The organism is Jejuia spongiicola, from assembly GCF_023502325.1.
Lineage (GTDB): Bacteria > Bacteroidota > Bacteroidia > Flavobacteriales > Flavobacteriaceae > Wocania_A > Wocania_A spongiicola.
The window spans coordinates 1-115,343 of the sequence record NZ_JAMFLZ010000006.1; the positions used below are offsets into that span (position 1 = coordinate 1).

Consider the following 115,343-nt stretch of genomic DNA (forward strand, 5'->3'; position numbering starts at 1 on the left):
ACTTCCATTTAGTTTTTTAAAAACTACCATTAACACACATTTTTGTCTAAATTTGGCAAAACTTGATTTTTTAAATGCAGTCGTCTTTAGAAGAATACATGCTACCGTGCTTAAACAAAAAGCTTTTTGGAGTAGAATGCATGGGTTGTGGCTTGCAGCGATCAATTTCTTTAATATGCAACGGAAATTTTGTTGACGCCTTTTATATGTATCCTGCCATATATACTTTAATACTCCTTTTTTTAGTAGTAGCAGTAAATACATTTAAGAATTTTAAGTACGCTAATAAAATTATTATTATTTTGGCTATTCTTAATGTTTCAATAATCATTGGGAATTTTATAATTAAAACTTTTATAATCAAATAAAACAAAAACATGGAACAACAAAAACTACCTAATGCTACTATTGCACTAATTCTTGGAATTATTTCTTTTATCGCCTGCTGTTGTAGTGCAGGAATTGGCGGTTTGCTTTTTTCTGGAATAGCGTTATTTTTAGTAAAAAAAGACACAAAACTATATGCAGAAAATCCAGAAGCTTATAGCAATTTCAGCCAACTAAAGACCGCCAAAATAATAGCCATTATTGGTTTAGCTTTAGCAGTTGTTGCCTTTTTATGGTCAGCTTATTCAATCTATTCTGTTGGTGGATGGGATGCTTATATGGAACAACAAAAAGAAATTATGGAGCAAATGGGCTTAGGTAATTAAATTACTTCCCGCATAATAAAAAAAGCGACCAAATTGGTCGCTTTTTTTATTTTATAGTATATTGATTTTTAAAATGAAGCTGCAGCAAACATTCCAACAATAAAAGCTAGAACATAAATACTAATAATTACAATTGTAAAAACACCCATAAACTTGTAATGGGATTTTAAATTTGTAAAAGCTGACTTAAAATCGGCTTTATTAGTATTACTCAAAGCACTTTTCATTTTTCTTGAAAAATTAAATAAATAAAGTACAGGAAAAAAATAAATTAATGCCATAACCACATAAATAAGTCCAAAATAACCCATTGAAAACCCCATGGCTTCATACGGGTTATTATTTCTTAATGCGCCAGCACTCATTATTGCTCCAAAAAATATTCCAAAAATCACCAAAAAACCTATTCCAATAAAGCCAAGTATAGATAAAAAATAAGTCCATGAGGTCGTTTCTTTTAATAATACTTTAATTTCATCACTTACTTCTAATTCAAAGCTATCGAAAGCTGATTTTTGTTCCATAAATTCTATTTCTCAAATTGTTTTAAAGTCTTAATAATAATATCAACACAATCCAACAACTGTTCTTTTGTCATTACTAAAGGCGGAGCAAAACGAATAATATTTCCATGAGTTGGTTTAGCTAATAAGCCATTATCACGCAAAGCCAAACAAATATTCCAAGCTGTATCACTATCTTCATCATCGTTAATTAGAATAGCATTAAGTAAACCTTTCCCTCTAACTAGCGAAGCTATGTTACTTGTTTCAATAAACTTATTTAATTCACTTCTAAATAATTGCCCTAATGCTTCAGCATTATTTGATAATTCTTCTTCTTTTACAACAGTTAAAGCTGCTATAGCTACAGCTGCAGCTACAGGGTTTCCACCAAAAGTGCTACCATGGTTACCTGGCTTAATAACATTCATAACGCTATCATTTGCCAAAACTGCACTTACTGGATATGCTCCACCACTTAAAGCTTTCCCTAATATTAAAATATCTGGGGTTACATTTTCATGATTTACTGCTAATAATTTCCCTGTTCGGGCTATCCCAGTTTGCACCTCATCGGCAATGAATAAAACATTATATTTTTCACATAATGCTTTAGCTTTTGCTAAATAACCTTCGCTCGGAACATAAACACCAGCTTCACCTTGAATGGGCTCAACTAAAAACCCACCAACATTCGGGTTGTTTTTTAAAGCTTCTTCTAAAGCTTCTAAATTATCATACTCAATTTTTATAAAGCCATTTGTGAAAGGTCCGAAATTTTTACGGGCTACAGGATCATTAGAAAATGAAATGATAGTAGTAGTTCGTCCATGAAAATTGTTTTCGCAAACAATAATTTCGGCTTCATTTTCATCAATTCCTTTTACTTCATAGGCCCATTTTCTACAAAGCTTTAAAGCCGTTTCTACAGCTTCAGCTCCAGTATTCATTGGTAGTAACTTATCAAATCCAAAAAATTCGCAAGCAAACTTTTCATATTTACCAAGTACATCATTATAAAAAGCTCTTGATGTTAAGGTTAAATTTTGTGCCTGATTAGTCATCGCACCCACAATTTTAGGGTGGCAATGCCCTTGGTTTACAGCAGAATATGCAGATAGAAAATCGTAATATTGTTTTCCTTCTACATCCCAAACATACACACCTTCTCCCCTGCTTAATACTACAGGTAACGGATGGTAATTGTGTGCACCATACTTGTTTTCTAAATCGATCGCTTGTTGCGAAGTTAATTGGTCTAAAACAGCCATTTTAATTTGTTTTAAATTAATAAAATAACCATTCCTTCTGTACCTTTATTTTTCCGAAGAATTCGAAAAAGCAGCGTGGGAGAGAAATCATCCCTAGGAATTGCAATATTAATAAATATTTATGGCGTTTTAAAATTCTATTTGATTTTATGATGTAATGAAGATATTTGTAACTCTAAACGTTTCAACTCACGCATAATCGCATTTTTGTCCATTTGCATCCAAGAAAAAAGCTTTAACATTCCTATTACCATCATGCTAAAAAAGCCTATTGCTGCCCATTTTATTAATTCACTTGTGGTCTCAACCTTAAAAAATTGAATGGTACAGTACACAAACAATGCAAACCAAGCTATCATTACAATGTTTACTAAAATCATAAACCATTTTAATTTCCCTTGAAACAATCCTCCAACCATTTGTAGCGGGTTTTGTTCATCTAAATCATCGTAAAACTTAGTTTCTTCTTGGGTTAATGTTTCTTTAATTAATTTATCGATGTCTTCTATATTATTTTTCATAATAAATTTATTTTTTGTTTCTGCATGTCGGTTACACTCTAATGTAAACTCCAACAAAAAACTTATTAATAATTATTTCGTTTATTTTTTAATACTTCCTTCAATTTTTCTCTAGCATGGAATAATCTTGATTTCGCTGTTCCCACTGATATATTTAATATTTCACTAATTTCTTTTAACGAATATTCTTCAACATAAAACAACTTAATTACTACTTGCTGGTGTTCAACTAAATTTTTAATGGCTTTTGAAAGTGCTTTTTTTAATGATTCATCAACCTCAATTTCATCAGCTACTGAATCTTGTTCGTATTTATAATGCTCTAAATTATTATGTATCCTTTTATTTGAATTAATATTATTTAAAGCCTTAGTATAAACAATACGTAGTGCCCACGCTCCAAAACTTTTTGGGTCTTGTAATTTATCAATCTTAACAATAATTGTTTTCCAACTATCTTGAGCAATATCTTTAGCAACATCGGGATCTTGAACTAACCAATAAGCCTTTTCGCAAAACAATTTGTGCCATCTTTTAACCAACTCTGTAAATGCATTTGCATTTCCAGAAAGGTATTGTGTAACTAACATTGCATCTATAGCTTTATCTCTTTTCAATTAGATAGGTTTTATATAGTGCCGCTTTCTTTTTTTGTTTTTAAGCATTCTTAAAAATTTCACCCAGAAGTTATATTCAGTTTCTTTTTTTTCTAATAAAAAATGATTTTCTAATTTATCAAAAGCATCTTCAATTAAAGCATCGTGAAACCATTTAACCAAAAATAACCAATAAAGAACAGCAAATCCAGAAGTTTTCATTTTGATAGTATGAGATATCTCTACTTCAGAATCACTTAACTCTTCAACTTTAAGTACATGGGTACCATTAAACCCTGTATTAGTAAAACTAAATACGATGCCTTCATTATAATCAATACTATCAACCCTGTACTTTATTGGGCCATGACCACCAGCAGATCCAACTTTTAATCCATTTTTAAAACGAATAGCTGGCCATTTTTCATAAGGCCAAACTTTATCATCTTTGGTTGTTAATGTGTCTAACAATTTATATACACTTTCTTTAGGTTGATTAATTCTTCGCTTATGTATGTTTATAACATTCATCTGTTCATCGTTTACTATTATTTTTAGTCAAAAATAATTTGGTTTTAAGATTCCTTGGTTTATAAATTTAAGGTTCATTTCATACTATAAAGACAGCAATCTTTACAAAAGGTTCATTTTATTTTCAAATAATTTAAAAATCTATTAAAGTTAATAGAAATAAAGCCATTTTTATTTGATGCTATTATTATTTTTGCAGCATGTCAAGAAGAAAATCAAGAAAACAAATTTTTGAAAACGTAGAAGTTATCGATGCCGGAGCAAAAGGAAAAACTATTGCTAAAGCTCCTGATGGTAAGGTTATTTTTTTACCTAATGCTGTTCCTGGTGATGTAGTAGATGTGCAAACCTTTAAAAAGCGAAAAGCATATTACGAAGGAAAAGCAACTGCGTTTCATAAACTATCAGATAAAAGAACTGAGCCTGCTTGCGAGCATTTTGGAACCTGTGGCGGTTGCAAATGGCAAAATATGAGTTACGAGCATCAATTATTTTATAAACAAAAAGAAGTTACTAATAATTTAATCCGTTTGGGACATATTGAACTCCCAGAAGTATCTCCTATTCTAGGTTCTGCCAACCAATATTTTTATAGAAATAAAATGGAATTTTCTTTTAGCGATTCGCGTTGGTTAACTATTGAAGAGGTACAATCGGATGCAGACTTGGGAGATAGAAATGCATTAGGCTTTCATATTCCAGGAATGTGGGATAAAATTTTAGATATAAGAAAGTGTCATTTACAAGCGGATCCATCAAATACCATAAGAAATGCTGTAAAACAATTTGCCATTGAAAATAATTTAGAATTTTTCAATACAAGAAATCAAACAGGATTGTTACGCACTATGATGATTCGTACTTCAAGTACAGGAGATATTATGGTTATGATTCAGTTTTTTAAAGAAGATAAAGCAAAACGCGAATTATTGTTGGACTTTCTTCATAAAACATTTCCACAAATAACCTCTTTACAATATGTTATAAATGGAAAAGCAAACGATACCATTTACGATCAAGAAGTTATTTGTTATAAAGGCAATGATTATATTTTTGAAGAAATGGAAGGTTTGAAATTTAAAATAAATGCAAAATCTTTTTATCAAACCAACTCTGATCAGGCTTTTGAACTATATAAAATAACACGAGATTTTGCTGATTTAACAGGAAATGAAGTCGTTTACGATTTATATACAGGCACAGGAACTATTGCTCAATTTGTTGCAAAAAAAGCAAATAAAGTTGTTGGAGTTGAAGCTGTACCTGATGCTATTACAGCAGCCAAAGAAAACGCACAATTAAATAGTATTAATAACGTTGAATTCTTTGTTGGAGATATGAAGCACGTTTTTAATGCCGAGTTTATTAGCGCACATGGGCAGCCCGATATTATTATCACAGATCCGCCTCGTGATGGTATGCATAAAGACGTTGTACAACAAATTTTAAATATAGCGCCTAAAAAGGTGGTTTATGTAAGCTGTAATAGTGCTACCCAAGCTAGGGATTTGGCATTAATGGATAGCATGTATAAAGTCACAAAAACACAAGCAGTAGATATGTTTCCACAAACATTTCATGTCGAAAATGTTGTATTGCTTGAAAAACGATAAAGTGTATATTCGTTTAGTTGTTAATTCGTTTATTTGTATAAAATGAAAATGAAATCTTTTAAATTCTTTTTTTTACCAATTATTTTATTGATAATTGGAGTTACTGCGAGTTGCGAACGTGACGATTTATGTCCCGAAAGCACACCAACTACACCTAGCTTAATTATAAGAACATCGGACGTATCAAACCAAGACAGTAAAAAAAACGTGTTTGGTTTAAGAGTACAAGGTGTTGGAATCGATGATGCTTTAACAGGTTTTAATATAGTATCTACTGATTCTATCGTATTACCTTTAAAAACAAACAGTGATTCTTCACAGTATAAACTACATAGTGATTATTCTTATGATGATAATGGTACTCCAGATGATATAACTGATGATGTTATTGGAGGTAATGAAGATATTATCACTATAAATTACACCAGAGAAGAAGTTTACGTATCCCGTGCTTGTGGCTATAAAACCATTTTTAAAGATGTTACAATATCTGTTGAAGATGATGGTGATAACTGGATACAATTAACACAACCTTTTAATAACCCTCAATCTGTAGAAGATGAAACAGCAGCGCATTTTAACTTATTTCATTAGTAGTGCTCTTTTACTACTTTTTTGTGTATCTGCAAATGCGCAAAACGATAGTATTGCTAGTCCTGTAAACGACTCTTTAAAAATTAAACAAAAGTACGGACTTCGTGTTGGTGCTGATATTGGTAAACTTATTCGAACCGCTATTGACGATGAATATTCTGGTTTTGAGATTTCTGCCGATTATCGGCTTAAGAAAAAGCTATACATAGCTGGTGAAATTGGTACAGAAGAAAAAACCGATGTGAACAATTATTTAAATATCACAACAAAAGGAAGTTACTTAAAAGGAGGTATTGATTATAATTCATATCAAAATTGGCTAGATATGGATAATATGATTTACTTTGGGTTTCGTGTAGGAGCAAGTACATTTAGTCATACTCTAAATAGCTTTAATGTATACAATACCAATCAGTATTGGGGTGAACAATTCTCTTCTACAACGCCACAAAAATTTGATGGTTTAACAGCAATTTGGGCAGAAATTATTTTAGGTATTAAAGCTGAACTTTTTAACAACCTATACATGGGTTTAAACGTGCAACTTAAAGGCTTAGTAAACGAAACAGAACCCGAAAACTTTCAAAACATATACATTCCTGGGTTTAATAAAACTTATGATAGCAGCCGTATTGGTGTAGGTTACAGTTACACCATTTCTTATCGTATTCCGCTTTATAAAAGGGATAACTAAACTTTTTTTTAATTTACTAACTATTTTGAAATGCTATAAATTAGTTGATTAAGTAAAATTTCTTACTTAATCATATTTCTTTTTCTCACTATTTAGATTACTTTAGTTATATCAATCACCAAAAATCTAAATTAGAACAATAAAAAAGAAAAAAATGAAACCATTATTATTTCTTTTAGTATTATTTATAAATACTTCATACTTAAACGCCCAATCTACTATTGAGGAGCTAGTAAAAAAAGGGATTGAATACCACGACGATGGAAATTTTGACTTAGCCATCAAAACCTATGCTGAGGCATTAAAATTAGATCCAAAATCTACGTTGGTAAACTACGAAATATCTTTAAGTTATTTTCATAACAAAAACTATAAAAAAGCCATTGAACACTCAGACAATATTTTGAAACAAAGGGCTAGTCACATGCTTCAAGCTTACCTTACTAAAGGTTCTTCACTAGATTTATTAGGAAAAACAAAAGAATCAATAAAGCTATTCGAAAAAGCCATTAAAAAAGAAAAAAGTCATTACTTACTTTATTATAATTTAGCATTAAACTATTATAATATAGGTGATTTAGAAAAAGCTGAAAACAATGTTGTTAAGGCTATAGAAAATAATTCAAATCACTCTAGTAGTCACTTAATGTTAGCAAATATTCATAACTATAAAGGCAATACAGTGCAAACTTTACTGGCTGTTCATTATTACCTCTTTTTAGAACCTGACTCAGTGAGGTCGATTGAAGCATATATGATGCTTCATGATAGGTTTGGTGGTAACGTATCTAAAGAAAAAGACAAGCCTAATAGTATTAATATAAGTCTTTCTTCTTTGGGTGGTGATTCTAAGTTTGGTGCTGCCGAGTTAATGGTTGGCATGTTAGAAGCATCAAAAAGCTTAGAAGAAAACGAAGGTAAAACTGATGACGAAATGTTTATTACAAACACCGGCTCTTTTTTTACAGTATTAGGAGAACTTAAAAAGAAAAAAGACAAAGAGATTTGGTGGACTTTTTATACCACATTTTTTTATGAATTAGCAAAGAGTGAGCATTTAGAAACTTATTGCCACTATATAAACCAATCTGGTAATAAAAATTCAAGAAAATGGGTGCAAGAAAATAATGAGAAATTAAACGCTTTTGGGGATTGGCTCAAAACAAATAACCTATAATAAATGAAGATTAATTATATATCACTTTTTCTTTTAGCACTACTTACATGTGCTTCATACTCTCAAAACAAAATTCCAAAAGGAAATATTGCAGATGACAAAGTTTTATTTGAATACGCTATCTACTTTTTAGATAATGATATTGTTAAAGTAGAAGATGCTATAAAAACTATTAAAAAACTCCATCCCTCAATTAAATTACTAGACTCAGTTTCTAACCCCGAATCAATAAAAGAAAGTAGTGTTGTAATTACACCTATAACAAATGTAAAAGAACAATTCCCTCCTGCCGATTTGGAATATTTACAATATACAAATCAAGGACTAAGTGAAAGCGAAAAAATAGAGTTACAGAAGTCTAAATATGTGTTATTATTGGATTTTATGTGTAAACAAGATGAATTAATTACCACCTTAAAAACAGCAAATAATTTTGTTAAAGATTTAGTTAAAAATAAGAAAGCTGTTATTTTCGATTCTGATACGCGAGAAACTTATAGTAAAGATTATTGGAATGCTAAACGCTTAATAAATGATAACACTGTAAATATATCTAACCATATTACCATTCATTTTTATCAAAAAGAAGAGTACTGTAGAGCTATAACCCTGGGAATGTTAAAATTTGGACTACCTGATTTATGCATTGAAAACTTATCATGTAACAGTAGTTTAGGGTTAACAAGCTTTATTAACTTAATTGCTCAAACACTCTTAGAAAAACAGAAAATTGAAAAAACTGGACGCATTAAATTGAATATTGATGCTATCAAAAATGAAGAGTTAAAAGCTGTTCTTTTAAGCTCACTATATGAAAATGCAGAAAAGAAAGCGGAAATAAATTTAATTAAAGGAACTTGGGAAGAAGGCGACCCTCAAAACAGATTGATTGAAATAGGGTTCTCAGAAGCAAATCCTCAGGTTGAACATAATGAAGTTATTACAAAGCTATTTGGGTCTCTAGACAAAGTTTCCTATCTTAATCATAACGAAGAACTTCTTGCAGCTAGCAAAAGAGCAAAAGAAAAAATACCAGAACTCCGTAAATTATTTTTGGCAGGTTTACCAATAAACAGCTCTTTACTTATAAAATTCCCATTTGAAAATTCTGAAGGGGAAAGAGAATGGATGTGGGTAGAAATAACCAAATGGAAAGGAGAAACTATTAATGGTCTTTTACAAAACGAACCAAGAGTAGTTGAAAATTTAAAAGCCGGCTCAAAAGTTTCAAAAAATATAAATGATATGTTTGATTACATATTATACAAAGCAGATGGCACACAAGAAGGCAATGAAACTAGTGAAATAATTATGAAAATGCAGAATTAAAAACACGAATTGCTTTAACATAAAACTGTAACTTTACTCCAAAACTCAAACCATGTCAACCATCTTTGCAGCCATAGACTTCGAGACCGCTAAAGGACACCATATTTGCTCTGTTGGGATTGTGACGTTTAAAAATGGGGTTATTATTGACGAGTTTCATGCGTTAATACAACCACCAAACAACGATTATAATTGGCATAATATACAAGTTCATGGTATTACTGAAGACGATACTAGATTTGCACCAAATTTTAGAGCTGTGTATCCAGAGATAAAAAAACGTATTTCTGGAATAGTTACCGTTGCACACAATGAATCTTTTGACAGAACCGTTTTACAAAAAACGATGAAAGATTATAACATTCCGCAATCAGATTTAATCATGCAAGAGCGTTGGGAATGCACGCTTAAGATTTACCGCAATAAAGGTTATAAACCAGCAAAACTAGATGCTTGCTGTAAAGCACATAATATTGCTTTAAAACATCACGATGCATTGTCTGATGCTCGCGCCTGTGGTAAGCTGTTTTTAATTGCTCAATATGAGCGTTTACCTTTATTTTAGAAATACAAAGGGTGTACTTTCGTCATTTTTAAGACAAAAGACTAGAATTTGTTACTTCATATATTTTCCCTTCTTACTTCCTTCATACATTACATATTTAACTAAACGTGCTTCAAGTTTTGCATTAAATAAATGTATTTTTCGTGATGGTCGCAAACCTACATGTTTAAGAGCATCAAGGTTTGAGGTAATAAACCAAGCATCAGTACCTGGATAATTTTGCTTTAAGGTATCTCCAATGCTTGCATAAAACTCTTGCATATCAATATTTAAACGCTCGCCATAAGGTGGGTTAAATACCATATGTAATTTTTCATCACCTCCTTTTTGGGTTTTGAAAAAATCTTCATGCTTTACTTCAATAAAGTCTTCTAATTGGGCATTCTTAACATTATCTTTAGCTTTACTAACTGCACTTGGCGCTTTATCATAACCAATTATTTTATGATGAAAATCGCGAGTTTTGCCAAGTAAGGATTCTTCAATTTTTTCAAACAATTCTACATCCCAATCTTGCCAACGTTCAAACGCAAATTCTTTACGCATCAAATTTGGTGGAATATTACAAGCTATCATTGCAGCCTCTATAAGCATGGTACCAGAACCACACATGGGGTCCATAAAATCGGTTTGTCCATCCCAGCCAGACAACATAATCAACCCTGCTGCTAAAACCTCGTTTATAGGTGCTATATTAGTGGCCATTTTATAACCACGCTTATGCAATGAATCGCCAGAAGAATCTAATGAAATAGTACATTGCCGTCTATCAATATGCACATTTATCTTTAAGTCTGGAAATTTTAAATCGACATTTGGACGTTTGCCAGTAGTATCTCTAAATTTATCAACTATAGCATCTTTAGTTTTTTGTGCAATGTAAAGCGAATGTGTAAACAAATCAGAATGTATTGTAGCATCAACTGCTAAGGTGCCTGTTGGTTTTAAATATTGAGACCAATCCATTGCATAGATTTTATCATATAAATCTTGCTCGCTACTAACAGTAAATGTATGGATGGGTTTTAAAATTTTAACAGCTGTTCGCAAGCCTAAATTGGCTTTATACATAAACCCTTTATCTCCCGAAAAAGCTACATTACGAACCCCTGCTTTTATATCTTGAGCACCAAGTTGAGTAAGCTCTTTTGATAGTAACTCTTCAAAGCCAAATAAGGTTTTGGCAACCATCTTGAAATTTTCTTCCATTTTTTACGTCGAATAGATTGCAAAAATAACGTAATTTTGCGTTAATTAACTTAGCAATTGCAGATAATGGGTTAAGGATTGATGCGGCATCCTTTTTTGATAAAAAAGATATAGCGGAAAGCCTGACCACGTTTACATTGAGCGTAGCCGAAATGCAAGCGTGGTAACCTCAAAAAAAATATGACGAATAATACGACTACAAAATGGTTTTCCTCTTGGTTTGATACACCATTTTACCATACTTTATATAAAGACAGGGATGATACCGAGGCTCATGCGTTTATGGATACACTTACCAATTATTTAAATGTTCCGGAACGCGGTATTATTTTAGATTTGGCTTGTGGCAAAGGAAGACATGCAAGGTATTTAAATAAAATTGGCTATGATGTTACTGGTGTTGATTTAAGTGAAAATAGTATTAATTTTGCTAAACAGTTTGAAAATAACAGCTTGCATTTTGAAGTACATAACATGTGTAAACCTTACAATAAGCAATTTGATGCAGTTTTTAATTTGTTTACTAGTTTTGGATATTTTGACAAAGATGAAGATAACCTGAATACTATTAAAGCCATCAAGGAAAATTTAAATCCTTTTGGTTTTGGGGTTATTGATTTTATGAATAGTGAGTTTGTTATTGATAATTTAGTGCCCGAAGAAATTAAAACAGTTGATGATATTACCTTTAATTTAAAACGTTATGTTGAAGCTGGTTATATTGTAAAAGACATTTCGTTTACAGCAGAAGGCAACGATTATAATTTTCAAGAGCGTGTAAGAGCGTTTACTTTGAAAGATTTTGAAACTATGTTTGAAGCAGCCAATGTACATTTACTAGATGTTTTTGGCGACTATAAATTGCATAAATTTAATGCGAAAACATCTGAACGCTTAGTAATGATTTTTAAATAACTAATAATTGGCTTTTAATCATTATCACTCTGTGGATATTTTTTAATAAAGTATAAATTTGAGTTTATCGACTTACAATCGAGACTTATAAATAATTAATTACACTCACTGTTGTGGGTTATTATTTTTTTGAATGAATAAATTTTTATTTCCTGTATACGCCGTTATTTTAGGTGTTATTATTGCTATTGCAACTAAAAATAAAAAAACTTGGAACACTAAACTCCTACTCTCTTTTAGCGGGGCTTTTTTACTAGCTTTAACGCTTTTTGAGTTATTACCAGAAGTTTATAATCATTTAGATGCAAAACTTACAGGCTTGTACATTATGTGTGGTATTGTGTTACAAATTATTTTAGAGTTATTCTCTAAAGGGGCAGAACATGGGCATGTACACATACATAAGAACGAAACTAATTTCCCGTGGTTACTATTTATTAGTTTATGCATCCATAGTTTTTTAGAAGGTTTCCCTATACATCAGCATAATGACATGGTTTATGGTGTTTTGGTACATAAAATACCTATCGCGGCTTTAGTAAGCATGTTTTTATTTCAGTCTAATTATAGTAAACTACAAATTATAGCATTTTTATTAGTATTTGCAGTTATGACTCCTTTAGGAACTCTTATTTCCAACACATGGGAACCAATCGCTGACTATGCACACATAATTAATGCTATTGTTATTGGAATATTTTTTCATATTTCTACCACTATTTTATTTGAAAGTGGTGAAGGACACAAGTTTAATCTATCAAAATTTATTGCCATTATTTTAGGCGTTGGTATTGCTTTTATGATTTAGTATTGGCTATTGGAAAATATTAACTAAAGATTTAAGTCTATTGTTTTTAACTTTTAACTGAAAATAGTGTTTAGCAAAGAAGAGTCTCGATTATTAAGACAAGAATTCTGGATTAGTTTTGGAAAATCGTTTCCACGGAAATGGATATTGTATAATACTAAAATAAAAGGTTTATCATTTAAATTTCATTTTGATACCAAAACTGCTTTAGTTGCTTTAGATATTGAAGATGATTTAGAAAACCGTATTAAATATTGGGAGAAACTAGAAGCTTTAAAATCGATTTTATTAGATGATTTTCTCCCCGATGCCATTTTTAATGAAGAATATTTATTAGAAAACTATAAAGAAATTTCAAGAGTTTACGTGCCTTTAGAGCAAAAAGTATCTATTCATAATAAAAACACTTGGCGTGATGTGATGGAGTTTTTCAATGAAAAAATGAATTTGTTTGAAGCATTTTTTGAGGACTATAAGGATGTCATTGAAGGCTAAAGTCATTAGATTTTTTTCTCCATTTGGTAGTCATCCATAACATAACCATTCCCTATATCTTTTACCAAAGCGCATACATTAATAAAACCTAACTTCTCGTAAGCCTTAATTGAATTTGTGTTATTTTTGTTTACCGTAAGCATAATTGTTTTTAAACCGTATGCTTTTGCCTTTTCCTCAATAAATTGCATCGCGGTTTTGCCTATCTTTTTTCCTCTATACTCGCTTAGCACATATATTTTGCTTAAAAACAACTTATCTTCTTCTTTTCTAATAGAAATATAACCTACTGGGGTTTTATCATATCTTAAAATAAAATACTCAAAACCTTCATCTTCGACTTGTTTAGAAATTGCTTCGGCTGATTGATACTTTTTAAGCATATGCTCTACTTGACCAATACCCGTAATAGGAATATAATGTTTGCGCCAAATAACATCGGCTAATTCTTCAATTAATATATAATCTGGCTGTGTTTGAGCTAAAGTAATTTCTATCATAGAAAATTAAAGTTTTAGATATTCAAAATAAAGAAAAATTAAGTTTAAATCACATAAAAGAAAATCATAAAAAAGTGAAATATTGCTCCAGCTAAAACAAATAAATGCCAAATAACATGATTGTACGGTATCTTTTCTACAGCATAAAAAATAATACCAACGGTATAAGCTAACCCTCCAGCGAAAAGAAATAAAATGCCATCACTACCAATAGTTTCAGATAAGCTTGTAAAATCAAACACAATAAGCCAACCCATTATTAAATAAAGAAGTGTTGAGAAAACTTCAAAACGTCCTGTAAAAAACAATTTTAAAATAACACCAAAAGCGGCAATACCCCAAACCGCAAAAAATAAAGTCCGACCTAAACTCTGCTCAATTGAAATTAAACAAACCGGAGTATAGGTTCCTGCAATTAAAAGATAAATGCTAATATGATCTACAATTCTAAAATAATGCTTTCTCTTTTCACTTTTTACCGCATGGTAAAATGTTGATGCAGCAAATAACACAATAATAGAAATACCATAAATAATAACACTAAATAAACTCCAAGGCGTTTTTTGATTATCAAAAGCAATTAGTAAAACCAAAGCTACTATACCAAACAAAACACCAAGCGCATGAGTAGTAGCATTCAACTTTTCCTCAAACGGAGTTTGTATACGCATAAACTATTGCTTGTTTTGTATAGGTTTAAACCATTTGTCAGTTAAATCATAAAAATCGAATTCAATCTTAGATTTTTGTCTTTCTAAGCGTCCGCTTTGAAAGTTACGTTGCAGAATATCTTCAATTAAATAGTCTTCTTTTTCATTAAGAGGGTCAAATTCGCGCTTTAAAGAAATATCAAACATACTGGCTGTAGTATTATACCAAAATGCGCGCCAGCCGTTACGTAATTCTTTTACCAAATTAAAAGCTGTTTTACCAGTTTGCCTATGTATTAATTTAACTAGTATTTGTCCTTCTGTTCGGGTTAATTTTTTTAATTCATCAGAGAACTCTCCTTCTATATATTTTTGTACACGCTTAGCATACTTTTTTTTATGACGTTTTTTCTTAATACCGGCTAAGCGTTTATTCATTGAATCTAAACGTTCAGCAGCCATTTTTGCATAAGGATATACTTTTATTGTTTTTCTGCGTAAAATTAAATATCGAACTCGGTCCTTTTTACTATCAAATTGAAGCTTATGCAATAACATAACTTCATCCAAATCAATAGATGTTCGTGGTATAGAATCGCCTTCAACAATAATATACTCAACCGCAGTAGAATCTTGCTCTACATCACTAATTTGGGCTAGTGCAAAAAACGGAAAAAGAATAAATATGTATTTGAAATAATTCATTTGTAAAAAAAGGGGCGTTTATTACGCCAAAAATACTGAATTTCTTAAAACTAGATATCTTAGGTCTGAAATTATTAAAACACTTGACTTTGTCAGAAAAATTGTCGAAATTCGTTTAACGTAGTATATAAACCATTAAAACGGATTCATATACTTGAAAAACATTGTGTGTCATTAAGAACCCATTATGTAAAAAAAATTATCTTTCAGTAACTCAAGTTTTCTAATATCTAATAGAGAAGTTAAAATGACTAATTCTTACACAACAAAATAATATATGACCGACTTCATTAAATCTATAAGAAACACCAATAATATATTAATAGTGGTTTCTGTTATTTTGTTGTTTTTTTCGATTCGCTCAGATGATAGATTCAGATATATAGAAGCTAGACAAGAAATAGACTCATTAAAAAATTTAAATTATAACTCTTATTTTAGTTATGTTGATAAAGATATTTCTAAAAGATTCAACAAATATTCTGATAATCTCAGAGACAGCTTAATTAAATATGAGGTGAATTTTAAGGTTGCTAATGATTTTAAATATAAAAGTTCACTCACATTAAATTGGCCAAAAAAAGAAAGTAAAATTTCTGAAATTATAGATTTTTTTAATCAAAAAAATAATGTTGGATACATACAAGAAAATGAAGACTTTACGATAATTAAAAAACTAATATCAAGTTTTGAATTTGATATAACTCAATCTCAACGTGATTACCAACTTGGAATGTCTTCAATAAAATATCCAGAAAAAATTATTCTCAAAAACATAAAAATCGTTCTTGATTCAAGTATTGAAAGCACATATAAGGACTCTAAATTTGATATTCGTAGGACTGATATAGGGAAAGTAGAATCAATGAATAACGATAACCATCGATATTGGTTTGTTATTGAAGATAGTGATTCCGATATGTCCAAGAGTTTCAAGTCAGAAGATATAAATATTCTTAGTACAATTCGTTCAACATATTATGCAAAAGGATGGTTATTTGAAAACTATCCTCATCTATGTTCTAAAGATAGTGACACAATTATTTCTACAATATTTCCAAAAGTCCATAGAGTTTTGGGTGAAATTGAAAATAAGTCTTTATCTGATGCATCTAAATATTTAATTGACAAAATTATTAAATCGGAAAAGAGCGTAAAAATATTTGGTATAACTGTTCGCGAACAAACTTTACTCTTAATTGGTCCAGGAATAATATTTTTCTTAATGTTTTATATACTTGTTCAAGTTAAAAACATTAATATCTTATTGACTAAAACTACACATATAGAAATTTCATATCCGTGGTTTGGAGTAATGTCAAATAGTTTGTCAAGAATTGTTCTTTTTCTATCAGTAATAGCACTTCCATCTACAACGGCAATATATATTTTAATTAATTACAGAGTCGATTTTAGTCTCAAAACGATAGTAGCTAGTTTTTTTGTGATAGGAATAATTATTATTGGAATTTTAATAAATTATAACCTTTATTTTACCCAAAAAAAGATTATTTTAAAGTAAAAGAACATTAGAAATAATTATTTTTAAATACATAATTAGTAAAAAAAATCAGTTAAACGAACACACAACAATGGCTATAATTCATTGTGGTTTTGTGCCACACCAAAATAAAAGTATAAATCAAACGGCTGGATTTCGGCGGAATAATCCTGCGGATGATTCCACAACGAAATCATAGCCTAGACCGTTAAACGAACTTCTCCAAAATAAAGCACCTTTCTGTTTAATTATATAAGCTAGCAGATACCTGCGTTAGGGATTGCAGTAGAAAGCCCACAGTGCCTTTTTGGCGCGAGGACTTGTAACGGAAAGCCCGACCCTTGGGTAACGCCAAAAAAAAATAATTAAGAGATCCTTTAAATCATTTTTTTACATTTTATATTATTATTTTAGTGCAAAACTTTTATAAATGGCAAAAAAGAGCATTCTTAATAAAAAATCGATAGACTTTTTAGAAAAATATTTAAATAATGCAGCTCCTACAGGGTACGAATGGACTGGGCAAAAACTTTGGATGGATTATCTAAAGCCTTATGTTGATGAGTTTATTACAGATACTTACGGAACAGCTGTTGGGGTAATAAACCCAAAAGCTAAATACAAGGTGGTTATTGAAGGGCACGCCGATGAAATTTCGTGGTATGTAAATTACATTTCGGATAACGGATTAATTTATGTGATTAGAAATGGCGGAAGCGATCACCAAATAGCACCAAGTAAAATTGTTAATATACATACTAAAAAAGGCATTGTAAAAGGTGTTTTTGGCTGGCCGGCAATTCATACTCGAAATAGAGCTAAAGAAGAAGCGCCAAAGCCAGATAATATTTTTATTGATTGTGGGTGCAAAACAAAAGAAGAAGTTGAGAAATTAGGTGTACATGTAGGATGTGTTATTACCTATCCGGATGAATTTCATATTTTAAATAAAGAGAATTTTGTTTGTCGTGCTTTAGACAATAGAATGGGTGGTTTCATGATTGCTGAAGTAGCCCGATTACTTAAAGAAAATAAAAAAGAATTACCTTTTGGGCTTTATATTACTAATTCTGTTCAAGAAGAAATTGGATTGCGTGGTGCAGAAATGATTACTCATACCATTAAACCAAACGTAGCCATTGTAACGGATGTTACGCATGATACGACAACACCAATGATTGAAAAGAAAAAGGAAGGTCATCTAGAGCTTGGTAAAGGACCTGTTGTTGCTTATGCCCCTGCTGTGCAACAAAAACTACGTGATTTAATTACTGAAACTGCTGAAGAAAAGAAGATACCTTTCCAGCGTTCAGCATTGTCTAGAGCTACTGGAACCGATACTGATGCTTTTGCTTACAGTAATGGCGGTGTTGCTTCTGCTTTAATTTCTTTACCGCTTCGTTACATGCACACTACTGTAGAAATGGTACATAGAGATGATGTGGAAAATGTAATTAAATTAATTTACGAAACGCTACTTAATATAAAAGATGGAGAATCTTTTAGCTATTTTGAATAATTTGTCCTTTTGAGCACAGCTGTGAACTACAAAACAATTTGGGCTGTGCTCAAAGTGATACAATTTTTTTCCATGCAAAATCAAAAACATTTATTCGATATTCCTGAAGACATAACCTATTTAAACATAGCTAGTCAATCGCCATCTTTTAAAGCGATGTATGACGCTGGTATAGAAGGGCTAAAACAGAAAAGTCGCCCCTACAAAATCAGGGTTTCAGATTATTTTGAACCTGTTATAGAACTTAAAAAGCTATTCGCTCAACTTATTGATGCAGATGATTTTAATCGTATTGCAACAATTCCATCGGCTTCTTATGGCATAGCAACTGTTGCTAATAATATTGTTTTAAAAGAGCATGATGAAATTCTAATTATAGATGAGCAATTTCCTAGTAATGTTTATACATGGCAAAAATTAGCTGAAAAATATAACGCTACAATAAAAACTATCAGTCCTCCAAAATCTGATACTAATCGTGTTAAGCTTTGGAACGAAGCCATTTTAAATGCTATAAATAGTAATACTGCTGTGATTGCCATGGGCAATATTCATTGGTCAAATGGGAGTTTATTCGATTTAAAAGCAGTTAGTAAGAAAGCGAAACAATACAATGCTCTTTTAATTGTTGATGGATCGCAATCTATAGGTGCACTACCCTTCTCTATTAAAGAAATTCAACCTGATGCCTTAATTTGTGCTGGTTATAAATGGTTATTTGGTCCTTATGGATGCGCTTATGCTTATTATGGAACTTACTTTGATAATGGTAATCCCATTGAAGAAAATTGGTCTAACCGATTGAATAGTGAAAACTTTGCAAGATTAACAAATTATGAGTCTAGGTATAAACCTTTAGCTAACCGTTATTCTGTTGGTGAAAGTGGAAATTTTATTTATGTTAGGATACAAATTGAAGCTTTAAAACAAGTTATAGAATGGACGCCAAAAGCCATACAAGGTTATTGTGAAAACATTTCTAATGAAGCTGTTAAAGAACTTAAAATTTTAGGTTGCTATATTGAAGATTCAGAATATAGAACACACCATCTATTCGGAATTAGATTACCTGACAAACTAAATGTTGAAGCCTTAAAAAAAGACTTATCCAACAAAAATATTTTTGTTTCATTTAGAGGTAATTACATTAGAATTTCTTGTCATTTATTCAACACATCTGAAGATTTTAAGCCTCTAATCTCATGTATAGCTTCGCATTTATAAAAGTATAATATGGACGAGTTTATTGATATAGTAACAAAGCAAGGTGAACCAACTGGTAAATCTGTACCTAAATCAATCATCCATAAAGAAGGACATTACCATAACACAGCTCATGTTTGGTTTTACACCAACAAAGGAGATATTTTATTATCACAACGCTCTTCAAAGAAAGTAATTTGTCCGCTCCTTTGGGATGTTTCGGTAGCTGGACATGTTGATGCTGGTGAAACCATTATTCATGCTGCCATAAGAGAAACTAAAGAAGAGATTGGGTTGTCCATTTTTAAAAATGGTTTGAATAAAATAGGCATTTTTGAATGTTTTCAAACCTATGAAAATGGTATTATTGACAATGAGTTTCATCATACTTTCATTTCAGAATTAAAAATTACTCTTTCAGATTTAACGCCTCAAATTGAAGAGGTAGAAGCTTTAAAACTAGTTTCTACAGATAATTTTAAACAGTTAATTGATAATATCAACAATAACGGAAATCATTTTGTTGCATCGAATAAATCGTATTACGAAACTGTTTTGCAAAACATTATAGGAAGAATTAGATAACTATATTTTTTTAACTACTTTTAATCTGAATATGTTAACCGCTTTTATATAGCTCATTTTGTAAATGAATTTACTGCTTACTGCAATTGCTCCAGTTTTTATTATAATACTTTATATTTATTTTAAAGATAAATACGAAAAAGAGCCTAAACGTTTACTTTTTTACAACTTTTTATTAGGCGCCATTGTAAGTATTGTAATTACTACTATTCTTTATTATGCCTTTGATGTGATTTTACCATTAACAAACCATACTAGTATTTTTCAGCAGTTTATAAAAGCTTTTTTTGTAGTTGCATTAACTGAGGAGTTTAGCAAATATGTAATTGTTAGATACTTTTCGCAAAAACACAAAGCTTTTAACGAACCGTTTGACGGTATTGTTTACGCCGTTATGGTATCAATGGGTTTTGCTGCAACCGAAAATATTTTTTACGTACTAGAAGGCGGTTATCAAACAGCATTACTTAGAGCATTTACTGCAGTTCCAGCACATGCAACTTTTGGTATTTTAATGGGCTACTATATGGGGAAAGCTAAATTCTCTAATAATAGAATAACACTAAACTTAACCGGATTATTACTGGCAGTTTTTTTTCATGGCGCTTACGACTTTTTCTTATTTATAGATTTTGTTCCTGGAATTTGGATTGGTGCTTTTGTATCGCTTTTTATAGGTTTGTTACTGTCTCGAAAAGCAATAAAACGTCATCAAGATAATTCTCATTTTAAAGCCTAAATACATGATAAAATTCATGTTTTCTTGCTCAATAATTAAATAATTTTACCAAACAAAACAGAATTGATTCATAAAAATAAGAATCAATTCACGTACATTATAATTATATTTACTACGAACTAAATTACAACGCTTATGAGTAATATTTTTAAAGCCAACGTAAATAATACTTTCGATTTTGAAATTAAAGACGAAGATCTATCTACTCTAGATGCTTTGCAAGTTTCAGAAACTGAATATCATGTTCTTCAGCAAAACAAATCTTATAAATCTGAAATGGTTAATGCAGATTTAAATACAAAATCGTACAAAGTAAAAGTTAATAACAATACTTATAACGTTAGCATTTTCAACAACTTAGACCTTTTAATTAAAGATATGGGGTTTGAAATTGGTTCAACTAAACATGTCGATTCTATAAAGGCCCCTATGCCTGGCTTAATTTTAGATATTGCAATTAAAGTTAATCAAGAAGTTAAAGAAAATGATACATTATTAATTCTTGAAGCCATGAAAATGGAAAATATTATTACATCTCCGAGAGATGGTGTTATTAAATCTATTTCAGTAAACAAAGGTGATGCTGTAGAAAAAAATCAGTTGTTAATTGAATTTCAATAGACTATGAAAAAAATATTAATTGCAAACAGAGGTGAAATAGCTATTAGAGTTATGAAAACGGCTCAAAAAATGGGTATAAAAACGGTAGCAGTATTTTCTACTGCAGATAGAAATGCGCCGCATGTAAAATTTGCAGATGAAGCCGTTTGTATTGGCGAACCTCCTTCAAGCCAATCCTATTTAAGAGGCGATAAAATTATTAAAGTTGCTAAGCAATTGCAGGTAGATGCCATTCATCCAGGTTATGGTTTTTTAAGTGAAAATGCAGATTTTGCTGAACTTGCCGAAAAAAATAACATCCTTTTTATTGGTCCACGTTCAAAAGCCATAAAGATGATGGGCGACAAACTTGCCGCTAAAGACGCTGTAAAAGATTACGATATCCCTATGGTTCCTGGTGTTGACAGAGCTGTTACAAACCCAATTGAAGCGGTTGAAATTGCAAAACAGATAGGGTTCCCAATTCTTATTAAAGCAGCAGCTGGTGGCGGCGGTAAAGGCATGCGTGTTGTAGAACAAGAAAAAGATGTTGAAGAACAAATGAAACGCGCAATAAGTGAAGCTACTTCTGCTTTTGGCGATGGTTCTGTTTTTGTCGAAAAATATGTTACTTCTCCTCGACATATAGAAATTCAAGTCATGGCAGATAGTCATGGTAATGTATTGCATTTCTTTGAGCGAGAATGCAGTATTCAACGGCGTCATCAAAAAGTGGTTGAAGAAGCTCCTTCTTGTGTTTTAACTCCCGAGTTACGTGAAAAAATGGGTCAAGCGGCTATTAATGTTGCAAAATCTTGCGATTATTTAGGCGCTGGAACTGTCGAGTTTTTATTAGATGCTGAACATAATTTCTACTTTTTAGAAATGAATACAAGACTACAAGTAGAACATCCTGTTACCGAATTAATTTCTGGTGTAGATTTAGTTGAACTTCAAATTCGAGTAGCTCGTGGTGAAGCACTTCAAGTAAAACAAGAAGATTTAAAAATTAACGGACATGCTTTAGAATTACGTGTTTACGCTGAAGACCCGTTAAACAGTTTCTTACCAAGTGTTGGGCACTTAGATGTATATAAACTCCCGGTTGGAAAAAACATTCGTGTAGATAATGGTTTTGAAGAAGGTATGGATATTCCAATTTATTACGACCCGATGCTTTCAAAATTAATTACCTATGGAAACACTAGAGATGAAGCCATTCAGCTTATGATAAAAGCCATTGAAAACTATCATGTTGAAGGGGTTCAAACCACACTCCCATTTGGGAAATACGTTTGTAATCATGATGCTTTCCGTTCTGGAAATTTTGACACACATTTTGTAAAGGATTATTATTCACCAGAAGCTTTACAAAAAGAAACGGAAAACGAAGCGAAAATTGCAGCTCTTATTGCTGTAAAACAATATATAAAAGATCAAAGCTTATTACGATTACCTAAATAAGTTAATAAAATTAAACCATTAAACTTCGCAACTTTGCGACTTAGCAAAAAAAGATATGAGCTCAAAAGAAAATAAACTAAACAAACTCAATGAACGTATTGCTTTAGCACATTTAGGAGGTGGACAAAAACGCATTGACAAACAACATGCAAAGAAAAAATTAACAGCCAGAGAGCGAGTTAATTATTTAATGGATGATGGTTCTTTTGAAGAAATTGGTATGCTGGTAACTCATAGAACAACCGATTTTGGGATGGAAAAAGAAATCTATTTTGGTGATGGGGTAATTACTGGTTATGGTACTGTAAATGGTAGATTAGTATATGTATACGCTCAAGATTTTACGGTTTTTGGTGGAGCATTATCCGAAACACACGCAGAAAAAATTTGTAAGATTATGGATTTAGCAGTAAAAGTTGGAGCTCCAATTATTGGTTTAAACGATTCTGGTGGCGCACGTATTCAAGAAGGTGTGAGGTCTTTAGGCGGTTATGCCGATATTTTTTATAGAAATGTTCAAGCATCTGGAGTCATTCCACAAATCTCAGCTATTATGGGGCCTTGTGCAGGCGGTGCTGTATATTCTCCTGCCATGACAGATTTTACAATGATGGTAGAAAATACTAGTTACATGTTTGTAACAGGCCCCAATGTAGTAAAAACAGTTACCAACGAAGAAGTTACAAGCGAAGAATTAGGAGGAGCATTCACCCATGCATCAAAATCTGGTGTTGCGCACAAAACTTCAGCAAATGATATTGAATGTCTTGAAGATTTAAAAAAGCTTTTAAGCTACTTACCACAAAATAATACAGAGACTACTGAAAAATTAGACTTTAAACTCAAAGATGAAATAAGAGATGTTTTATCTGATATAGTTCCTGATAATCCAAATAAACCTTATGACATGCATGAGGTTATCTCTGGCATTATAGATGAAGATTCTTTCTATGAAATTCATAAAGACTATGCAGAAAATATTATTGTTGGATTTGCTCGCTTAGGAGGGCGAAGTGTTGGAATAATTGCTAATCAGCCTCAATTTTTAGCTGGTGTATTAGGAGTAAAAAGCTCTACTAAAGCGGCTCGGTTTACACGTTTTTGCGACTGTTTTAATATTCCATTACTAGTTTTAGTAGATGTACCAGGGTTTTTACCTGGAACCGATCAAGAATGGAATGGTATTATAGTTCATGGTGCTAAACTATTGTATGCACTAAGCGAAGCCACCGTGCCAAGAGTTACGGTAATTACCAGAAAAGCTTATGGCGGTGCTTACGATGTTATGAATTCTAAACATATTGGTGCCGACTTAAACTTTGCATGGCCAGGAGCAGAAATAGCCGTTATGGGAGCTAAAGGAGCTAGTGAGATTATATTTAGAAGAGAGATTGCAGCCGCAGATGATCCTGCTGAAAAATTAGCTGAAAAAGAAACTGAATACGCCGAAAAATTCGCAAACCCGTATCGTGCAGCACAGCGAGGGTTTATAGATGAAGTTATTTTACCTAAAAATACACGACGTAAACTTATAAAAGCGTTTTCTATGCTTGAAGACAAAGTAGTAGATACTCCAAAACGGAAACATGGAAATATTCCTTTGTAAAATTAAAAATCTAAACAGATTCTATAAGATTCTAATATATAATGTATTGCAATAATAATTAGCGCAATAGTTTCTGCCCAAAATAAGGAAATAAAGCTTCCATTAGTAAAAAATGATATTGCTAAACATGCAACAGATACTATTGCTAAAATTCTACTTTTCCATTTATCCTCGGGATCATGAATAAAAAAGATAACTATCGCACTTCCAACAAAAAATATTAAAGCAAAAGCTATATGAATGTATTCAGATATATTTCTATTATAGTGAAAAACAGCTATTCCAATAAGTGAAATGCCAAAAACCACATTATACCATTTCCCAATTCGTTTCTTATCATAAATAGATTGATTCAAAACAGATATTGATTTAAGTTGGGGCTTTCTCTTTTCATCATTCTCAACTTTAAAATATAAAGCACCATTAAGCAAAAACGTCATTCCTGCAATACCAAATAATAATCCAAAAATATAGCTATCCTTCATATCTACGTAGGCACTTATACTTGGTCTTACTTGTTTATCTATTAAAAATAAGATAAGCGGAATAAACATGCATATAAAAGTGATGATAATTTCTACAATCAAAAATATTCTATCATCTGCTGTATATCGTTCTTGAATTCTAAAGCGCATGGTATTGAAACTTAAATTATTAATCTTCTTAAAATTAAGCAATTAAATCTCAATAATAAATAACCCATACTAAGTATTTAATAAGTTCTAATTTGGAAATAAACTTTTATCTAAACCCGGAACAATGCGTAATGCATTTTTATAATATACTTTTTTAAGAACTTCATCTGGTAAATCTAAACCATACATTGCCCAATATGCGTGATATTTTTTGTGATATGGAAAATACTCATCGTTACTTTCTAAAACTCTAAAATAAGTAGGAAATTCTTCTGGCTTCCAACTATCTTTTCCAAAAAGAATTCTATCTTGATATTTTATAAAAAAAGCTTTTGCAAATCGAGGTTGTCTACCCAATTCGGCAATAATAGCTCCAATACCAACATTCATATTTGGGATCTCATCAAGTAACTTTCCTAGTTTTCCTAAGTTATTTGCATACCAACCCATATGCGCATTTATAAATATAGTTTTCGGGTGATTTTTAAACATATGGTGTTGTTCAGCAATAATTTGTTCCCAAGGCGCCGGATCTGTTACACTACGTTTTCTTCGCGGGTGTGTTTTAAGTTCTAACCAACGTTCGTTATCTATATCAAATTCATCCCAAAAAGATTTAGGGTCCGCTGAGTGAATTAATACTGGAATTCCTAAATCTCCACAAGCCTCCCAAATAGGATTTAATCGTTCATCATCAATAGCCAATCTATTTCCATTAACATCTTTATTATACATACCCAGGCTTTTATATACTTTTAGTCCTCGTGCACCATTTTTCACATCTTCTTTTAACTGATTAACTTTTTCTTCAATCCAACCATCTGCCCCTGCTCCATTAAAATTAATATTAGCAAAAACAACAAACCGATTTGGGTAATGATCTGCAATATTCTTTACAGATTTCTGTAAATCTTCACCAGAACGACCACTTAAATTCACCATAATTCCCATATTCAAGGTGTCCATTGCTGCAATAACTGGAGTTAAATTTTGTGTTGGCATTCTGTATTGATGCCCATGTATATCAATGAATGGGAATTTTGCTTTTTTAATAACTTTCCCCGGTACTACAAGTGTTGATGTTGGATTATAATCTTCAAAAGAAACATCTTGTGCATTACTATTGTAAATTAAAGACAATGTTAAGCACAGAATACTAATTTTTTTAAAATTCATTTTTGGAATGATTTAGTTGAATGATAAAAGTAGGCATCAAATTAAGAATGCCCTAAAACTTTAAGATGGGTTTAACGAAAATGCTTAAAGTTTAACAACTTGAGCGTTATACATAAAGGAGTCTTGCCAACGCTCAAAACGTGCATCAAACTTAGAAGCAAAAATAAGGTATTGGCATTTACCAATACTTTCTGGTGTTCTGGTAACTTCTGACAGATTATTATTTCTAAATAAAAAATCGGCATCTTCAACAATAAACATTTGCAGTTTATTCAAATTAATCCCATTCATGTAAAATAACTTATTCAACCGCTTTGGTGTTGCAATTACAATATCTGTTCCTACATAAATTTCATCCCGTTGTGAATCAATATCATACTCATCATATGCACAATACACTCGTAAATCTGTTCCTCTTTTAAAATCGTTAAACACCCTTTCTAAATCTTGTGCAGCCTGTTTGTCTTTTACAAAAATTAACGCTCGTGGGGCATCTTCAAAAGCCGTTTTTAGTTTCTGTATAACACTAATTACAATACTTGTAGTTTTACCTTTTCCATCTGGTGCTATTGCAAATAAACTTGCGCCTCCTTTTATTTTAGATAAGATTTGTTTTTGAAGCGGTAAAGGTTCTTCAAACCCTTTATTACTAATAGTATCTGCTAATGGTTCAATTAATTTTTTAAAAGACATAAAAGGTTTTGTTTAAACAACAAAGTTAAGTTTTTAAATATCAAAAGTTGAGTTGAAAAAAACAAAAATATTTAAGAATCTAATAAGCGTCTATGGTAATTTATTTGTCCCAGATGGTACGCTAAATGCGTTGTTAAATGTGTTAAAAAAAATTCTGTGGTCATTTTGTCTTCAAAAACGCGACGTGAGTATTCTTTTTGTAAGTCATCATGTGTTAGAGTTTTTAAAGTATTCTCAACAATAAGCTTTACATCGTTTACTTGCTTTATTAGCTCTGTTCTTGGTACATCTTTTAGTGAAAACTCTAAGTCTCTTTGTCTTACATAACCTGATTTCCCAAATTCAGCTCCAATAAAATGGTTAAGGTTTCCAACTAAATGCAAACATAAATTACCAGCACAATTGCTAATACCATCTTTTAAAACCCAAAGATTTTTTTCATCATTATAAGATTCAATTTCACCTTTTAACCTATCTAAATCCCTTTTAAATATTTTTATTAATGTTTCTGTACCCATACCTTTTAAATTGATAAACAAATTTAAGAATATTAATATTTCAAATTAATATAAAATAACCTTTTACGACGTTAAATTAACTTATTTTTGCCCAATGCAAAATAACAACACTTTCAAATTTGAATTTGTAGCTTTAATGGCGTCATTAATGTCTATTGTTGCTTTATCTATAGACGCCTTATTACCTGCCTTACCAGAAATAGGAAGTGCTTTGGGGGTTACAAACCCTGCCAATAATCAACTTTTAATTACGATGATTTTTTTAGGCTTAGGGTTTGGACAACTTCTTTTCGGGCCATTATCTGACAGCTTTGGAAGAAAACCTATTGTATATATTGGGTTTATAGTTTTTATAATAGCTAGCATTATTTGCGTTACTACTAAAAATTTTGAAATGATGATTCTAGGTAGAGTATTGCAAGGAGTTGGATTATCGTCTCCCAGAAGTTTGAGTATATCTATGATAAGAGATTCTTATAGTGGCAATTACATGGCTAAAATACTATCAATAGTTGTGATGTTTTTTATTTTAGTTCCTGTAGTAGCTCCTGCTTTAGGTCAGTTTTTAATTAACCTTTACAATTGGGAGTCAGTATTTTATTTTAATTTGGTTTTTGGTATTTTAATAATGATTTGGTTTTGGCTACGACAGCCAGAAACATTAGGAAAAGATAAACGTATTAAATTTACAAGCCATCTTTTTATTGATGGTACAAAAGAATTTTTTAAACATAAAGATGCTGTAGCATTTACATTAATTTCTGGCTTTATTACAGGGTCGTTTATGGTGTATTTAAGTACGTCGCAACAAATATTTCAAGAACAATATAATTTGGCAGATATGTTTCCTTATATATTTGCAAGTTTAGCTATTTCTGTTGGATTAGCTACCTTTTTAAATAGCAGATTTGTAGTTAAATATGGCATGATGAAAATTGCTTATGTTTCCTGTATAGCCTACGCTATTATATCAATTTTATATGTAGTTATATTCTCTTCTGGAGAAAATCCGAGTATAGCTATATTATTAACCTTTTTTGCTTTACAATTTTTTGCAGTAGGTTTTTTATTTGGAAACTTACGAGCTTTAGCTATGCAACCTCTTGGGCATATAGCTGGTATAGGAGCGGCAATAAACGGATTTGTTTCAACCGTAATGGCAGTACCTATTGCAAACTATATTGGTGGTTTTGTTTCCACATCGGTACTACCATTATTTATTGGGTTTTCAATTTTTGGTATTTTGTCATTTATAGTGTTTATTATAGTAAAAAGAAAAGTTACTATTATAAACGCCTAAATTGATTTTTACAAATAGAGCTCTTTTATAACACCCATATGCCAAATATCGTGACCAATAACCGTAAATGCAGCAGCTCTAGCTGACATAGCATCATTATTAGCATTACCTATAAATTCTAAATCATCCTGTTTTAAACTTTGCAATAATAATATAGAATTTTGCCTAACAATTTTAAATTCTTCAATAAGAGATTCAATACTTTTATTATCTGCATTCGAAGGCTCAATGTATATATTTTGGTTATAACCAGCTAGTGCTGTTTCGTCATGGCGTGCTATTCTAAAACAACGATGCATAAATATACGCTCAGTATCTATTAAGTGCTGAAAAACCTCTTTAACGTTCCATTTACCTTCCGCATATTTATAGTTTAATTTATCTGATGGAATGGATTGAAAAAACTGTAATACGTTATTTGCTCCAACTTTAAAGCCATCAACCAATGTTATATTATTTGATAATTTGTCAATATATCTACCATAATATTCATTGAACTCACTTTGTTTTAAATCTTTTATTGTCATAGTTTTTTTTATTTAAATAGTTACTAAATTATGTTCTTTTTTATAAATAGCTCGTTTTTTATTAAGCAAGTTTATTAATTTATCTAGGTGAGCTTCAGTAGTGTTATAATTAGTAATACAAGCTCGTAATGTAAATTTATTTCCAACTGGGTAATTTATTAACCATGCTTCTCCAGTTTCTAAAAAAGATTCATAGATATACGTAGAAAACTCTGGCTCATTCCCAAATTCAACATCAGTAAAACAAGCTATCGGTAGTTCTGTATTATTATAAAGCTTCCAATTATTAGCTTCTAGTTTTCGTTTTAAAAGTTGTCCCATTTTCATTTGATGAGAAATAGTTTCATCAAAACCTTTCCATCCAAAAACCAAAAGAGGCATGTACAATTTGAGTCCTATAAAACGACGAGACCATTGTATAGAATGTGTATATGATCCTAGTTTACTTATATCATCTTCTTCCTGAGGCATAAAGTTTGCCGTAATACTAAAGGTTTTGCTTAAAATATTTCGATGTTTCGTTATAAACATACTTGTAGCCATAGGAACTGACAACCATTTATGAGCGTCAAAAGTTATAGAATCTGCTTTTTCAATACCTTTTTGAAGATATTTATACTTTTGTGTTAATACCACTGCTCCGCCATAAGCTGCATCAGCATGTAACCATATACTATATTTTTTTGCGATAACCGATATTTCATTGATAGGATCTATAGCTCCTGCTCCAGTTGTACCCATAGTTGACACAATCATTAAAGGAATTTTGCCTTTGCTTAAATCATTTAAAATTTCGTTTTCTAGTTTAAACGGAATCATTTTTTGGTTATCATCTACTTCAATATATTTTACCGAGTTTATACCCAATCCACAAATTTTCGCAGCTTTAATCGTTGCATGATGGCTAGCCTTAGAGCAGTAAATAATTGGTGTACCCGATACTGCATGCAATCCTTCTTCAGCATAGTCAGAGAATTTATTATTTAAAGCCGTTAATAAAGCAGTTAAATTTGCTTCTTGACCGCCTGTGGTAAAAACACCGTCAATATTTGGTTGTTCATATCCAAATTTCTTTCCAATTTCTTGAATAAGCATATGTTCTATTTCTACAGCATAAGGTGCATGTCCCCATGCTGCTAGTTGGGGGTTAAATGTAGCTGTAATAGCATCAGCAACAATAGATGGAAAACTAGAACGTGGATTAAACATACCATAATATAATGGGTGAGGTGTGTGCACAGCATGTTGCTTAAGTCCTTTTACTACTTTATCTATAGCTTCTTCTGTCGACCTAGCTGTGTTAAAATCAGCATCAATAGTTTTTAGAACTTCAGCTCTATTTTCATTATTAACAACATCAATAATTTCAGTATTAGCATAGTAAGATTCTAGTTTTTCAGATAGATAATTCCAGATTTCTTTACGTTGTTTAGTTTCTAAATCGAATATCATAATACAAGGTTTTAAATTGAACATTTTTTCTATTCCAAAATTAGATAACAAAAACATTATAAAAAATTAATATATTTTGAATAATCAAATTAATGCCTTATTTTTGAATGTATTTTATTTAAATAACCTTAATTATGAATATTGATAAAACAAATTGGCTAATATTAGAACAATTACAACTAAATGCAAGAATGCCTTTAACTGAACTATCGAAAAAAGTAGGACTCTCTTCTCCTTCGGTAGCTGAACGAATTCAAAAAATGGAAGATGCTGGCATTATTAATCGCTATGAAGTAAAATTAGGAATGGAAGCTATTGGTTATCCAATGGGTGTATTCATATCTGCAAAAATCCGTTTCGGACAAGTTGAAAAATTTCACGAATTCATAAAAACAAAACCAGAAATAACCGAATGCTACAAATTAACTGGTAATGATTGTTTAATGATGAAAGCTAATGTTAGAAATACAAAACATTTAGAAGAACTGAATAGTACACTATCTCATTTTGGGGAATTAACAACCTCTTTAATTCTTTCTGCTGTAGTTGACAGGCGCGTTTATAACTCGGATTTTTAACAAAAAACATATAATATGCTTACCGCAAAAGTAAAAGAATGTATTGAAAAAAGTGTTTTATGCTGGTTAGCAACAGCTTCAAATGAAGATATTCCTAATGTCTCTCCAAAAGAGATTTTTAATTATTATGGTGAAAATTATATCATAGTTGCAAATATTGCATCTCCTCAAACCTTAAAAAACATTAAACAAAACCCTAATGTATGCCTAAGCTTTATTGATATTTTTGTTCAAAAAGGTTATCAAATAAAAGGAAAAGGGTTTATTATTGATAAAAAAGATGAGACATTTTCTATAATGGAAGCTGTTTTATTAAAGATGACTGAAGGAAAGTTTCCTTTTTCAACCATAACAAAAATAAAAGTAGAAAGTATTAAACCCATACTTGCTCCAAAATATATTTTATATCCTAACACAACAGAAGAGCAACAAATTGAAAGTGCTAAAAAAACCTATGGTATTTAGTGATTTACCGCCTCTCCTGCTCCACTAGGTATTCTAATCTTTTCAACAATGTCTTGAACCTCTTTTGGAGGTGCCTTGGTAAACTTCATAATTGTAATAGACACTATAAAATTAAGTAGCATTGCTACTGTACCAAAACCTTCTGGAGAAATACCAAACCACCATTCACTTTTATTTGGTACAACTTCATCAAACCATCCTAGTTTATACTTAATCATATACAACAACATCGCAGTTATACCTACTACCATACCTGCAATGGCTCCTTCCTTATTCATTCGTTTATAAAATATTCCTAAAATAATAGCTGGAAAAAATGAAGCTGCTGCTAATCCAAATGCTAATGCTACTGTTGCTGCAACGAACCCTGGCGGGTTTATACCAAAATATCCAGCAACACAAACAGCAACAACTGCTGATAAACGTGCAGCCACCAATTCGCCTTTTTCTGAAATTTTTGGGTTTATCATTTTCTTAATTAAATCATGAGAAACTGATGCAGAAATAACTAATAATAATCCTGCCGCTGTAGATAATGCTGCTGCTAAAGCTCCAGCTGCTACTAAAGCTATAACCCAATTTGGCAATTGAGCAATTTCTGGGTTAGCTAAAACCATAATATCTCTATCTACCACTAATTCATTTTTAGATTTGTCTGCTACATATTGAATTAATCCATCATTATTTTTATCAGTAAACGTTATTAATTTTGTAGTCTCCCACTTCTTAAACCATTCTGGCACGTTAGCATAAGGTTGATTTGAAACCGTTTCAATCATATTTGTTCTTGCAAAAACAGAAACTGCTGGTGCTGTTGTATATAAAATTACAATAAGCAATAACGCAATACCTGCAGATTTACGAGCATCTTTAACACGTTTTACTGTGAAAAACCGAACAATTACATGTGGTAATCCAGCTGTACCAACCATTAAAGCTAATGTAATTGCAAAAACATCTATTAATGGTTTTGAGCCTTCAGTATATTCAGAAAAACCAAGATCAGTGCTTAAACCATCTAATTTATCTAATAAATAAGTTCCAGAACCATCGGCTAATTCACCACCAAACCCTAATTGTGGAATTGGGTTTCCTGTCATTTGTATAGAAATAAAAATGGCTGGTACCATAAAGGCAAAAATCAACACACAGTATTGTGCAACTTGCGTATAAGTAATGCCTTTCATACCGCCTAAAACTGCATAAAATAACACGATTAGCATACCTATGATAACCCCTGTATTAATATCAACTTCTAAGAAGCGGGAAAACACTAATCCAACGCCTCGCATTTGTCCTGCTACATAGGTAAACGATACTAGAAGTGCACAAAATACGCCAACTGTACGTGCTGTATTGGAATAATATCTATCACCAATAAAATCGGGCACTGTAAATTTCCCAAACTTCCTTAAATAAGGCGCTAACAATAATGCTAATAACACATAACCTCCAGTCCAACCCATTAAATATACGGCTCCATCATATCCAGCAAAAGAAATAATTCCTGCCATAGATATAAACGACGCAGCACTCATCCAATCGGCAGCAGTAGCCATACCATTAGCTAACGGCGAAACACCTCCGCCTGCAACATAAAACTCTTTTGTTGATCCTGCTCTGGACCAAATGGCAATACCTATGTATAAAGTAAATGTTAAACCAACTAAAATATATGTCCAATTTTGAACGCTTACTTGTTCTGCTATCAATAAACTATTCATCATAACCATACTTTTTATCTAATTTATTCATTAAGCGAACATATACAAAAATGAGAATTACAAACACATACATAGAACCTTGTTGTGCAAACCAAAACCCTAGTTTAAATCCTCCAATCTTAATTTCATTTAAAGCATCTTTAAAAATGATTCCAGCACCAAATGACACCAAAAACCATATAAATAGCAATATGAGAACATACCTAATGTTTTCTTTCCAATAGGCTTTAGAATTACTTTTGTTGGTCATAATTTATTTTCTTTTAAACGTTTTTTATAAGCAGATAACTCTTTTACAACTTTTGGTGCAAGTATTATAGTTGACAGCATAGTAGGTATAGCCATTAAAGCAAATACGCCATCAATAAGGTTTATCATCATATCCAAAGTAGTTGTCGCTCCCAAAATAATACTCGCTATATAAAAGTAATTGTAATAATGTTTTTTATCTGCTCCAATTAAAAACGACATACATTTTGATCCATAATATGAATATGAAAACAGTGAAGATACACTAAAAACTGCAATACATATCAACAACAAATATTTTCCAAATCCAGGCATTGCTTCACTAAATGCAGACGCAGTTAAGCTCACACCATTATCTGAAGTTGTTTCCCAAACACCTGTTACTAAAATAGCCAACGCTGTAAGTGTACAAACAATTAATGTATCAATCGCTGGCCCTAGCATAGCCACTAAACCTTCTCGAACTGGCTCATCTGTTTTAGCTGCACCATGTGCTAACGGAGCTGTTCCAATACCTGCTTCGTTTGAGAAAGCACCTCGTTTAATTCCTAGTAAAATCAACCCTCCAACAAGGCCTCCAAAAAAAGCATCGCCTTTAAAATTATTAGCTGCAAAAGCATCAGTAAAAATCATTGCAAAATATTTAGGAACTGTTTCAATATTAACAGCTAAAATAATCAGTACAGAAACAAAATAAAGCAATACCATTGAAGGTACCATTTTAGATGCTGTTTTACTTATACGTCCTAAACCACCAAGAATAACAACACCAGTAATACTAACTAAAACCAATCCAACAATTAAATTTGATGTAAATCCAATCTCAAATCCATTAGGTTTAAGCAAAATATCATTAACAGCTTGAGTGAGTTGATTGACATTAAAAACTGGTAATGCGCCTATTAAACCGCAAACACTAAACATAATTGCTAATGGTTTCCATGATTTACCTAAGCCTTCCATAATAAAATACATGGGGCCGCCTTGTAACTCGCCTGCACTGTCTTTTCCTCTAAACATAATGGCTAATGTTGAAGTAAAAAACTTGGTAGACATCCCAACTACTGCGCTTACCCACATCCAAAATACTGCTCCTGGACCGCCAATGGAAATTGCCACCGCAACTCCAGCAATATTGCCCATACCAATGGTAGATGACAAAGCTGTTGTTAATGCTTGAAAGTGACTAATCTGCCCAGGATCGTTTGGGTCATCATATTTACCACGAAGTACTTGAATAGCATGACCAAGCAAACGAAATGTTGCAAATCTTGAACGAATAAGTAAATACAAACCGCCTCCAATAAGTAATATAAGTAACGGCAAACCCCAAACTGCACTAGAAAAATCTGCAGTAAGTTGTTTAAGTTGTTCCATAAAGTGTTGTTAGTTTAAGCTATAAATGTATTAAATTTACTAGTAATATTTTTTTTAATTATAGTTTATGGCTTACGATGAATTTTTAGCAGATAGAATTAGGCAGCATTTAAAAGACAAACACACACATTTTGATGAGTTAAAAATGATGGGCGGTTTGTGCTTTAAAGTAGATAATAAAATGCTTTGTGGTATCCATATTGACAAGAAATATGGAGATAGTTTATTAATGGCTCGCATAGGTGAAGACGTTTATTTAAATGAATTAGAAAAACCTGAATGTTTACCCATGGATTTTACTGGTCGCCCGATGCGTGGTTATATTTTTGTAACACCAGATGGTTTTGATACTGACGATGATTTAAGTTATTGGGTTGATTTGTGTTTAGCTTTTAACCCATTGGCTAAGGCTAGTAAGTCTAAACGAAAATTAAAAAAATAAAACCTGTATTGATTTTTTAATAAGAAGATTCTAATTTCGCTTACCTTCTGATATATATCATTAAAACGACGCATATCATTAAAGGTTAGCTACAATTTAAAAAACAACATGAAGTGGATTTTAATCGTACTTATTTTTAGCACTAATTTGACAAGTTCTTTTGCTTCAAATTCCTTTGCATCAAGTCCACAAATTCCCGACTATCTTATTTATAAAAACGATACTATTCCAACATATAATTTACTAGTTGAACAGTATCTTCAAAAAATAAAAGACGATAAAGGCAAGTTGTTTAATTTGAGTTTCAGAAACTCAATTGATGGATTTGAAGGAACGTCATTAAATTGTTGGAGAGGTTACCAAGCTATTTATAAAATAGAAAATGATAGTTTATTTGTAAGTGCCATCATCAATTGTCATTCTTTACGAAACAAAAAACAAATTCCAGAAAATTATATCAAAAAATTATTCGGAGAAAAAGTCAAAAACAACAAAGTTTATATTGATTGGTATAGTGGAAACATTAGCTTTCCTTTAAAATCAAATAACAATAAATTATTACGTTGGGATGGAGTATTTGAAAGAGTATTCTTAGATGAAACAGTTGTAAGAATAAAAAAAGGAAAAATACTCAAAATTAGCTACCAACAGAATTACGAAGATTTAAAAAATGGAATAGATAGACTGAAAAGAGATTCAATAAGTAGCATCTTATTTAATCAAATTAAAAGTTACAAATGGACTAAACTAGACAAATTTGACTGTTCAGAATTATATACAATCGTTATCGGAAAAAATGGTAAAATAGCTGATGTGATAATGACCGAATATCAAACTAAAGAATTAGTCAAAGAGTTTTGGGACACAAAGAGAGAATATAGTCATTGTATCAAATCAATCAAAAAAGCTCTCTTGAAATTACAATTTGATATCTTGAAACGGAAAGGAAAACCGACAGAAGAAAAAGTACGTGTCGAAATTTGGTTCAATGAAGACGGTTCTATTGAAAATTGGACCGATTAAAAAACTGTAACTAATAACATATTTAGTCCATTGCTAGTTATAGCTTACTTACTAAAATCTTCGCAGATTTTCTATTCGGTTTATATTTGCTAAATTAGTTGTAGAAATACACAACCAAACCACACACCTTTAGCTACATTTAAAGAATGACTAAAATTGAATTTCTATTTTAAATACCTCAAAACATTAGCCTCTATACGTTCTTGAATATTTGAAACATCTGCTTTTACAAAAGTTTCGCCTGTAATATTTTCGTAAAGTTCAATATAACGTTCGCTAACAGATTCTATATAATCATCACTCATAAAAGGTACCGTTTGCCCTTCTAAGCCTTGAAAGTTATTTGCTATTAACCATTGGCGTACAAACTCTTTACTTAATTGTTTTTGGGCTTCTCCTCTATCTTGACGCTCTTGGTAACCATCAGCATAAAAATAACGTGAAGAATCTGGTGTATGTATTTCATCAATCAATACAATTTTACCCTCTTTGGTTTTTCCAAACTCATATTTGGTGTCAACTAAAATTAAGCCTCTAGAGGCTGCTATTTCTGAACCTCTTTGAAATAATTTGCGTGTATAATCTTCTAAAACCACATAATCTGCTTCAGACACAATACCACGTTTTAAAATATCTTCACGAGAAATATCTTCGTCATGGTCTCCCATTTCTGCTTTAGTAGCTGGCGTAATAATAGGCTCAGGAAAAGCATCATTTTCTTTCACCCCTTCTGGCATTGGCACACCACAAAGGATACGTTTGCCTAATTTGTATTCGCGTGCAGCATGACCAGACATATAACCACGAATAACCATTTCTACTTTAAAAGGGTCGCATAAATGGCCAACTGCAACATTTGGATCTGGTGTTGCGGTTAACCAGTTTGGTACTAAATCTTCTGTAGCTGCCATCATTTTAGTGGCTATTTGGTTTAGTATTTGCCCTTTATACGGTATTCCTTTTGGCATCACCACATCAAATGCTGATAATCTATCGGTAGCAATCATTACTAATTGCTCATTATTTATATTATATACTTCTCTTACTTTTCCTTTGTAAACACTTTCTTGCCCTGGAAAATCAAAGTTGGTGTCAATTATAGTATTACTCATTAGTCTCTATTCTCAATACTTTTATATGCTTCAATTACTTTTTTAACTAGTTTATGACGAATGACATCTTTATCATCTAAAAATATCATCCCAACACCATCTACATTTTTTAAAATTAATAAGGCTTCTTTTAAACCCGAAATGGTACGTCGTGGTAAATCTATTTGCCCAGGATCGCCTGTTAATAAAAACTTAGCATGTTTACCCATACGCGTCAAAAACATTTTCATTTGAGCGTGTGTGGTATTTTGTCCTTCATCTAAAATAACAAAGGCATTATCTAACGTACGACCACGCATAAATGCCAATGGTGCAATTTGAATGGTTCCGTTTTCAATATAGTGTGCCAATTTTTCTGGCGCAATCATATCACGCAACGCATCGTATAACGGTTGCATGTATGGGTCTAATTTTTCTTTTAAATCGCCAGGTAAAAAACCTAAATTTTCTCCAGCCTCAACTGCTGGTCTCGTTAAAATAATGCGCTTAACTTCTTTATTTTTTAAAGCTTGAACTGCTAGCGCAACACCTGTATACGTTTTACCAGTTCCTGCAGGACCAATAGCAAAAACCATATCGTTTTTTCGCATACTCTCTACCAATTTACGCTGGTTTGCAGTTTGCGCCTTTATAAGTTTTCCGCCAACACCATGTACAATAACTTCTCCACTCTGTTTAGAAGTTGTATAGTCATCACTACTTTGGCTTGTTAAAACACGTTCAATAACATTTTCATCTAGTTTATTATACTTTGCGAAATGTTTTAAAAGCATAGTAATCCTTCTATCAAATTCCTCTAGTAATTCTTCATCACCAAAAGCTTTAATTTTATTACCCCGTGCTACAATTTTAAGTTTTGGAAAGTACTTTTTTAAAAGTTCAATATTTGCGTTTTGCGCTCCAAAAAATTCTTTTGGAGTAATTTCTTCAAGTTCAATTACAATTTCGTTCAAAAGCGTATGTTTAATGTTATAATTTTCATTTAAAATATAAAAACGAAAACGAAAATTTATGTAGGTTTGTAAAACACATTCATAAAGCTCAAAAATACATAAATTTGAGTGACCTAACATTAAAAACATATCAACAATTTTGCCAATGGCGATAATAACTTTAACAACAGATTTTGGTGAAAAAGATCACTTTGCTGGCGCTACAAAAGGTGCGATTTACAGTGAGCTACCAGATGTTAAAATTGTTGATATCTCTCATTCTGTATCGCCTTTTAGTATTCCAGAAGCGGCTTATATAATTCAAAATGCTTACAATAGCTTCCCAAAAGGCACCATACATATTATTGGAATAGATTCTGAAATAAATCCTGAAAACAAGCATATTGCAATAAAATTAGATGATCACTTTTTTATTTGTGCCAACAATGGGATTATGAGTATGATTTGTTCTGAAATTGCTCCTGAAAAAATTGTTGAAATTAATATACATGATAAAATACAAACCAGTTTTCCTGTTTTAGATGTATTTGTAAAAGTAGCTTGTCATATAGCGCGTGGTGGTACTCTTGATATTATTGGTAAAGCTATTACCAATATAAAGCCTATTAAAAATATTGTACCCTATGTTAACGAGGACAAAAGTCAAATTATTGGTAGCGTAATATACATAGACAATTATGGGAATGTAGTTACTAATATAAAACGTGGTTTTTTTGAAACTATTCAGAAAGGAAGACCTTTTGAGGTATCGGCAAGAAATTATAAATTTAAAACCATTTTTTCTAAGTACAGCGATATAGTGAATTTTGAAATTCCTGAGGAAAAAAGACATGACGAAGGTAGAGGTTTGGTGGTTTTTAATTCTGGTGACTTTTTAGAAATAGCCCTTTACAAAAGTAACACGACTACTGTTGGTAGCGCATCGTCCTTAATGGGATTAGGTATTATGGATGCTGTAAGTATTAATTTTATTAAAGAATGATTTAATGTTTGTAAGAATTGTAAAGATGAGTTTTAATGAAACAGCTATTGAAGAATTTCTTAAAAACTTTGATGCCAATAAAAATAAAATTAGAGCATTTAAAGGCTGTAATTTTTTAGAATTGTATAGAGATAAAAATAACACAAATATTTTTTTCACTTACAGTTATTGGAATTCTGAAGATGATTTAGAAGCTTACAGACAATCTGATTTATTTAAAAACGTTTGGAGTAAAACCAAACCACTTTTTAATGCAAGCCCAGAAGCTTGGAGTGTTGACAAGCTAGAAAGTTTGAAATAAACAACAAATTAATCGTCATTGTAAGACAAATTAATAAATTTAAAGTCTGTACTGAGCGCAGTCGAAGTATAGCAATCTGTTAAAATAAAAGATTACCACGTCAATATGTTCCTCGTAATGACGTACAAAATGAAACAAATGTTAGCAATTTTAAAAAAAGAAATAAACTCATTTTTTGCATCACCAATAGGCTATTTAGTAATTGCAATATTCCTTTTATTAAACGGCTTGTTTTTATGGTTATTTAAAGGCGAATTTAATATTCTAGATTATGGGTTTGCCGATTTATCATCTTTCTTTTTATTAGCACCTTGGATATTAATTTTTTTGATTCCTGCTGTAACCATGCGCAGTTTTTCGGATGAAAAAAAACAAGGTACTTTAGAGTTGCTACTTACAAAACCAATCTCTCATACAAACATAGTTTTAGGTAAATATTTTGGCGCTTTTGTTTTAATTTTAATCGCGCTTTTGCCTACTTTACTTTATGTATACACTGTTTATCAATTAGGGAACCCAGTTGGAAATTTAGACATTGGCAGCACGCTTGGGTCTTACTTTGGGTTGCTCTTTTTAATGGCATCTTATACCGCAATTGGCATATTTTGTTCTACTATTACTGATAATCAAATTGTGGCATTTATTAGTGCCGTTTTTCTTTGTTTTATTTTTTACATTGGTTTTGAAGGCATTTCAGATATTACGTCTAGCGCTTTTTTTGAGCAATTAGGCATGAGTTATCATTTTAAAAGCATGAGTCGTGGAGTGCTTGACACAAGCAATATTCTATACTTTTTTAGCGTAACATTATTCTTTATAATGCTAACGGTTACAGCTATTAAAACACAAAAAAATAATAAAAAAGAGTGGCAACGTATTTCAATTATATTGTTAAGTTTAATAGGCTTAAATGTTTTCTCTTCATCAATCCATAAACGTTTTGATTTAACTGAAGATAATCGTTACACTTTAAGTGAAGCTTCAAAACAAATTATTAGTACCATTAATTCTCCTATTATTGTTGATGTATTTTTAAAAGGTGACGATTTTCCATCTGAATTTAAACGCCTTCAGAGGGAAACCAAACAACTGCTTGAAGAATTTTCAGAAGAGAACAGTAACATTAATTTTAATTTTATAAACCCTTTAGAAGACGAAGCGACTCGTGAGCGTAACATCCAGCAACTCACACAACGTGGACTTACACCTATGCAATTAAGTGTACAAGAAAGCGGAAAATCATCTCAAGCTATTATTTTTCCTTGGGCTTTGGCAAGTTATAACGATGTTACCATTACTATTCCTTTGGTTAAAAATAAAATTGGCGCCTCGCAGCAAGAATTAGTGACTAACTCGGTACAGCATTTAGAATATGCTTTTACTGATGGTTTTAGTAAATTAACAACACCTAAGCAGAAAAAAATTGCCGTTTTAAAAGGTAATAATCAATTGGAAGATAAATACATTGCAGACTTTATAAAAAAAATTAATGAATATTATTTTATTGCGCCTTTTACCTTAGATAGTGTTGCAAATAATCCACAAAAAACACTTAGCGATTTAAATAAATTTGATTTAATTATTTCTGCAAAACCTACCGAAGCTTTTTCTGAAAAAGAAAAGTTAGTTTTAGATCAGTTTACTATGAGTGGCGGAAAAAGCCTTTGGCTTATTGATAATGTTGCTATGGAGAAAGATAGCTTGTATAATGCTTCAGGAGCTAATTTGGCAGTTCCAAGAAACTTGAATTTAAACGATTTCTTTTTTAAATATGGTATTCGTATTAATCCTGTTATGATAAGTACACTCTACTCCGCCCCTATTACTTTGGCTATTGGAGAAGGTAGCGACTCCCAGTTTCAAAATTTAAGATGGCCATATTCGCCTCTAGCTTCTTCAAATAGTAATCACCCTATTGTTAATAATTTAAACTTAGTAAAATTCGATTTCGCAAATCAAATTGACACATTAAAAAGCAGCATCAATAAAACTATTCTTTTAGAGAGTGCTCCACTTACAAAATTAGAAGGCACACCTAAAGAAATAAGTTTAGAAGTTGTAACTCAAGAACAAAATCCAGCATCATTTAATAAGGCAAATCAAGCTTTAGCTGTTTTATTAGAGGGCGAATTTACAAGTGTTTACAATAACCGTATTAAACCTTTTAATCTTTCAGAAGAAAAAAACAAAAGTGTTTTAACCAAAATGATTGTTATAGCTGATGGTGATGTGATTAAAAACGACGTAGCAAAAAACGTTCCTCAAGAATTAGGGTTTGATAGATGGACTGGACAAACTTATGGCAACAAAGAATTTTTACTGAATGCTGTTAATTATTTGCTAGACGATAATGGACTTATAAACATTCGATCAAAAGAAATTGCTGTGGCATTTTTAGATCAGCAAAAAATAGCGGCTCAAAAAACAAAATGGCAACTCATAAATATAGCATTACCATTAGTATTATTAGCTTTATTTGGTTTTACTTTTAATTACTATAGAAAGAAAAAATACACGACTTAAATGTTAATAAGTTTGTTTCCTATATTAATTAGTATGGAATATATTTGTAAGTAGCATTTATTCAAAATTCAAACTCATTTATAATGATTTTTGTATTAGTTGAAATTATAATATAAATGCAACATATGACCTTTAAAAAAAATATAGATTAACACATGAAATTTATAGTATCAAGTACCTATTTGTTAAAACAATTACAAGTTTTAGGAGGGGTTATTAATAGCTCGAATACCTTACCAATTTTAGATAATTTTTTATTTGAATTAGACCACTCTAAATTAACTGTTTCTGCAAGTGATTTAGAAACTACAATGGCTTCTTCTTTAGATGTAGAAAGCGATAGTAAAGGTAGTGTTGCAATTCCTGCTCGTTTATTACTAGATACTTTAAAAACGTTTCCTGAGCAACCTTTAACTTTTGTAGTTGAAGATAACAATACTGTTGAAATTAGCTCTAACCATGGTAAATATGCTTTAGCTTATGCAGATGGGAACGAATTTCCAAAAGCAGTAGCTTTAGAAGACCCAAGCAAAACAGTTATAACTGGTGATGTACTTGCTACAGCAATAAGCAAAACTATTTTTGCTGCTGGAAATGATGATTTACGCCCTGTAATGAGCGGTGTATTTTTTCAATTTTCTACTCAAGGCTTAACGTTTGTTGCTACCGATGCTCATAAACTAGTAAAATATACTCGAGAAGACATAAAAGCAAATCAAGTAGCAGAGTTTATTATGCCTAAAAAACCTTTAAATCTTTTAAAAGGAATTTTAGCAGCTAGTGAAGATGATGTCACTATAGAATATAACGAAAGTAATGCTAAATTTACTTTTGAAAACTCTGAGCTTATTTGCCGTTTAATTGATGGAAAGTATCCAAACTACGAAGCTGTAATCCCAAAAGAAAATCCTAATAAACTTTCAATTGATAGAACACAGTTTTTAAATTCTGTGCGACGTGTTAGTATTTTTTCTAATAAAACCACGCATCAAATACGTTTAAAAATTGCTGGTGCAGAACTTAATATTTCAGCTGAAGATATAGATTACAGTAATAAGGCAGAAGAGCGTTTAACATGTGATTACCAGGGTGATGACATGCAAATAGGCTTTAACTCACGTTTTTTAACAGAAATGTTGAATAACCTTAACTCTGATGAAGTACAACTAGAAATGAGTATGCCAAATAGAGCTGGTATTTTAACTCCAGTTGATGGCTTAGATGAAGGTGAACAAATTACAATGTTAGTGATGCCTGTGATGTTGAATTCTTAGATTCTACACTCGAGATAAACTACAGTAAGAATCTTATAATATAAAAGCAATAATCTTTAATTAGGTTGTTGCTTTTTTACGTAAATAGCAAACGCTTGATTTTGTCAGAAAAATTAGCTAACTTCGTTTAACGTCGGATATAAGTCATTAAAACGACGCATATCCGTTAGAAACATTGTGAGTAATTATAAAATCAAAGCATAAATTCAACAACTAATTGTAAACAAAAAATATTAATAGAACATTATGGATTTTTCAAAAATTGCCGAATATTTATCTCACCCTTTAGTTTTAATAGGTTTTGCCCTTTTTATATTATACTCTTTATTTAAAAACTTTATAGTTGATAGAATAAAAATACTAACACACAAGTCAGGGGATAAATTTATGTTTCGTCTATTAAATTCTATTGTACTAATAATAGTTTTGTTAATTATTTTAGGATTTGGATTAAAGTATCATGAACTCAATAATAAGGACTCAAGTTATGACCTAAGCAAGAACGTGATTTATAAGAAAATAGTTGATATTGAGCAAAAGAAAGAATCATTTGTTTTTAATGTCTCTGATAAAGATTCAGTCAAATTAATATTTCAATCTAATAAATGGGATTTTGAATCCAAGTTTATCATTGACAATCAATATAAAGTAGCCGACCTAAAGAATGCAATTGTTAGGCACTTTGAATTAGAAAAACATATTAGAACTAAAAATGATGAAAGTTTACTTTTAACTTGGCTTTTGAGTTCTAATAACGTAGAAATTTTGGATGAAAATCGGACTTTAAAAAATGCTGGAATTAATAATAATGATATAATAACTCTATCCGTGACTAGTAAACACATAAGCGTCGAAAAGGGATTAGATGAAAAAATCAACGGTGTGTACTAACTACTCACAATAACGTGTATAATTAATTGCTAGTTCACTGCCGACTTACGAACATTCCTGCGGAATATTCTATCTGTGATTTATTTGCTAAATTAGGTGCTTAACCACGTAACTAACCATACACAAGACCGTTAAACGAACCTCTACAAAAACAAACAGTGTTTTCAGTATTAAAAATCAGAAACAAACAAACTAGCTCCATTAAGTATTACAATAGTTACAAAAGTTTTGTACCTACTGGACTTCTATCCCTTAAGACAATGCCTTGGTTTTTTTATTTCGTTTTTACTAAATAATAGTATCTTAGATTTACAATTAATCTTCTATGTCAAAAAGCAATAAACCAACATCTTGGATTCAAGTTTTAAAAGAACTTGTTGAGGCTTATTTTAAAAGTGCAAACAAGAAAACTAGAACTTGGCATCAGCATGTTGTACCTTACGAAGAGGGTTGGGCTGTGCGACGAGAAGGTAATAAGCGTATTACTTCTAAACACAGGAAGCAAAGTACTGCTATAAAAAAAGCTAAAACCATTGCTAAGCGCCGTAATGCCGACGTAATTATCCACCGTGCTAGTGGTGGTATACGCGAGCGTATTAATTATGACTAAATCTTTAAATAAAAAACGCCCACTAAAAAGTGAGCGCTTTACTTATCTCGTACTAACTAAACTAACTAATAAAATTAAGAGATAAAGGATATTTTGGTGTTTCTCCATTGCTTGCCTTTATAGCATTAATTATTGGAAAAACTATAGATATAATTCCTAAAATTATAAAGCCTAATAACCCTAAGCCAAATAATAGAATTAAGGGTATACATATGATTGCATATACGATTAAACTTAACTGAAAGTTTATAATATTTTTACCATGTGCATCCATTTGATACACTTTTTCTTTTTGTGTAAGCCAAAAAACTAATGGTAATATTAAACTACCAAAACCTGTAATAAGAGTAATTAATTGGCTTAAGTGGGTAATAACTAAAAGTTGATTGTCTTGACGCATGATAATTATTTTTTTGATTGATACTTATTTGACGCTCAAATAAAAAAAATGTTACAAATATTTAAATTTTAATTATTTAGATTCTATACCATGAGATTTAAGCACCTCTTTAAATCTAGAATCATCTTTTAAATAATCAAAAAAGTCCATACGCTCTCTCCTTATCGTTCTTGTTTGCTTATTTCGTGTAGTATCTAAGTGGTGTAATACACTATCGGTAATTTTTAATCCAGCGTAAACCACAGCTAACTGATGACTTTTTTCTTTAGGATGGGCTCTCAATCTAATAGTGTCAATAATATTATAAGCATTAATAGTATCGCCTGTTTTGGCATAACAATACCCCAAAAAACGATTAAACACATTTTGCTTTTTTACCATTTTCTTTAAAGGCGGAATGGCTTGAGTATATTTTTTTTGGTCTGTATATAACCTAAAATAAGATCTGTTAATTACAAACTCGTTATTACCATCATTCTTACTATCAACCTTCTTTAATAACTTTTCGGCTTCAACATACTTATAATTTGCAGTAAGCGCATTAAAATAGCTAATTGCAGTAGGAAAAGATAAAGGGTCTAGCCTATATGCAATGGCTGCTTGTTCTAATTGTTTTTCGTATTGTTTTGTGTAATAAAAAAAAGTAGAATATTGATGTCTAGCTGTTAAATCGTTAGGCGACAATTTAATTGCTTTCTTAAATGCTATATCTGCCGCTTCGTGTTTTCCTTCAATATTGTTTATAAGACCTTTAACTGAATAAATTCGAGATACTTTATTATTTATTTTTTCAGCTTTATCTATATATTCATTTGCTAATTTTGATGCTTCTTCTGGGTTTCTACCAGAATAATACGTTTCTAAATAAATAGAGTTTGCTATTTCAGCATAAGCTTCAGCATAATTTGGATCTAATGCAATGGCTTCTTTATATAAAAGGATACTTTGCGCTATACTTTTTGCATTACGTTTATCTGCTTCATTTCTTCCTTCTAAAAAAAGTTTATATGCCTCAATGCTTTGTGTTGGAATAATTGCTAATTGTTGCTGCTCTTCAAACGATAAATTGATATGTAAAGCATCTACAATTTCTTCAGAGACTTCGGTTTGAAGGCTAAAAATATTAGTTAATGTTTTATCATAATTCTCAGCCCAAACATGCTCATCTGAGGAAGCATCAATTAACTGAGCTGTAATTCTAATATCATTATCATATTTTCTAATACTTCCTTCTAAAATATAAGACACCCCCAATTCTTTGGCTATTTCCGGTATCGTTTTTTGCGTTCCTTTATACTGCATAACAGAAGTTCTGGATATAACACGTAAATCTTTTAATTTAGATAGTTGTGTCAAAATATCTTCGGTAATACCATCTCTAAAAAATTCGGCATCTTTGTCTGTGCTTAAATTATCAAACGGCAAAACAGCAATTGATAAATCTTTTGGAGCATCGTTAGTAGTAATTTTAAAAGATTTAATATTAGAGATAAAAACGACTAATGCAATGGCTAAAATTAACCAAAATAGGTTTCTCTTCTTTTTATAAAATGGTTTTGAAGGAGTTGGTTTTTTTACTTTTAATTTCCCTTTTACGTCTTCAGGTTTTGGCACTATCAATCCATCATTAGCAATAGCAAATAAAGGCATTGCTTCGTCAACATTTTTAAACTCGTAAGCATCTAAAAATTGTGCTTTAATATGCTTATGACTCCTAATTTGATCATGTACTTTATCAGAAATTAATATACTTCCAGATACGGCACAAGATTCAATTCTTGAAGCTACATTTACGGCATCGCCAATAATATCGTCCTTAGATTGAATAATATCTCCAACGTGAATGCCAATACGAACTGGAATTTTGGGAGCTTCTAAAAAAGCTTTTTGTAATTCAATAGCACAATCAACCGCTTCTACAGTACTTTTAAAAATACTTAATGTACCATCGCCAAAATATTGAATAATTTCACCGTTAAATGCCTCGGTAGTCATTTCGAAAGCACTTCTGTGTCGCTCTCTTATAAGCACCGCTTTTTTTTCATCATGTTGCATTATTGAGGTATAGCCTTCAATATCAGTAAACATGATGGCAGCAAGTAACCTTTTCTTTGACATTTGGTTGTTTAGTGTTAGGAGTCTCTAATTTAGTTAATTATCTTTAAAACAGAAATTTATAAAAGCTTGAAGTTATAAAACTGTAGCAAATAATTAATATATTTAGCTAATACTATTTAACCTTATACAAAAAAAGTGTCTGAAAATCTTGTTGAATTTTTATCTGGGATTCCTTTCTTTTCTGAAGTTTCAAAAAAATCTCTTAAACATTTAATTGAAAATGTAAAAGAAGAAGAATATATAAAGAATGAAAATATTTTTGAAAAAGATACTGTTGGAAACTCCATGTATGCTATAATTAATGGCTCAGTTAAAGTGTATGAAAAAAATCATATTTATAGCACTTTATCAAAAGGTGAATGTTTTGGAGAATATGCTTTAATTGATAACGAAGCACGCTCTGCATCTATTAGTGCTTTAGAAAAAACCAAGGTTTTAAAAATAGAACGTCAGCATTTTTTAGATGTAATGAAATCTGATAGTGGTTTTGCTCAAGGTATTTTAGCAGTTATGATTAAGCGCCATAGAGAACTAGATAGCATCCAAGAGCGTTTAGCATCTTCTAAAATTGAAATTGAAACTACAAATAGTAAAATGAGCGGCTTAATTAATGGTGCCATGGATGCCATAATTATGTTTAATAATGATTTTAGGGTTATACTAACAAACCCATCAGCTAATAAATTACTAGAAAACGATGATGTTTTACAACGCAATGTTCTGTTTTTCTTTGACGATCAAAGTGCTGAGTTAATTGAAAGTATTGTAAAAGATGAAGACAATAAAAAATCAATTAATAAATATTTACCAAATATTGTAAAAGTTGTAGGCTCAAATGATAATGAAATTTTAAATGAAGGCACTATTAGTAAATATGGAAGTGGAAAAGACACATTTTACACACTTATTTTAAGAAACATTGAAGAACGACTTATTGCAGAGGATAAAATTAATTTACTCACAAAACAAACTCAATATTTAGAAGAAGAAATTCAAGAACTCACCAGCAGTTATGGCATTATGGCTGAAGATGAGAATATGAAAAAAGTTTTGAATCTTATAAAGCAAGTAGCTCGTACCGATGCTACAGTGCTTATAAATGGTGAAACTGGAACGGGAAAAGAATTAGTAGCAAGAGCAATTCATAAAGAAAGTAACCGTAATGATAAACCATTAATAAGAATTAACTGCGGAGCTATTCCTGCTAACCTCATTGAAAGCGAATTATTTGGACATAAAAAGGGTGCATTTACAGGGGCCACTGTAGATAGAAAAGGCCGTTTTTTACTAGCAGATAAAGGCACTATTTTTTTAGATGAAATAGGCGAAATGCCACTAGAGTTACAGCCAAAACTACTACGTATCATTCAAGAAGGAGAATTTGATCCCGTTGGGAGTTCTGAAACCATTAAGGTAGATGTTAGAATAATAGCGGCAACTCACAGAAATCTTTTTGACTTTTCAAAAGCAGGGAAGTTTAGAGAAGATTTATATTACCGACTAAATGTTTTTCCTATCGAGGTTCCTTCTCTTAAAAAAAGAGGAAATGATATTTGCTTAATTGCTCAGGAAATGATTAGCCAATTCTCAAAAAAGCTTAATAAACCTATAGTAAATTTAACCGATAATGATAAAGCATTGTTATTAGCATATGATTGGCCTGGGAATGTTAGAGAGCTTCAAAATTTAGTAGAGCGGGCAGTAATAGTTTCGCAAAAAGGAACCATTAATTGGAGCGCTATTATTCCTAATAATTCTGATTCTATTGAAATTCAAAAAGATGCTCATCAAGAAAAAATATTAACTTCATATGAACTTATTGTTCTAGAAAAAGAAAATATACTAAAAGCACTAAAACAGACACGCTGGAAGATTTCAGGAGAAAATGGAGCCGCAAAGCTATTACAACTCCCTCCTACTACATTAGCCTCTAAAATTAAAGCTTTGGGTATTGAACGTCCTATTTAATATTAAACAATGGCGATAGATATTTATAAACATTTTCTTAAACACCCTCGCTATAACAAACTTATTGGCAATAATTTTTTGTTAGTAGAATATAAATGTCCGCTTGAAGTTGAAAACTTTAAATTATGGACAGACACTCCTTTTATAACTTATGTAATTAGCGGGCAAAAGGATTGGACCTCTTTAAATAAAACATACACCATTAAAAAAGGAGAAGCATTATTTATAAATAAAGGTGTTTATAATACAAAGCAGTATTTTGAAGTAGATTATTGTGTTATGCTATTTTTTATTACAGATGATTTTATAAGTCGCTTTGTAAAAAAACACAAAGAGCTTTTACACTCAAAAAATTCAGAAACTACTTGTAATCAAATTTTTGAAATACATGTTGGAGAATCTTTAAATTCATTGTTTCTATCTGTTTTTAATTATTTAAATCAAGGTAATAATATTCCCAAAGATTTAGTTGAAATAAAATTTAACGAACTCCTGTTCAATATTACTTTAAACCCAGAAAATAATGAGTTAGTAAGTTTCTTCAAGTCACTTATTCACAAACAAAAAACGTCGCTAAATGATGTCATGATGAAAAATTTTCATTGCGACTTAAGCTTAGAAGAATACGCACGAATATATGGTAAGAGCCTCTCAACTTTTAAACGAGACTTTCAAAGTTATTTTAAAGAAACTCCTAGAAGGTGGTTAAACAAAAAGCGATTAGAATACGCAAAAACTTTGCTAGAAAACCCAGAATTAAACATCAATGACATCTGTTTTGAAAGTGGTTTTAAAAACACATCGCATTTTAATCGTAGTTTTAAAGAAATGTACAAATACCCACCTAGTCAATATCGTAAACTATACTTAAACACATAAATTTTAGTATTTCTCTCTCTTTTTACCTCTTTGAACTTTTTAGCAATAAAGTTGAACCTTAGAGGTAACTTTATATTTTCAATGCGCAATACTTTTGACTCATAATAATAAAACACAATATATTATGAGAACTTTAATTTTATCAATAGTATGCTTACTTACTTTAAATAAGTTAGTTGCACAGCAAAGTAATCTTGCCTTTTTAGACACAAATACAATTGAAACTGAAAACTTAGTATCAAACAATTACACACCTGCTCTAACTAGACCAAACTCTATTTATTTAAAAGAACATTACGAAACCTCGTTTTCTCGTATTGTTAAACAATGGAGAAAAAGGATAGTTAATTATATTTTAAAAGATGTTTCTGTTTTTGATAACTCAGAAAAAGCAACTTATCGCATCATATTTAAAAACAAGCAGGTGAATATAATAGCGAATTATGACAACAATGGTAAAATCTTATCAACGAATGAAGCTTATAAAAACATAAAAATTCCATTTGAATTAAGAAGGAAAATATCTAAAGCTCATCCTAACTACGCTTATCTTAAAAACTCTTACCATGTAACATATAGTAATGAAAATGGAATTGAAAAAGAGTATTACAAGATCCAAATTGGAAAAGGAAACAAGGAAGTAACATTAAAATATAATGAAAACTTCAAATCTATATAAAAGCTTGAAAAGAATATCTGTATCAAATCTAACTTACGATATTTCGCAACTACTTTAACGATATTTCGTTATTTAACGAATTATCATGATAACTTAAAATAACAAAAAACAAATTAAATAATTGATTATCAATAAGTTAATGTGTTTGGCATGCCAAATGCATCATACCAATCAAACAATAATGTTTAACAATTTAAAAATTAGAAAAAATGATTACAACAGCAAATGTAAAAAACGGAGTAAACGTAGACCAATTAGTAGAAACTATTGGGGCAGTTCAACAAAACCCTGAATTAGCAAAATTCAAATTCAGATCTAAAAACAATTGGATTAATGGTGGACATTGTGTGTCTAGTATTAAAAGTTTTTATGGTGTTGGAGCAGAAGACACATCTCGTGAAGAAACATTCACAATGGAATGTGACCATCCAAATGTATTATTAGGAAACGATTTAGCTCCAACACCTCCAGAAGTTGTGTTACACGCTTTAGGTTCTTGTTTAACTGCAGCAATGACTTACCATGCAGCGGCTAATGGGATTGACATTGAAAGCGCTTCTTCGTCTTTAGAAGGCGGATGTGATTTACACGGATTTTTAGGATTAGACCCTGAAGTTCGTATGGGATTTGATGGTATCAAATTCAAATTAAATGTAAAGTCAGATGCTTCAGCAGAACAACTTGAAAATTTAGCTAAGTTTTCTCCAGTATTCGACATGATTACAAACCCTACTCCTGTTTCTATAGAGATTGTAAAAGAGTAGTAAACATTAAAAAAATGGCTACTCAAAATATTGTAGAAGTAGCCATTTTTTTATCTCTTCAAAACAAATTTTCAACACCAACAAATGAAAACTTCAAAATATCACATAGTAAATGCTAACCAAGCAGTGGCTCACATAGCATACAAAACTAACGAGGTATTTCCTATTTATCCCATTACTCCAGCATCAGAAATGAGCGAACTAGTTGAACAATGGAGTGCACAAAGCAAAGAAAACATTTTTAAAAATACACCTACAATTTTTCAAATGCAAAGTGAGGCCGGAGTTGCAGGAGCTATGCATGGCGCCATACAAACAGGAGCCTTATCATCAACTTTTACAGCATCACAAGGCTTATTATTAATGCTTCCAAATATGTATAAAATGGCTGGCGAATTAACTCCAAATGTTATTCATGTAGCCACTAGAAGTATTGCTACTCATGCTCTTTCTGTTTTTGGAGACCATAGCGATATCATGGCTGTAAGGCAATCTGGATATGCCCTATTGGGTAGTGCATCAGTACAAGAGGCTCAAGATTTCGCTCTAATTGCCCAAGCTGCATCTTTACACTCAAAAATTCCTTTTGTACATTTCTTTGATGGTTTTAGAACATCTCACGAAATCAATAAAATTGAATCTCTGTCTGATGATACTATAAAAGAAATGATAGATTATAATCATATTAAAAATCATATTAATAATGCACTAAATCCAAATAGCCCTGTTATAAGAGGAACATCGCAAGGTGCTGATGTATTCTTTCAAAGCCGTGAAGCTATTAATCCATTTTATAATGCTTGTCCAGAGATTGTTCAAAAAAAAATGAATCATTTTGCTAAATTGACAGGAAGACAGTACAAATTGTTTGATTATGTCGGGCATAATGAAGCTGAACATATAATTATTTCAATGGCATCTTCAACAGAAACTATTGAAAAAACCATCATTCATTTAAACAATAATGGAGAAAAGTATGGCTTAATAAAGGTTAGATTGTTTAGACCCTTTAGTACAAAACATCTTATTTCTGCATTACCAAGGTCAGTAAAGTCTATAGCTGTTTTAGATAAAACTAAAGAACCTGGAGCTTCAGGAGAACCTTTATACTTAGATGTATTACAATCAATTACAGAAGCTTTTCAAAATAGCAAAATTAAATCATTTCCAAGAATAATTGGAGGACGTTATGGTTTAGCTTCAAAAGAATTTACACCAAATATGGTTTATGCCATCTTTAAAAATTTAAAAGAAAGCCAACCTAAAAACAATTTTTCAATTGGTATAAATGACGAGGTAACTCATTTAAGTTTAGACTATTCAGAAAACATTTTAATCAAAGAAAACACATCTCAAGAAGTTATTTTCTATCAAGATAAAAACACAAAAACAAACAATAGTTTTACTAATACTTTAAAACACATTGGAAATAACAACAACTTTGTTCAAGGGTATATACAATGTGATTATAAAAAATCCAATGCATTAAACACTGCACATTTACGCATAAGTAATATTCCAATAAAAGCTCCATATTTAATTGATAAAGCAGATTTTATTGGTTGCCAAAATACTCGCTTTACTTTAAACGACAATACACTAAACATCTTAAAACCTGAAGGTACGCTTTTGGTAAATACTTCATTAACATCTAAAGCATTTTGGAAATCATTATCGGCTAACAATCAACATCAAATTATAGAAAAAAACATTAATTTATTAATAGTGAATATTAATGAATTAGTTGAAAATAATATACTAAGACAAAAATCAATTTCTGAATTACACGCTTGTTTTTTAGCTTTAAACGAAGGCAAAAAATTCAACGAGTTAAATGAATATATTTATAAAGTTGCCCCTCTTGTTAAATACAATGAAGAAACTATTGAAATACATGAAGATACCGAATTTTCAAAAACGCTATTAGGACGTTTATTAAATAATAAAGGAAATGATATTCCAGTGAGTTTATTACCTGCTGATGGAACTTATCAGACAGGAACTTCAAAATATAATACTATTCAACTCGGGAATGAATTACCAGAATGGGACACAGAGTCTTGCACTCAATGTGGTGCCTGTAGCACAGCTTGCCCACAAGCAGCACTGCGAATTAAAGTTTTTAACGATAGTTATTTAAATGATGCTTCATTAGAATTTAAAACAGTTAAATCTATAGAAAGTGATTGGGAAGTGGACTTGCTTAATTATACCATTCAAATAAACCCAGAACAATGTAATAGTTGTAATAATTGTATTGATGCTTGTTCTGTAAAGGCATTAACAATGGTTAATAAAGAAGAAATAATAAAAACTGAAAAACATAATTGGAATTATTTTAAAAATATTCCAGAATTAAATAGAAATAAAATTGACTCGTCAAAATTGAGTCAACAGCAATTACAAGAGCCTTTATTTAAATATTCAAGTGGTGTTGAAGGTTGTGGTGAGGCTCCTTATTTAAAACTGATGTCACAATTGTTTGGGGATAGACTTTTAGTTGCAAATGCAACGGGCGCCAGTTCAATATTTGGAGGAGCTTTGCCAACAACGCCTTGGAGCAAAAATGATAAAGGACATGGTCCAGCATGGTCTAATTCTTTATTTGAAGACAATGCCGAATTTGGTCTAGGATACCGCCTATCAATTGATAATAAAGAGCAGCAAGCTAAAACTTTAATTAAAAGTTTAATGCCTCAATTAGATTTCGATTTAGTTATAGATATACTAAATTCAAATCAAAACACTGAAATTGAAATTAATTACCAACGGAAAAGGGTTGAAAGATTAAAAACCGCTCTAAAAAATATTAATACTCCAGATGCCAAATCACTTATTGATATAAGTGATAATCTAATCAAAAAAAGTGTTTGGATAGTAGGTGGTGATGGTTGGGCTTACGACATTGGTTTTGGTGGGCTAGATCATGTTCTAGCATCCGGAAAAAATGTAAATATTTTAGTATTAGATAACGAAGTTTATGACAATACTGGAGGGCAAGCATCAAAAGCTACACCTTTTGGAGCCCAAGCAAAGTTTGCTTTTAATGGAAAACAAAAGCAGAAAAAGGATTTAGGCTTTTTAGCTATAAACTACGATAATGTTTATGTAGCATCTGTAGCTATAGGGGCCAATCAAGAGCAAACATTAAAAGCATTTAATGAAGCTGAAAGCTTTGATGGTCCATCAATAATATTGGCATATTCGCATAGTGATTCGCATGGTATAGACATGAAGCATCCTAGTAAATACCATAAGGCTGCAATTAATTCTGGACAATGGTTGTTGTACAGAAATGATCCAAGACTAATAGAAAAAGATCTTAATAGTTTTCAGCTAGATTCTGAAATTCCTTCAATAAAAATTGAGGATTATTTAAAAATGGAAAAACGCTTCTCTAAACTATTTAAAAAAAATAAAGAAGAGTTTAAACACTTAGTACTTCAAATTCAAAGACAAATTGATAATCGTTTTAATAAGTATTTGCTTCTTACATCAACAAAAGATTCAAAAAAATCTGAATTAAATAAAAACATTTTATGAGTGTTGCATAACTAAAAAAGGAATATCAATATTAAATGCAAATGTTTCTACGTTGTGTCTTATAAATAAACGCTCTAAAAACGAGTGCTTTTTATTCATCATGGCAAGTATTTTAATCTCGTTGTGCTCAATATATTTATACACAGCATTAAACATATCATTACTTATCGTATCAATAAACTCATGCTTTGCATCGTTATAATAGGTGTTAAAAAAGTCCATATTATCATAAGCATTATAAGCTAGATGATGTTGATCTGCAAGATGTAAGATATCAAGTTTTGAGTTTCCTAAAGCCATTATTTCTTTCAATGGTTTAAATTCATTTTTATTAAATTGTTTAGAATTTGAAGTTGCAAAAACAATTTTACTAATACTATCAAACTTACAACCATCAGGTATTGCAAGCACAGGCATATTACAGCGTTGTATGACACGAACCGTATTACTCCCAAAAATTACTTTACTCAAACCAGAAGCTCCCCTTGTGCCCATAACTATTAAATCTACACTATGCTTTTTTGAAACTTGATTTATAGAATCAATAAAATTATCGTAATCTACAACTGATGTAAAATGATGCTTTTTATTTTTATGTTTTTTTTCTATCGTAGAAATAATATTTGAAATTGATTTTTTAGCAGCATCTATTATGGTATTATAAATGGTGGCCGAGGAAGATACTACCATCATATCGTCTGATATAAAAGCCGATGCTTTTTGTACATTAAGTATATAAAAATGGCATTCAACATCCTTAAATAATTCTATAGCATAATTAATAGCGTTTATGGAATTTATAGAAAAATCTGTAGGAAGTAGTATAGTTTTCATGACATTATAAAATAATTTACAACGTAAATATATTATGAGCATTAAAAAAAAACTATGACAAATATCAGTTGTAATATATATTAAGCCTTAAACAAATAAAAAAATTAGCATAATATTATAAAGCATTGTATTTTTCGGCATAATAAATGTTTGATAAATTGTTATAAACATAAAAAAATCGCAATATGATTTACAAGTTTTTTGTTGCTCTTTTTCTAATATCATCAAGTATTAATTCTCAAAACAATGCTATAGCCGCAGGTGAAAAACTTACTTATACCGCTGCTTATAATATGTCGGGTATTTTAACCGATTTAGCAGAAGTTACTATGGAAACCAGTAATGTTAAAACTTCTAAGGCTACCTTATTAAGATTAAAATGCAAAGCAGTTACATATAGTAAGTGGGATAATTTTTTTAAAATTAGAGACTTATACGAAAGCTATGTAAATCCAAAAACATTAACACCATATTTATACAAACGCGATATAAATGAAGGAAGTTATTATAAATACATGAAATATACATTTAGCCATAAAACTAAAACGGTTAAATCTCAATTAAAAAAGAAAAACAATTATGAAGAAAACAAAAGTATTACAATAAACCCTGGAACAAAAGATATTGTTTCTACGCTATATAAAGTAAGATTATTTGATTACAAAAACATGTCGGTTGGTACAAGTAAATCGTTTACTATTATTTTTGATAGAAAAGAATTTAAAGGGCAAATAAAATACTTAGGAAAAGAAACAATAAATACGGCCATTGGAAAAAAAACATGTTATAAACTAGCAATTGGATCAAGTCAAACAAATGTTTTAAAAGGAAAAAACAGTAATTTTTTATGGTTAACTGCCGATGAAAATAAAATTCCAGTATATGGTAAATTTAAAATACCAGTGGGTAATGGCGAATTAAAAATAAAATCTGCAACAGGGTTAAAACATTAAAACACGCATTAAAGATGAAAAAAATATTTACAATTTTAGCAATAATAGCTTCAATTTTAGCAATTATATTATCTGTTTTACCAGCTTCAAATCTTGCTATAATACCTGCCATTTTAGCGCTTATTTGTGGATTAATCGCTTTTTATCTTTCAAAAAAGAGTGGTGAGATCAAAAAAATTATTCAATTCACTTTCTTTTTAACTATTATAGCTTTGGCAATTACCACATATAAATCAATATTTAATACTGTAGAAGTAGCAAATACAGAAGACTTAGAGAAAAAAGAAGCTAAATCTGAAGAAGAAGCTATTGAAGAGCTGAACGAGTTAGATATGGATGAAATTGAGATTGAAGATATTAGCATAGAATAGTAAGCTTTTTCTTCATTTATTATATATTTGCAGCTAATTTAAAAATGAAACGAACATACTAAAGTTTTCTCGCCTCAAGAGAATGATTAATTGTAAGTTACATGTGACTCTCAAAAAACAGCTATTAACACATGAAAACTTTTTATATTTTATTTGCGTTTACACTTGTTGGTACTTGCGCAACAACTAAATATACTACAAAAATTAAAAACCTTAAAGCTAGCATTAAGCTAGTAGACAGCACCCTTATTTTAAATTATGCTAATAACATATCTGCAAAAGAATTAAGCACACATTTATATAAATTTTCGTCAGATGAATTTTTGGGCAGAAAAGTTGGTGAAGCTGGTCAAAAAAAAGCTGCTGATTTTTTAAAAAACTATTATCAAAACCAACAAATAGAATCGCCATATGGTGGTTCAAACTATTACCAAACCATTCCAGAAAGCTTTTTTTCAAAAGGTATTAAATCTTCAGAAAATGTTTTAGCATATATCAAAGGTTCTGAAAAGCCAGAAGAAGTTATTATTATTTCTGCTCACCTTGATCATCTTGGAGTTTCAGAAAATGGTGAAATAAATAATGGTGCAGATGATGATGGGTCTGGAACAGTAGCAATTATGGAAATTGCTCAAGCATTTAATTTGGCAAAAAAAGATGGTTATACACCAAAAAGAAGTTTATTATTCCTTCATTTAACTGCTGAAGAAATTGGCAAACAAGGGTCAGAGTATTATACAAAATATCCTGTTTTTCCTTTAGAAAATACCGTGACCGATCTTAACATTGATATGATTGGTAGAGTCGATGATGCCCATATAAATAACAAAAATTATATTTATTTAATAGGTTCAGACAGAATTAGTAAAGAATTGCACTACACCTCAGAAAAAATTAATAATTCATACTTTAATATCAATATAGATTATAGATATAATGTAGAAGGTGAAAAAAATCATTATTATACAAGATCTGATCATTATAACTTCGCAAAGCATAACATTCCAGTTATTTTTTACTTTAATGGTGAGCATGATGACTACCATCAAGTTAGTGACACGCCTGATAAAATAGATTACCAATTATTAGAAAAACGTGCTAAACTCATTTTTGCAACAGCTTGGCAATTAGCCAACCAAGAACATCGTATTACCAAAGATGATGAAAATGAGTTCTTAAAATAAGCATAAATCTCAATTATATTTATCAGCTTTTTTGTAATATAGTCACATAAAACAAACACGCTAATACAATGAAAAAATTAAGCTTTCTTTTTTGTGCAATTATTTTGATAACGTCTTGCCGTTCTTCTCAGAATAAAAATGCAAAAAAAGATGTTACTGACTACGCAAAAACAATTACTGAGAGTGAATTAAAAGAAATGCTTTACACCTATGCTTCAGATGAATTTGAAGGTAGAAGGACAGGCGAACCAGGACAAAAAAAAGCTATCGAGTTTATTAAAAAACATTATGTAGATAATAAAATACCTTCTCCAATTACTGAAGGAGATTATTTTCAAGAAGTTCCAGAATCGTTTTTTAATGGACAAGCCAAGGCTTCAGAAAATGTTGTAGCATTTATAAAAGGCTCAGAAAAGCCAAATGAGATTATTGTAGTATCTGCACATTTAGATCATATAGGGGTTTCATCAAATGGAGGAATAAACAATGGAGCAGATGATGATGGTTCTGGTACAATAGCCATTTTAGAAATTGCAGAAGCTTTTAAAATGGCAGAAGAAGATGGTAACGGGCCAAAGCGCTCAATTCTTTTTCTGCATGTAACAGGTGAGGAAATTGGTTTATTTGGTTCGCGCTATTATACAGATGTTGATCCTATTTTTCCGTTAGAAAATACAGTAGCGAATTTAAATATTGATATGATTGGTCGTGTTGACCCTAAACATGAAGGTGATGAAAATTATTTGTACTTAATAGGTTCAGATAAATTGAGTAAAGAGCTACACAATATATCTGAAGAAATTAATAAAAAATATACAAATTTAGAATTTGACTATACTTATAATGATGAAAACGATCCAAATCGTTTTTATTATAGATCAGATCATTACAATTTTGCAAAAAACAATATCCCTGTTATCTTTTATTTTAATGGCACTCACGCAGATTATCACAGACCTTCTGATACTCCTGATAAAATAAATTACGGGTTTTTAGAAACACGCTCCCGTTTAATATTTCATACGGCTTGGGAATTGGCAAATCGAGAAGAAAGAATTAAGGTAGATAAAAACACATAAGCTGAAATACTGAAGGAAAACCAATAAAACAATGAAAAATATTTTATTCATACTCTTTCTTGTTTTTACTTCATCAGTAAGTAATTCACAAAATGATTCGCTACCTCCACCTGAAGCATACTTTTCTGCAATAATAGTAAGTGACATTGAATCTTCCATTAAGTGGTATTCAAATATTTTTGGCTTCAAAGTTTTAAAAAGTGTAGAATCTAAGGAAAGAGGTTTTAAACAAGCTAACCTTAAACGAGAAAATACCCTAATTGAGTTAATAGAATTAAATTCATCAGTAACTCCAGAAAGCTTATTAGAAAGCTATCCTAAAAAAACGAAAATTAATGGCTTCTTTAAATTTGGTTTTTTGATATCTGAGTTTGATAAATGGGTAAACTTTTTAAAGCAATCTAAAGTTCAATTTAATGGAACTGTAGTTATAGATCCCATATCTGGAAAAAAAACGTTACTTGTTAAAGATCCAGATGGTAACAGAATACAATTATTTGAGAAATAAAACAGATAAAAAACAAAAAAGGCCTTTCAATAAATTGAAAGGCTTTTTACTTTTGGGTGGAAGACCGGATTCGAACCGGCGACCCTTGGTACCACAAACCAATGCTCTAACCAACTGAGCTACAACCACCATGTAACTTGCATTTTGTAATGCGTGTGCAAATGTAAATTATTTACTATTTACCGCAAAGCATTTCTTTATTTTTTTAAGAATAATTTTTATTTTAAATCAAACAAACTATCTACTGCTATATAGCGTTCAACAGTAAAGCCTTCAGCATATTCAACACCTACTAAACGTCCTAAATCTCTTGCTCTATATTTAATACTATCAGTAAAATTTTTACTTGATATTGGTGTTTCTGGCTCCTTACTTGTTTTATCATAAAACTGCGTTTTATAAGCTAATACAGCTTTCATTTTTACATCTATAAAATCTGAAACGTCAACAGTTAAATCAGGTTCTAAATTTTTCCACTGTATATAATGATACACTTGTTTTGGTCTCCATTTATTTTGTGGTTCATTATCAACAGAAGTTTCTATTTTTATCAATCCACTTAAAAAACAAGCATCACTTACTAATTTACTACCTTTTCCATGGTCAATATGTCTATCATCAACTGCATTACAAATCACAATTTCTGGTTTGTATTTGCGAATCAACTTAATTACTTCCAATTGATGTTTCATATCATTAACAAAAAAGCCATCAGCAAACCCTAGGTTTTCTCTAACAGAAACTCCTAAAATCTTTGCTGCTGCTTTAGATTCATCATTTCTAGTTTTTTCTGTACCACGGGTTCCTAACTCTCCCCTTGTTAAATCTATAATACCAACTTTTTTTCCGTTAGCAATTTCTTTTGCTATGGTTCCTCCGCAACCTAATTCAATATCATCAGGATGCGCTCCAAAAGCAAGAATATCTAATTTCATACACGGTTTATTATTCGTAAAAGCCAAATTTAGCTTTTAAATCCTATTATTTTTTAGTTTTTCAATCAATTATTTAAAATCGGTTAACCCTAATTATTCAAAAAAAATTAGAAAATCCATAAAACTCAGTATTACGAAAACGTCTTCGTTAAAACTATTTATCGATTTCGATTGATAAATATAATAATAATTGAAAAATAGCTGCTACCAGCAAAGCATGACATTAGTCATAATTATTAAGAGTTATAGATGGTAACTTTATTCTATAATAAAAACAACATACCTCTTTATTTAATTTAAAGATATATAAGGTTAAGAATTACAAGATATGATTTATTTAATGCTCTTCATATTAATTATTACAATTGGTCTTTTTGCTTGGGGAAAATTTACTCCAGATATAGTAGCACTAATATCCATGATAAGTTTGTTTATAACTGGTATTCTAGATGTAACTGAAACATTAAGCGGTTTTAGTAACCCAACTGTTATTATGATTGCTGCTCTTTTTATTATTGGAGAAGGTATAGCACAAACAGGTTGGACAGCAATGGCTGGTAAAAAATTTGTGGAGTGGGCTGGAAAAAGTGTCCCTAAACTATTAGTTATTGTAACACTAGGTGCTGGTGTACTATCTGGTTTTGTAAGTAATACAGGTACAGTGGCTACATTAACACCTTTAACTATATCATCAGCTTGGAGTATTGGTACTTTACCCTCAAAAATGTTAATGCCTGTTGCTTTTGGATCTAATACTGGTGGTTTATTAACTTTAACAGGAACACCCCCAAATATTATAGCAAATAACGCTTTAATAGATGCTGGTTTTGAAGGGTTTTCATTCTTTGAATTTGCGCTAATTGGTTTACCTCTTCTTTTAATAGCACTCTTATATTTTAGGTTTATAGGCTATAAACTTTTACCAAAAAACAAAACTAATAACAAGCCAATAAATATTGAAACCACATTACATAATTGGATTGAAGCTTATAAAATTGATAGTGGCTATTACAGGTTGCGTATTCGAAATTTATCGCCATTAATTAACACGAAATTAGAAGACTGGGATTTTGAAAAAAATTATAACGTTTCTATTATTCGATTAAAAAGAAGGCATCCAAACATTCTAAAAGGAATACATGATTTTGAAGAATTCCCTAGTACATCAACAGAGTTAAGGTATCATGATGTTATTACCGTAAAAGGAGATACTGGAGCCATTAACAGATTAATGATAAAATTCAGACTTGGCTTATTACCTCTCGAGCCTATTACAGATGAATTAAAAAACAACCTTATTAATCAAGAAGTTGGGATGACTGAAGTTATTGTAAACCCAAATTCAATATTAGTAGGAAGGCGTTATAAATTAGGTGATTACTTTAAACGTTATGGAATTCAACTATTAGCAGCCTCAAGAAACAACAAACCCCTAAAAGAAAAAGAAATTATTGTAAAAGCAGGAGATGCTTTTTTAATAAGAGGAACATGGGAACATATAGACGATTTAAAAAAACAACACGAAAACTTAGTAATAATTGGTAGCCCTGAAGGCATGGCAAAAAATGTTGAGAACTTAAGTGCTAAATCTTATATAGCCTTAGCATCATTAATACTTATGATTGTTTTTATGATATTTAAAATTGTTCCAGGTGCTATTGCTGCTTTAATTTCTGCTGGTATTGTTTTACTAACTGGTTGTGTACCAATTTCAAAAGCTTATAAAGGTATTAGCTGGACGAGTGTAGTTATGATAGCCGCAATGATACCAATGGGAATTGCATTGCAAAAAACAGGAACCGCACAAATTATTGCAAACGGATTAGTTGATTACCTAGGTGCAATTCATCCTATTTTACTATTAGGAGGCGTGTTTTTGCTAACAACAACATTTAGTCAAATAATAAACAATTCTGCAACAGCAGTATTAATGGCACCAATAGTTATACTAGCGGCAAACTCGTTAAGCTTATCGCCTGCTCCATTTATGATAGTGGTTGCTATAAGTGCATCAACTGCATTTTTAACACCAATAGGAACAACAACAAATGCAATGGTAATGACAGCTGGTGGTTACAAATTCATGAACTACATGAAAGTAGGAGCCCCATTACTCTTAGCTTTTTTTATAATATCAATGATACTTGTGCCAATAATATGGCCATTTTAAATAAGCAATTAAACATTAAATAGGAACCTTAAAACTTAATAAAATGGAAACAACAACAAAGAATCCCGATTTAAAACAATACGGGTTAAAAGATGTAAATGTACATTGGAATTTATCTCCTGAAGAATTACAAAAAATCACAGTTGATAAAGGGTTAGGAAAAGAAACAGCAAACGGAACACTTGCTATTAATACCGGAAAATTCACTGGTCGTTCACCTCAAGATCGTTTTCTTGTAAAAGATGATTATACCTCTGATAAAGTTTGGTGGGGAAAAACTAACAAACCCGTTTCTCCTGAAAATTTTGATAAGCTTAAAAATGAAATTGTTAACTATTTATCCGGAAAAGAAATTTATGCTAGAGATGGTTATGTTTGTGCAGACCCTGAATACAGAACAAATATTAGAACTATAACTGAATTGCCATGGTCTAACATGTTTATTTACAATATGTTTTTAAGACCTAGCAAAAAAGAATTAGAAAACTTTAAAGAAGATTGGCTAATTCTTTGTGCACCAGGATACGAATGTCCAGACCCTAAAGCTTATGGTATACGTCAAGGAAACTTCTCAATACTAAACTTTACCCAAAAAATAGCTTTAGTAGGGGGCTCTGCGTATACTGGCGAAATGAAAAAAGGTATTTTTTCTGCACTAAATATGATTTTACCAACAGAACATAATGTATTACCAATGCACTGTTCTGCTAATGTTGGAAAAAAAGGCGATACTGCTATTTTTTTCGGGTTATCAGGTACAGGAAAAACTACTTTATCTGCAGACCCAGACAGAAAGTTAATTGGTGATGATGAGCACGGTTGGACTGCAGATAATACAATCTTTAACTTTGAAGGCGGATGCTATGCAAAAGCTATAGATTTATCTGAAGAAAAAGAACCTGAAATTTTCAAAGCTGTTAAACCTGGAGCAATACTTGAGAATATTATATTTAAAGATAATGGTGAACCAGATTATGAAGATAGTAGCATTACACAAAATACTCGTGTTAGTTATCCTATTTACCATATAGATAACATCCAAGAGACTCTATATGCAAACAATCCTAAAAACATTTTCTTTTTAACTTGCGACGCTTTTGGTGTACTGCCCCCTGTATCAAAGCTTACTCCTGGTCAAGCTGCATACCACTTTATTTCAGGCTATACAGCTAAAGTTGCAGGAACAGAAGCTGGTATTAATGAACCTGTACCATCATTTTCTGCTTGTTTTGGCGAGCCATTTATGCCATTACACCCAACAGTATATGGCGAAATGCTAAGTAAAAAAATGACTGAAGCTGGTGTTAATGTTTGGCTAATTAATACAGGATGGAGCGCAGGACCTTATGGTGTTGGATCTCGTATAAAATTGAAGTATACAAGAGCTATGATTACTGCAATTTTAAATGGAGATTTAGATGATGTAGATTACGATCAAAACTTTATTTTCGGATTATATATGCCTAAATACTGCCCAGGTGTTCCAACAGAAATTTTAGACCCAATGAACACATGGCTACAAAAAGGAGCCTACGTAGGTAAAGCTATCCAATTAGCTCATTCATTCCACTTAAACTTTGAAAAATTTGCACATCAAGCATCTACACAAATTATTGAAGGTGGGCCATTAATTGATGAACATCATCACTTACACGAACACTTTTAATAGGTTCTTATTAACCATAAGAGGAGCTCTAAGGAGCTCCTCTTATATTGTCAAAATATTTATGATTTACAACTAAGAAATCAATCATAATCACATGTGTTTAGAAGCAATAAAGAAAAGAGTATTACAGTTAAGTTTGTTATTTGTCTTTTATAATAGTTACGCTCAATTAACACCAGAAGACAAATTGGGTATTTGGTACGACATAGGCATTAACCAGAGAATCTCAGAGAAAACCAGTATTGATACTTATGCACAAATATGGTTATATGAGTTAAATGAAAACTTCAACTTCTTTTTATTTAAAATGGGATACAATTATCATTTTAACCCTAAATTAAAAGCTACCATTTATTTGGGGTATTCAGATTTTGATGACAATATAAATATCAGTTCTCCACACACTTATGAAAAACGTATAACGGAACAAATTATATTTAAGCATAAAATAAGCAGCATACCTTTTGATCATAGATTCAGAATTGAGCATCGCTTTTTTAGAAAGCATGTTTCTAAGTCAAAAGCAGCGAGGTTACGCTATCGCTTCGGCACTAAATTTAGTATAAGCAATGTTTTATTTATTCGTTTACATAATGAGCTTTTATTAACTCCTAAATCGAGTAGCACTCCAGAAAACAGATTCTATACTGGCTTGGGTGTAAATATTTCCAAATCTAACAACATACAACTGGGATATATGAATAGAAATACATCTAACAAGGCAAATTTACATCGATTACAAGTTGGGGTGTTTTTTAAAACAGACTTTAGAAAAAAGAAAAAAAGAGCTGAGTAATACCCTATTTATTTAGAAAAGTCCATACTACGATACGAGATATTTTGTTGCCTTGTCCCATATTTATAGTTTTAATATCGGTTGCTCCCAGCTTTTTTAAAGAACTATAAATTCCTTTTATCAAATCTTTTTTAGATACTAATGTAGTAAACCAAATACATTGTTCTTTAAATAAAGAGCTTTCATATAAATAATTATGAATAAAGGCTTTTTCCCCTCCTTTATACCACAATTCATTTTGTGATCCTGCAAAATTCCTAACAGGCTCAACTTCTTCTCCTTTATTTAAGCCTTTTAACTTTTTTGTAGTGGCTTCTAAAGCTTCTTCTTCAGATTTATAAAATGGAGGATTACACATTGATACCGAAAATTTATCTTCAGCCTTTATAATGCCTTTAAATATTTGTGTTGAATCATTTTGAAGTCTTAAAGAAATATAACTGGTTAATTTATTTTGATTAATGATTTTTTGAGCATGTTCTAAAGATAATTTATCAATATCTGATCCAACAAACTTCCAATTATATTCAGCTTGTCCCAAAATAGGATAAATACAACTTGCCCCAGTTCCAATGTCTAAAACATTGATATTCTCATTTAAACTTGAAGCTTTAAGTAAATCTGCCAAATAATGAACATAATCAACCCTGCCAGGAATTGGCGGACACAAATTGGCATTAGGAAACTCCCAAAAACGAACATTATAATGTTTAAACAAAAGCGCTTTATTAAGTGCTTTTACAGCTTTTGGGTTTGCAAAGTCAATAGTTTTAGTTTCATATTTGTTTATAAATACAAAAGGAATTAAATCTGGATAGACTTCGCACAAAGTATCTAAATCGTATCCAGATTTGTGTTTATTTTTTAAGTTAAATTTTGGATTTGTTTTGATAGCTATAAATTTAAATCTTCTAGTTCGTCTCTAATAATCTTTGTTTTGTTCTTTCTTTGTTTTTTAATTCTTTCAGATTTATTTTTTGCATCATAACTATTTTTATCAGAATCAAAATGCATAAAATTTTCTGTAAATTCTGAACCTTGTTTTATCATTAATCCATTATATGGACAATCTTCGTATCCACAATTATGTTTTGAATAGTCTCCAAAGTTTCTGTGCCTTATTTTCTTCTTAGATAATATCTTTTCTTGATTCGTTTTTATATCATCCCAAATTTTTCTTTCATCAGCAACAGTCAACTCTTCTCCTAAAACAATTAAATTAAAATACGTTAAAGGGTCTTTCAATTGATAAAAATTAAAAGTTTTTTCAAATAAGCGATTCGCATAATCTCTAATTTCAATCTTTTCAACTAGGTTTAATTTATCATTTTCACAAATCGATCTATACAACCCTAAAGTATTAAAATCTGTATACTTTTTATTATTATCTATGTAATAGATGTATTCAGATTTATTTAGCTTATTAAATTGTCTTCCTATTTTCATTCTTTAATTTATATTAAACCTCCACCCTTTTCCAAGCTCCTTTTTTAAACCATATAATTGCTATAACTGCTATTAAAACTTCGGCTAAAGTAATAGCCCAAAATACTCCCGATGGTCCAAAATCTAATGTAATTGCCATAACATAAGCAAATGGTAGCTGTAACAACCAGAAACATACAAAGTTTATATAAGTAGGTGTTTTAGTATCGCCCGCACCATTAAATGCATTAATAACTACCATGCCATAACCATAAAAAATGTAACCAGCAGCTATTACACGTAAACACAAACTACCATACTTAACAACATCTGGCGTAGCATTAAATAATACAATAATTTGTGGTGCAAATACTAAATAAATAACTGATACAAGTCCCATAAAAATGGCAGAATATTTTCCTGTTTTCCAAACCGATTTTTCAGCACGTTCTGGCTTTTTAGCACCTAAGTTTTGCCCAACTAAGGTAGCCGCTGCATTACTCATTCCCCATGCAGGCATAAGCGTAAACATCATTACACGAATGGCAATAGTATAACCTGCTAAAACTTCGCTACCAAACTCACTCATAATACGCATTAAAAACACCCAAGATGATGTTCCAATTAAAAACTGACCTATTCCACCTAATGATACTTTTATTAAATTAATCATTACACCAACTTGTAACACTAAATCTTTAACTGCTATTTTTATTTTACTAAATCCGTAAAACAAAATAATTAATTGAAATAATACTGCAGTACCACGACCAATAGTTGTTGCAATTGCAGCGCCTTCAACACCATAAGCTGGAACAGGCCCAAAACCAAAAATAAATATAGGGTCTAAAATAATGTTTAACCCGTTTGATAAAATTAACGTCCACATAGCTACCGATGCATCGCCAGCACCTCTAAAAATGGCATTAATTAAAAAGAGCAGCATAATGGTTATGTTACCCCCTAAAAGTACTTTGGTGTACCCGTAACCTTCAGCAATAAGATCGGGCTCAGCCCCCATAAGGCTTAATATTTCTTTTGGATATATTATGCCAATAACACTAATAATTGCAGCTACAAATACTCCTAAAAATATAACTTGAACCGCCGCAGTTGATGCGCCTTTTATGTCAGTTTCTCCAACGCGTCTTGCTACAACTGCAGTTGCTGCCATACTTAATCCAATGGCTACAGCGTATACCAATGTAATAACCGACTCGGTTAAACCAATAGTAGCAACAGCATTTACACTAACTTGCGATACGTACATGATATCTACTATTGCAAAAATAGATTCCATGAGCATTTCTAAAATCATAGGAATAGAAAGCATAAAAACTGCCTTTCTAATACTACCTGTGGTAAACTCTTGCTCTTTGCCTGTTACAGCTATTTTAAAATATTGAATGAATTGTTTTAAAGAAATTTTGTTTGATTGCATTTTTAAAAATATAAAATATAGACTTAACTAAATACAGGAGTATCTAGCTTTTTTTTAGTTCGAGAATATCTCGATACAGCTACGGAAGTCGAATTATACAATCATAAGACCACAAATATGACAAATTAATTTAAAACTACAAAATGTGTTTGGGGAATTACTATTGAAACATATATCTTCGCCAAAAATTTTTGATATGCTAAAAGCTGTTATTTTCGATATGGATGGTGTTATTGTTGATAGCGAACCTTTACACCACAAGGCTTATCATCGCATGTTTAAAGAAGTAAATATTAATGTATCTGATGTGCTTTATCAATCTTACACAGGGCAAGCAACGCTACCAATTTGTCAACACCTACAAAAAACGTTTAACCTTAATCAATCACCAGAAGAGTTAGTATCTATAAAACGCAAACATTTTAAATATTTATTTGATAATGATGATAGCTTCAAATTAATTGATGGTGTTTTAGAATTGATAAAAGATTATCATAACAACGGATTAAAACTAGTATTAGCATCTTCAGCTTCGATGCCAAATATAAATAGGATTTTTACTCGTTTTGAGCTCGACAAATATTTTGTTTCTAAACTTAGTGGTGCCGATTTAAAAGCCTCGAAACCTCATCCAGAAATTTTTATAAATGCAGCTAAAGCTTCAGGTTTTGAAAAAGAGGAATGTATTGTTATTGAAGATTCTACTAATGGTATAAAGGCAGCTAATGCAGCGAATATTTTTTGTATTGCTTTTGATAGTGCACATTCAAAAAACCAAGATTACACTACTGCAAACAAAGTAATTACCGAGTTTAATGAGATTCGATTTGATGAAATTAAAACGTTCTTATAGAAAACTACTTTATTGCTCTTTAGTTTTTTTAATAATAGCTTTCAATCGCTCCTTTCTTAATGCCTCTTCTCGCTTTTTTTTATTCTTTTTTTGAGTCATTAACTTAGAGTGCTTCGCTTTATTTTTTGTGTTTTTTTCTCGTCCTGCTTTTGACATATTTCGAATTTAACTTTTAGATTTTAACAAAGCGTTTTGTTCTTCCATTAAGTCGGTTAACTTAGAAAGTAATTCTATATCTTTTGGTGTAGCAACTGTAGTGTCTTTTGTGTCTTGAGATTTTTTACGTAATTTATTCATAAACTTAACTACTATAAATACTGTAAACCCTATAATAATAAAATCTAAAAAAGCTTCACCTAAAGCGCCATAACCAATAGCAACTTCATCTGTAATAATTTTTCCATCTAAATCTAATAAAGCATCTTTAAGTATAATACGTTTATCATTAAAGTTTACACCTCCTGTTAACAATGATAATGGCGGCAAGAACACTTTTTTAACCATGATATCAATTACCTTATTAAATGCTGCTCCTACTATAATACCAATTGCCATATCCATCATATTACCTTTTACAGCAAACTCTTTAAACTCTTTAAATAATTTCATTTTTTCTCTTTTAAAAATTATGAAGCAAAGGTATTTGTTTATAAACTGAGTTCAAAAAACAAAAAATTGTTTACACATATAGAATGCTTTAATTATTGCCTTTTTAACTGATATTTTTAATTATTATCCTTTTAACTAATATTTTAAATTATTAGCTTTTTAACTAATATTTTTGTTTTCTTGATTAAAAATTAATACATTTGATTATATCTTTTACCAAACTATGACTAGTATAATAACAGGTGATATAATAAATTCTAAAAAGAGCTCTCCAAAGAAATGGTTAGATTCGCTTAAAACTATTTTAAATAGTTATGGCAATTCACCTTTAGCATGGGAAATATATAGGGGTGATAGTTTTCAATTAGAAGTCAATCCAAAGCAGGCTTTAGAAGCTTGCTTGTTAATTAAAGCAACTGTAAAACAATTTGAAAAAATTGATGTAAGACTAGCCATTGGTATAGGAGAAAAAACATATTCTTCTGAAAGAATTACAGAATCTAATGGAAGTGCTTTTATAAATTCTGGAGAATGTTTTGAATCGCTAAAAAAAACAACTCTTGCTATAAAATCTCCTTTTGAAACTTTTGATAAGCCAATGAATATTATGCTAGATTTAGCATTATTAACCATGAATAACTGGACAGCAACAACTGCTATATTAATTAAGGCAGTACTAGAAAAGCCAGAATTAAACCAAGTGCAACTTGCAAATTATTTTGGTAAAACCCAAGGCAATATTAGCCAAGGTCTTAAACGTGCTGGATTTGATGAAATCTCAAAACTACTGCAACACTACAAAACCCAAATACAAACCTTATGCTAACCTTATTTATTAAATTAATATTAGCCCATTTTATTGGCGATTTTTTATTGCAACCTCAAAAATGGGTAATTCATAAAGAAACTCACAAACACAAATCAAAGTTTTTATACTGGCATATTTTAGTGCATTTGTGTGCTTTAATTTTGGTGCTACAAATCGATTTTAAGTATTGGCTAGGTATATTGATTATTATCATTTCACATTATATTATTGATATTATAAAGTTAAACTTAAAATCTTTGCTTAATAACAGGCTTCTTTTTGGTTTAGACCAATTAGCACATTTAATAATGATTGCTTTAGTTGTTAGTATCTACGAACCATATGATTTTAGTATAGATACACTTTATAATCCTAAATTTTTATTATTAGTTACAAGTATATTAGGTGTTACAGTAGTGTCGTCAATAATAATGAGAACCATTATATCTAAATGGTATTTAAAAGAAGACAGTAATGATGAATCCTTAGAAAATGCAGGTTCTTATATTGGTATGCTAGAACGCTTATTTGTATTCGCCTTTATAATTACGCAACATTGGGAAGGTATTGGTTTTTTATTAGCGGCAAAATCGGTATTTCGTTTTGGAGATTTATCAAAAGCAAAAGATCGAAAATTAACAGAATATATTCTTATAGGTAGCTTATTAAGTTTTGGTTTGGCTATTTTATTTGGAATTGGCTATGAATATGTTTTAGCATTAATTGAATAAAAGCCAATTTAAAAACATCGATTTTATTTTTAGGTTATTAGTATAATTGACTAACCAACAGGAATCTTATATGACTTGCTTTTAAATTCACTAATAATTTGTTTTATTCTATTTTTTCTAACATCTGGAGCCAATGATAGCGATTTTTCAGCAGCTTTAATAGCCTCCTTTTGATTACCTAAAAAGTAATGAGAAACTCCTTTATTTAAATGTATAGACCATGTTTTAGAGAAATCTTTTAAATGCATATTAGAAAAATCTAAGGCTCTACCATACAATTTATTTACATTTAAAACCTGAGCAAAATAACTAGCTTCCCAGTCCTGCTTTATTATTTCTGATGCATCGTTAATAGTCTCATCTAAGTCTTCAACTTTATTCAATTTAACTAATAAGTTAATTTTAGTCACTAGGTTTCTAATGTCTTTATGAGCAGCAAAACCGCCATACCCTCCATTTATAGAATGGTTAACCCAAACAAGAGCTTCCTCCAGATTTGTGTTATGATTTAAGCACCAACGGGCAGCATCATTCCAAGCTTGCCAATGGTATGTATTAATGCCTCGTAATTCACTTCTAAAACTTTCTACAACAGTTTTATTTAAATCTACTTCAACTTTAAATGGAATACGCTTTTCTCCCCATTCTAGGCCAATCATTAATCCATTTTCAGTTCTATTTAAAAATTCAAAATCTAATTGCTCAGATTTTTCACAAGCGATAGATTTTACCATTACTTTTAAAGAAACATCCTCATCAATATTTAAGTAATAACTCCCCCATTGGTTATAATTATGCGCAAACAATAATGTATACATATCATTCTCAGGAATGACATAAAAAGCATAAGTTCCAGCCTTTAGTAATTTCCCTTCAATTGTAACATCAGTGGTAAAATTAATTGTGGTAGCCATATCCGCCCCTGCTCTCCACGGAAATGGCTTACCTTTTTGGGGTATAATATTAGGATTACTCCATACATCTCTACCTCGTAGACTAGGGCTACTATAATTAATTGTGATTTTTGTAACACCTAGTTTTTGACTTTCTACTACTTTAGGACTTGCTTTTGGAAAATTTAATGTGTGAAATTGACCAAATGATGTCATTGAAATAAATAATGCCATTACTAAATAAAAGTTCTTCTTTGTCATAAAGTAGTTAGTCATAACTGTTCGTTTTTTAATTGATTAGAGCAAAACTATAAGTCTATGAAGCTTTTTTTGTTCTGATTCTAGAAATATGGAGATGTTTTAAGGGGATTTTAACAAAATGAACTAACTTTATTTTGATATTTGTGTAAAAACATAAAACATTAATGGAAATAGCCTTAACTATCTTTTCTAGTATTTCGGTAGCAACATGTATTTTTTTGATATTATATTTTCTATTTATTAGAAAAGAAAACCCATTTCATGATATTATTTTGGGTTTATTCTTTCTTGCTATAGCTTTAAGAATTTCAAAGTCTATCATTTATTATGTTTTTTCAGGTATAGATACAATTGGTGTAGCATTGGGTTTTCTTGGTTTTTCTTCTATAGGTCCTTTACTATTATTATACTTTAAAAACTCTATAATGAAAAGTGGTTTTAGTACTAAACACATGCTTCATTTTGCTTACCCAATTTTAGGTTTTATTCTCATAAACCTAATAAATGGATATGATGGCAAATTTTATTTGTCAGCGCTGTTAAGTATGTCTTTATATACTATATATATAGGTCCTAAATTCCTTTTTAACAAAAATTATGTTGAATTAATAACCATATGGCACAAAACACTTTTTTACGCTATAATAGCGTTAATTGGTGCTTTTACATTTCAACATTGGGGAGGGTCTATGCTATACTATACAATAGGTACGGCAATAGCTTCTCTAATAATATATATACTATTTTTTTATGCGTTAAAATCTCCTGTTTTAATAAAAAAAACAAATAGAATAATTGTTTCTGAAAAGCAAATAAATCAAGTAGTGAAGGCTCTGGAAGTTGACAAATCTTACTTAGAACCTGCTATAACTCTAGTGAAGTTTTCTGAAACAATTGATTTACCTACGTATATTATTTCGAAGGTTACTAAAAGTGTTTACAACAAGTCCTTCCCAGAAACAATTAATAGCTTTAGAATAAAAGATATAAAGGATAAATTAATAGACCCAAAATACAAGAACGATAAAATTGAAAACTTAGCATTTGATTCTGGGTTTAAAACACCCTCAGCTTTTTATAGTGCTTTTAAAAAAGAAACTCAAAAAACTCCAAGAGAATATCAAAAAATGATTATTGATGATATTACTGAAGCGAACTAAACTATGTTTTTATAAAATTAAATCAATCAATTATTTGATTTAAATGATGTTCTAAATGATTTACATAATCTTCCATTAAAAATTTCAAATCAGAGACATTTCCATCTACTAAAATAATTTCATAGTTCAGAGTTTCAGAAGTTTGAATTTTTATTAAATGGAGGATTTGATCATTGATAGATTTCCATAAAGTCAAAATGGCCTTAGAATCTATATTTTGGTAATCGTTAGATTTTACCAGTTTATTTTGATTATATGTTCGAATTTTATATGGTTTACTCTCAAATTGAATCTCTGTAAAACGCTGAAGGTTATTAATACCAGAATCTACCAGATGTCCTAATATTTCTTTTTTAGACCATTTTTCAGGAGAAATATTATGAGACATTCCAGCCTCAGAATATCTGGAAATACTTTCGAATCCAGAATCTAATAATAGCTTTAACTTATCATTTAAATCAGCCATTTTTTTACTTTTTGTAATACTTAGCATAACCTCGATAAGCGAAAAATCCTAAAACAGCAACAATTGCACAAGCAATACCTATAAATTTAACACTTACTATTTGGTCTCCACTAGCGTAAGAATGTAATCCTGCCAAATAAAAGTTCACTCCAAAGTACGTCATTAAAATACTAGCAAAAGCTACTATTGACATTAAATTGAAAAGCCATCTCCCACGTAACCCAGGAATTAGTCGCATATGTAATACAAAGGCATAAATCATAATACTTATAAGTGCCCAAGTTTCTTTTGGATCCCATCCCCAATAGCGCCCCCAACTTTCATTCGCCCACATGCCACCTAAAAAGTTTCCTATTGTTAACATAACTAAACCTACTGTTAATGCCATTTCGGTAATTATAGTAAGTTCCTTGATATTGAGGTCCATTTTTACTTTGTTTTCTTTTGTTGTAAAAATCATTAACAACAATGAAACAACTCCTAAAATCATACCTAATGCAAAAGGACCGTAACTTGCCACAATTACTGCAACATGAATCATAAGCCAATAACTATTCAAAACTGGTTGTAAATTTGCAATAGCTGGATCCATCCAATTCCAATGTGCAATCATTAAAATCATTGATGTTATAAATGCTCCCGCCGCAATGGTTAAATCAGAATTATTTCTTTTTCCTAAAACGGCCAACACAACTCCAGAAATATCATCCTTATCAATCTTCTCCTTTTTCTTACTTATACCTACAATAAACCCAAACAACATGGTAGACCAAGCTACATAAATCATCGATTCATAGGCATCACTCCATGGAGCATGACCAGAAATATACCAACGAACAATCAATCCTGCTGTGTGCAATAAAAACAGTCCAAAAATGATAAATTTAAAAACTGTAACAGAAACATTAATAAGCTTTCTTTTATCATTAAAAATTTGAACAATCAGCAGAACAAACAACAAACTACCAGCATACATATACCAGCTAAAAAGCTTCTTAAAAATATCATACTTATTGTATAAAACTTCTGTTTTAACTTTATCATCGCTCAACATAACCTCAGCTCCGTATTGCTGTTGTGTTTTTTTAAATGCTGCTAAAAGTTTTGAAGCTTCAGAGAAATCATTTGACTGTTTAGATTTATTAAGCGTGTATAGATAAGCTCTAAATCCATTTTTTACAAAATTCCTATAAAGTGAATCTTCAATTTTATTATTTACTTCTTTATCTATTCTATAGTCGTAAGCAGAAATCCATTTGTTATTTTCATCATTAGGTATCGGGAATATTTTTAAAGACATACCTTCAACTGCATTATATAACAAACTAACGCGCTGATCGGCTTCTTTAAACTCTTTTTGAAAACCATTTGGCACTTGTGCTTTATAGGCTTCATCAAGATAAGGTGCTAATTTATACTCACCTCTTACGGTAAAAAAGTCTGCTAGTGTAGCGTATTTTTCTTCTTTATTTATGCCGATTAGCTTCCTTATAGAATCTCCCTTTTTTAGTTTTATATAAATAATGGGTACATTATACCAGAGCAAAGGACTTTCTTGTATGGATAAATAAACTTGATTAGCATCAAAATCTTCATAAGTATCACTTTTACTTAACTTACGAAGCATCTCTGATGCATAAGTGTTTACAGGCATCATACGCCCGCTAAGATCTTGAATAACTAAATGCCCAAATTCATCAGTATGTGACTTTGGAGTTATGTTAGCCTTTATAATTGAGTCTATTTGAGTTTTAGATGGTCTAGAGTGATCGTGTCCATCATCCTCAGAATGCTGTTGTGAAAATGCATTTAAACCAAAACATAAAAACATTATTGATAACAATTTTGCTTTTTTAGCCTTAACTTTTTCTAATTGACGCTTTAAGTCTCCAAAACGAGAGCCTTTGGCAAATAAAATAGCCATCATACCAAAGTAGAGCATAAAATAACCTATATAGGTTATTAAAGTTCCCCAATAATCATGGTTTACAGATAGTATAGTACCCTTTTCATCTGCATCAAAACTCGATTGGAAAAATCGATATCCTCGATGATCTAAAATATTATTCATAAATATTTTATAATCATAATCCCCTTTTTCCTCATCTAAGACAGTAACTTGACTAGAAAAAGCTGAATATCCTTTGTCTGTTCCAGGATAGCGCTCTGCTTCAAAATCATTTAACTTTATTTGAAATGGCAACTCCAACACTTTTGAACCATACTTAAAAGCAAAATCTAAACCGCCAACTTTTATTTTTTTAAAACCACCGCTAGACCCTTTACCTCCCAATAAACCAATACTTTTAGTCTCGTTATTTGCCGAAACTTTAAGCACAACACCATCCACATCATTCTTACTTTGTAGTATTATTGGTTTTTCAACAACGTCAAATGTACCTTTTACAACGGGTTTAGGAAACACCATTTGCATATTCCCAATTCTATAAAGCGAACGCAATATTAATGGCTGTAAACTATCTTTTATCAATTTACCCCGAGCTTGTGTTGCCATAGTCATATATTCACCTTCAAAAGGAGATTGAATGGTAAGAGAATCTTTTGAATAAGTAATATTTATGGCTCCTTTAGCTGGATTATTTAAAGTAAAAATAACATTATGAATACTTGCTTGTTTTCCTTCTTTTAAAAAATGATTATGTGATCCAGCACCACTTCCTTCAACAATTTTTAAATAAGCTTCTCCATCATTACTTGGTACAATATCTTCTTCAACATGAGCTATAAACTTTTCCAATTCTATAGTTACCGGTTGTTTATTGTAATCTGTTTCGATTTTTAAGCTATTATTTAGGCGTGACGAAAAATCTACTTCATTTTCAACATAACGTTGTTGTAACTGTCCATTAATTTCATAATCTCCAACAATTGTTCCTGTTATGTATGTTTCTTGGGAAAGAAAAGTGTTTTCTGTTTCTCCTTCTCTAATTGCCATCATACCTTCAAAACTCACATAGCGGGTAATAAAAGCACCTAATAAAATAAAAATGAAAGCTAAGTGTAATACTAAAGTTGCCCATTTCTCTTTTTTATACAATCTGAAACGAAAAATGTTTCCTGTAAAATTTATTACAAAAAACACCATAATAGCTTCAAACCACCAAGCATTATAAATTAAATTTCTTGTATAAGGTGTTGGAGATGTTTCTTGTCCTGCATCTAAAAATGTTCCCGTTGCCATGGCAGCAGCAAAGGCAATAAATAAAACAGCAGTAAGTCTAGTAGAGAAAAGAATTTTGGCGAGTTTATCTTGCATAATAACAACCCTTTTTTAGGTCGTGCAAATTTAAGGATTTTAGTTGATTTTGCTATGTTAAAATTTGAAAGACTTAATACAAATTCATTAATAATTATATACTTGAGACTTGTTCTGAAACTTGACTATTAAGATTGTCTTGCTTCAAATATTTTTAAATATAAAAAAGTCCCCATTTTTCTGGCGCGTCTTTTAGCATTCTCTGCATAATCACCTTCAAAAAGTTCATCTATAGTTTGAAACCAAATATTTAACCAAAGCCCAAAATGCAATTCTGTAATACTATTGTTATTATTTTTATCCACTTTTACATGAGCTTCCAAAGGGTCTCCTATATATCTAGTTTTTAAAAACAAACTTGACTCCCAAAACGTAGTTAATCTTTCTAAATGTGAATCCCAATCTTCAATTATATCGTTAAAAAAAGGTCCCAAAACAGCATCCTTCCTAACTTTTTTGTAGAATGAGGATACTAATAAAAAAACATCATCTCTGGTTTTAATATCTTTTTTATTCATAGTAGACAAAGATAAGGCATAAGTCTTTTATATGATACAATACTTACTTATTTTAGCGGTATGATTTCAGTAGTAATTATTGGCGCTGGCAATGTAGCCACTCACCTATTTAAAGCTTTTAGCAAAGCGAATAGCATAACTGTAAACCAATGGTTTAACAGAAACTTAAACTCCATCAATTCTTACAAAAATGAAGTTGAAATTATTGATAATCTATCTCTTTTAAAAGACGCTGATATATATATTATTGCTGTTAGTGATGATGCCATTGCAGAGCTATCAGAACAACTCCCTTTTGAAAACAGATTAGTTGTGCATACATCTGGTAGTGTAAGTATTTATGATATTGACAAAAAACAAAAACGTGGCGTTTTTTATCCATTACAAACCTTTAGTAAAGATGCTGAAATGGATTTTGCAAACGTACCAGTTTGCATAGAAACTATTGGTGGAGGCGAACATTATAATCTTCTTAAAAACTTAGCACTATCCATAGGGAGTCCAACAAAAAAAGTTAACAGCGATCAGCGTCGCGTATTACATTTAGCCGCTGTTTTTGTAAACAATTTTACAAATCAATTATATAGAATTGGACATGAGATAACCGAAAGTGAAGGTGCTGAATTTGATTTATTAAAACCATTAATTCTTGAAACAGCAAAAAAAGTTCAAGAGCTATCACCATACATGGCACAAACAGGTCCAGCAAAACGTCATGATAAAAAAACTATAAAAAAGCAGCTAAAGCAATTAGAAAACAAGCAACATAAAGACATTTACGAATTGTTAACTAGTTCAATACAGCAAACACATGGAAGAAAAAAGCTATAAAGAATACTTAGAACATATTACCACATTTATTTTTGATGTTGACGGTGTGCTTACAGACGGAACGGTTACAGTTACTAGTACTGGCGAATTACTACGCAAAATGAATATAAAAGATGGTTATGCGCTAAAAACTGCAGTAGACGCCGGATTTAATGTTTGTATAATCTCTGGAGGCTCAAACGAAGGTGTACGCATACGGCTAAAAGGTTTAGGAATAAAGGATATATATTTAGGAGCCCATAATAAAATTGAGCAACTTAAAGACTACTTTGACAAAAAAGGGATTAAATCTGAAAATGTATTATATATGGGAGATGATATCCCAGATTTTCCTATAATGAAGCAAATTGGCTTACCTTGTTGCCCACAAGATGCCGTACCAGAAATAAAAAACATTTCAAAGTACATTTCGCATAAAAAAGGAGGTAAAGGAGCTGCACGAGATGTTATTGAACAAGTACTAAAAGTGCAAGGCAAATGGAATGGTAACTTTAGTGCTAAATACGATTAAATATTGGCTAGAAACAAAAGAAGACATAATATAGGATTTGGTTATATTGGCTTTGGAAACAATCACAGTGTATTTAATCAAAAAACCAATAAAGCGTTTTCTACTTTAAAAAATAAACTCAACGAAGAAACTCATTTTCATTTTAAACTTAATTTTTCTCATAAAAAGTTAACCAAAAAAGAAAGAGAAATCATTAAAAATAAGATTAGAAAAAATGAAAAAAGAAGATATATTCAAGCCTTAGTATTAACCCTTTTAGTGCTTTTTATCATTGTTATAACCTTTCGAGAGTACCTTATACATGCCGTTAATAATAGAACCAAACCTTATTTATAATATTGCTATTGAACTTTTTAAACCTTATACGTTGGAAAAATTTATTGATGATTGCACTAGTGCAACTATTAGTAAAATATGCTTTTTTAGAATCATTTGGAGTGAATTTTGGATTAACCACACTACAAATTTTAATTTTAATTTTAGCTACCATTTGTATTGCAGCCGCTGGTAATGTTATTAATGATATTTATGATGTTGAAACCGATTTTGTAAACAAGCCTGATAAAATAATTATTGGAAAATCGATCTCAGAAAAAACAGCATATAATCTTTTTATTATTTTAAATGTAATTGGTGTTGGTTTAGGGTATTACTTATCACAATCTGTTGGAAGAAGCGGGTTTTTCTCAATATTTGTAATTATTTCTGCGCTTCTTTATGTTTATGCTTCCTACCTAAAGCAAACATTTTTAATTGGCAATATAATTATATCCCTATTGGTTGCATTAAGCATTATTGTTGTTGGTATATTTGAATTGTTACCAGTAATAACTACAGAAAATAGACAAACACTTTATACCTTTTTTAAAATAATTTTAGATTACTCTGTATTCGCTTTTATAATAAACCTTATTCGTGAAATTTCTAAAGATATTGAAGATATTGATGGTGATTATAAAGCAGGTATGAGAACGCTTCCTATAATAATTGGGCGAGAACGTGCCAAAAACATCCTATTTTTTTTATCACTTATTCCGCTTTTAGCAGTGTCTTATTATGTTATCAATTCGTTATACAAAAACCAAATAGCAGTTATCTTTTTTTTAGTTTTTATTATTGCGCCATTACTTTATATAAGTATCAAATCATTTAATGCTAAAACAAAAAAGGATTATCATCATATTAGTAACATATTGAAATTAGTGATGTTTTTTGGAATGCTTTCCTTACTTTTATATAGCTTTATTTAACCTTAGTTAAGGTTTAGAAATCTCTTGATATTTAAACGACAAAATAAAATGTCGTATAAATGTCCATAGAAAACCGCTATCAAACTTTCGTTTTCTGAATAACTTTGATAAAAATTATTTATTATGAATTCAATCGGAAATAAAATTTTCGAAATCCGAAAATCAAGAGGGTTAACCCAAGAAGAATTGGCTGAGCTATCAAAAATTAACTTAAGAACAATTCAAAGAATTGAAAATAATGAAAATGAACCCAGAGGAAAAACATTAGATTTAATCTGTGATGCACTTCAAATAGAGAGCACTTATTTTACAAATAAAGCTAAACCAAAATCAAGTGAATCCATTGGAACATTTATTATTGATGGAGCCTTTCTTATTCTATTAAATTTACTTCTGATGTCAATTATTGGATTCCTAACTTTAGACTCTAATGCTAATATTAATAGTCGAATTGGAGCACTCTTATTAAGTTTTTTCATTCCTTTTTTTATTGTTCTATTTACACAAAAAATGAATCCACTTGAAAGAATGTTAAAATTTGGATCTGGTTTTTTAGTTTATATTGTTATACTAATGATAGCACAAGGATTAAAAGAAGGTTTATTAGTAAGTATTCGTACGGGCATATATCTTTGCTTAATATTTTCAGTTGGAGTTTTATACTATGGTAAAACTCTAATTAAATTAATAAAATAAAATGCTAAACCAAAAACTAAAAAAACACCATATTATATTAGCTTCTGGTTCTCCTAGGCGTCAAGAGTTTTTTAAAAATTTAGGTTTAGATTTCGAAATTAGGCTAAAACCTGTAAAAGAAGAATATCCGCCGCGATTAACCCATTTCGAAATCAGCAATTATTTAGCACAATTAAAAGCGCTTCCGTTTAAAACAGAGTTAAAACCTAAGGACATCCTTATTACAAGTGATACTATTGTTTGGCACAACAACAAAGCTTTAGGCAAACCCAGAAACGACGATGAAGCTTTTACTATTTTAAAAATGTTAAGCAACGTTACTCACGAAGTAATAACATCGGTTTGCTTTACTACTACATCTTTCGAAAAAACCATACATAACATTACCAAAGTAACTTTTAAGAAATTATCTGAAGATGAAATTAATTTCTACGTAAAAAACTACAAACCGTTTGATAAAGCTGGAGCTTACGGTATTCAAGATTGGATTGGTCAAATAGGGGTTACAAAAATTGAAGGTTCTTATTTTAATGTTATGGGCTTACCAATTCATGCTGTATATAAAACGTTAAATGATATTGTAGACGCTTCATAAATTTGTAAATTTAGCTATCTATAAATTTTATCGTAATGAAGCATTCAATAAATATAAAAACACCTTTCTGGCTAGTTCTTGGAGTTTTAACACTAGTTTGTTCTTGCAAAAGTGATCAGAAAAAAGACAAATTAGCTCTAAATTCAGAAGTTAAAGTAATTGAAAATACTCCTATAGATTTTAAAGAACCATCACAAGAATTTAAAGCATATTGGTATGCTGGTAAAGCAGAAATTACCTCTTATAAATTGGAACAAGCGCGTTATGGAGAAATTAGAGAGGGTAAAGCTGTTTTAATTTATGTTACTGAAGATTTTCTTCCTAAAAAGCAAGTTAAAGCCGATAATCAAAATCCCAATAATGTTTCCGTTTTAAAATTAAATGCTACTAAGAAATTTAATACAGGCTTGTATCCGTATTCTATAATGCAAAGTACTTTTTATCCTGTTTCAAATAACCAACACGCTATAAAAGTAACTAGCTCTATGCAAGAATGGTGCGGACATGTTTTTACACAATTAAATAATAAAGATGAATTTGAAATCACTTCATATTCCTATTTTGAAAGTGAAGGGGATCAAAATTTTAAATTAGACAAAGCTGTTTTAGAAAATGAATTATGGACGCAATTACGTATCAACCCAAAATCGCTACCAACTGGGAACTTAAAAATCATTCCATCATTTGAATATGGTCGATTAAGGCATGTTAAACTAAAAGCTTACAATGCTAAAGTTACTTTATTAAACGATACATATTCAATTGATTACCCAGAATTAAATAGAAGTTTAGTAATAAGATTTAATGCCAGTTTTCCTTACGATATATTGGGGTGGGAAGAAACTTTTAAAAGCGGTTTTGGCAAAAACGCTAAAACTTTAACTACAAAAGCAACAAAATTAAAAGCTATCAAATCTGCATATTGGGGAAAGAATAAAAATGAAGACGAAGTTTTACGTGAAGCACTAGAATTGCAATAGTTCTTGTATCTTTGCCATAAGTTTTAACACAAAACTTATGGCAATTTTTTTCGATACCTATAACAGTGAAATTATAAACTCATCTATAGTTTTTGGAGTTTTTTTTATTCTTCAGTTAATTGCTAGGCTTATAGTTAGAACTATAGGTAAATCAAAAAAAATACTTACTAGTCGTGCTAGGTTAGTTGGTCGTTATTTTACTATCTCTTTTTTATTTATAACACTACTTATCATTGGGTTTATTTTTGGTGTTAATATTGATGATTTAGTAGTTGTTTTTTCCTCTGTATTTGCAATTTTAGGTATTACTTTATTTGCAAATTGGTCGATTTTAAGTAATGTAACGTCAGGCATTATTATGTTTTTTTCTTTCCCATACAAAATAGGTGACAAAATTAAAATTCATGATAAAGACCATGAAATAGAAGCACTTATCGAAGATATACGTTCATTCCAAATTCATTTAAGACAAGACAATGGCGATTTAATTACTTATCCAAACAATTTACTTCTACAAAAGGCAGTTACCTTAATCGAAAAAGATGCTTTTGATAAATAAAAAGTAAAAACTTTTAATCATAAGTTAAAGAAACATTAAAAGCTACCTTTTGGCTATTTTACTTTGCTATATTTGGTTTTTAGCTAACTAAAATAATCATGCGGAAATATCTACTTTCTATACTTATAGTGCTTGTTTCTTTTTTAAATATACAAGCCCAAAAACCCAAAACACCTTCATCATCGCAGATTTACGAATCTATTCAAAAGCTAAATTTTTTAGGTTCAGTTTTATATGTTGCTGCACATCCTGATGACGAAAACACACGGCTTATTTCATATATGTCAAATCATGTAAAAGCACGAACTGGCTATTTATCCCTTACAAGAGGAGATGGCGGGCAAAACCTAATTGGCCCAGAACTTAGAGAGCTTTTAGGCGTTATACGTACTCAAGAATTGCTTGCTGCAAGACGTGTTGATGGTGGCGAACAATTTTTTACTAGAGCTAACGATTTCGGATATTCTAAACATCCAGATGAAACCTTAACCATTTGGAATAAGAATGAAGTTTTAAGCGATGTAGTTTTAGCCATTAGAAAATTTAAGCCTGATGTTATTATTAATCGATTTGATCATAGAACACCAGGTAGAACTCACGGGCATCATACAACTTCTGCTATGTTAAGCATGGAGGCTTTCGATTTAGCAAACAACAAATCTGCATACCCAGATTTGGTAAAAAATGTAGGCATCTGGCAACCAAAACGCCTATTTTATAACACAAGTTGGTGGCGATATGGTAGTAGAGAAAATTTTGATAAAATTGACAAAAGTAATATGCTTCATTTTGATATTGGCACTTATTATCCCCTTAAAGGTTTGTCAAATAATGAAGTTGCAGCTTTAGCGAGTAGCCAACATCTATGTCAAGGTTTTGGGCGTTTATCGCAGCGTGGTTCTCAACAAGAATATATTGAATTTTTAAAAGGTGATCCATTAGCAGGAAGTAAAAATATTTTTGCTGGTATTGATACTTCTTGGAATCGTATTAAAGGAGGAAAAGCTATTGGGGATATTTTATATAATGTAGAAAACAACTTCAATTTTAAAAACCCATCGCAACATATTCCACAATTACTGAAAGCTTTTCAATTACTTCAAAATATAGAAGATAAACATTGGAAAACTCAAAAAACAAAAGAGTTAAAAGCTATTATTGAAATGTGTGCCGGTTTGTATTTAGAGGCTTCAGCAGATACAAATTGGGCAACTTCTAACGAAAATATAAATATTAACATAGAAGCACTTAATAGAAGTGATTTATCAATAAGCTTAGTAAGTTTAAACAACACCAACAATTTAAATATTTCAAAAAACATAGTATTAAAAAATAATGTAAAGTATACTTTTAAAGAAGTTATAAAAATTAGTGCAAATGAAAATCCCACCACGCCTTATTGGTTAAGTGAAAAAGGAACTTTAGGCATGTATAAAGTTAATAATACAGACCTAATTGGTTTAGCTGAAACACCTAGGCGTTATAATGTTGATTTCAATCTTTTAATAAACAATGTACCGCTAACCATAACAAAAGCAATAGTACACAGATACTCAAAACCAGAAAAAGGAGAACTATACAAACCTTTTGAGGTTATTCCAGAAGCAGCTGCAAAAATCACCGAAAAAGTCATCATTTTTGAAAATGATAAACAACGAGATATTACTGTAGTAGTCAAAGCTGGTAAAGATAACCTTGAAGGCTTTGCTGAAGTTTGTCTTCCAAACAACTGGAATGTTTATCCAAAAAATCAAAAAGTTTCGATTGCCCATAAAGGGGAAGAGCAAACACTTGTTTTTACCATCATACCTCCTAAAAATGAGAGTGAAGGCTATATAGGGCCTATAGTCACTGTTAATGAAGATAAATACTCCAAAGAACTTATAGAAATTGGCTACGAACATATTCCGTTTCAAACAGTTTTGCTTCCTAGTGAGAGCAAAATTGTACGTTTAAATATTAAAAAGAAAGGCAAAAATATTGGGTATATTCAAGGTGCTGGCGACGTTGTTCCAGAAAGTTTACAGCAAATTGGGTATAATGTTCGCGTTATAACAACAGATGAAATAGATTCAGAAACATTAAGTAGATTTGACGCAGTTGTAGTTGGTATAAGGGCATATAACGTGCTTGACGAATTACAGTATAAACAACAACAATTGTTTGATTTTGTAAAAGAGGGTGGTAATATGATTGTGCAATACAATACCAATTATCGTTTAAAAACTGAAGTCTTAGCACCTTATGATTTAAAATTATCTAGAGACCGCGTAACCAATGAAAATGCTGAAGTTCGATTTTTAAACCCAGAACACCCTATTCTTAATTACCCTAACAAAATTACTAAACAAGATTTTGAAGGCTGGACACAAGAGCGCGGTTTATACTTTCCAAATGAATGGTCAGATGAGTTTTCTCCTATATTATCTATGAACGATAAAGGAGAAACACCAAAAAACGGAAGCTTATTAGTTGCTAAATACGGAAAGGGTCATTACATATATACTGGTTTAAGCTTCTTTAGAGAGTTTCCTGAAGGTGTTTCTGGTGCTTACCGATTATTTGCAAATATGCTATCGATAGGAAAAGAAGATTTAAAACTAGAAGCCAAACTAAATGATTAATTTATGACTAAAGACAAACCGCAAAAACAACCTTGGCTAAAACTATACTCTATAGTTTTAATAGCCAATGCCATCTATATTTTAGTGTTTTATCTAATCATGCAAATTTTTTAATATGCAGACATTAAATTGGATTGATTGGGTAGTTTTAATAGTTACGTTACTTACTATAGTTGGTTATGGTACCTGGAAAACTAGAGGCAGTAAAAGTGTACAAGATTATGTGAAAGGTGGTAATACAACAAAATGGTGGACCATTGGCTTGTCTGTAATGGCAACTCAAGCCAGTGCTATAACGTTTTTGTCGACTACAGGGCAAGCTTTTTCAGACGGTATGGGGTTTGTGCAATTTTACTTTGGATTGCCTATTGCTATGGTAATTATATGTTTAGTTTTCATTCCTTTATACCATCGCTTAAAAGTTTATACAGCTTATGAATTTTTAGAAAATCGCTTCGACTTAAAAACTAGAAGTCTAACGGCTATTTTGTTTTTAATTCAACGTGGTTTAGCAGCAGGAATTACCATTTTTGCTCCTGCTATAATTTTATCTGTAGTTTTAGGGTGGCCTATCACTTATCTTAATATTTCTATTGGTGTTTTAGTAATTATTTATACCGTTTCTGGCGGAACCAAAGCCGTTACTGTTACGCAAAAGCAGCAAATGTTTGTCATTTTTGCTGGTATGCTTGCCGCTTTGTTTATAATTTTAAACCTAATTCCAGATGATGTTTCGTTTACAAAAGCTCTTGATATTGCTGGTGCAAATGGGAGAATGGAGGTTTTAGATTTCTCGTTTGATTTAGAAAATAGATATACAGTTTGGACTGGCTTAATTGGTGGAACTTTTCTTGCACTTGCTTATTTTGGAACCGATCAAAGTCAAGTACAACGTTATCTCTCAGGTAAGTCAATGAAAGAAATGCAAATGGGTTTAATTTTTAATGGCTTGTTAAAAGTGCCAATGCAATTCTTTATTTTATTGGTTGGCGTTATGGTATTTGTGTTTTATCAATTTAATCCTGCTCCGTTAAATTTTATTGATTCATCAACCGAAAAAGTCTTAGCTTCAGAATATTCGCAACAATATCAAAGTCTTCAAGAAAAACAAAATAATCTTTTCAATGAAAAGAAAGCATTAAGCATACAACTCTCAAAAAATGATGATGACAATTTACGTCAAGAATTATTTGTATTAGATAGCGTCGAGAAAACACATCGTTTAGAGTCAAAATATTTAATTAAAAGAGCGATTGACACCGCTTATGCCAATAAATATGACAGGCTAAACAAAGAGCTGTTAACTTTAAAGAGCAATAAAGACAGTGACCTTTATAAAGAAAAGGAAGAAGAAATAAAGAATTGGTATAAAGAATCTGCAAAAGATACCAATACCAATGATAGAGATTATATGTTTATCACTTTTATCCTTAAACATCTTCCTAAAGGACTTATTGGCTTATTACTTGCTGTAATACTTTCAGCAGCTATGTCTTCAACCGCATCTGAGATAAATGCTTTAGCTACCATAACTTCTATAGATTTATATGGTAGAAATCTTAAAGAAGAGAAAGATGAAAATCACATGGTAAAAGCGACAAAAGTATTCACACTCGTTTGGGGCGTTGTTGCTATAATTATTGCTTGTTTTGCTAACCTTGCAGAAAATTTAATACAGTTAGTAAATATTATTGGGTCTATTTTTTATGGTAACGTTTTAGGTGTTTTTTTATTAGCCTTTTTCTTTAAATTCATAAAAGGAAACGCTGTTTTTATTGCAGCAATTATAACTCAAATAATTGTTATTTCTTTATACTTTCTTGACGAGAACAACATTATAAACCTTCCATATCTATGGCTTAATCTTGTTGGTTGTGTATTAGTTATAGCCATCGCTTGCATTTTACAATTACTATCAAAAAATGACAAAAAAATTGCATAATAAAATTATTAATTGGGGAATTATAGGTTTAGGTAACATTGCAAATAAATTTGCTCAAGATTTGTTAACTGTCGAAAACTGCAAATTATACGCAGTTGCTTCACGAAGTCAAGAAAACGCTAATGCATTTGCTTCAAAATATAATGTCTCTAAAGCTTATAACAACTACGAAGCCTTAGCGAAAGACCCAAATATTGACGCTGTATACATTGCAACACCTCATGTATTTCATAAAACACACACGCTTTTATGTTTGGAACAAGGCATCGCTGTTTTATGCGAAAAGCCTTTTGCTATGAATAGCGAGGAAGTTGATGTAATGATTGCTAAAGCCAAAGAAAAGAACGTGCTTCTTATGGAAGCGCTGTGGACATATTTTTTACCACACTACCAATTTGTTTTAAAAGAATTAAAAAATAAAACATATGGTAATATAAAAAAGCTAGAAGCCGATTTTGGTTTTAAATCTAATCACAGCAAAACATCTCGGGTTTGGAAAAAACCTTTAGGTGGTGGTAGCCTTTTAGATATTGGTATCTATCCTATTTTTACGGCTTTATCTACTTTAGGAAAACCTAAAAACATTAAAGCCTTAGCAACATTTGAAGCAACAGAAGTAGATTCAAGCTGCACAATGGTATTTAATCATAATCACGATGTTACAGCATTTTTAAAAAGTTCTTTTTTAGAAAACACGCCTACGGAAGCCATTTTTTATTGCGAAAAGGGGACCATTAAAATTAACACTCAATTTCATTGCCCAACTACAGTTACAATAATATCTTTAGATGGAAAAGAGGAGACTGTCAATTTTAATTACAATACTATTGGTTACAATTACGAAATCATTCATTTTAATAACCTGCTTAGAGAGCAAAAAACAGAAAGCGATATCATGACGTTTCAGTTTAGCAAACAGCTTATACAAACTCTTGATAATGTTAGACGTATTATCAACCTTAATTACTAAATCATAAAAAAGCGCAACTTTTAATAGTTGCGCTTTTTTAGAAATTCTAATAATCTAAGAAGTCTTAATTTACATCGCTCCCCATTCAGCAAGCGATTCTTTATTCATTTTTACATAATCAGCATTCCCAGCTTTTTCAGCACCAGCTAAAGAAGCTTTTGCAGCTTTAACTGCACCAGCTTTATCACCAGCTTTTGCATGAATTAAAGACTGTTGTCTTAAATACCAAAAACGTGGTTTATCTTTAGTCATGTCTACCGCTTTATCAATCCATTTTTTTGCTTTAGCAATATCCTTTCCTTCTTGTAAATAATAAACAGCTGCCGAAAAATAATCATTAGCACCAGGTCCATTCATTGCTTTCTTAATACTTGCAACTACGGCCTCATCCGTTGGCACTTCAAATTTAACACCTACATAAACATTTTCCCATATCATACCTATAACTGCCGAACTATTAGAAAGATCATCAAAACCAATAGTAAAAGTTTCTATCTTCATTGGCATTTCATAAACCTTTGCTGTTGTTTTTACTGCAACTTTAGTATCATCCCAATTTCTTGGTGTACCCCAATTACTGGCATCTGAATAAAAAATAACTTCCCACGATGTTTTTCCAGGTTTAGCAAAAATAGCATATTCTCCAGCTTTTAAAGTTGTTCCATTTATAACTACATCATCAGAAAACGTGATTTTAGTATTAGCATTTGCCCCTGTTCTCCACAATTTATCATAAGGCACTAAATCTCCAAAAATAGTACGATCTCGCATATTAGGACGTGAGTATTCTAAAGTTACATCAGTTAATCCAACTTTCTGTTCAATCTTAGTAAACGGGCTAGGTTGTGGTGTTTCAACCTGTGCATTTACCGAGTAAGCCATTGTAAATGCCATTAAAATTAATAGTAGTTTTTTCATTTTAAGTTTTTTATTAGTTAATCAATTAATTGTTTATAATCGTATAAAATTAAGGAACAAAAAATCTTTTACTGTTAACAAAAGCTTAAAATAAGAGGTTGTATATTTACACCTATAATTTGGGCGTTACCCAAAAGGGTCTGGCTTTCGGCAGTCGCTCTCTATGAGTAGCTCCAACAGAGCCTCAATCCTTAACGCAAATAAAAGTTCAGTATGAAAAAATATTACGCCGAAACATTAGGCACGTTCGCTATGGTATTCTGTGGCTGCGGTGCAATGACAATTAATGAGATTACAAACGGAAGTATTTCACATGTTGGTGTAGCTGCAACTTGGGGACTTATTGTTATGGCTATGATTTACGCTTTTGGTGAAATTTCTGGGGCTCATTTTAACCCTGCCGTTACTATTGGTTTTGCTTTTGCTAAAAAGTTTTCATGGAATTTAGTTCCCAAATATATTGTAGCACAAGCCATTGGCGCTATTTTAGCCTGTTTTATTTTATGGTTTTTATTTCCCGAAAGCCAATTTTTAGGAGAAACAACACCTGCTACCGGTTTTCCTCCTTATAAAGCTGCAATTTTAGAATTTCTTTTAACTTTCTTTTTAATGGTAGTTATTATAAATGTTTCTACTGGAAGTAAAGAAATTGGAACTATGGCAGCCATAGCTGTTGGTGGTGTTATTTTATTGGAAGCTATGTTTGCTGGTCCAATGACAAAAGCTTCTATGAATCCTATTCGTTCTATTGCTCCTGCAATTTTTACAGGTAATTTTCAATATTTGTGGCTTTACATTGCTGCTCCAATTCTAGGTGCTATTGCTGCAGTTTCTAGTTGTAAACTAGTTAAAGATGAGCAGTGTTGCTAACATTTCAACATAGATTTTAATTGCACTATATTTTATTTTGTTTAACTTTTTTTAATATTTATTAAACATTTTGTATCTTTACCATAAATAAAAAATTATGGCAAAGAAAAAATTAGTTTCAAAAAGCGATATCGTAACATTTTATATGGATTATGTGCTAGAAAATAGTCACAATCCAAAAACAGTATTCGCATTTGCCAAAGTGAATAACTTTGAAGAAGCAAAATTTTATGAACACTTTTCTTCTTTTGCAGCCATCGAAAAAGAAATTTTCTCAACCTTTTTTATTAATTCAATTAATAGCCTAAATAAAAGTGAAGATTACAAGAATTTTGAGGCGAGAAATAAATTATTAAGCTTTTACTACACTTTCTTTGAAAACCTTACAGCAAATAGAAGTTATGTTATATATGTTCTAGATAAATACAAAAAAGACCTTAAAGGGTTACAAATTTTATCTGGGTTAAAGCAGAATTTCACAGCATATATAAGTGAATTGGATATTCAAATGCTTAATATAAGTCAAGAGCAGATTGAGAAAATACAACGCAATGCACTTAAGGAATCTGCTTGGTTGCAATTATTAATTACTATAAAATTTTGGATAGAAGACACTTCTACATCCTTTGAAAAAACAGACATATTTATTGAAAAATCAGTAAATACCACATTTGATGTTATAGATATTGCTCCTCTAAAAAGTGTTATAGATTTAGGTAAATTCTTGTTTAAAGAAAAATTTCAAATGAATTAATATCGCATGAAAACTATAGATAACATACCAACTTCAAAAATTCAAAGAGCAACAAAACTAGTTTCTACTGGAGCTAAAGTTGGTGTGAACTATTTAAAATATTATGGAGACAAACTAGTAAATACCGAGGAAGAAGCTAAAAATCGCCTCAACAAAAACAATGCGTCTGACATTTATGATGGTTTAAAACAACTCAAAGGTAGTGCTCTTAAAGTGGCACAAATGTTAAGTATGGAAAAAAGCATTTTACCACAGGCCTATGTAGAAAAATTTTCTTTAGCACAATTCTCTGTACCTCCGTTATCTCCTCCTTTAGTTATAAAAACATTTAAAAAATACTTTGGAAAACACCCTAATGAATTATTCAATACTTTCAACGCAACTTCTGTTAATGCTGCAAGCATCGGTCAGGTGCATATTGCAACTAAGAATGGGAAAAAACTTGCTGTGAAAATCCAATATCCAGGAGTTGCAGAAAGTATAGCTTCAGACTTAGCTATGGTAAAACCCATAGCAATCAATATGTTTAATATTAAAGGTAAAGATTCGGATAAATATTTTAAGGAAGTAGAACACAAACTTGTAGAGGAAACTAATTACATTTTAGAAATGCAACAAAGCAAAGAAATTTCAAATGCTTGCGATCACATTGCTAATCTTAAATTTCCAAAATATTATAAAAACTTATCTTCTGAGCGCATCATTACTATGGATTATATGGAAGGTGAGCATCTTTCGGAATTCACTGCTCATAATACCAATCAGAAAAAATCAAATAAATTAGGGCAAGCGCTTTGGGATTTTTACATGTATCAAATTCATAATTTAAAAAAAGTACATGCCGACCCGCATCCAGGAAATTTTTTGATTTCTGAGGAAGGAGAATTAATTGCTTTAGATTTTGGATGTATGAAGTCCATTCCTATTGAGTTTTACACACCTTATTTTGAGCTTGCAAAGCCTGAAAACGTTGATAATGTGGAGTATTTTACTTCAAAATTATATGAACTTGAAATTCTAAAAGAAAATGACTCAGAAGAAGAATTAGAGTTTTTTACTAAAATGTTTCATGAAATGCTTAGCCTATTTACACAGCCGTTTCATCAGGAAAGTTTTGATTTCTCTAATGCTGATTTCTTCGGAAAAATTGCAGAATTAAGTGAGCGCTATTCTAAAAGTACAGATTTAAAGAAAATGAATGGAAATCGTGGTTCTAAACACTTTATATATATAAACAGAACGTTCTTTGGTCTTTATAATTTAATGTTTGATTTAAAAGCACAAAACATAAAAATCAATAATTATTTAAAGTTGTAATACATTATTAATAATAGTATAAAAATGAATATACTCGTTACTGGAACAACAGGCTATATAGGCAAGCGACTTATCCCCTTCTTACTAAATGAAGGGCACACTGTTATTTGTGTTGTACGAGATAGGTTAAGAGCAGATAAAAGTTATACTGAAGATGAGAATGTTTATGTTATTGAAGCCGATTTTTTAAAACCTGAAACATTAAAAAACATTCCAAAGAGAATTGACGTAGCATATTACTTAATACACTCTATGTCAAATTCATCAAAAGATTTTGAGCAATTAGAAGAACGCTGTGCAATAAACTTTAAAGATTACATTGAAACTACAAATGCTAAACAGGTTATATATTTAAGCGGCATTACAAACGAAGATAAACTCTCAAAACATTTACGTTCTCGTAAAAATGTAGAACATCAATTAACTTCAAAAAAATATGCGCTTACTATCTTTAAATCTGGTATTATAGTTGGCTCAGGAAGCTCATCATTTGAAATTATAAGAGATCTAGTGGAAAAACTTCCATTTATGATTGCACCAAAGTGGTTAAACACCAAAACACAACCTCTTGCAGTAAGAGATGTATTAGCGTATTTAACTAAGGCAGCTGGCAATGAAGCACTTTACAACATAAAATGTGATGTTTTTGGTCCAGAAATAATTACTTACAAGGAGATGCTCATGCAATTTGCAGAAGTACGTAAACTTAAACGCAGCATTATAACTGTTCCCGTAATGACTCCAAAGCTATCGTCTTATTGGCTATACTTTGTTACATCAACATCATATAAACTAGCGACTTCATTAGTAGACAGTATGGGTGTTCAAATTATAGGAAAACCAAGTAATATTAATGATCTTCTTGATGTTAATCCACTAAGCTATAAGGAAGCAGTAGAACTAGCTTTTGAAAAAATTGAACAAAACAGTATTATATCTAGTTGGAAAGATTCTATGGTTAGCAGTGGTAGGTTACGCAATAATTTGCATAAATATATTAACGTTCCAAAATTTGGTTGTTATAAAGATTATAAAGAACGTCCCATTATAAACTCAGAAAACACAGTAGAAAAAATTTGGAGCATTGGTGGGAAAAATGGATGGTATTACGGTACATTTCTTTGGCGAATTAGAGGCTATATTGATAAGCTTTTTGGTGGTATTGGTTTGCGAAGAGGACGCACTAGCTCAACAGAACTATATGCAGGCGATGCCTTAGACTTCTGGCGTGTTATTTTTGCAAATAAATCACAGCAAAAACTTTTGTTGTATGCCGAAATGAAATTACCAGGAGAAGCATGGCTAGAGTTTAAGATAGAAGACGACTTACTTAAACAAACCGCCACTTTTAGACCCCGTGGACTTTGGGGGCGCCTATATTGGTACAGCGTATTACCATTTCATGGTTTTATCTTTAATGGTATGATTAACAAACTTACCAAAGGACGATAAATTATTCTTATAACCCAATAAATTATTTTGTTTAACTTTTTTAGTTTAATATTAAACATTTTGTATATTTGAGTTATAAAGATGATTTAATGATTTTAAACACTACAAAATATAGTAAAAAGCACAAACAAATCTTAAACGATTTGGTTGGTAAATCTTTTTCGTTTTTAGAATCGTTGAAAATGAAAGGTGTTGGCTCAAAACGTATGATAATTGGTGAAGTAAGTCCAAATTTGATTACATATATGAATACAGTTTCAGATATAAATTATGGTAATATAGAATTACGAAAGCATGGTATCTTAATTTTTATAAATAAAGGGCTTAAAAATTTCACTTGGGCTATACCCTACTACCATCTGGTAATGTATAAAACTAATGGAGCTAGTATTCATGCGCAAGGAAAATTTATTCATTTTAAAAACACAAAAACGTTTAAAGAGAATAAACGCTTTTTTAATAAAATGCTAAACGAAAAAATAAAATACGACGAACAATACAATTTTCAAAATATAGTGCTTTGATTAATACTAAATATTAAAACAGCACATAAAAATATTATGCAAAACAGAATAATAAAATTATTTAAACAATTAGTATTATGGATTTAATTAACAGAGCATTAGAATTTGAACAAAGAAAAATGAGATCTCTTTCAACCAGCGATCGTGTAAAAATTTCAAGAGAAGCTAAAGCGCTAATCTTAGATTTAAATCAAATCTATAAGACTAAAAAAGATCAAAGCATTATGGACATTATGAAACGTTTAACAATTATTAAAAGAAAAGTTGAAAAGCGACTAAAAGGTGCTCCTTTAAGAGTATAACTATTAAAAATTAGTACTCCTTGAGATTAAATATTAAATTTTATCTAATAAATCCTAATAAAAATAGTTAATCTGCTATATTTTATTATATTGCGCAACTGTCTAAAATTTTAGACACTTCACATAACAATAAAGTAAGATTAAAAAAAATTATGGAGATTATTGACAAGGCTTTAGAATTTGAACAACGCAAACACACTTTTAAAACAACTAGTGAGCGTATCGAATCTTCTAGAGAAGTTAAAAGCTTAATACTAAGTTTAAATGATATATATAAAAAAGATAAAGATCCTGAAATCATGGATTTAATGAAACGTTTAACAGTTATTAAACAAAAAATTGAAAAACGGCTGAAGGGTAGGCCATAAAAAAATTGCCCTGAAACCTATGAAAACAATAATAATAGTTGGAGGTAGTAAGGGCATTGGAAAAGCTATTATAAATAGCTTAATAAAGTACTGCAATGTTATAAATATAAGCAGAAGTATTCCAGAAATATCGCATAACAATCTAACCCACCATAAATGCGACATTACTATAAATGAATTACCAAATATTGATGCCGCCGATGCATTAATTTACTGCCCTGGAAGCATTAATTTAAAACCTTTTTCTAAACTAAGTATTAATGATTTTAAAAGTGATTTTGAAATTAATTTACTTGGTGCGGTAAAGGCTATTCAAAAGTACCTTCCTATTCTTAAAAACGGAAGCAAACCAGCTATTGTGTTATTTAGTAGTGTAGCTACAAAGTTAGGAATGCCATACCATGCTAGTATTGCTGTTGCAAAATCTGGTGTTGAAGGTTTAGTGAAATCTTTAGGAGCAGAATTAGCCCCGATACTACGTATTAATGCCATAGCTCCTACGGTAACAAATACTCCATTAGCTTCTAAATTACTGAGAAACGACAGAATGGTAGAAAACATTACAGAGCGACATCCGCTTAAAAAATTTTTATCACCTGAGGAAGTAGCAGATATGGTAGAATTTTTAATATCAAATAAAGCGGCTTCTATATCAGGACAAGTTTTTGAAATGGATTGTGGGATAGTAAATTTTAAAATTTAGCCAATGAATCCTATAAAAACATTTTTCGCCACCTTAAGTTCTAAATCTTCAGAAAAGAAAATGGATATTGACACCATTTATGATATTAAAATTGATAATCTTAATGGTATTCAAATGGATTTATCTGAGTATAAAGGAAAATATATACTCATAGTAAATGTAGCTTCTAAATGTGGATTTACATCTCAATATAAAGACCTTCAAAGTTTGCATGAACAATTTGAAAACAAAATTCAGGTGCTCGGTGTACCTTGTAATCAATTTGGAGGGCAAGAACCTGGTAAAGCAGAAAATATAATGTCTTTTTGTAAAATAAATTATGGAGTCACTTTTCCAATAACAAGAAAGGTTGATGTTAAAGGCAAACACCAACATCCGCTATATACTTGGTTAACTAACAAAATAAATAACAACGTTAAAGATTCTTCAGTTAAGTGGAATTTTCAAAAATATTTGATTGATCCAGACGGTAATCTAGTAAATTACTATTTATCCTCCACCAACCCATTAAGCTCTAAAATTGTAAAACATTTAAAATAAAAGCTATGTTCAGACTGTTTAAAAAGAAAACAAAAAAAGAAAAATTAGAAAATTTATTTAAAAAACTAATGCAAGAGTGGCATGACCTTTCAACCGTTAATAGAGCCGCAAGTGACCAAAAATTTGCAGAAGCACAAAAGATTGCTGAACAAATAAACGCTATGAAAAATGAAGCTGCTTAAATATATTATTCTTTTTCTAATAGTAAATTTTGGTGCACTATATATTGGTAATTTATTAATGAATAATGGACCACAAACAGACTGGTATATTAACTTAAACAAAGCTCCTTGGACTCCTCCAGGATGGGTATTTGGCGCAGCCTGGACTTTAATTATGATTTGCTTTTCTATATACATGGCTTTTCTTTTTAAATTAAATTTCGATAAAAAAGTTTTTCTTTTATTTACTGTACAGTTTATCCTTAATGTCATTTGGAATTATATTTTCTTTAATCAACACTTAATAACATTAGGCCTTATTGTTATTATGCTCTTAACTGCTATTGTAAGTATATTTCTTTATGATTATAAAAAAGTTTTGGAATTAAAAAGTATTTTAATTCTACCCTATTTTATTTGGCTTTGTATTGCAACTTCATTAAACATGTACATTTTAATACATAATTAATACATGAAAATTTATCGTTTACATAAAAAACAAAACTTACCTATAACCGCAGATGATGCATGGAACTTTCTATCCAATCCTAAAAATTTAAAAACAATAACGCCAGATTATATGGGGTTTAATATTTTATCTGGAGCTGATAGACCTATGTATGCAGGACAAATTATTCAATATATAGTTACACCTATTTTAGGATTAAAAACTAAATGGGTAACCGAAATAACACATGTAGTAGACAAACAATACTTTGTTGATGAGCAACGCTTTGGCCCATATGCTTTATGGCACCATAAACATTTTATTAAGACAATAAATAATGGTGTAGAAATAGAAGATATTATAGATTATAAAGTTCCATTTGGTTGGCTTGGTCAACTGGTTCACCCTGTATTGGTTAAGCCTAAACTTGAAGAAATTTTTAATTACAGAACAAAAAAATTAGAAGAATTATTTGGCAAGTATTAAAGATGAAAAATTCTGTCAATATATTTTGGTTTCGCCGTGACTTAAGATTAGATGATAATGTTGGTCTATTTCATGCCTTAAAAGGAGATCACCCTGTATTGCCCATATTCATTTTTGATTCAGAAATACTGGATAGACTACAAAAAAAAGATGCTCGGGTTACATTTATTTATAAAACGCTACAAAGCATGCGCAATATATTGCAAAATGATAACAATAGTAGTATAGCAATCTATTATGGCAAACCAATAGATGTATATAAAGATTTAATTAATGAATATAATATTAGTACGGTGTATACAAATCATGATTATGAACCGTACGCAAAAAAACGTGATGAAAAAATTAAGTCTTTTTTAATTAAAAATAATATTGAATTTAAAACTTATAAAGATCAAGTTATTTTTGAAAAAGACGAGGTTACAAAAAAAGACGGTAACCCATATTTAGTATACACTCCTTATATGAAAACTTGGAAAGAAAAATTTAAGTCGAATGATTTAAATTTTTACCATTCTAATCCCTGCTTAAATAATCTAATAAAAAACAAAAAGTTACCCAACATAAGTTTGCTGGATATTGGTTTTAAAAAATCTAATCAAAAAATTATCTCATACACAGTTACCCCCACTCTAGTACAAAATTATGAAAGCACTAGAAATTTTCCTGCTAAAGATACAACATCTCGTCTGGGTCCACATTTACGTTTTGGAACAGTAAGTATACGGAAAATGATTAAAAAAGCTATTGCAGAAAAGAATGAAATATTTTTGCAAGAACTTATTTGGCGTGAGTTTTTTATGCAAATTTTATGGCATTTCCCGCATACAGAGAATAAAAGTTTTAAACCAAAATACGATCGCATACAATGGCGCAATAACGAAAAAGAATTTAAAATATGGTGTGAAGGAAAAACGGGCTACCCTTTAGTTGATGCAGGTATGAGACAACTTAATGCAACCGGTTTTATGCATAACCGGGTGCGCATGCTTGTTGGCAGTTTTCTATGTAAGCATCTACTTATAGATTGGCGTTGGGGAGAAGCATACTTTGCTGAAAAACTTCACGATTACGAAATGGCAAGTAACATTGGTAACTGGCAATGGGTTGCAGGATGTGGTGTTGATGCCGCACCCTATTTTAGAATTTTTAACCCAACTACACAAATTCAAAAGTTTGATAAAAACCTAGCATATATTAAAAATTGGGTTCCTGATTTTCAAGAACTTACTTACTCTACTCCAATGGTAGATCATAAATTTGCTAGAGAGCGTTGTTTAAAAACTTACAAAGAAGCTCTTAGCTAAAAACGATAACATTTCTTTAATATAAATTAATTGACTAATTACTTAACTTTAAACTTTAATTATAAATTTTAAAAGTTATGAATACTCAAGACGTAGCAAATCAATGGGCGCAATTGTGTCGAGAAGGTAAAAACATGGAATGCATAGAACAATTATATGGCGATAATGTTGTTAGTAAAGAAATGCCAGGATATCCAGAAGAAGTAGTATCTGGTAAACAAAATGTTTGGAATAAAAGTAAAGAATGGTTAGATAATGTTCAAGAGTTTCATGGTGGAGACATTTCAGATCCTGTAGTCGCTGGTAATCATTTTACAAGTAAAATGGCTTTTGATGTTACTTTTAAAGATCGAGGTAGGCAACAAATGGAAGAAGTTTGTGTATTTGAAGTCAACAATGGTAAAATTGTTAGCGAGCAATTTTTCTATACTATGTAGTTGCTTCAAATAAGCTTTGAAATAATCAATAATGTTATTTTTAATCATTCCAACTAAAAACTAAAAAGCTTCAATGTTCTATACATTGAAGCTTTTACTTTATAATAACTTGTTATTTTAAGCTTTAACACGTTCAATACGAGCACCTATAGCACGTAAACGCTCATCAATATTTTCGTAACCTCTATCAATCTGTTCAATATTCATAATTGTAGATGTTCCTTTAGCAGAAAGCGCAGCGATTAATAATGAAACTCCAGCACGAATATCTGGAGAGGTCATAGTTGTAGCTTTTAGAGTCGATTTAAAATCGTGCCCAATAACCGTAGCACGATGTGGGTCGCAAAGTATTATTTTTGCTCCCATGTCAATCAATTTATCCACAAAAAACAAGCGACTTTCAAACATTTTTTGGTGCACTAAAACACTTCCTCTGGCTTGAGTAGCTACTACTAATATGATACTTAACAAATCTGGTGTAAATCCAGGCCAAGGAGCGTCAGAAATAGTTAAAATAGATCCATCAATATAGCTTTGTATTTCATAACCATCAGTATGCGCAGGAATATGAATATCATCGCCTTGTCTTTCAACAGTAATTCCTAATTTTCTAAATACGCTTGGAATAACACCTAAATCGTCCCAACTTACATTAGTAATTGTTAGCTCACTTTTGGTCATAGCCGCTAGACCAATCCAACTTCCAATTTCAATCATATCAGGAAGCATTCTATGCTCTGTACCTTCTAAGCTATTTACACCGTCAATAATCAGCATATTAGAACCAATACCGCTAATTTTAGCCCCCATTCTATTAAGCATTTTGCATAATTGCTGTAAATACGGTTCGCAAGCAGCATTATATATAGTAGTCTGTCCTTCGGCTAAAACGGCAGCCATAACAATATTTGCTGTTCCAGTAACTGAAGCTTCTTCAAGTAACATGTAAGTCCCTTTTAACTTATCAGCTTCAACTCCATAGAAATGGTCTTCTCTACTATATCTAAATTTAGCGCCAAGTTTAATAAAGCCCTCAAAATGAGTATCTAATCGACGTCTTCCAATTTTATCTCCTCCAGGTTTAGGTATATAACCTTTCCCAAAACGAGCTAATAAAGGCCCTACAATCATTATAGATCCTCGAAGCCCCTTACCGTCTTCTTTAAATTCTGGGGATTCTAAATATTTTAAGTTAAGATTATCTGCTTGAAAAGTATAAGTGCCTTGAGATTGTTTTTCTATTTTAACACCTAGTTTTTTTAATAAACTAATAAGCTTATTAACATCTACTATATCTGGTATATTATGTATTGTAACAAGTTCTGGGGTTAATAAAACGGCGCATAAAATTTGTAACGCTTCATTTTTTGCTCCTTGTGGCTGTATACTTCCTTTTAATTGATGACCGCCTTCAATTTTAAATATTTCCATAAATAAACTTAATAACGTTTTCTTTGGCGATTATTTGAATTCTTCTTTTGATGCCCCTTTTTGTTATTACTATATTTGGTCTTGGTACGCATTAAGCTAGATGAGGCTGATAAATCTTCTTCAGAATTTCGTAAATCAATTTTACCATTTGACAACTCAAATAAGTGATTAAAAATAACGGCATCTTCTACCGTATCTTTATTCCAATTTAAAAAACACTTTTTCATGTGATTAGCAATAGTAAATAATAAAGCATTTTTAAGTTCACTTTCTTCCCATGTATTTGCAACATCAATCATGGTTTTTATATTGTTTCCATAAAAACGATATTTAGGGTGATTCTGTGGGTATTTTAAAGGCTCCGGTCCTTCTTCAAGAAGTTCCTTTGAAGGTTTAGGAAAAGGAGAATCTGCGTCCAATTCGAAATTAGACATGATAAAAAGTTGATCCCATAATTTATGTTGAAAATCTGGAACATCTCTTAAATGAGGTTGCATATTTCCCATCACAGAAATTATAGCTTTAGCTAATTTATTACGTTCTTCCTTTGTTTCTCTCGTTTTAGCATGATTAATCATTTTTTGCATGTGACGCCCATATTCTGGAATGATTAAATGCTCACGCTCTGTGTTGTATTCTAAATCGTCTATCAAAATAAATGTGTAGAGTTATAAGTTTTTGCATGTAGTTGTTATGCTAGCGCAAAATACAAAAAAAAACTAAAGGCTTATAACACCTTCTACTTTTTCTGCTACTTCTTTATACTTTTCAATTACTGCACCAGGATTTCGCATAAGTAAGTTAATAGATACACTTGTGTATTTTCCGTTTTTTGATTCAGTAGTAGTTATTACTGCTCCCATATTATCAAAAATAGCTTCAAGTTTAGCTATTTTTTCTAAATCTGATTTTACAATAAACTTATACAGGTATTCTGCAGGCCAACTAGCCGTTTCGTGCAATTGTGTTTTTAATTTTTCGTAGAATTCTTCCGAATTTGGAGGTGTGCTCATAATTATTTAATAAGACGCAAAGATACTGTTTATTTGTATTTTTTTTATACAAGTTAAATCACGAATTTTACAGTCAAAATATTATCAATTTGGATACTAAAAAAATTGTTATTACTGGTAGTGCAGGCACTGGGAAAACCTCAGTTATTAATGCTTTAAAAACAAAAGGTTTTTTTTGTTTTGAAGAAGTTATAAGAATATTAACCTTGGAAGCTAAGGGTGAGGTAGATCCTTCTTCTCATATTTCTAACCCCATTGCATTTGCAAATGATCCTTTAGATTTTAATACACGATTATTAAATGGGCGCATTGAACAATTTAAACAAGCAAATTCTATAAATAAAGAATTAAACTTTTTTGATCGTGGTATTCCAGATGTTTTAGCCTATATGGATTATTTCAATCAGGACTATGGAGACTTATTTACAAAGGCTTGCAAAGAATACATCTATTCTACCGTTTTTTTACTTCCGCCTTGGAAAGCTATTTACAAAACAGATAATGAACGGTTTGAAACTTTTGAAGAAGCTGTAAAAATTCATGACCACTTGGTTATTACTTATAAAAAATTTGGGTATAATATTATTGAAGTTCCTTTTGGAACTATTGAAGAGCGAACAAACTATATTATAAACCATATTTAAAACGGTGACGCATCCTATAAACATATTAGAACGTTATTGGAAATTTACCGAGTTTAAACCCAACCAAGAAGCTATTATTAATGCCGTACTTGATGGTGAAGACACTTTTGCTTTATTACCAACTGGAGGCGGAAAGTCGCTGTGCTTTCAAATTCCAGCTTTAGCAAAAAAAGGCATTTGCATTGTTATTTCTCCATTAATTGCGTTAATGAAAGATCAAGTACAACAACTTAGCAACAAAGGTATTAAAGCTTTAGCCATTACAAGTGGTATTTCGTATAACGAATTAGATACGCTTTTAGATAATTGTATTTACGGAAATTACAAATTTTTATACCTTTCGCCCGAACGTTTACAGCAAGAGTTAGTACAAGATCGTATTAGACAAATGCATGTAAACTTAATTGCTGTTGATGAAGCACATTGTATCTCGCAATGGGGAAGCGATTTTAGACCTGCTTATAAAAACATTACTACTTTACGTCAAATACAACCTAGTGTAAATGTAATCGCTTTAACAGCTTCGGCAAAACCAGAAGTTATTGAAGATATTGCTAAAGAGCTCGAATTTATTCAACCTAAAATATTTAAACAATCGTTTTTCAGATCCAATCTAGCGTACATGGTATATCATGAAAACGATAAATATTATCGTATTGAGAGCATTTTAAAAAAATATAAAGCGTCGTCAATTATTTATGTTAGAAACAGAAAACTGACGCTAGAAGTATCCTCTTTTTTAGCATCAAAAAAAATTACGGCAACACATTATCATGGTGGTCTTTCAAATGACGAAAAAAACACAAATATGTCTGCTTGGTTAAACAACCAAAAACAAGTTATAGTTGCAACAAATGCGTTTGGTATGGGTATTGATAAACCAGATGTAAAAACAGTTATTCATTTAAATTTACCAGAAAGTATAGAAAGTTATTTTCAAGAAGCTGGTCGTGCTGGCAGAAATGGCAGTAAAGCTTTTGCTGTTATTTTAAAAAATAATAGTGATGCCGTTTTGGTTAATAATCAGTTTTTAAAGGTTTTACCTACTGTAAGCTTTGTAAAACAAGTTTACAGAAAACTGTGTAGTTATTTTCAAATTTCATATGGTGAAGGCATGTATAGCACATATGATTTTGATTTTAATACATTCTGTAAAGCATATAATTTTAGCCCTGTTTTAAGCTATAACGCTTTATTGCTTTTAGATAGAAATAGTATTATTACATTATCTAAGCAGTTTAAAAACAATGTAAAGGTTCAGTTTATTATTTCAAGCTCAGCCTTATTTAATTATCTAGAAACACATAAAGAATTCAATATTATAGTAAAATCGATACTTAGAATGTATGGTGGTATTTTTGATCATGTTACAAAAATTGATTTAAACCGTATTGTAGATAAGGCTTCGGTTACAGAATCTCAACTTATTCATGTTTTACAGGAATTAGAGAACAGTCAAATTATCACTCTAAATTTGGCAAAAACTGATGCTCAAATCACTTTTATTCAGCCACGCGAAGACGATAAAACGATTAATCGAATTGCTACAATTATTGAACAACAAAATAAACTTAAACAACAACAAGTTAAAAGTATACTTGAGTATGTGGAAAACAATACGATTTGTAAAAGCATGCAGCTACTTAATTATTTTGGTGAGAAAAACATAAAACCTTGTGGTATATGTTCTGTTTGTACTGAAACTAAAAAAAACCATAAACCTCAAGATATTAATACATTAAAAAAACGTATTATAGAATTACTAGAAAACGGTGACCTTTCATCTAGAATAATTAGTACTACTTTAAATTGTTCAGAAAAAGACGTTAAAACCGTTTTAAAGTTGTTATTAGAACATAACATTATTACTATTACACAAACAAACACATATAAATTAAGTCATTTATAATTAAACACTTATGAAAGTTTTAATATCTATTTTAAGTTTATTCTTTTTTATTGAAAACTCTTTTTGTCAAGACAAACTAGTTAGAGATAAAGTTTTAGCAGAAGCATATTTATTGTATAATTCTGAAAAAGCATCATGGAATGGAACCGATATTTTTCTTGAAAAGTTTCCTCAAAAAAGAGAGCTCATTGGAGGTTATTTATCTTATTCAGAAAGTGATTTACATAACTGTATTTTTTTTGACAAATCTGAAGACCCAAATTTACTAGCAAAAATAAGTTTTAATGGAAGTTTTAATATCGAGAAAGCTAAAATTGATACTGTCCAAAGAAAGCTAAACCGTCTTGAAAAGGATTTATTTACAATCAGGCAAGTAGCATTAAAAGAAATAAATCAAGACACTATATTTAAAACGTATAAAAACACTAATCTAAATCCAATCCCAATAATAATAAATAAAGAAAAAAAGGTGTTTATTTTAACTGGCCCACAAATTTCAGGAGTTGTTGTTTTGGGGAATGATTATTTACTAACATTTAATAAAAACAATAAACTCAAAAACAAGAAAGCTATACATAAAAATATAATCCCAATCGAGTATAACGAAAAAACAGATGATGCTGTAACAATGCACACTCACCTAGAGTCAACCGGAGACATCATAACTTCAACAGATTTATGCACTTTAATGTTATACAAAGATTATTTAAATTGGAAACAACACATAGTTATCTCAAATAAAAAGGTATCACTATGGAGTTTTGATAATGAGCATTTAATGATAATGGCTAAAAAAGCCTGGGAAAAAATATCAAATTTTAAAAAAGAAAAGAAGGATTAGTCAATTTGGTTCATCTAACAGTTAAACAAAATTAATTATGAGAAACTTAAAAATTGTTTTTATGGGTACACCAGATTTTGCTGTTACTACTTTAAAAACATTAGTAGAAAACAATTATAATATTGTTGGTGTTATTACAGCCCCAGACAAGCCTGCAGGACGTGGAAGAAAACTTAACGAAAGTGCAGTAAAGCAATATGCAAAATCTGCTGGTTTAAACATTTTGCAACCAACCAATTTAAAAAACGATGATTTTATAGATGAATTAGAAGCATTAAAAGCTAATCTTCAAATAGTAGTGGCATTTAGAATGCTACCAAAAGTAGTTTGGCAAATGCCTAAATATGGTACGTTTAATTTACATGCGTCATTATTACCAAATTACCGTGGAGCTGCACCAATTAATTGGGCTATTATTAATGGTGAAACCAAAACTGGGGTCTCAACATTTTTTATTGATGAAAAAATTGATACAGGCGAAATGATTCTTCAAGAAGAAATTCAAATCGATTCAGAAGAAAACGCTGGAAGCTTACATGATAAACTAATGAGTGTTGGAAGCAAACTAGTTTTAAAGACTGTTTCTTTAATTGAACAAGATAAAGTAAAAACAAGGCCTCAAATTGATTCTAATGATATTAAAACAGCTTATAAGCTGAATAAAGATAATTGCAAAATTAATTGGAACGACTCCTTAATAAATATATACAATAAAATTCGTGGTTTAAGTCCTTATCCAGCAGCTTGGAGTACTTTAATTAATGGAGGTGAAGAATTAAGCATTAAAATTTATAAAGCTGAAAAAGAAAGTATGTCTCATTCTTTAAATACAGGAGTTGTTATTTGTAATAAAAAGGAATTAAAGGTTGCTACTCCAAATGGTTACATTATTATAAAAGAAATTAAGCTTCCTGGTAAACGAACTATGGATGTAAAATCGCTTTTAAATGGATATACATTTAGCGCTAATGCCAAAATGCTCTAAACCCTTATTCTCACTCATATTTTAAAAACATCGACAAAATACATGTCCTTTATTAACAAAAGTATTAAGTTATCAACAATAGCATGTATTTCCCTTGCTATTACTTGCGTGGTTGCATAATCCGTATAAATTTGTAGAGGATTTAACAAAAATGTTTAACCAATTTATTAATAATTAAATTTTATATTATGAACAAAACAGATTTAATCGACGCAATGGCAGAACACGCAGGAATTACTAAAGCAGCTGCAAAAAAAGCTTTAGAATGCGCAATCATTGAAATTGAAGGAGCTTTACAAAAAGGTAACAGAGTTTCTTTAGTAGGATTTGGATCTTGGTCAGTTTCTAGAAGAGCTGCAAGAGAAGGAAGAAACCCTCAAACAGGAGCAACTATCAAAATCAAAGCTAAAAACGTAGTGAAGTTTAAAGCTGGATCTGATTTATCAAGTGCAGTAAACTAATATTTACTTCAAATATATTCTTTAAATGCCTTCAATTGTTGAAGGCATTTTTTGTTGATTATATACAAACAGTTGCATTTTTGATAAATAAATATTAGATTTAGTTACTAATTCCTCAAAAAAATGACTACATCTAAACCAAGAAAAGGCGATTTGTTAATCGCAGAACCTGCCATAATTGGAGATGTTTCTTTTAACCGCTCTATAGTTTTACTTGCAGATCACTCACATGAAGGTTCAATAGGTTTTATACTTAATAAACCTTTAGAATATACCATTAGCGATTTGGTTCCAGAAGTTGAAGCTAATTTTAAAGTATATAATGGTGGGCCTGTAGAACAAGATAATCTCTATTTTATTCATAAAGTACCACAATTAATACCTGAAAGTATTGAAATTTCTTTGGGTATTTATTGGGGAGGTGATTTTAGTAAAGTAGCAGAGCTTATTACAAATGGCTCTATAAAAGAAAGTGATATTCGTTTTTTTCTAGGATATTCTGGTTGGGAAATCAATCAATTGGATGAAGAACTAAAAGCAAATTCATGGGTAGTTACAAGTAATGTATATAAAGAACACATTATTGAAAAAGATTACGAGTCGTTTTGGAAAGAAAAAATGCTAGAATTTGGTGGTGAATACAGCATTTGGTCTAATGCGCCAGAAAATCCAAACTACAACTAGCTTAATCTTATTTTTACATTTAATTTTTGTAGTAACATTTTAGAAACTTCCTTACTAAAAGTCTTTTTTCTATATTTTGTTACCGGTTGAATTCCAACAATAACATTTGTTATAAAAATTTCATCTGCTTTTTGAAGCTCAAATGGAGATATAGACGCTTCTACTATTTCGTATTCAGGAATTGCTTTTACAATTTCAATAAGTTGTTTTCTCATAACACCCTTTAAACAACCATCAATGATTGGAGGTGTTTTTATCACATTATCTTTTAAAACAAAAACATTTCCATTTAATGCTTCAATTACATGTTTATTTGTATTTAAAACTAAACAATTATTTAGATTATTTTCTTTTGCATAAATGCTTCCAACTACATTGATAGCTTTATTGTTTGTTTTTAAAGTGGATAGTAAAGTAGGTGAAATATAATAGTCTTTAAATAAGTCGACTTCATAAAATTCATCTTTAAACAAATAAAAATCTTCTTGGATAATTTGTGCTGTTATAATAAAATCAACCGTATTATTATCTGGTAAATATAAGCCCCCTTCGTTTCTCTGAACCAATAATTTAACACGAGCTGATGCTTGTTCTAGTTTATTAGCAGCTAATGTTTTTTTAATTTGATCTTCAAGAAACTCCATGGTGAAATTCATAGGAATTTCCATACGCATAATACGCATTGAAGCCATTAATCTAAAGTAATGGTCTTCCCAAAAAAGGACTTTACCATAAGGTGTTTTAATGGTTTCAAAAAGTGCATCGCCATAATTAAATCCACGGCTATATATAGATAATTTAGAATCAGATTCTAAAATTTGTTCATTAAAATTTATCATAAAAATAATCCCACTCTAATTTAAATTAAGAGTGGGACAAATATAATTGATTTATATATTATTTAATTAAGCAGAGCCTAATACTTGCTTTAAACTAGAAATTTGATTTTCCCAAAGCATTTTAGCTTCTTCAACTTCATCGTCATCTGCAAAATCAGTTACCATTAACGATACATCTTTAGTAATTTCATCTACTTGAATTCTAATTTCAAAATAACAAGAGGCACCATCTTCTTCATCATTTAACCATCTAAATTTTATACGCTCTCCACTTTTCTTGCTTAACAGTTTAGCTTGCTCTTCGCTATCATCCCAAATAAAAGTGAATAATTCCCCTCTAGAGTTTACATTATCAGAAAACCATTCAGATAGACCTGAGGGTGTAGAAATATATTGATATAATAATTGTGGTGATGCGTGTATTGGAAATTCAATTTCAAATTTAACTTTATCGTCCATAAGTGCTGTAAAATTTATGAAGCTCAATATATACATTAATTGATAAGTTTTACAATATTTTTTAATAATATTTTACGCAAGTAAAGTTTGTTGACAATAATATTGTTTTTATATTTGCAGCCTTAAATTACGGCGAGGTAGCTCAGTTGGTTAGAGCGTCGGATTCATAACCCGGAGGTCGGGGGATCGTGCCCCCCTCTCGCTACAAAGAAAAACCCAAGATTTAAAGTCTTGGGTTTTTTCTTTTAATTATATTATGTAACAAACTTATTAAGCAGCCTTATAAAGCATTATCCATAATATCCTGCACTACTTCAGGGTTTAACAATGTTGAAGTATCTCCTAAGTTACTTGTATCTTTACAAGCAATCTTTCTTAGAATGCGCCTCATAATTTTTCCTGACCGCGTTTTTGGCAGTCCACTTGTAAACTGTATTTTATCAAGTTTGGCTATAGGGCCAATGTGTTCGGTTATTATTTGATTTATTTCTTTTCGTAAATTAGTTTGATCTCTACTTTCTCCTGAGTCCTTTAAAATCACATAGCCATACAAAGCATTTCCTTTAACATCATGAGGGAAACCAACAATGGCAGATTCTGCAACTGCAGGGTGTTCATTTATAGCATCTTCAATCGGTGCTGTACCTAAATTGTGGCCTGATACTATAATTACATCATCTACTCTACCCGTAATCCTGTAATAACCAACCTCATCTCGTAAAGCCCCATCGCCTGTAAAATATTTGTCTTTATAAGCTGAAAAATAAGTGTCTTTATATCTTTTATGGTTACCCCAAATTGTTCTTGCCATACTTGGCCAAGGAAACTTTATACATAATCTTCCATCAACTTGATTTCCTTTTAGTTCTTCTCCATTTTCATCCATCAATGCAGGTTGAATCCCTATAAATGGCAAAGTAGCATAAGTAGGTTTTGTAGGCGTTACAAAAGGAATTGGAGTAATCATAATACCTCCTGTTTCTGTTTGCCACCAAGTATCTACTATTGGGCTTTTCTTTTTACCAACATTATCGTTATACCAATGCCAAGCTTCTTCATTTATCGGTTCTCCAACAGAGCCTAGTACTTTAAGAGATGATAAATCATATTTTTCTACCAATTCTAAACCTTGCTTTGCTAAAGCTCTAATGGCTGTTGGTGCTGTATAAAATTGATTCACTTGGTGCTTATCTACAATTTCCCAAAAGCGACCAAAATCTGGATAACTTGGAACCCCTTCAAACATAACTGTTGTTGCTCCATTTGCTAAAGGCCCATAAACAATATAACTGTGTCCCGTTATCCAACCTATATCAGCTGTGCACCAATACACATCATTTTCTCTATATTGAAATACATTTTTAAATGTATAAGCTGTATAAACCATATAGCCTCCAGTGGTATGTACCATTCCTTTTGGTTGACCTGTAGATCCTGAGGTATATAAAATAAACAAAGGGTCTTCTGCTTTCATCACTTCAATTTCACATTTGTTTGAAGCTTCATCTAATAACGGTTGTAACCATTTATCACGACCAGATTTCATTTGTATATCCGAATGAATTCGTTTTGCTACTAATACTGTATTTACTCCTGAGCAGCTTTCTAAAGCTTCATCAACAATACCTTTTAAATCAATTGTTTTTGACCCTCGGTAAGACCCGTCGCTAGTTATTACCATTTTACAATCACTATCATTGATTCTTGTTGATAATGCTGTAGCAGAAAATCCTGCAAATACCACCGAATGGATGGCGCCAATTCTGGCACATGCTAAAACAGAAATAGCCAGTTCTGGAATCATAGGTAAATAGATACAAACACGGTCGCCTTTAGCAACTCCCTGAGCTTTTAATACGTTTGCAAATTTATTAACGCGCTTATGCAGTTGATTATAGGTAATATGTTCAGCCTCCTCAGAAGGATCATTGGGTTCAAACAAAATAGCCGTTTTATTACCGCGTGTGGCTAGATGCCTATCAATACAGTTTTCAGTAATATTAAGCTCTGCACCTTCAAACCACTTAACTTCAGGTTTTGTAAAATCCCAGCTTAATACTTTATCCCACTTTTTTTGCCACATAAAATGTTCTTCGGCTACTTCTTCCCAAAAATTCTCAGGTTCGCGTACAGATTTTCTATAAACTTGATAGTATTCTTCTAAATGTTTTATGTGATAATTACTCATGGCTTATTTTAATGTTTTATTTAATAATATAGAAAAAATCGACAACTACTAAAACTCCCATCTAACAAAAGCTTCCATAGCCGCATAATGCGATAGACCTAGCTTGTCATATAAATCAGCAGTTTCGCTATTTCTATCTTCTGCACGTTGCCAAAACTCTCTGCTATCAGCTCCTTGAAATACAACTCCATCCTTTTGAGATTGATGCTTAAAAATTCCTTTTCTCTTCTCTAAAACTTGGTCTGGTCCCATAGGAACTGCCATTTCTATCTCATCAATACCCCATTCTTGCCAAGCACCTCGGTACAACCAAACCCAGCAATCTTTCATGAATTTTTTTGGTTTTAGGTTTTTTACTGCTGCAAAAATAGCATCTAAACACACTTTATGTGTACCATGTGGGTCTGCTAAATCTCCTGCTGCATATATTTGATGTGGTTTTATTTTTTCAATAAGATCCATTGTTATCTTAATATCTTCTTCTCCTACTGGGTTTTTCTCAATGGTACCTGTTTCATAAAATGGTAATTCCATAAAATGTATTTGTTCTTCTGGAATTCCAACAAAATGACATGTAGCTCTAGCCTCCCCTTTTCTTATCAACCCTTTAATATATCTTACTTCTGGAGTATCTATCTCACTAGATTTCTTGTTTTTTAGAAATGTTGCTGCTCTTTTATAAATATCATCTGCTTCGGTGCTTTCTATTCCAAATTTATCATTGTAATCACAAACAAAACTTGCAAAACGCAATGCTTCATCATCCGCAACCGCAATATTTCCTGAAGTTTGGTAACCTACATGAACTTCATGTCCTTGCTCATGTAACCTTTTAAATGTACCTCCCATACTAATAATATCATCATCAGGATGTGGACTAAAAATAATAACTCGTTTTTTTGCAGGTTCTGCACGTTCTGGTCGTTTACTATCATCAGCATTTGGTTTTCCTCCTGGCCAACCAGTAATAGTATTTTGTAATTTATTGAATATTTTAATGTTAATATCGTAGGCAGGTCCCGAATCTGCTAATAAATCACTCATACCATTTTCGATATAATCGGCATCAGTCAACATCAAAACAGGTTTTTTTAAATGAAGTGCTAAACTTAATACTGCTTTTCTAATGAGCTTGTCTGTCCAAACAACTTTTTCAACTAACCAAGGGGTATTAATCCTAGTTAATTTTGATGCTGCAGCTTGATCTAAAACAAAAGTAGCATTGTTATGCTCTTGCAAATAAGATGCTGGTACTCGACTTGTAACTTCCTCTTCAACAGAAGCCTTAATAATATTAGATTTTCTTTCTCCCCAAGCCAAGAGTATCACTCTTTTAGCTTCCATTATTTTTTTAACCCCTAAGGTTATCGCTGTTCTAGGTGTATTATCTAATCCTGAAAAATCACCACTAGCAGCAACTCTAGTAATATGATCTAAGGCAACTAAGCGTGTTTTAGAGTTTTGTAGTGAACCAGATTCATTAAATCCTATATGTCCATTTCCTCCAATACCAAGAACTTGTAAATCTAAACCTCCTAATGCTTTAATTTTAGACTCGTATTGGTCGCAATAAGATCTAATATCTTCTTTAGCTAATGTCCCATCTGGAATATGATAGTTTTCTGGTAAAATATCTACATGATTAAACAGTTGCTCTTGCATAAAACGAACATAACTATTTACAGAGTCTGGTTCCATTGGGTAATATTCATCTAAATTGAATGATATAACATTTTTAAAACTTAAACCTTCCTCTTTATGCAAACGCACTAATTCAGCATACAAACCTTTTGGAGAAGAACCTGTTGCTAATCCTAAAATACAAGGTTGTTTTTGAGATTGCTTTACTTTTATAAGGTCTGCTATTTCTTTAGCAACTGCTTTTGATGCTGTAGTTGAATTTTCGTAAACTACGGTACCAATATTTTCAAACCTTTTTTCGAAACCCGTTGCCTTGTCTATACTACTCTTTAACATTATTCTCGTTTTAAATTTTAATTATCGTTTTTTAAAATATTTTCTAATACCCAAGTGGTATGTAATGCTGTTTTTCCTGTTGAAGGATGCTGAATGTTTTCTAATAAATGATTTTTCATGTTTTGGACATGAAAAAGTTGAATATTTTCAGGGTTTTTGATATGCAAACTTTCTTTATGAGTTCCGCTTTCTAATACTAGCGGAATTTCACCAAAAACTGAAAAACTTATTTTTCCTTTTTCGCCATAAATCTGGACAGCATCTTCTCTTTTTTCAGTTCCAAAATTCCAACTCCCTGTACCTATTACTCCAGATTCATGAATCCAACTTCCAGTAATTGCATCCATAGACGAATACAAGCCTTGTTGATTTACAGCTATTCCGTTAACATCTTTAATGTTTCCTAATAATTGTATAAACAAATCTATACCATGTGATGCTAAATCATCAAAATATCCGCCGTAAGCAATCTTAATATCTGTACGCCAATTGTAATCTCTAGATAAATCGATATCGTTTGCTGGCTTACTTAAATGCCAGTTTACATGTCTAACCTTTCCTATTCTATTATCTTCAAGCCACAATTTAACCTGTTTAAATCTAGGAAGTGATCGTCTATAGTAAGCAACATACAAAGGAATTTTCTTTTCTTCAAATGCACTATTTATTAATAAACACTCATTATAAGTAGGAGCCATTGGTTTTTCAATACAGCACACTTTACCTGCGTTTGCAACTTTTAAAGCATAATAACCATGAGAATCTGGTGGTGTTGCTATATAAACAGCATCAATTTCAGGGTCATTAATTAAATCATCAGCATTCCCATAATATCTAGGCACATTATGTCTACGAGCATAATCTTTGGCTTTTTCAATATTGCGGCGCATTACAGCATGCAACTCAAAGCCTTCAACCTTTTGATAAGCTGGACCACTTTTAAGTTCAGTCACTTTTCCGCAACCAATAATCCCCCACCTATATATCTTACTCATTATACTAACAACCCCCTATTTTAATATTTAATGAATTGACTTTTTTGATATTTTTTATTTATTATTTTTTTGACCAACCTTTTATTTTATGTCCCCATAAAGCAAAGAATAATATAATTGCGTAACAAGGGATTAAAATCCAATAACTCGCAGTTGCTGCTGTAGCTGCAGCATCTGCTTCTGCAATTCCGCTAGCTATTAATTCATGTTTATTTGCATCTACTAATTTCCCATATAAAGGAGGTATGATGGCCCCACCAGCTATTGCCATAATTAATAAGGCAGATGCTGTCTTAGTAAACTTACCTAGTCCTTTAAGTGTTAATGGCCACACAGCAGGCCAAACTAAAGCATTAGCAATACCTAAAGCTGCAACAAATAGAACAGAAGTAATTCCTGTTGTAAGTAAAATACATATACTGAAAATAATACCTAAAACAGCACTCATTTTTAAAGCTGTTTCTTGCTTTAGATATTTAGGAATTAAAAATACCCCTAGTGCATACATAAAAATCATTGCTGTTAATGTAAATGGTGTAAAATATTTAGCATATTCTGCAGGAAAACCTAAAGACAGACCATAAGCAATAATAGAATCTCCAGCAATAACCTCAGCACCAACGTATACAAACAAAGTCAATACGCCTAACCATAAATGTGGGAATTGAAAAA

General features: G+C 31.0%; 121 protein-coding genes and 2 tRNA genes (1 of these 123 running past the window's edge). 79 read left to right on the forward strand and 44 right to left on the reverse strand.

All coding sequences use genetic code 11. The features are described from left to right. The first annotated feature begins 98 nt into the window (after positions 1-98). A complete protein-coding gene (locus M3P09_RS13430) occupies positions 99-368 on the forward strand; it encodes a DUF2752 domain-containing protein (RefSeq protein WP_284041206.1) in 270 nt (89 codons plus the stop codon). Positions 369-377: 9 nt separating this feature from the next. Continuing rightward, on the forward strand, positions 378-713 hold the full coding sequence (locus M3P09_RS13435) for a CCC motif membrane protein (protein ID WP_249973531.1): 336 nt from the start codon (positions 378-380) through the stop codon (positions 711-713). Between the two features lie 68 nt (positions 714-781). Here M3P09_RS13435 and M3P09_RS13440 read toward each other — a convergent pair whose 3' ends face one another. The 5 genes from M3P09_RS13440 to M3P09_RS13460 all read right to left on the reverse strand — a co-directional run bounded on the left by M3P09_RS13440 (position 782) and on the right by M3P09_RS13460 (position 4,135). After that, complete coding sequence (locus M3P09_RS13440; protein WP_099564110.1) at positions 782-1,237, reverse strand: DUF5362 family protein; 456 nt, start codon at positions 1,235-1,237, stop codon at positions 782-784. Between the two features lie 5 nt (positions 1,238-1,242). Continuing rightward, positions 1,243-2,487: an ornithine--oxo-acid transaminase gene (rocD, locus tag M3P09_RS13445; RefSeq protein WP_099564109.1), complete on the reverse strand. Its 1,245-nt coding sequence runs from the start codon at positions 2,485-2,487 to the stop codon at positions 1,243-1,245. Between the two features lie 137 nt (positions 2,488-2,624). Then, the gene (locus M3P09_RS13450; protein ID WP_249973532.1) at positions 2,625-3,008 is read right to left on the reverse strand and encodes a DUF6768 family protein; all 384 of its coding nucleotides are present in this window, start codon (positions 3,006-3,008) and stop codon (positions 2,625-2,627) included. A 65-nt stretch (positions 3,009-3,073) separates the two neighbouring features. Next, on the reverse strand, positions 3,074-3,625 hold the full coding sequence (locus M3P09_RS13455) for an RNA polymerase sigma factor (RefSeq protein WP_099564107.1): 552 nt from the start codon (positions 3,623-3,625) through the stop codon (positions 3,074-3,076). Continuing rightward, positions 3,626-4,135: a hypothetical protein gene (locus M3P09_RS13460; protein ID WP_249973533.1), complete on the reverse strand. Its 510-nt coding sequence runs from the start codon at positions 4,133-4,135 to the stop codon at positions 3,626-3,628. A 200-nt stretch (positions 4,136-4,335) separates the two neighbouring features. Between M3P09_RS13460 and rlmD the strand changes: the two genes are divergently transcribed. From rlmD to M3P09_RS13490, 6 genes are all read left to right on the forward strand, one after another. Further along, entirely contained in the window at positions 4,336-5,748 is a 1,413-nt protein-coding gene (rlmD, locus tag M3P09_RS13465; protein ID WP_249973534.1) for a 23S rRNA (uracil(1939)-C(5))-methyltransferase RlmD, read from the forward strand. Between the two features lie 48 nt (positions 5,749-5,796). Beyond that, entirely contained in the window at positions 5,797-6,342 is a 546-nt protein-coding gene (locus tag M3P09_RS13470; protein ID WP_249973535.1) for a DUF6452 family protein, read from the forward strand. Continuing rightward, entirely contained in the window at positions 6,308-7,036 is a 729-nt protein-coding gene (locus M3P09_RS13475) for a DUF6048 family protein (protein WP_099564103.1), read from the forward strand. The genes M3P09_RS13470 and M3P09_RS13475 overlap by 35 nt, the downstream gene beginning before the upstream one ends. Before the next feature lie 154 nt (positions 7,037-7,190). After that, the gene (locus M3P09_RS13480; protein WP_099564102.1) at positions 7,191-8,213 is read left to right on the forward strand and encodes a tetratricopeptide repeat protein; all 1,023 of its coding nucleotides are present in this window, start codon (positions 7,191-7,193) and stop codon (positions 8,211-8,213) included. A 3-nt stretch (positions 8,214-8,216) separates the two neighbouring features. Then, positions 8,217-9,542, forward strand: coding sequence for a DUF2314 domain-containing protein (locus tag M3P09_RS13485; RefSeq protein WP_249973536.1), 1,326 nt, complete (start codon positions 8,217-8,219; stop codon positions 9,540-9,542). A gap of 52 nt (positions 9,543-9,594) precedes the next feature. Then, positions 9,595-10,107: a 3'-5' exonuclease gene (locus tag M3P09_RS13490; RefSeq protein ID WP_249973537.1), complete on the forward strand. Its 513-nt coding sequence runs from the start codon at positions 9,595-9,597 to the stop codon at positions 10,105-10,107. Positions 10,108-10,158: 51 nt separating this feature from the next. On the opposite strand, the gene M3P09_RS13495 is transcribed toward M3P09_RS13490, so the two are convergent. After that, positions 10,159-11,316 carry a THUMP domain-containing class I SAM-dependent RNA methyltransferase gene (locus tag M3P09_RS13495; protein WP_099564099.1) on the reverse strand — a complete coding sequence of 386 codons (1,158 nt, stop codon included), beginning with the start codon at positions 11,314-11,316 and terminating at the stop codon, positions 10,159-10,161. 180 nt (positions 11,317-11,496) lie between these two features. Between M3P09_RS13495 and M3P09_RS13500 the strand changes: the two genes are divergently transcribed. The 3 genes from M3P09_RS13500 (at position 11,497) to M3P09_RS13510 (ending at position 13,534) form a co-directional block, all read left to right on the forward strand. Beyond that, positions 11,497-12,231, forward strand: coding sequence for a class I SAM-dependent methyltransferase (locus M3P09_RS13500; protein WP_249973538.1), 735 nt, complete (start codon positions 11,497-11,499; stop codon positions 12,229-12,231). A 133-nt stretch (positions 12,232-12,364) separates the two neighbouring features. Beyond that, a complete protein-coding gene (locus M3P09_RS13505) occupies positions 12,365-13,039 on the forward strand; it encodes a ZIP family metal transporter (protein WP_249973539.1) in 675 nt (224 codons plus the stop codon). Positions 13,040-13,105: 66 nt separating this feature from the next. After that, entirely contained in the window at positions 13,106-13,534 is a 429-nt protein-coding gene (locus tag M3P09_RS13510) for a DUF4268 domain-containing protein (RefSeq protein ID WP_249973540.1), read from the forward strand. Between the two features lie 5 nt (positions 13,535-13,539). Here the strand turns inward: M3P09_RS13510 and M3P09_RS13515 are convergent, their stop codons facing one another. The 3 genes from M3P09_RS13515 to M3P09_RS13525 are packed head-to-tail and all read right to left on the reverse strand — an operon-like array spanning position 13,540 to position 15,389. Then, the gene (locus M3P09_RS13515) at positions 13,540-14,034 is read right to left on the reverse strand and encodes a GNAT family N-acetyltransferase (RefSeq protein WP_249973541.1); all 495 of its coding nucleotides are present in this window, start codon (positions 14,032-14,034) and stop codon (positions 13,540-13,542) included. A gap of 44 nt (positions 14,035-14,078) precedes the next feature. Beyond that, positions 14,079-14,705: a PAQR family membrane homeostasis protein TrhA gene (gene trhA, locus M3P09_RS13520; protein ID WP_249973542.1), complete on the reverse strand. Its 627-nt coding sequence runs from the start codon at positions 14,703-14,705 to the stop codon at positions 14,079-14,081. Positions 14,706-14,708: 3 nt separating this feature from the next. Beyond that, positions 14,709-15,389 (reverse strand): DUF4294 domain-containing protein, encoded by a 681-nt coding sequence (locus M3P09_RS13525; RefSeq protein ID WP_249973543.1) that lies wholly within the window; start codon positions 15,387-15,389, stop codon positions 14,709-14,711. Positions 15,390-15,666: 277 nt separating this feature from the next. Here M3P09_RS13525 and M3P09_RS13530 point away from each other — a divergent pair, with 277 nt between their 5' ends. The 8 genes from M3P09_RS13530 to M3P09_RS13565 all read left to right on the forward strand — a co-directional run bounded on the left by M3P09_RS13530 (position 15,667) and on the right by M3P09_RS13565 (position 24,606). Then, positions 15,667-16,911, forward strand: a complete 1,245-nt coding sequence (locus M3P09_RS13530; protein ID WP_249973544.1) for a hypothetical protein — start codon at positions 15,667-15,669, stop codon at positions 16,909-16,911. A gap of 409 nt (positions 16,912-17,320) precedes the next feature. Next, complete coding sequence (locus M3P09_RS13535; RefSeq protein ID WP_099564091.1) at positions 17,321-18,409, forward strand: M42 family metallopeptidase; 1,089 nt, start codon at positions 17,321-17,323, stop codon at positions 18,407-18,409. Between the two features lie 72 nt (positions 18,410-18,481). Next, positions 18,482-19,633 carry an aminotransferase class V-fold PLP-dependent enzyme gene (locus tag M3P09_RS13540; protein WP_249973545.1) on the forward strand — a complete coding sequence of 384 codons (1,152 nt, stop codon included), beginning with the start codon at positions 18,482-18,484 and terminating at the stop codon, positions 19,631-19,633. A 9-nt stretch (positions 19,634-19,642) separates the two neighbouring features. After that, positions 19,643-20,197 carry an NUDIX hydrolase gene (locus M3P09_RS13545; protein WP_249973546.1) on the forward strand — a complete coding sequence of 185 codons (555 nt, stop codon included), beginning with the start codon at positions 19,643-19,645 and terminating at the stop codon, positions 20,195-20,197. Positions 20,198-20,261: 64 nt separating this feature from the next. Further along, on the forward strand, positions 20,262-20,936 hold the full coding sequence (locus M3P09_RS13550) for a PrsW family intramembrane metalloprotease (protein ID WP_249973547.1): 675 nt from the start codon (positions 20,262-20,264) through the stop codon (positions 20,934-20,936). A gap of 135 nt (positions 20,937-21,071) precedes the next feature. Then, on the forward strand, positions 21,072-21,557 hold the full coding sequence (locus M3P09_RS13555; protein WP_249973548.1) for an acyl-CoA carboxylase biotin carboxyl carrier protein subunit: 486 nt from the start codon (positions 21,072-21,074) through the stop codon (positions 21,555-21,557). 3 nt (positions 21,558-21,560) lie between these two features. Next, entirely contained in the window at positions 21,561-23,000 is a 1,440-nt protein-coding gene (gene accC, locus M3P09_RS13560) for an acetyl-CoA carboxylase biotin carboxylase subunit (RefSeq protein ID WP_249973549.1), read from the forward strand. A gap of 55 nt (positions 23,001-23,055) precedes the next feature. Next, the gene (locus M3P09_RS13565) at positions 23,056-24,606 is read left to right on the forward strand and encodes an acyl-CoA carboxylase subunit beta (RefSeq protein WP_099564085.1); all 1,551 of its coding nucleotides are present in this window, start codon (positions 23,056-23,058) and stop codon (positions 24,604-24,606) included. Positions 24,607-24,608: 2 nt separating this feature from the next. Here the strand turns inward: M3P09_RS13565 and M3P09_RS13570 are convergent, their stop codons facing one another. The 4 genes from M3P09_RS13570 to M3P09_RS13585 form a co-directional block, all read right to left on the reverse strand. Then, a complete protein-coding gene (locus M3P09_RS13570) occupies positions 24,609-25,241 on the reverse strand; it encodes a Frag1/DRAM/Sfk1 family protein (RefSeq protein ID WP_249973550.1) in 633 nt (210 codons plus the stop codon). An 87-nt stretch (positions 25,242-25,328) separates the two neighbouring features. Beyond that, positions 25,329-26,417 (reverse strand): amidohydrolase family protein, encoded by a 1,089-nt coding sequence (locus M3P09_RS13575; protein WP_249973551.1) that lies wholly within the window; start codon positions 26,415-26,417, stop codon positions 25,329-25,331. 84 nt (positions 26,418-26,501) lie between these two features. Then, positions 26,502-27,110 carry a DEAD/DEAH box helicase gene (locus tag M3P09_RS13580; protein ID WP_249973552.1) on the reverse strand — a complete coding sequence of 203 codons (609 nt, stop codon included), beginning with the start codon at positions 27,108-27,110 and terminating at the stop codon, positions 26,502-26,504. Between the two features lie 71 nt (positions 27,111-27,181). Continuing rightward, complete coding sequence (locus M3P09_RS13585) at positions 27,182-27,628, reverse strand: DinB family protein (protein WP_099564080.1); 447 nt, start codon at positions 27,626-27,628, stop codon at positions 27,182-27,184. A gap of 94 nt (positions 27,629-27,722) precedes the next feature. Between M3P09_RS13585 and M3P09_RS13590 the strand changes: the two genes are divergently transcribed. Beyond that, entirely contained in the window at positions 27,723-28,928 is a 1,206-nt protein-coding gene (locus tag M3P09_RS13590; protein ID WP_099564079.1) for a multidrug effflux MFS transporter, read from the forward strand. Positions 28,929-28,936: 8 nt separating this feature from the next. Here M3P09_RS13590 and M3P09_RS13595 read toward each other — a convergent pair whose 3' ends face one another. After that, positions 28,937-29,455 (reverse strand): DinB family protein, encoded by a 519-nt coding sequence (locus M3P09_RS13595; protein WP_249973553.1) that lies wholly within the window; start codon positions 29,453-29,455, stop codon positions 28,937-28,939. 12 nt (positions 29,456-29,467) lie between these two features. Then, a complete protein-coding gene (locus tag M3P09_RS13600) occupies positions 29,468-30,907 on the reverse strand; it encodes a pyridoxal phosphate-dependent decarboxylase family protein (protein WP_249973554.1) in 1,440 nt (479 codons plus the stop codon). Positions 30,908-31,041: 134 nt separating this feature from the next. On the opposite strand from M3P09_RS13600, the gene M3P09_RS13605 reads away from it, so the two are divergent. Together M3P09_RS13605 and M3P09_RS13610 are read left to right on the forward strand one after the other, a co-directional pair. Beyond that, entirely contained in the window at positions 31,042-31,485 is a 444-nt protein-coding gene (locus tag M3P09_RS13605) for an Lrp/AsnC family transcriptional regulator (RefSeq protein WP_249973555.1), read from the forward strand. A 15-nt stretch (positions 31,486-31,500) separates the two neighbouring features. Continuing rightward, a complete protein-coding gene (locus M3P09_RS13610) occupies positions 31,501-31,950 on the forward strand; it encodes a pyridoxamine 5'-phosphate oxidase family protein (RefSeq protein WP_249973556.1) in 450 nt (149 codons plus the stop codon). On the opposite strand, the gene M3P09_RS13615 is transcribed toward M3P09_RS13610, so the two are convergent. The 3 genes from M3P09_RS13615 to M3P09_RS13625 are packed head-to-tail and all read right to left on the reverse strand — an operon-like array spanning position 31,947 to position 35,300. Further along, positions 31,947-33,677: a sodium:solute symporter family protein gene (locus tag M3P09_RS13615; RefSeq protein WP_249973557.1), complete on the reverse strand. Its 1,731-nt coding sequence runs from the start codon at positions 33,675-33,677 to the stop codon at positions 31,947-31,949. The genes M3P09_RS13610 and M3P09_RS13615 overlap by 4 nt on opposite strands. Continuing rightward, entirely contained in the window at positions 33,667-33,924 is a 258-nt protein-coding gene (locus M3P09_RS13620; protein ID WP_099564074.1) for a DUF4212 domain-containing protein, read from the reverse strand. The genes M3P09_RS13615 and M3P09_RS13620 overlap by 11 nt, the downstream gene beginning before the upstream one ends. Next, entirely contained in the window at positions 33,921-35,300 is a 1,380-nt protein-coding gene (locus M3P09_RS13625) for an alanine/glycine:cation symporter family protein (protein ID WP_249973558.1), read from the reverse strand. The genes M3P09_RS13620 and M3P09_RS13625 overlap by 4 nt, the downstream gene beginning before the upstream one ends. A gap of 67 nt (positions 35,301-35,367) precedes the next feature. Here M3P09_RS13625 and M3P09_RS13630 point away from each other — a divergent pair, with 67 nt between their 5' ends. Together M3P09_RS13630 and M3P09_RS13635 are read left to right on the forward strand one after the other, a co-directional pair. Then, positions 35,368-35,742: a TfoX/Sxy family protein gene (locus M3P09_RS13630; protein WP_249973559.1), complete on the forward strand. Its 375-nt coding sequence runs from the start codon at positions 35,368-35,370 to the stop codon at positions 35,740-35,742. Positions 35,743-35,850: 108 nt separating this feature from the next. Beyond that, on the forward strand, positions 35,851-36,765 hold the full coding sequence (locus tag M3P09_RS13635; protein WP_249973560.1) for a hypothetical protein: 915 nt from the start codon (positions 35,851-35,853) through the stop codon (positions 36,763-36,765). A 164-nt stretch (positions 36,766-36,929) separates the two neighbouring features. On the opposite strand, the gene M3P09_RS13640 is transcribed toward M3P09_RS13635, so the two are convergent. Continuing rightward, positions 36,930-37,877 (reverse strand): phosphoribosylaminoimidazolesuccinocarboxamide synthase, encoded by a 948-nt coding sequence (locus M3P09_RS13640; protein ID WP_249973561.1) that lies wholly within the window; start codon positions 37,875-37,877, stop codon positions 36,930-36,932. After that, complete coding sequence (locus M3P09_RS13645) at positions 37,877-38,830, reverse strand: PhoH family protein (RefSeq protein WP_099564120.1); 954 nt, start codon at positions 38,828-38,830, stop codon at positions 37,877-37,879. Before M3P09_RS13645 ends, M3P09_RS13640 begins: the two co-directional genes overlap by 1 nt. A 145-nt stretch (positions 38,831-38,975) precedes the next feature. Between M3P09_RS13645 and M3P09_RS13650 the strand changes: the two genes are divergently transcribed. The 6 genes from M3P09_RS13650 to M3P09_RS13675 all read left to right on the forward strand — a co-directional run bounded on the left by M3P09_RS13650 (position 38,976) and on the right by M3P09_RS13675 (position 45,411). Continuing rightward, on the forward strand, positions 38,976-39,812 hold the full coding sequence (locus M3P09_RS13650; RefSeq protein ID WP_249973562.1) for an SAM hydrolase/SAM-dependent halogenase family protein: 837 nt from the start codon (positions 38,976-38,978) through the stop codon (positions 39,810-39,812). A 4-nt stretch (positions 39,813-39,816) separates the two neighbouring features. Next, positions 39,817-40,113, forward strand: a complete 297-nt coding sequence (locus M3P09_RS13655) for a putative quinol monooxygenase (protein WP_249973563.1) — start codon at positions 39,817-39,819, stop codon at positions 40,111-40,113. 138 nt (positions 40,114-40,251) lie between these two features. Further along, positions 40,252-42,636 carry a gliding motility-associated ABC transporter substrate-binding protein GldG gene (gldG, locus tag M3P09_RS13660; RefSeq protein ID WP_249973564.1) on the forward strand — a complete coding sequence of 795 codons (2,385 nt, stop codon included), beginning with the start codon at positions 40,252-40,254 and terminating at the stop codon, positions 42,634-42,636. Positions 42,637-42,791: 155 nt separating this feature from the next. Next, on the forward strand, positions 42,792-43,910 hold the full coding sequence (gene dnaN, locus M3P09_RS13665) for a DNA polymerase III subunit beta (RefSeq protein WP_249973565.1): 1,119 nt from the start codon (positions 42,792-42,794) through the stop codon (positions 43,908-43,910). A 246-nt stretch (positions 43,911-44,156) separates the two neighbouring features. Beyond that, entirely contained in the window at positions 44,157-44,801 is a 645-nt protein-coding gene (locus tag M3P09_RS13670) for a hypothetical protein (protein ID WP_249973566.1), read from the forward strand. A 325-nt stretch (positions 44,802-45,126) separates the two neighbouring features. Further along, positions 45,127-45,411, forward strand: coding sequence for a DUF2188 domain-containing protein (locus M3P09_RS13675; protein WP_249973567.1), 285 nt, complete (start codon positions 45,127-45,129; stop codon positions 45,409-45,411). A gap of 61 nt (positions 45,412-45,472) precedes the next feature. Here the strand turns inward: M3P09_RS13675 and M3P09_RS13680 are convergent, their stop codons facing one another. Both M3P09_RS13680 and M3P09_RS13685 read right to left on the reverse strand, forming a co-directional pair. Then, complete coding sequence (locus M3P09_RS13680) at positions 45,473-45,811, reverse strand: DUF4870 domain-containing protein (protein ID WP_099564065.1); 339 nt, start codon at positions 45,809-45,811, stop codon at positions 45,473-45,475. Positions 45,812-45,883: 72 nt separating this feature from the next. After that, positions 45,884-47,929, reverse strand: coding sequence for an adenylate/guanylate cyclase domain-containing protein (locus M3P09_RS13685; RefSeq protein ID WP_249973568.1), 2,046 nt, complete (start codon positions 47,927-47,929; stop codon positions 45,884-45,886). 135 nt (positions 47,930-48,064) lie between these two features. Here M3P09_RS13685 and M3P09_RS17460 point away from each other — a divergent pair, with 135 nt between their 5' ends. The 5 genes from M3P09_RS17460 (at position 48,065) to M3P09_RS13710 (ending at position 55,762) form a co-directional block, all read left to right on the forward strand. Then, positions 48,065-49,897: a sigma 54-interacting transcriptional regulator gene (locus tag M3P09_RS17460; protein ID WP_249973569.1), complete on the forward strand. Its 1,833-nt coding sequence runs from the start codon at positions 48,065-48,067 to the stop codon at positions 49,895-49,897. A gap of 9 nt (positions 49,898-49,906) precedes the next feature. Then, positions 49,907-50,776 carry an AraC family transcriptional regulator gene (locus tag M3P09_RS13695; protein ID WP_249973570.1) on the forward strand — a complete coding sequence of 290 codons (870 nt, stop codon included), beginning with the start codon at positions 49,907-49,909 and terminating at the stop codon, positions 50,774-50,776. Between the two features lie 124 nt (positions 50,777-50,900). Continuing rightward, entirely contained in the window at positions 50,901-51,455 is a 555-nt protein-coding gene (locus M3P09_RS13700) for a hypothetical protein (protein ID WP_249973571.1), read from the forward strand. 209 nt (positions 51,456-51,664) lie between these two features. Further along, complete coding sequence (locus tag M3P09_RS13705; protein ID WP_099564060.1) at positions 51,665-52,219, forward strand: OsmC family protein; 555 nt, start codon at positions 51,665-51,667, stop codon at positions 52,217-52,219. Between the two features lie 84 nt (positions 52,220-52,303). Continuing rightward, positions 52,304-55,762 (forward strand): 4Fe-4S binding protein, encoded by a 3,459-nt coding sequence (locus M3P09_RS13710; RefSeq protein WP_249973572.1) that lies wholly within the window; start codon positions 52,304-52,306, stop codon positions 55,760-55,762. Here the strand turns inward: M3P09_RS13710 and M3P09_RS13715 are convergent. Further along, positions 55,757-56,596 carry a universal stress protein gene (locus tag M3P09_RS13715; protein WP_249973573.1) on the reverse strand — a complete coding sequence of 280 codons (840 nt, stop codon included), beginning with the start codon at positions 56,594-56,596 and terminating at the stop codon, positions 55,757-55,759. The two genes, M3P09_RS13710 and M3P09_RS13715, sit on opposite strands and share 6 nt — an antisense overlap. Before the next feature lie 185 nt (positions 56,597-56,781). Here M3P09_RS13715 and M3P09_RS13720 point away from each other — a divergent pair, with 185 nt between their 5' ends. The 5 genes from M3P09_RS13720 to M3P09_RS13740 all read left to right on the forward strand — a co-directional run bounded on the left by M3P09_RS13720 (position 56,782) and on the right by M3P09_RS13740 (position 60,691). Next, positions 56,782-57,549, forward strand: coding sequence for a DUF3108 domain-containing protein (locus M3P09_RS13720; RefSeq protein WP_249973574.1), 768 nt, complete (start codon positions 56,782-56,784; stop codon positions 57,547-57,549). Positions 57,550-57,563: 14 nt separating this feature from the next. Next, a complete protein-coding gene (locus M3P09_RS13725; protein WP_099564056.1) occupies positions 57,564-57,920 on the forward strand; it encodes an FUSC family protein in 357 nt (118 codons plus the stop codon). Positions 57,921-58,051: 131 nt separating this feature from the next. Beyond that, positions 58,052-59,104 carry a M28 family peptidase gene (locus tag M3P09_RS13730; RefSeq protein WP_249973575.1) on the forward strand — a complete coding sequence of 351 codons (1,053 nt, stop codon included), beginning with the start codon at positions 58,052-58,054 and terminating at the stop codon, positions 59,102-59,104. Between the two features lie 68 nt (positions 59,105-59,172). Further along, positions 59,173-60,183 carry a M28 family metallopeptidase gene (locus M3P09_RS13735; protein ID WP_249973576.1) on the forward strand — a complete coding sequence of 337 codons (1,011 nt, stop codon included), beginning with the start codon at positions 59,173-59,175 and terminating at the stop codon, positions 60,181-60,183. A 31-nt stretch (positions 60,184-60,214) separates the two neighbouring features. Then, the gene (locus tag M3P09_RS13740; RefSeq protein ID WP_099564053.1) at positions 60,215-60,691 is read left to right on the forward strand and encodes a VOC family protein; all 477 of its coding nucleotides are present in this window, start codon (positions 60,215-60,217) and stop codon (positions 60,689-60,691) included. A gap of 54 nt (positions 60,692-60,745) precedes the next feature. Here M3P09_RS13740 and M3P09_RS13745 read toward each other — a convergent pair. Next, positions 60,746-60,821 (reverse strand) — tRNA-His (locus tag M3P09_RS13745). Between the two features lie 88 nt (positions 60,822-60,909). Continuing rightward, the gene (bshB1, locus tag M3P09_RS13750) at positions 60,910-61,626 is read right to left on the reverse strand and encodes a bacillithiol biosynthesis deacetylase BshB1 (protein WP_249973577.1); all 717 of its coding nucleotides are present in this window, start codon (positions 61,624-61,626) and stop codon (positions 60,910-60,912) included. 340 nt (positions 61,627-61,966) lie between these two features. Here bshB1 and M3P09_RS13755 point away from each other — a divergent pair, with 340 nt between their 5' ends. The 3 genes from M3P09_RS13755 to M3P09_RS13765 all read left to right on the forward strand — a co-directional run bounded on the left by M3P09_RS13755 (position 61,967) and on the right by M3P09_RS13765 (position 66,258). After that, entirely contained in the window at positions 61,967-63,796 is a 1,830-nt protein-coding gene (locus M3P09_RS13755; protein WP_249973578.1) for an SLC13 family permease, read from the forward strand. A 43-nt stretch (positions 63,797-63,839) separates the two neighbouring features. Beyond that, entirely contained in the window at positions 63,840-65,462 is a 1,623-nt protein-coding gene (pckA, locus tag M3P09_RS13760; protein ID WP_249973579.1) for a phosphoenolpyruvate carboxykinase (ATP), read from the forward strand. Positions 65,463-65,556: 94 nt separating this feature from the next. Further along, positions 65,557-66,258 carry a DUF2490 domain-containing protein gene (locus tag M3P09_RS13765; protein ID WP_249973580.1) on the forward strand — a complete coding sequence of 234 codons (702 nt, stop codon included), beginning with the start codon at positions 65,557-65,559 and terminating at the stop codon, positions 66,256-66,258. A 4-nt stretch (positions 66,259-66,262) separates the two neighbouring features. Here M3P09_RS13765 and rlmF read toward each other — a convergent pair whose 3' ends face one another. From rlmF to M3P09_RS13780, 3 genes are read right to left on the reverse strand one after another with little or no spacing between them, the layout of a single operon-like run. Further along, positions 66,263-67,156, reverse strand: a complete 894-nt coding sequence (gene rlmF / locus M3P09_RS13770; RefSeq protein ID WP_347709814.1) for a 23S rRNA (adenine(1618)-N(6))-methyltransferase RlmF — start codon at positions 67,154-67,156, stop codon at positions 66,263-66,265. Then, positions 67,153-67,704 (reverse strand): hypothetical protein, encoded by a 552-nt coding sequence (locus tag M3P09_RS13775; protein ID WP_249973582.1) that lies wholly within the window; start codon positions 67,702-67,704, stop codon positions 67,153-67,155. Before M3P09_RS13775 ends, rlmF begins: the two co-directional genes overlap by 4 nt. A 13-nt stretch (positions 67,705-67,717) precedes the next feature. Next, entirely contained in the window at positions 67,718-69,124 is a 1,407-nt protein-coding gene (locus M3P09_RS13780) for an MATE family efflux transporter (protein WP_249973583.1), read from the reverse strand. A gap of 196 nt (positions 69,125-69,320) precedes the next feature. On the opposite strand from M3P09_RS13780, the gene M3P09_RS13785 reads away from it, so the two are divergent. After that, positions 69,321-69,977 carry an HAD family hydrolase gene (locus M3P09_RS13785; protein ID WP_249973584.1) on the forward strand — a complete coding sequence of 219 codons (657 nt, stop codon included), beginning with the start codon at positions 69,321-69,323 and terminating at the stop codon, positions 69,975-69,977. Positions 69,978-69,986: 9 nt separating this feature from the next. Here the strand turns inward: M3P09_RS13785 and M3P09_RS13790 are convergent, their stop codons facing one another. After that, positions 69,987-70,133 carry a hypothetical protein gene (locus M3P09_RS13790; RefSeq protein ID WP_199099661.1) on the reverse strand — a complete coding sequence of 49 codons (147 nt, stop codon included), beginning with the start codon at positions 70,131-70,133 and terminating at the stop codon, positions 69,987-69,989. 9 nt (positions 70,134-70,142) lie between these two features. Continuing rightward, positions 70,143-70,586, reverse strand: a complete 444-nt coding sequence (gene mscL, locus M3P09_RS13795) for a large conductance mechanosensitive channel protein MscL (RefSeq protein WP_099564046.1) — start codon at positions 70,584-70,586, stop codon at positions 70,143-70,145. A gap of 223 nt (positions 70,587-70,809) precedes the next feature. Here mscL and M3P09_RS13800 point away from each other — a divergent pair, with 223 nt between their 5' ends. Both M3P09_RS13800 and M3P09_RS13805 read left to right on the forward strand, forming a co-directional pair. Beyond that, a complete protein-coding gene (locus M3P09_RS13800) occupies positions 70,810-71,412 on the forward strand; it encodes a transcriptional regulator (protein WP_249973585.1) in 603 nt (200 codons plus the stop codon). Continuing rightward, entirely contained in the window at positions 71,406-72,125 is a 720-nt protein-coding gene (locus M3P09_RS13805; protein ID WP_249973586.1) for a DUF3307 domain-containing protein, read from the forward strand. Before M3P09_RS13800 ends, M3P09_RS13805 begins: the two co-directional genes overlap by 7 nt. 50 nt (positions 72,126-72,175) lie before the next feature. Here the strand turns inward: M3P09_RS13805 and M3P09_RS13810 are convergent, their stop codons facing one another. Next, on the reverse strand, positions 72,176-73,294 hold the full coding sequence (locus tag M3P09_RS13810; protein WP_099564043.1) for a DUF2911 domain-containing protein: 1,119 nt from the start codon (positions 73,292-73,294) through the stop codon (positions 72,176-72,178). A 149-nt stretch (positions 73,295-73,443) separates the two neighbouring features. Here M3P09_RS13810 and M3P09_RS13815 point away from each other — a divergent pair, with 149 nt between their 5' ends. Continuing rightward, on the forward strand, positions 73,444-74,439 hold the full coding sequence (locus tag M3P09_RS13815; protein WP_249973587.1) for a helix-turn-helix domain-containing protein: 996 nt from the start codon (positions 73,444-73,446) through the stop codon (positions 74,437-74,439). 22 nt (positions 74,440-74,461) lie between these two features. Here the strand turns inward: M3P09_RS13815 and M3P09_RS13820 are convergent, their stop codons facing one another. The 3 genes from M3P09_RS13820 to M3P09_RS13830 all read right to left on the reverse strand — a co-directional run bounded on the left by M3P09_RS13820 (position 74,462) and on the right by M3P09_RS13830 (position 78,700). Further along, positions 74,462-74,905: a DinB family protein gene (locus M3P09_RS13820; protein ID WP_249973588.1), complete on the reverse strand. Its 444-nt coding sequence runs from the start codon at positions 74,903-74,905 to the stop codon at positions 74,462-74,464. Positions 74,906-74,909: 4 nt separating this feature from the next. Continuing rightward, positions 74,910-78,182 (reverse strand): cytochrome c biogenesis protein CcsA, encoded by a 3,273-nt coding sequence (locus M3P09_RS13825; protein ID WP_249973589.1) that lies wholly within the window; start codon positions 78,180-78,182, stop codon positions 74,910-74,912. Positions 78,183-78,310: 128 nt separating this feature from the next. Beyond that, positions 78,311-78,700: a group III truncated hemoglobin gene (locus M3P09_RS13830; protein ID WP_099564039.1), complete on the reverse strand. Its 390-nt coding sequence runs from the start codon at positions 78,698-78,700 to the stop codon at positions 78,311-78,313. Positions 78,701-78,760: 60 nt separating this feature from the next. Between M3P09_RS13830 and M3P09_RS13835 the strand changes: the two genes are divergently transcribed. The 11 genes from M3P09_RS13835 to M3P09_RS13885 all read left to right on the forward strand — a co-directional run bounded on the left by M3P09_RS13835 (position 78,761) and on the right by M3P09_RS13885 (position 89,658). Continuing rightward, positions 78,761-79,531 (forward strand): Rossmann-like and DUF2520 domain-containing protein, encoded by a 771-nt coding sequence (locus M3P09_RS13835; RefSeq protein WP_249973590.1) that lies wholly within the window; start codon positions 78,761-78,763, stop codon positions 79,529-79,531. Then, positions 79,512-80,042, forward strand: a complete 531-nt coding sequence (locus M3P09_RS13840; protein ID WP_249973591.1) for a KdsC family phosphatase — start codon at positions 79,512-79,514, stop codon at positions 80,040-80,042. The genes M3P09_RS13835 and M3P09_RS13840 overlap by 20 nt, the downstream gene beginning before the upstream one ends. 3 nt (positions 80,043-80,045) lie before the next feature. Beyond that, complete coding sequence (locus M3P09_RS13845; protein ID WP_249973592.1) at positions 80,046-80,378, forward strand: hypothetical protein; 333 nt, start codon at positions 80,046-80,048, stop codon at positions 80,376-80,378. 8 nt (positions 80,379-80,386) lie between these two features. Next, complete coding sequence (locus M3P09_RS13850) at positions 80,387-81,292, forward strand: geranylgeranylglycerol-phosphate geranylgeranyltransferase (RefSeq protein WP_284041200.1); 906 nt, start codon at positions 80,387-80,389, stop codon at positions 81,290-81,292. A 123-nt stretch (positions 81,293-81,415) separates the two neighbouring features. After that, entirely contained in the window at positions 81,416-81,988 is a 573-nt protein-coding gene (locus tag M3P09_RS13855; RefSeq protein ID WP_249973594.1) for a helix-turn-helix domain-containing protein, read from the forward strand. A 1-nt stretch (position 81,989) separates the two neighbouring features. After that, positions 81,990-82,583, forward strand: a complete 594-nt coding sequence (locus M3P09_RS13860) for a Maf-like protein (protein WP_249973595.1) — start codon at positions 81,990-81,992, stop codon at positions 82,581-82,583. A gap of 35 nt (positions 82,584-82,618) precedes the next feature. After that, on the forward strand, positions 82,619-83,563 hold the full coding sequence (locus M3P09_RS13865) for a septum formation inhibitor Maf (RefSeq protein WP_249973596.1): 945 nt from the start codon (positions 82,619-82,621) through the stop codon (positions 83,561-83,563). Positions 83,564-83,600: 37 nt separating this feature from the next. Continuing rightward, positions 83,601-84,122, forward strand: a complete 522-nt coding sequence (locus M3P09_RS13870) for a mechanosensitive ion channel domain-containing protein (RefSeq protein ID WP_099564031.1) — start codon at positions 83,601-83,603, stop codon at positions 84,120-84,122. A gap of 98 nt (positions 84,123-84,220) precedes the next feature. Continuing rightward, on the forward strand, positions 84,221-86,746 hold the full coding sequence (locus M3P09_RS13875) for a PIG-L family deacetylase (protein ID WP_249973597.1): 2,526 nt from the start codon (positions 84,221-84,223) through the stop codon (positions 86,744-86,746). A gap of 115 nt (positions 86,747-86,861) precedes the next feature. After that, positions 86,862-88,688 carry a sodium:solute symporter family protein gene (locus M3P09_RS13880; RefSeq protein ID WP_249973598.1) on the forward strand — a complete coding sequence of 609 codons (1,827 nt, stop codon included), beginning with the start codon at positions 86,862-86,864 and terminating at the stop codon, positions 88,686-88,688. Continuing rightward, positions 88,669-89,658 (forward strand): Gfo/Idh/MocA family protein, encoded by a 990-nt coding sequence (locus M3P09_RS13885; protein WP_249973599.1) that lies wholly within the window; start codon positions 88,669-88,671, stop codon positions 89,656-89,658. The genes M3P09_RS13880 and M3P09_RS13885 overlap by 20 nt, the downstream gene beginning before the upstream one ends. A gap of 69 nt (positions 89,659-89,727) precedes the next feature. Here M3P09_RS13885 and M3P09_RS13890 read toward each other — a convergent pair whose 3' ends face one another. After that, the gene (locus tag M3P09_RS13890; RefSeq protein ID WP_249973600.1) at positions 89,728-90,576 is read right to left on the reverse strand and encodes a DUF2911 domain-containing protein; all 849 of its coding nucleotides are present in this window, start codon (positions 90,574-90,576) and stop codon (positions 89,728-89,730) included. A gap of 213 nt (positions 90,577-90,789) precedes the next feature. Here M3P09_RS13890 and M3P09_RS13895 point away from each other — a divergent pair, with 213 nt between their 5' ends. From M3P09_RS13895 to M3P09_RS13960, 14 genes are all read left to right on the forward strand, one after another. Beyond that, entirely contained in the window at positions 90,790-91,446 is a 657-nt protein-coding gene (locus tag M3P09_RS13895; protein ID WP_099564026.1) for an MIP/aquaporin family protein, read from the forward strand. Between the two features lie 97 nt (positions 91,447-91,543). Continuing rightward, positions 91,544-92,200, forward strand: a complete 657-nt coding sequence (locus tag M3P09_RS13900; RefSeq protein WP_249973601.1) for a TetR family transcriptional regulator C-terminal domain-containing protein — start codon at positions 91,544-91,546, stop codon at positions 92,198-92,200. Between the two features lie 6 nt (positions 92,201-92,206). After that, entirely contained in the window at positions 92,207-93,517 is a 1,311-nt protein-coding gene (locus tag M3P09_RS13905) for an ABC1 kinase family protein (protein ID WP_249973602.1), read from the forward strand. Between the two features lie 24 nt (positions 93,518-93,541). Further along, entirely contained in the window at positions 93,542-94,969 is a 1,428-nt protein-coding gene (locus M3P09_RS13910; RefSeq protein WP_249973603.1) for an SDR family oxidoreductase, read from the forward strand. A 68-nt stretch (positions 94,970-95,037) separates the two neighbouring features. Next, positions 95,038-95,493 (forward strand): hypothetical protein, encoded by a 456-nt coding sequence (locus M3P09_RS13915; protein ID WP_347709813.1) that lies wholly within the window; start codon positions 95,038-95,040, stop codon positions 95,491-95,493. A 77-nt stretch (positions 95,494-95,570) separates the two neighbouring features. Then, entirely contained in the window at positions 95,571-95,795 is a 225-nt protein-coding gene (locus tag M3P09_RS13920) for a hypothetical protein (protein WP_249973604.1), read from the forward strand. Between the two features lie 152 nt (positions 95,796-95,947). Next, the gene (locus M3P09_RS13925; protein ID WP_099564020.1) at positions 95,948-96,163 is read left to right on the forward strand and encodes a hypothetical protein; all 216 of its coding nucleotides are present in this window, start codon (positions 95,948-95,950) and stop codon (positions 96,161-96,163) included. 19 nt (positions 96,164-96,182) lie between these two features. Next, positions 96,183-96,866 (forward strand): SDR family NAD(P)-dependent oxidoreductase, encoded by a 684-nt coding sequence (locus M3P09_RS13930; protein ID WP_249973605.1) that lies wholly within the window; start codon positions 96,183-96,185, stop codon positions 96,864-96,866. 3 nt (positions 96,867-96,869) lie between these two features. Beyond that, positions 96,870-97,406 (forward strand): glutathione peroxidase, encoded by a 537-nt coding sequence (locus tag M3P09_RS13935; protein WP_249973606.1) that lies wholly within the window; start codon positions 96,870-96,872, stop codon positions 97,404-97,406. Positions 97,407-97,411: 5 nt separating this feature from the next. Then, positions 97,412-97,588, forward strand: a complete 177-nt coding sequence (locus M3P09_RS13940; protein ID WP_143404101.1) for a Lacal_2735 family protein — start codon at positions 97,412-97,414, stop codon at positions 97,586-97,588. Beyond that, positions 97,575-98,036 carry a TspO/MBR family protein gene (locus M3P09_RS13945; protein ID WP_099564017.1) on the forward strand — a complete coding sequence of 154 codons (462 nt, stop codon included), beginning with the start codon at positions 97,575-97,577 and terminating at the stop codon, positions 98,034-98,036. The genes M3P09_RS13940 and M3P09_RS13945 overlap by 14 nt, the downstream gene beginning before the upstream one ends. A 3-nt stretch (positions 98,037-98,039) precedes the next feature. Further along, the gene (locus M3P09_RS13950; protein ID WP_249973607.1) at positions 98,040-98,501 is read left to right on the forward strand and encodes an SRPBCC family protein; all 462 of its coding nucleotides are present in this window, start codon (positions 98,040-98,042) and stop codon (positions 98,499-98,501) included. Positions 98,502-98,503: 2 nt separating this feature from the next. After that, positions 98,504-99,808 (forward strand): cryptochrome/photolyase family protein, encoded by a 1,305-nt coding sequence (locus tag M3P09_RS13955; RefSeq protein WP_249973608.1) that lies wholly within the window; start codon positions 98,504-98,506, stop codon positions 99,806-99,808. Between the two features lie 77 nt (positions 99,809-99,885). Then, positions 99,886-100,245, forward strand: a complete 360-nt coding sequence (locus M3P09_RS13960) for a SnoaL-like domain-containing protein (protein ID WP_249973609.1) — start codon at positions 99,886-99,888, stop codon at positions 100,243-100,245. A gap of 117 nt (positions 100,246-100,362) precedes the next feature. Here the strand turns inward: M3P09_RS13960 and murA are convergent, their stop codons facing one another. The 3 genes from murA to M3P09_RS13975 all read right to left on the reverse strand — a co-directional run bounded on the left by murA (position 100,363) and on the right by M3P09_RS13975 (position 102,689). Continuing rightward, on the reverse strand, positions 100,363-101,676 hold the full coding sequence (murA, locus tag M3P09_RS13965) for a UDP-N-acetylglucosamine 1-carboxyvinyltransferase (protein WP_099564013.1): 1,314 nt from the start codon (positions 101,674-101,676) through the stop codon (positions 100,363-100,365). Positions 101,677-101,684: 8 nt separating this feature from the next. Further along, positions 101,685-102,329 carry a DUF4290 domain-containing protein gene (locus M3P09_RS13970; protein ID WP_099564012.1) on the reverse strand — a complete coding sequence of 215 codons (645 nt, stop codon included), beginning with the start codon at positions 102,327-102,329 and terminating at the stop codon, positions 101,685-101,687. 66 nt (positions 102,330-102,395) lie between these two features. Then, a complete protein-coding gene (locus M3P09_RS13975) occupies positions 102,396-102,689 on the reverse strand; it encodes a DUF493 domain-containing protein (protein ID WP_249973610.1) in 294 nt (97 codons plus the stop codon). An 89-nt stretch (positions 102,690-102,778) separates the two neighbouring features. Here M3P09_RS13975 and M3P09_RS13980 point away from each other — a divergent pair, with 89 nt between their 5' ends. The 6 genes from M3P09_RS13980 (at position 102,779) to M3P09_RS14005 (ending at position 108,213) form a co-directional block, all read left to right on the forward strand. Then, complete coding sequence (locus M3P09_RS13980) at positions 102,779-103,333, forward strand: AAA family ATPase (RefSeq protein ID WP_249973611.1); 555 nt, start codon at positions 102,779-102,781, stop codon at positions 103,331-103,333. 4 nt (positions 103,334-103,337) lie between these two features. Beyond that, the gene (locus M3P09_RS13985; protein ID WP_249973612.1) at positions 103,338-105,242 is read left to right on the forward strand and encodes a RecQ family ATP-dependent DNA helicase; all 1,905 of its coding nucleotides are present in this window, start codon (positions 103,338-103,340) and stop codon (positions 105,240-105,242) included. Positions 105,243-105,252: 10 nt separating this feature from the next. Beyond that, the gene (locus M3P09_RS13990; protein ID WP_249973613.1) at positions 105,253-106,083 is read left to right on the forward strand and encodes a hypothetical protein; all 831 of its coding nucleotides are present in this window, start codon (positions 105,253-105,255) and stop codon (positions 106,081-106,083) included. 37 nt (positions 106,084-106,120) lie between these two features. Continuing rightward, a complete protein-coding gene (fmt, locus tag M3P09_RS13995) occupies positions 106,121-107,068 on the forward strand; it encodes a methionyl-tRNA formyltransferase (protein WP_249973614.1) in 948 nt (315 codons plus the stop codon). 188 nt (positions 107,069-107,256) lie between these two features. Then, positions 107,257-107,529, forward strand: coding sequence for an HU family DNA-binding protein (locus M3P09_RS14000; protein WP_099564007.1), 273 nt, complete (start codon positions 107,257-107,259; stop codon positions 107,527-107,529). Between the two features lie 123 nt (positions 107,530-107,652). Beyond that, the gene (locus tag M3P09_RS14005; protein ID WP_099564006.1) at positions 107,653-108,213 is read left to right on the forward strand and encodes a YqgE/AlgH family protein; all 561 of its coding nucleotides are present in this window, start codon (positions 107,653-107,655) and stop codon (positions 108,211-108,213) included. On the opposite strand, the gene M3P09_RS14010 is transcribed toward M3P09_RS14005, so the two are convergent. Both M3P09_RS14010 and M3P09_RS14015 read right to left on the reverse strand, forming a co-directional pair. Continuing rightward, positions 108,210-109,052, reverse strand: a complete 843-nt coding sequence (locus M3P09_RS14010) for an aminotransferase class IV (protein WP_249973615.1) — start codon at positions 109,050-109,052, stop codon at positions 108,210-108,212. The genes M3P09_RS14005 and M3P09_RS14010 overlap by 4 nt on opposite strands. 66 nt (positions 109,053-109,118) lie before the next feature. Continuing rightward, positions 109,119-109,511, reverse strand: a complete 393-nt coding sequence (locus M3P09_RS14015; protein WP_099564004.1) for an START-like domain-containing protein — start codon at positions 109,509-109,511, stop codon at positions 109,119-109,121. A 131-nt stretch (positions 109,512-109,642) separates the two neighbouring features. On the opposite strand from M3P09_RS14015, the gene M3P09_RS14020 reads away from it, so the two are divergent. Beyond that, positions 109,643-109,716 (forward strand) — tRNA-Met (locus M3P09_RS14020). A 75-nt stretch (positions 109,717-109,791) separates the two neighbouring features. Here the strand turns inward: M3P09_RS14020 and acs are convergent. The 4 genes from acs to M3P09_RS14040 form a co-directional block, all read right to left on the reverse strand. Continuing rightward, complete coding sequence (acs, locus tag M3P09_RS14025) at positions 109,792-111,699, reverse strand: acetate--CoA ligase (RefSeq protein WP_099564003.1); 1,908 nt, start codon at positions 111,697-111,699, stop codon at positions 109,792-109,794. 48 nt (positions 111,700-111,747) lie between these two features. Next, complete coding sequence (nagB, locus tag M3P09_RS14030) at positions 111,748-113,676, reverse strand: glucosamine-6-phosphate deaminase (RefSeq protein WP_249973616.1); 1,929 nt, start codon at positions 113,674-113,676, stop codon at positions 111,748-111,750. Positions 113,677-113,693: 17 nt separating this feature from the next. Further along, positions 113,694-114,671 carry a Gfo/Idh/MocA family protein gene (locus tag M3P09_RS14035; RefSeq protein WP_249973617.1) on the reverse strand — a complete coding sequence of 326 codons (978 nt, stop codon included), beginning with the start codon at positions 114,669-114,671 and terminating at the stop codon, positions 113,694-113,696. A gap of 61 nt (positions 114,672-114,732) precedes the next feature. Further along, positions 114,733-115,343, reverse strand: partial view of a sugar MFS transporter gene (locus M3P09_RS14040; RefSeq protein ID WP_099564000.1) — the final stretch only. The gene runs 706 nt beyond the window's last position; the window shows 611 of its 1,317 coding nt (coding positions 707-1,317); its start codon lies off the right edge, out of view; its stop codon occupies positions 114,733-114,735.

Coding starts and splice junctions, on each gene's coding strand:
- M3P09_RS13430 (WP_284041206.1), top strand. CDS start 99: ATGCTACCGTGCTTAAACAAAAAGCTTTTTGGAGTAGAATGCATGGGT.
- M3P09_RS13435 (WP_249973531.1), top strand. CDS start 378: ATGGAACAACAAAAACTACCTAATGCTACTATTGCACTAATTCTTGGA.
- M3P09_RS13440 (WP_099564110.1), bottom strand. CDS start 1,237: ATGGAACAAAAATCAGCTTTCGATAGCTTTGAATTAGAAGTAAGTGAT.
- rocD (WP_099564109.1), bottom strand. CDS start 2,487: ATGGCTGTTTTAGACCAATTAACTTCGCAACAAGCGATCGATTTAGAA.
- M3P09_RS13450 (WP_249973532.1), bottom strand. CDS start 3,008: ATGAAAAATAATATAGAAGACATCGATAAATTAATTAAAGAAACATTA.
- M3P09_RS13460 (WP_249973533.1), bottom strand. CDS start 4,135: ATGAATGTTATAAACATACATAAGCGAAGAATTAATCAACCTAAAGAA.
- rlmD (WP_249973534.1), top strand. CDS start 4,336: ATGTCAAGAAGAAAATCAAGAAAACAAATTTTTGAAAACGTAGAAGTT.
- M3P09_RS13470 (WP_249973535.1), top strand. CDS start 5,797: ATGAAATCTTTTAAATTCTTTTTTTTACCAATTATTTTATTGATAATT.
- M3P09_RS13475 (WP_099564103.1), top strand. CDS start 6,308: ATGAAACAGCAGCGCATTTTAACTTATTTCATTAGTAGTGCTCTTTTA.
- M3P09_RS13480 (WP_099564102.1), top strand. CDS start 7,191: ATGAAACCATTATTATTTCTTTTAGTATTATTTATAAATACTTCATAC.
- M3P09_RS13485 (WP_249973536.1), top strand. CDS start 8,217: ATGAAGATTAATTATATATCACTTTTTCTTTTAGCACTACTTACATGT.
- M3P09_RS13490 (WP_249973537.1), top strand. CDS start 9,595: ATGTCAACCATCTTTGCAGCCATAGACTTCGAGACCGCTAAAGGACAC.
- M3P09_RS13495 (WP_099564099.1), bottom strand. CDS start 11,316: ATGGAAGAAAATTTCAAGATGGTTGCCAAAACCTTATTTGGCTTTGAA.
- M3P09_RS13500 (WP_249973538.1), top strand. CDS start 11,497: ATGACGAATAATACGACTACAAAATGGTTTTCCTCTTGGTTTGATACA.
- M3P09_RS13505 (WP_249973539.1), top strand. CDS start 12,365: ATGAATAAATTTTTATTTCCTGTATACGCCGTTATTTTAGGTGTTATT.
- M3P09_RS13515 (WP_249973541.1), bottom strand. CDS start 14,034: ATGATAGAAATTACTTTAGCTCAAACACAGCCAGATTATATATTAATT.
- trhA (WP_249973542.1), bottom strand. CDS start 14,705: ATGCGTATACAAACTCCGTTTGAGGAAAAGTTGAATGCTACTACTCAT.
- M3P09_RS13525 (WP_249973543.1), bottom strand. CDS start 15,389: ATGAATTATTTCAAATACATATTTATTCTTTTTCCGTTTTTTGCACTA.
- M3P09_RS13530 (WP_249973544.1), top strand. CDS start 15,667: ATGACCGACTTCATTAAATCTATAAGAAACACCAATAATATATTAATA.
- M3P09_RS13535 (WP_099564091.1), top strand. CDS start 17,321: ATGGCAAAAAAGAGCATTCTTAATAAAAAATCGATAGACTTTTTAGAA.
- M3P09_RS13540 (WP_249973545.1), top strand. CDS start 18,482: ATGCAAAATCAAAAACATTTATTCGATATTCCTGAAGACATAACCTAT.
- M3P09_RS13545 (WP_249973546.1), top strand. CDS start 19,643: ATGGACGAGTTTATTGATATAGTAACAAAGCAAGGTGAACCAACTGGT.
- M3P09_RS13550 (WP_249973547.1), top strand. CDS start 20,262: ATGAATTTACTGCTTACTGCAATTGCTCCAGTTTTTATTATAATACTT.
- M3P09_RS13555 (WP_249973548.1), top strand. CDS start 21,072: ATGAGTAATATTTTTAAAGCCAACGTAAATAATACTTTCGATTTTGAA.
- accC (WP_249973549.1), top strand. CDS start 21,561: ATGAAAAAAATATTAATTGCAAACAGAGGTGAAATAGCTATTAGAGTT.
- M3P09_RS13565 (WP_099564085.1), top strand. CDS start 23,056: ATGAGCTCAAAAGAAAATAAACTAAACAAACTCAATGAACGTATTGCT.
- M3P09_RS13570 (WP_249973550.1), bottom strand. CDS start 25,241: ATGCGCTTTAGAATTCAAGAACGATATACAGCAGATGATAGAATATTT.
- M3P09_RS13575 (WP_249973551.1), bottom strand. CDS start 26,417: ATGAATTTTAAAAAAATTAGTATTCTGTGCTTAACATTGTCTTTAATT.
- M3P09_RS13580 (WP_249973552.1), bottom strand. CDS start 27,110: ATGTCTTTTAAAAAATTAATTGAACCATTAGCAGATACTATTAGTAAT.
- M3P09_RS13585 (WP_099564080.1), bottom strand. CDS start 27,628: ATGGGTACAGAAACATTAATAAAAATATTTAAAAGGGATTTAGATAGG.
- M3P09_RS13590 (WP_099564079.1), top strand. CDS start 27,723: ATGCAAAATAACAACACTTTCAAATTTGAATTTGTAGCTTTAATGGCG.
- M3P09_RS13595 (WP_249973553.1), bottom strand. CDS start 29,455: ATGACAATAAAAGATTTAAAACAAAGTGAGTTCAATGAATATTATGGT.
- M3P09_RS13600 (WP_249973554.1), bottom strand. CDS start 30,907: ATGATATTCGATTTAGAAACTAAACAACGTAAAGAAATCTGGAATTAT.
- M3P09_RS13605 (WP_249973555.1), top strand. CDS start 31,042: ATGAATATTGATAAAACAAATTGGCTAATATTAGAACAATTACAACTA.
- M3P09_RS13610 (WP_249973556.1), top strand. CDS start 31,501: ATGCTTACCGCAAAAGTAAAAGAATGTATTGAAAAAAGTGTTTTATGC.
- M3P09_RS13615 (WP_249973557.1), bottom strand. CDS start 33,677: ATGATGAATAGTTTATTGATAGCAGAACAAGTAAGCGTTCAAAATTGG.
- M3P09_RS13620 (WP_099564074.1), bottom strand. CDS start 33,924: ATGACCAACAAAAGTAATTCTAAAGCCTATTGGAAAGAAAACATTAGG.
- M3P09_RS13625 (WP_249973558.1), bottom strand. CDS start 35,300: ATGGAACAACTTAAACAACTTACTGCAGATTTTTCTAGTGCAGTTTGG.
- M3P09_RS13630 (WP_249973559.1), top strand. CDS start 35,368: ATGGCTTACGATGAATTTTTAGCAGATAGAATTAGGCAGCATTTAAAA.
- M3P09_RS13635 (WP_249973560.1), top strand. CDS start 35,851: ATGAAGTGGATTTTAATCGTACTTATTTTTAGCACTAATTTGACAAGT.
- M3P09_RS13640 (WP_249973561.1), bottom strand. CDS start 37,877: ATGAGTAATACTATAATTGACACCAACTTTGATTTTCCAGGGCAAGAA.
- M3P09_RS13650 (WP_249973562.1), top strand. CDS start 38,976: ATGGCGATAATAACTTTAACAACAGATTTTGGTGAAAAAGATCACTTT.
- M3P09_RS13655 (WP_249973563.1), top strand. CDS start 39,817: ATGTTTGTAAGAATTGTAAAGATGAGTTTTAATGAAACAGCTATTGAA.
- gldG (WP_249973564.1), top strand. CDS start 40,252: ATGTTAGCAATTTTAAAAAAAGAAATAAACTCATTTTTTGCATCACCA.
- dnaN (WP_249973565.1), top strand. CDS start 42,792: ATGAAATTTATAGTATCAAGTACCTATTTGTTAAAACAATTACAAGTT.
- M3P09_RS13670 (WP_249973566.1), top strand. CDS start 44,157: ATGGATTTTTCAAAAATTGCCGAATATTTATCTCACCCTTTAGTTTTA.
- M3P09_RS13675 (WP_249973567.1), top strand. CDS start 45,127: ATGTCAAAAAGCAATAAACCAACATCTTGGATTCAAGTTTTAAAAGAA.
- M3P09_RS13680 (WP_099564065.1), bottom strand. CDS start 45,811: ATGCGTCAAGACAATCAACTTTTAGTTATTACCCACTTAAGCCAATTA.
- M3P09_RS13685 (WP_249973568.1), bottom strand. CDS start 47,929: ATGTCAAAGAAAAGGTTACTTGCTGCCATCATGTTTACTGATATTGAA.
- M3P09_RS13695 (WP_249973570.1), top strand. CDS start 49,907: ATGGCGATAGATATTTATAAACATTTTCTTAAACACCCTCGCTATAAC.
- M3P09_RS13700 (WP_249973571.1), top strand. CDS start 50,901: ATGAGAACTTTAATTTTATCAATAGTATGCTTACTTACTTTAAATAAG.
- M3P09_RS13705 (WP_099564060.1), top strand. CDS start 51,665: ATGATTACAACAGCAAATGTAAAAAACGGAGTAAACGTAGACCAATTA.
- M3P09_RS13710 (WP_249973572.1), top strand. CDS start 52,304: ATGAAAACTTCAAAATATCACATAGTAAATGCTAACCAAGCAGTGGCT.
- M3P09_RS13715 (WP_249973573.1), bottom strand. CDS start 56,596: ATGAAAACTATACTACTTCCTACAGATTTTTCTATAAATTCCATAAAC.
- M3P09_RS13720 (WP_249973574.1), top strand. CDS start 56,782: ATGATTTACAAGTTTTTTGTTGCTCTTTTTCTAATATCATCAAGTATT.
- M3P09_RS13725 (WP_099564056.1), top strand. CDS start 57,564: ATGAAAAAAATATTTACAATTTTAGCAATAATAGCTTCAATTTTAGCA.
- M3P09_RS13730 (WP_249973575.1), top strand. CDS start 58,052: ATGAAAACTTTTTATATTTTATTTGCGTTTACACTTGTTGGTACTTGC.
- M3P09_RS13735 (WP_249973576.1), top strand. CDS start 59,173: ATGAAAAAATTAAGCTTTCTTTTTTGTGCAATTATTTTGATAACGTCT.
- M3P09_RS13740 (WP_099564053.1), top strand. CDS start 60,215: ATGAAAAATATTTTATTCATACTCTTTCTTGTTTTTACTTCATCAGTA.
- bshB1 (WP_249973577.1), bottom strand. CDS start 61,626: ATGAAATTAGATATTCTTGCTTTTGGAGCGCATCCTGATGATATTGAA.
- M3P09_RS13755 (WP_249973578.1), top strand. CDS start 61,967: ATGCTCTTCATATTAATTATTACAATTGGTCTTTTTGCTTGGGGAAAA.
- pckA (WP_249973579.1), top strand. CDS start 63,840: ATGGAAACAACAACAAAGAATCCCGATTTAAAACAATACGGGTTAAAA.
- M3P09_RS13765 (WP_249973580.1), top strand. CDS start 65,557: ATGTGTTTAGAAGCAATAAAGAAAAGAGTATTACAGTTAAGTTTGTTA.
- M3P09_RS13775 (WP_249973582.1), bottom strand. CDS start 67,704: ATGAAAATAGGAAGACAATTTAATAAGCTAAATAAATCTGAATACATC.
- M3P09_RS13780 (WP_249973583.1), bottom strand. CDS start 69,124: ATGCAATCAAACAAAATTTCTTTAAAACAATTCATTCAATATTTTAAA.
- M3P09_RS13785 (WP_249973584.1), top strand. CDS start 69,321: ATGCTAAAAGCTGTTATTTTCGATATGGATGGTGTTATTGTTGATAGC.
- M3P09_RS13790 (WP_199099661.1), bottom strand. CDS start 70,133: ATGTCAAAAGCAGGACGAGAAAAAAACACAAAAAATAAAGCGAAGCAC.
- mscL (WP_099564046.1), bottom strand. CDS start 70,586: ATGAAATTATTTAAAGAGTTTAAAGAGTTTGCTGTAAAAGGTAATATG.
- M3P09_RS13800 (WP_249973585.1), top strand. CDS start 70,810: ATGACTAGTATAATAACAGGTGATATAATAAATTCTAAAAAGAGCTCT.
- M3P09_RS13805 (WP_249973586.1), top strand. CDS start 71,406: ATGCTAACCTTATTTATTAAATTAATATTAGCCCATTTTATTGGCGAT.
- M3P09_RS13810 (WP_099564043.1), bottom strand. CDS start 73,294: ATGACTAACTACTTTATGACAAAGAAGAACTTTTATTTAGTAATGGCA.
- M3P09_RS13815 (WP_249973587.1), top strand. CDS start 73,444: ATGGAAATAGCCTTAACTATCTTTTCTAGTATTTCGGTAGCAACATGT.
- M3P09_RS13820 (WP_249973588.1), bottom strand. CDS start 74,905: ATGGCTGATTTAAATGATAAGTTAAAGCTATTATTAGATTCTGGATTC.
- M3P09_RS13825 (WP_249973589.1), bottom strand. CDS start 78,182: ATGCAAGATAAACTCGCCAAAATTCTTTTCTCTACTAGACTTACTGCT.
- M3P09_RS13830 (WP_099564039.1), bottom strand. CDS start 78,700: ATGAATAAAAAAGATATTAAAACCAGAGATGATGTTTTTTTATTAGTA.
- M3P09_RS13835 (WP_249973590.1), top strand. CDS start 78,761: ATGATTTCAGTAGTAATTATTGGCGCTGGCAATGTAGCCACTCACCTA.
- M3P09_RS13840 (WP_249973591.1), top strand. CDS start 79,512: ATGGAAGAAAAAAGCTATAAAGAATACTTAGAACATATTACCACATTT.
- M3P09_RS13855 (WP_249973594.1), top strand. CDS start 81,416: ATGAATTCAATCGGAAATAAAATTTTCGAAATCCGAAAATCAAGAGGG.
- M3P09_RS13860 (WP_249973595.1), top strand. CDS start 81,990: ATGCTAAACCAAAAACTAAAAAAACACCATATTATATTAGCTTCTGGT.
- M3P09_RS13865 (WP_249973596.1), top strand. CDS start 82,619: ATGAAGCATTCAATAAATATAAAAACACCTTTCTGGCTAGTTCTTGGA.
- M3P09_RS13870 (WP_099564031.1), top strand. CDS start 83,601: ATGGCAATTTTTTTCGATACCTATAACAGTGAAATTATAAACTCATCT.
- M3P09_RS13875 (WP_249973597.1), top strand. CDS start 84,221: ATGCGGAAATATCTACTTTCTATACTTATAGTGCTTGTTTCTTTTTTA.
- M3P09_RS13880 (WP_249973598.1), top strand. CDS start 86,862: ATGCAGACATTAAATTGGATTGATTGGGTAGTTTTAATAGTTACGTTA.
- M3P09_RS13885 (WP_249973599.1), top strand. CDS start 88,669: ATGACAAAAAAATTGCATAATAAAATTATTAATTGGGGAATTATAGGT.
- M3P09_RS13890 (WP_249973600.1), bottom strand. CDS start 90,576: ATGAAAAAACTACTATTAATTTTAATGGCATTTACAATGGCTTACTCG.
- M3P09_RS13895 (WP_099564026.1), top strand. CDS start 90,790: ATGAAAAAATATTACGCCGAAACATTAGGCACGTTCGCTATGGTATTC.
- M3P09_RS13900 (WP_249973601.1), top strand. CDS start 91,544: ATGGCAAAGAAAAAATTAGTTTCAAAAAGCGATATCGTAACATTTTAT.
- M3P09_RS13905 (WP_249973602.1), top strand. CDS start 92,207: ATGAAAACTATAGATAACATACCAACTTCAAAAATTCAAAGAGCAACA.
- M3P09_RS13910 (WP_249973603.1), top strand. CDS start 93,542: ATGAATATACTCGTTACTGGAACAACAGGCTATATAGGCAAGCGACTT.
- M3P09_RS13920 (WP_249973604.1), top strand. CDS start 95,571: ATGGATTTAATTAACAGAGCATTAGAATTTGAACAAAGAAAAATGAGA.
- M3P09_RS13925 (WP_099564020.1), top strand. CDS start 95,948: ATGGAGATTATTGACAAGGCTTTAGAATTTGAACAACGCAAACACACT.
- M3P09_RS13930 (WP_249973605.1), top strand. CDS start 96,183: ATGAAAACAATAATAATAGTTGGAGGTAGTAAGGGCATTGGAAAAGCT.
- M3P09_RS13935 (WP_249973606.1), top strand. CDS start 96,870: ATGAATCCTATAAAAACATTTTTCGCCACCTTAAGTTCTAAATCTTCA.
- M3P09_RS13940 (WP_143404101.1), top strand. CDS start 97,412: ATGTTCAGACTGTTTAAAAAGAAAACAAAAAAAGAAAAATTAGAAAAT.
- M3P09_RS13945 (WP_099564017.1), top strand. CDS start 97,575: ATGAAGCTGCTTAAATATATTATTCTTTTTCTAATAGTAAATTTTGGT.
- M3P09_RS13950 (WP_249973607.1), top strand. CDS start 98,040: ATGAAAATTTATCGTTTACATAAAAAACAAAACTTACCTATAACCGCA.
- M3P09_RS13955 (WP_249973608.1), top strand. CDS start 98,504: ATGAAAAATTCTGTCAATATATTTTGGTTTCGCCGTGACTTAAGATTA.
- M3P09_RS13960 (WP_249973609.1), top strand. CDS start 99,886: ATGAATACTCAAGACGTAGCAAATCAATGGGCGCAATTGTGTCGAGAA.
- murA (WP_099564013.1), bottom strand. CDS start 101,676: ATGGAAATATTTAAAATTGAAGGCGGTCATCAATTAAAAGGAAGTATA.
- M3P09_RS13975 (WP_249973610.1), bottom strand. CDS start 102,689: ATGAGCACACCTCCAAATTCGGAAGAATTCTACGAAAAATTAAAAACA.
- M3P09_RS13990 (WP_249973613.1), top strand. CDS start 105,253: ATGAAAGTTTTAATATCTATTTTAAGTTTATTCTTTTTTATTGAAAAC.
- fmt (WP_249973614.1), top strand. CDS start 106,121: ATGAGAAACTTAAAAATTGTTTTTATGGGTACACCAGATTTTGCTGTT.
- M3P09_RS14000 (WP_099564007.1), top strand. CDS start 107,257: ATGAACAAAACAGATTTAATCGACGCAATGGCAGAACACGCAGGAATT.
- M3P09_RS14005 (WP_099564006.1), top strand. CDS start 107,653: ATGACTACATCTAAACCAAGAAAAGGCGATTTGTTAATCGCAGAACCT.
- M3P09_RS14010 (WP_249973615.1), bottom strand. CDS start 109,052: ATGATAAATTTTAATGAACAAATTTTAGAATCTGATTCTAAATTATCT.
- M3P09_RS14015 (WP_099564004.1), bottom strand. CDS start 109,511: ATGGACGATAAAGTTAAATTTGAAATTGAATTTCCAATACACGCATCA.
- acs (WP_099564003.1), bottom strand. CDS start 111,699: ATGAGTAATTATCACATAAAACATTTAGAAGAATACTATCAAGTTTAT.
- nagB (WP_249973616.1), bottom strand. CDS start 113,676: ATGTTAAAGAGTAGTATAGACAAGGCAACGGGTTTCGAAAAAAGGTTT.
- M3P09_RS14035 (WP_249973617.1), bottom strand. CDS start 114,671: ATGAGTAAGATATATAGGTGGGGGATTATTGGTTGCGGAAAAGTGACT.